This window comes from Ruegeria sp. HKCCD3925, from assembly GCF_057221175.1.
Genome location: NZ_JBWVBI010000005.1, coordinates 167,232 through 280,123, shown reverse-complemented (window position 1 = coordinate 280,123; position 112,892 = coordinate 167,232). Strand labels below are relative to the sequence as shown.

At 57.1% G+C, this 112,892-nt stretch carries 114 protein-coding genes, 2 tRNA genes and 1 pseudogene (2 of these 117 cut by a window edge); 44 read left to right on the top strand and 73 right to left on the bottom strand.

The genetic code is table 11. The annotated features are described in order from the left end of the window. Positions 1–580: the 3' portion of a polyprenyl synthetase family protein gene (locus AC2TEM_RS14130; protein WP_170395734.1), read on the top strand. It extends 419 nt beyond the left edge of the window; only the last 580 of its 999 coding nucleotides appear in the window; the start codon falls outside the window, past its left edge; the stop codon is at positions 578–580. Here the strand turns inward: AC2TEM_RS14130 and AC2TEM_RS14125 are convergent. The 4 genes from AC2TEM_RS14125 to soxR all read right to left on the bottom strand — a co-directional run bounded on the left by AC2TEM_RS14125 (position 573) and on the right by soxR (position 5,436). Next, positions 573–1,391 (bottom strand): 4-(cytidine 5'-diphospho)-2-C-methyl-D-erythritol kinase, encoded by an 819-nt coding sequence (locus tag AC2TEM_RS14125; protein ID WP_170423685.1) that lies wholly within the window; start codon positions 1,389–1,391, stop codon positions 573–575. The genes AC2TEM_RS14130 and AC2TEM_RS14125 overlap by 8 nt on opposite strands. Further along, positions 1,381–3,093, bottom strand: a complete 1,713-nt coding sequence (locus AC2TEM_RS14120) for a tetratricopeptide repeat protein (protein ID WP_170395730.1) — start codon at positions 3,091–3,093, stop codon at positions 1,381–1,383. Before AC2TEM_RS14120 ends, AC2TEM_RS14125 begins: the two co-directional genes overlap by 11 nt. 104 nt (positions 3,094–3,197) lie before the next feature. Further along, positions 3,198–4,844, bottom strand: coding sequence for an electron transfer flavoprotein-ubiquinone oxidoreductase (locus AC2TEM_RS14115; RefSeq protein WP_170423684.1), 1,647 nt, complete (start codon positions 4,842–4,844; stop codon positions 3,198–3,200). Between the two features lie 136 nt (positions 4,845–4,980). Next, positions 4,981–5,436, bottom strand: coding sequence for a redox-sensitive transcriptional activator SoxR (gene soxR, locus AC2TEM_RS14110; protein WP_170395726.1), 456 nt, complete (start codon positions 5,434–5,436; stop codon positions 4,981–4,983). An 89-nt stretch (positions 5,437–5,525) separates the two neighbouring features. Between soxR and AC2TEM_RS14105 the strand changes: the two genes are divergently transcribed. The 3 genes from AC2TEM_RS14105 to AC2TEM_RS14095 all read left to right on the top strand — a co-directional run bounded on the left by AC2TEM_RS14105 (position 5,526) and on the right by AC2TEM_RS14095 (position 7,618). Then, a complete protein-coding gene (locus AC2TEM_RS14105; RefSeq protein ID WP_170408363.1) occupies positions 5,526–5,906 on the top strand; it encodes a VOC family protein in 381 nt (126 codons plus the stop codon). A 234-nt stretch (positions 5,907–6,140) separates the two neighbouring features. Next, positions 6,141–6,611 (top strand): transcription elongation factor GreA, encoded by a 471-nt coding sequence (gene greA, locus AC2TEM_RS14100; RefSeq protein ID WP_170423682.1) that lies wholly within the window; start codon positions 6,141–6,143, stop codon positions 6,609–6,611. Between the two features lie 14 nt (positions 6,612–6,625). Continuing rightward, positions 6,626–7,618: a hypothetical protein gene (locus tag AC2TEM_RS14095; protein ID WP_170423680.1), complete on the top strand. Its 993-nt coding sequence runs from the start codon at positions 6,626–6,628 to the stop codon at positions 7,616–7,618. Here the strand turns inward: AC2TEM_RS14095 and AC2TEM_RS14090 are convergent. From AC2TEM_RS14090 to AC2TEM_RS14075, 4 genes are read right to left on the bottom strand one after another with little or no spacing between them, the layout of a single operon-like run. Next, positions 7,615–8,880 carry a molybdenum cofactor synthesis domain-containing protein gene (locus tag AC2TEM_RS14090; protein ID WP_170423678.1) on the bottom strand — a complete coding sequence of 422 codons (1,266 nt, stop codon included), beginning with the start codon at positions 8,878–8,880 and terminating at the stop codon, positions 7,615–7,617. The genes AC2TEM_RS14095 and AC2TEM_RS14090 overlap by 4 nt on opposite strands. Then, positions 8,877–9,368: a molybdopterin-guanine dinucleotide biosynthesis protein B gene (gene mobB, locus AC2TEM_RS14085; protein WP_170609145.1), complete on the bottom strand. Its 492-nt coding sequence runs from the start codon at positions 9,366–9,368 to the stop codon at positions 8,877–8,879. Before mobB ends, AC2TEM_RS14090 begins: the two co-directional genes overlap by 4 nt. After that, positions 9,365–10,021, bottom strand: a complete 657-nt coding sequence (gene mobA, locus AC2TEM_RS14080) for a molybdenum cofactor guanylyltransferase MobA (RefSeq protein WP_170423674.1) — start codon at positions 10,019–10,021, stop codon at positions 9,365–9,367. Before mobA ends, mobB begins: the two co-directional genes overlap by 4 nt. Continuing rightward, complete coding sequence (locus AC2TEM_RS14075) at positions 10,014–10,904, bottom strand: formate dehydrogenase accessory sulfurtransferase FdhD (protein ID WP_170423927.1); 891 nt, start codon at positions 10,902–10,904, stop codon at positions 10,014–10,016. The genes mobA and AC2TEM_RS14075 overlap by 8 nt, the downstream gene beginning before the upstream one ends. A 49-nt stretch (positions 10,905–10,953) precedes the next feature. Between AC2TEM_RS14075 and AC2TEM_RS14070 the strand changes: the two genes are divergently transcribed. Beyond that, positions 10,954–11,664 carry an AzlC family ABC transporter permease gene (locus AC2TEM_RS14070; RefSeq protein ID WP_170423672.1) on the top strand — a complete coding sequence of 237 codons (711 nt, stop codon included), beginning with the start codon at positions 10,954–10,956 and terminating at the stop codon, positions 11,662–11,664. Continuing rightward, a complete protein-coding gene (locus tag AC2TEM_RS14065) occupies positions 11,661–11,993 on the top strand; it encodes an AzlD domain-containing protein (protein ID WP_170395711.1) in 333 nt (110 codons plus the stop codon). The genes AC2TEM_RS14070 and AC2TEM_RS14065 overlap by 4 nt, the downstream gene beginning before the upstream one ends. Here the strand turns inward: AC2TEM_RS14065 and AC2TEM_RS14060 are convergent. The 7 genes from AC2TEM_RS14060 to AC2TEM_RS14030 all read right to left on the bottom strand — a co-directional run bounded on the left by AC2TEM_RS14060 (position 11,982) and on the right by AC2TEM_RS14030 (position 18,486). After that, the gene (locus tag AC2TEM_RS14060; RefSeq protein ID WP_170408372.1) at positions 11,982–12,614 is read right to left on the bottom strand and encodes a hypothetical protein; all 633 of its coding nucleotides are present in this window, start codon (positions 12,612–12,614) and stop codon (positions 11,982–11,984) included. The genes AC2TEM_RS14065 and AC2TEM_RS14060 overlap by 12 nt on opposite strands. Before the next feature lie 21 nt (positions 12,615–12,635). Further along, on the bottom strand, positions 12,636–12,770 hold the full coding sequence (locus tag AC2TEM_RS14055) for an aa3-type cytochrome c oxidase subunit IV (RefSeq protein WP_170395707.1): 135 nt from the start codon (positions 12,768–12,770) through the stop codon (positions 12,636–12,638). A 68-nt stretch (positions 12,771–12,838) separates the two neighbouring features. Then, entirely contained in the window at positions 12,839–13,393 is a 555-nt protein-coding gene (locus AC2TEM_RS14050; RefSeq protein ID WP_170423670.1) for a hypothetical protein, read from the bottom strand. Then, entirely contained in the window at positions 13,380–15,218 is a 1,839-nt protein-coding gene (locus tag AC2TEM_RS14045; protein ID WP_170423668.1) for a glycerophosphodiester phosphodiesterase, read from the bottom strand. Before AC2TEM_RS14045 ends, AC2TEM_RS14050 begins: the two co-directional genes overlap by 14 nt. Positions 15,219–15,282: 64 nt before the next feature. Then, positions 15,283–15,732, bottom strand: coding sequence for a DUF6173 family protein (locus AC2TEM_RS14040; RefSeq protein WP_170395701.1), 450 nt, complete (start codon positions 15,730–15,732; stop codon positions 15,283–15,285). Between the two features lie 4 nt (positions 15,733–15,736). Next, positions 15,737–16,783: an MBL fold metallo-hydrolase gene (locus AC2TEM_RS14035; protein WP_480856264.1), complete on the bottom strand. Its 1,047-nt coding sequence runs from the start codon at positions 16,781–16,783 to the stop codon at positions 15,737–15,739. Continuing rightward, on the bottom strand, positions 16,783–18,486 hold the full coding sequence (locus AC2TEM_RS14030) for an acyl-CoA dehydrogenase family protein (protein WP_170626192.1): 1,704 nt from the start codon (positions 18,484–18,486) through the stop codon (positions 16,783–16,785). Before AC2TEM_RS14030 ends, AC2TEM_RS14035 begins: the two co-directional genes overlap by 1 nt. Positions 18,487–18,618: 132 nt before the next feature. On the opposite strand from AC2TEM_RS14030, the gene AC2TEM_RS14025 reads away from it, so the two are divergent. Then, a complete protein-coding gene (locus tag AC2TEM_RS14025; protein WP_170423662.1) occupies positions 18,619–19,566 on the top strand; it encodes an L-threonylcarbamoyladenylate synthase in 948 nt (315 codons plus the stop codon). Here AC2TEM_RS14025 and AC2TEM_RS14020 read toward each other — a convergent pair. Next, positions 19,563–20,117: a YqgE/AlgH family protein gene (locus AC2TEM_RS14020; protein WP_170423660.1), complete on the bottom strand. Its 555-nt coding sequence runs from the start codon at positions 20,115–20,117 to the stop codon at positions 19,563–19,565. The two genes, AC2TEM_RS14025 and AC2TEM_RS14020, sit on opposite strands and share 4 nt — an antisense overlap. Before the next feature lie 148 nt (positions 20,118–20,265). On the opposite strand from AC2TEM_RS14020, the gene AC2TEM_RS14015 reads away from it, so the two are divergent. Next, positions 20,266–21,078, top strand: coding sequence for a protein-disulfide reductase DsbD domain-containing protein (locus AC2TEM_RS14015; RefSeq protein ID WP_170423658.1), 813 nt, complete (start codon positions 20,266–20,268; stop codon positions 21,076–21,078). A 4-nt stretch (positions 21,079–21,082) separates the two neighbouring features. Continuing rightward, positions 21,083–21,502: an NUDIX hydrolase gene (locus AC2TEM_RS14010; RefSeq protein ID WP_170423657.1), complete on the top strand. Its 420-nt coding sequence runs from the start codon at positions 21,083–21,085 to the stop codon at positions 21,500–21,502. Here the strand turns inward: AC2TEM_RS14010 and AC2TEM_RS14005 are convergent. The 6 genes from AC2TEM_RS14005 to AC2TEM_RS13980 form a co-directional block, all read right to left on the bottom strand. Beyond that, positions 21,499–24,900, bottom strand: coding sequence for an efflux RND transporter permease subunit (locus AC2TEM_RS14005; RefSeq protein WP_170423654.1), 3,402 nt, complete (start codon positions 24,898–24,900; stop codon positions 21,499–21,501). The two genes, AC2TEM_RS14010 and AC2TEM_RS14005, sit on opposite strands and share 4 nt — an antisense overlap. Positions 24,901–24,905: 5 nt before the next feature. Beyond that, a complete protein-coding gene (locus tag AC2TEM_RS14000; protein ID WP_170566222.1) occupies positions 24,906–26,363 on the bottom strand; it encodes an RND family efflux transporter in 1,458 nt (485 codons plus the stop codon). Between the two features lie 105 nt (positions 26,364–26,468). Next, positions 26,469–27,011: a molybdenum cofactor biosynthesis protein B gene (gene moaB / locus AC2TEM_RS13995; RefSeq protein WP_170408382.1), complete on the bottom strand. Its 543-nt coding sequence runs from the start codon at positions 27,009–27,011 to the stop codon at positions 26,469–26,471. A gap of 6 nt (positions 27,012–27,017) precedes the next feature. Beyond that, positions 27,018–27,638 carry a LysE family translocator gene (locus AC2TEM_RS13990; protein ID WP_170423650.1) on the bottom strand — a complete coding sequence of 207 codons (621 nt, stop codon included), beginning with the start codon at positions 27,636–27,638 and terminating at the stop codon, positions 27,018–27,020. After that, entirely contained in the window at positions 27,635–28,234 is a 600-nt protein-coding gene (locus AC2TEM_RS13985) for a metallophosphoesterase (protein WP_170423648.1), read from the bottom strand. The genes AC2TEM_RS13990 and AC2TEM_RS13985 overlap by 4 nt, the downstream gene beginning before the upstream one ends. Continuing rightward, on the bottom strand, positions 28,231–28,995 hold the full coding sequence (locus tag AC2TEM_RS13980) for a uracil-DNA glycosylase (RefSeq protein WP_170423646.1): 765 nt from the start codon (positions 28,993–28,995) through the stop codon (positions 28,231–28,233). Before AC2TEM_RS13980 ends, AC2TEM_RS13985 begins: the two co-directional genes overlap by 4 nt. A 758-nt stretch (positions 28,996–29,753) precedes the next feature. On the opposite strand from AC2TEM_RS13980, the gene AC2TEM_RS13975 reads away from it, so the two are divergent. The 8 genes from AC2TEM_RS13975 to AC2TEM_RS13940 all read left to right on the top strand — a co-directional run bounded on the left by AC2TEM_RS13975 (position 29,754) and on the right by AC2TEM_RS13940 (position 35,170). Continuing rightward, positions 29,754–30,689, top strand: a complete 936-nt coding sequence (locus AC2TEM_RS13975; protein ID WP_170423645.1) for an aspartate carbamoyltransferase catalytic subunit — start codon at positions 29,754–29,756, stop codon at positions 30,687–30,689. Beyond that, a complete protein-coding gene (locus AC2TEM_RS13970; protein ID WP_170423643.1) occupies positions 30,686–31,204 on the top strand; it encodes a hypothetical protein in 519 nt (172 codons plus the stop codon). The genes AC2TEM_RS13975 and AC2TEM_RS13970 overlap by 4 nt, the downstream gene beginning before the upstream one ends. Further along, entirely contained in the window at positions 31,189–31,575 is a 387-nt protein-coding gene (locus tag AC2TEM_RS13965; RefSeq protein ID WP_170395669.1) for a hypothetical protein, read from the top strand. The genes AC2TEM_RS13970 and AC2TEM_RS13965 overlap by 16 nt, the downstream gene beginning before the upstream one ends. Next, a complete protein-coding gene (gene pyrC / locus AC2TEM_RS13960; protein WP_480790313.1) occupies positions 31,572–32,852 on the top strand; it encodes a dihydroorotase in 1,281 nt (426 codons plus the stop codon). Before AC2TEM_RS13965 ends, pyrC begins: the two co-directional genes overlap by 4 nt. Beyond that, positions 32,852–33,457, top strand: coding sequence for a glycerol-3-phosphate 1-O-acyltransferase PlsY (gene plsY / locus AC2TEM_RS13955; protein WP_170395665.1), 606 nt, complete (start codon positions 32,852–32,854; stop codon positions 33,455–33,457). Before pyrC ends, plsY begins: the two co-directional genes overlap by 1 nt. Beyond that, positions 33,454–33,729, top strand: coding sequence for a hypothetical protein (locus AC2TEM_RS13950; RefSeq protein WP_170395663.1), 276 nt, complete (start codon positions 33,454–33,456; stop codon positions 33,727–33,729). The genes plsY and AC2TEM_RS13950 overlap by 4 nt, the downstream gene beginning before the upstream one ends. 172 nt (positions 33,730–33,901) lie before the next feature. Continuing rightward, the gene (locus AC2TEM_RS13945) at positions 33,902–34,375 is read left to right on the top strand and encodes a YHS domain-containing (seleno)protein (RefSeq protein WP_170395661.1); all 474 of its coding nucleotides are present in this window, start codon (positions 33,902–33,904) and stop codon (positions 34,373–34,375) included. Positions 34,376–34,636: 261 nt separating this feature from the next. Beyond that, positions 34,637–35,170, top strand: coding sequence for an outer membrane protein (locus AC2TEM_RS13940; protein WP_480856262.1), 534 nt, complete (start codon positions 34,637–34,639; stop codon positions 35,168–35,170). A gap of 41 nt (positions 35,171–35,211) precedes the next feature. Here AC2TEM_RS13940 and AC2TEM_RS13935 read toward each other — a convergent pair whose 3' ends face one another. Next, a complete protein-coding gene (locus tag AC2TEM_RS13935) occupies positions 35,212–36,195 on the bottom strand; it encodes a quinone oxidoreductase family protein (protein WP_170423639.1) in 984 nt (327 codons plus the stop codon). A gap of 214 nt (positions 36,196–36,409) precedes the next feature. Here AC2TEM_RS13935 and AC2TEM_RS13930 point away from each other — a divergent pair, with 214 nt between their 5' ends. Next, positions 36,410–37,267: a DUF2189 domain-containing protein gene (locus AC2TEM_RS13930; protein ID WP_170423637.1), complete on the top strand. Its 858-nt coding sequence runs from the start codon at positions 36,410–36,412 to the stop codon at positions 37,265–37,267. Between the two features lie 15 nt (positions 37,268–37,282). On the opposite strand, the gene AC2TEM_RS13925 is transcribed toward AC2TEM_RS13930, so the two are convergent. Beyond that, positions 37,283–38,269 (bottom strand): NAD(P)H-quinone oxidoreductase, encoded by a 987-nt coding sequence (locus AC2TEM_RS13925; RefSeq protein WP_170423635.1) that lies wholly within the window; start codon positions 38,267–38,269, stop codon positions 37,283–37,285. 72 nt (positions 38,270–38,341) lie between these two features. Next, positions 38,342–39,034 (bottom strand): COQ9 family protein, encoded by a 693-nt coding sequence (locus AC2TEM_RS13920; protein WP_170423633.1) that lies wholly within the window; start codon positions 39,032–39,034, stop codon positions 38,342–38,344. A 112-nt stretch (positions 39,035–39,146) separates the two neighbouring features. Between AC2TEM_RS13920 and rpsU the strand changes: the two genes are divergently transcribed. Beyond that, entirely contained in the window at positions 39,147–39,353 is a 207-nt protein-coding gene (rpsU, locus tag AC2TEM_RS13915; protein ID WP_005614280.1) for a 30S ribosomal protein S21, read from the top strand. A 296-nt stretch (positions 39,354–39,649) separates the two neighbouring features. Next, on the top strand, positions 39,650–40,885 hold the full coding sequence (locus AC2TEM_RS13910) for a CAP domain-containing protein (protein WP_170423631.1): 1,236 nt from the start codon (positions 39,650–39,652) through the stop codon (positions 40,883–40,885). Between the two features lie 51 nt (positions 40,886–40,936). Here AC2TEM_RS13910 and ppk2 read toward each other — a convergent pair whose 3' ends face one another. Both ppk2 and AC2TEM_RS13900 read right to left on the bottom strand, forming a co-directional pair. Next, positions 40,937–41,875, bottom strand: a complete 939-nt coding sequence (gene ppk2, locus AC2TEM_RS13905; protein ID WP_170395648.1) for a polyphosphate kinase 2 — start codon at positions 41,873–41,875, stop codon at positions 40,937–40,939. 150 nt (positions 41,876–42,025) lie between these two features. Next, a complete protein-coding gene (locus AC2TEM_RS13900; protein ID WP_170395646.1) occupies positions 42,026–42,484 on the bottom strand; it encodes an Lrp/AsnC family transcriptional regulator in 459 nt (152 codons plus the stop codon). A gap of 135 nt (positions 42,485–42,619) precedes the next feature. Between AC2TEM_RS13900 and ald the strand changes: the two genes are divergently transcribed. Continuing rightward, the gene (gene ald / locus AC2TEM_RS13895; protein WP_170395644.1) at positions 42,620–43,735 is read left to right on the top strand and encodes an alanine dehydrogenase; all 1,116 of its coding nucleotides are present in this window, start codon (positions 42,620–42,622) and stop codon (positions 43,733–43,735) included. A 188-nt stretch (positions 43,736–43,923) separates the two neighbouring features. On the opposite strand, the gene AC2TEM_RS13890 is transcribed toward ald, so the two are convergent. Beyond that, a complete protein-coding gene (locus tag AC2TEM_RS13890) occupies positions 43,924–44,730 on the bottom strand; it encodes a mechanosensitive ion channel family protein (protein WP_170423629.1) in 807 nt (268 codons plus the stop codon). Between the two features lie 223 nt (positions 44,731–44,953). Between AC2TEM_RS13890 and AC2TEM_RS13885 the strand changes: the two genes are divergently transcribed. Continuing rightward, positions 44,954–45,652, top strand: coding sequence for a glutathione S-transferase N-terminal domain-containing protein (locus AC2TEM_RS13885; RefSeq protein ID WP_170423627.1), 699 nt, complete (start codon positions 44,954–44,956; stop codon positions 45,650–45,652). Positions 45,653–45,703: 51 nt separating this feature from the next. Here AC2TEM_RS13885 and AC2TEM_RS13880 read toward each other — a convergent pair whose 3' ends face one another. The 9 genes from AC2TEM_RS13880 to AC2TEM_RS13840 all read right to left on the bottom strand — a co-directional run bounded on the left by AC2TEM_RS13880 (position 45,704) and on the right by AC2TEM_RS13840 (position 54,917). Next, entirely contained in the window at positions 45,704–46,150 is a 447-nt protein-coding gene (locus AC2TEM_RS13880) for a YtoQ family protein (protein WP_170423625.1), read from the bottom strand. 80 nt (positions 46,151–46,230) lie between these two features. Then, positions 46,231–48,627, bottom strand: coding sequence for a phenylalanine--tRNA ligase subunit beta (gene pheT / locus AC2TEM_RS13875; RefSeq protein WP_170423623.1), 2,397 nt, complete (start codon positions 48,625–48,627; stop codon positions 46,231–46,233). Positions 48,628–48,705: 78 nt separating this feature from the next. After that, positions 48,706–49,509 carry an alpha/beta hydrolase family protein gene (locus AC2TEM_RS13870; RefSeq protein ID WP_170423621.1) on the bottom strand — a complete coding sequence of 268 codons (804 nt, stop codon included), beginning with the start codon at positions 49,507–49,509 and terminating at the stop codon, positions 48,706–48,708. A gap of 261 nt (positions 49,510–49,770) precedes the next feature. Next, positions 49,771–50,220 (bottom strand): hypothetical protein, encoded by a 450-nt coding sequence (locus tag AC2TEM_RS13865; protein ID WP_170423619.1) that lies wholly within the window; start codon positions 50,218–50,220, stop codon positions 49,771–49,773. A gap of 20 nt (positions 50,221–50,240) precedes the next feature. Continuing rightward, the gene (pheS, locus tag AC2TEM_RS13860; protein ID WP_170423617.1) at positions 50,241–51,314 is read right to left on the bottom strand and encodes a phenylalanine--tRNA ligase subunit alpha; all 1,074 of its coding nucleotides are present in this window, start codon (positions 51,312–51,314) and stop codon (positions 50,241–50,243) included. 70 nt (positions 51,315–51,384) lie between these two features. Next, entirely contained in the window at positions 51,385–52,755 is a 1,371-nt protein-coding gene (locus AC2TEM_RS13855; protein WP_170408403.1) for a glutamate--cysteine ligase, read from the bottom strand. A 67-nt stretch (positions 52,756–52,822) separates the two neighbouring features. Next, positions 52,823–53,350 carry a hypothetical protein gene (locus tag AC2TEM_RS13850; protein ID WP_170408404.1) on the bottom strand — a complete coding sequence of 176 codons (528 nt, stop codon included), beginning with the start codon at positions 53,348–53,350 and terminating at the stop codon, positions 52,823–52,825. After that, positions 53,347–54,195 (bottom strand): GNAT family N-acetyltransferase, encoded by an 849-nt coding sequence (locus tag AC2TEM_RS13845; protein ID WP_170423615.1) that lies wholly within the window; start codon positions 54,193–54,195, stop codon positions 53,347–53,349. Before AC2TEM_RS13845 ends, AC2TEM_RS13850 begins: the two co-directional genes overlap by 4 nt. Further along, positions 54,192–54,917 (bottom strand): 16S rRNA (uracil(1498)-N(3))-methyltransferase, encoded by a 726-nt coding sequence (locus AC2TEM_RS13840; RefSeq protein ID WP_170423613.1) that lies wholly within the window; start codon positions 54,915–54,917, stop codon positions 54,192–54,194. The genes AC2TEM_RS13845 and AC2TEM_RS13840 overlap by 4 nt, the downstream gene beginning before the upstream one ends. 12 nt (positions 54,918–54,929) lie before the next feature. On the opposite strand from AC2TEM_RS13840, the gene ubiA reads away from it, so the two are divergent. The 3 genes from ubiA to AC2TEM_RS13825 all read left to right on the top strand — a co-directional run bounded on the left by ubiA (position 54,930) and on the right by AC2TEM_RS13825 (position 58,204). Beyond that, positions 54,930–55,892, top strand: coding sequence for a 4-hydroxybenzoate octaprenyltransferase (gene ubiA, locus AC2TEM_RS13835; protein ID WP_170423611.1), 963 nt, complete (start codon positions 54,930–54,932; stop codon positions 55,890–55,892). 67 nt (positions 55,893–55,959) lie between these two features. Next, positions 55,960–57,882, top strand: coding sequence for an OmpA family protein (locus AC2TEM_RS13830; protein WP_170423609.1), 1,923 nt, complete (start codon positions 55,960–55,962; stop codon positions 57,880–57,882). A gap of 1 nt (position 57,883) precedes the next feature. Then, positions 57,884–58,204, top strand: coding sequence for a hypothetical protein (locus tag AC2TEM_RS13825; protein WP_170395619.1), 321 nt, complete (start codon positions 57,884–57,886; stop codon positions 58,202–58,204). Positions 58,205–58,209: 5 nt separating this feature from the next. On the opposite strand, the gene AC2TEM_RS13820 is transcribed toward AC2TEM_RS13825, so the two are convergent. From AC2TEM_RS13820 to pgsA, 3 genes are read right to left on the bottom strand one after another with little or no spacing between them, the layout of a single operon-like run. Continuing rightward, positions 58,210–58,653 carry a molybdenum cofactor biosynthesis protein MoaE gene (locus tag AC2TEM_RS13820; RefSeq protein WP_170423607.1) on the bottom strand — a complete coding sequence of 148 codons (444 nt, stop codon included), beginning with the start codon at positions 58,651–58,653 and terminating at the stop codon, positions 58,210–58,212. A 1-nt stretch (position 58,654) separates the two neighbouring features. Beyond that, positions 58,655–58,900, bottom strand: a complete 246-nt coding sequence (gene moaD, locus AC2TEM_RS13815; RefSeq protein ID WP_170395615.1) for a molybdopterin converting factor subunit 1 — start codon at positions 58,898–58,900, stop codon at positions 58,655–58,657. A gap of 3 nt (positions 58,901–58,903) precedes the next feature. Continuing rightward, positions 58,904–59,572: a CDP-diacylglycerol--glycerol-3-phosphate 3-phosphatidyltransferase gene (gene pgsA, locus AC2TEM_RS13810; protein ID WP_170408410.1), complete on the bottom strand. Its 669-nt coding sequence runs from the start codon at positions 59,570–59,572 to the stop codon at positions 58,904–58,906. 190 nt (positions 59,573–59,762) lie between these two features. Here pgsA and AC2TEM_RS13805 point away from each other — a divergent pair, with 190 nt between their 5' ends. Then, positions 59,763–60,647 (top strand): DMT family transporter, encoded by an 885-nt coding sequence (locus AC2TEM_RS13805; RefSeq protein ID WP_170408411.1) that lies wholly within the window; start codon positions 59,763–59,765, stop codon positions 60,645–60,647. Here the strand turns inward: AC2TEM_RS13805 and uvrC are convergent. From uvrC to AC2TEM_RS13770, 7 genes are all read right to left on the bottom strand, one after another. After that, entirely contained in the window at positions 60,644–62,518 is a 1,875-nt protein-coding gene (uvrC, locus tag AC2TEM_RS13800) for an excinuclease ABC subunit UvrC (protein ID WP_170423605.1), read from the bottom strand. The genes AC2TEM_RS13805 and uvrC overlap by 4 nt on opposite strands. Before the next feature lie 290 nt (positions 62,519–62,808). Beyond that, complete coding sequence (locus tag AC2TEM_RS13795) at positions 62,809–63,588, bottom strand: SDR family oxidoreductase (protein ID WP_170423603.1); 780 nt, start codon at positions 63,586–63,588, stop codon at positions 62,809–62,811. A 21-nt stretch (positions 63,589–63,609) separates the two neighbouring features. Continuing rightward, positions 63,610–64,572 (bottom strand): calcium/sodium antiporter, encoded by a 963-nt coding sequence (locus AC2TEM_RS13790; protein ID WP_170423601.1) that lies wholly within the window; start codon positions 64,570–64,572, stop codon positions 63,610–63,612. A 168-nt stretch (positions 64,573–64,740) separates the two neighbouring features. After that, positions 64,741–65,538, bottom strand: coding sequence for a S49 family peptidase (locus tag AC2TEM_RS13785; protein ID WP_170423599.1), 798 nt, complete (start codon positions 65,536–65,538; stop codon positions 64,741–64,743). A gap of 104 nt (positions 65,539–65,642) precedes the next feature. Then, a complete protein-coding gene (locus AC2TEM_RS13780; protein WP_170395601.1) occupies positions 65,643–66,404 on the bottom strand; it encodes an ABC transporter permease in 762 nt (253 codons plus the stop codon). Next, entirely contained in the window at positions 66,401–67,330 is a 930-nt protein-coding gene (locus tag AC2TEM_RS13775) for an ABC transporter ATP-binding protein (protein ID WP_170395599.1), read from the bottom strand. Before AC2TEM_RS13775 ends, AC2TEM_RS13780 begins: the two co-directional genes overlap by 4 nt. Positions 67,331–67,421: 91 nt before the next feature. Beyond that, positions 67,422–67,937: an SRPBCC family protein gene (locus AC2TEM_RS13770; protein WP_170423597.1), complete on the bottom strand. Its 516-nt coding sequence runs from the start codon at positions 67,935–67,937 to the stop codon at positions 67,422–67,424. A gap of 154 nt (positions 67,938–68,091) precedes the next feature. Here AC2TEM_RS13770 and AC2TEM_RS13765 point away from each other — a divergent pair, with 154 nt between their 5' ends. Next, positions 68,092–69,186, top strand: coding sequence for a CaiB/BaiF CoA transferase family protein (locus tag AC2TEM_RS13765; protein ID WP_170423595.1), 1,095 nt, complete (start codon positions 68,092–68,094; stop codon positions 69,184–69,186). A 58-nt stretch (positions 69,187–69,244) separates the two neighbouring features. Here the strand turns inward: AC2TEM_RS13765 and hemE are convergent, their stop codons facing one another. Next, positions 69,245–70,279 (bottom strand): uroporphyrinogen decarboxylase, encoded by a 1,035-nt coding sequence (gene hemE, locus AC2TEM_RS13760; protein ID WP_170423593.1) that lies wholly within the window; start codon positions 70,277–70,279, stop codon positions 69,245–69,247. 107 nt (positions 70,280–70,386) lie between these two features. On the opposite strand from hemE, the gene hemC reads away from it, so the two are divergent. Continuing rightward, the gene (gene hemC / locus AC2TEM_RS13755; RefSeq protein WP_170423591.1) at positions 70,387–71,343 is read left to right on the top strand and encodes a hydroxymethylbilane synthase; all 957 of its coding nucleotides are present in this window, start codon (positions 70,387–70,389) and stop codon (positions 71,341–71,343) included. 220 nt (positions 71,344–71,563) lie between these two features. Here hemC and AC2TEM_RS13750 read toward each other — a convergent pair whose 3' ends face one another. Beyond that, positions 71,564–73,684 carry a CHASE2 domain-containing protein gene (locus AC2TEM_RS13750; RefSeq protein WP_480790318.1) on the bottom strand — a complete coding sequence of 707 codons (2,121 nt, stop codon included), beginning with the start codon at positions 73,682–73,684 and terminating at the stop codon, positions 71,564–71,566. A 162-nt stretch (positions 73,685–73,846) separates the two neighbouring features. Continuing rightward, complete coding sequence (locus tag AC2TEM_RS13745; RefSeq protein WP_480790319.1) at positions 73,847–74,803, bottom strand: FecR family protein; 957 nt, start codon at positions 74,801–74,803, stop codon at positions 73,847–73,849. A gap of 304 nt (positions 74,804–75,107) precedes the next feature. On the opposite strand from AC2TEM_RS13745, the gene AC2TEM_RS13740 reads away from it, so the two are divergent. Continuing rightward, positions 75,108–75,197, top strand: a tRNA-Ser gene (locus tag AC2TEM_RS13740). A 331-nt stretch (positions 75,198–75,528) separates the two neighbouring features. Here AC2TEM_RS13740 and rplT read toward each other — a convergent pair. The 5 genes from rplT to pyk form a co-directional block, all read right to left on the bottom strand. Next, the gene (gene rplT, locus AC2TEM_RS13735) at positions 75,529–75,894 is read right to left on the bottom strand and encodes a 50S ribosomal protein L20 (RefSeq protein ID WP_008756009.1); all 366 of its coding nucleotides are present in this window, start codon (positions 75,892–75,894) and stop codon (positions 75,529–75,531) included. A 14-nt stretch (positions 75,895–75,908) separates the two neighbouring features. Next, positions 75,909–76,109 carry a 50S ribosomal protein L35 gene (gene rpmI / locus AC2TEM_RS13730; protein WP_010443552.1) on the bottom strand — a complete coding sequence of 67 codons (201 nt, stop codon included), beginning with the start codon at positions 76,107–76,109 and terminating at the stop codon, positions 75,909–75,911. A 182-nt stretch (positions 76,110–76,291) separates the two neighbouring features. After that, a complete protein-coding gene (locus AC2TEM_RS13725) occupies positions 76,292–77,842 on the bottom strand; it encodes an alanine/glycine:cation symporter family protein (protein WP_170423587.1) in 1,551 nt (516 codons plus the stop codon). Between the two features lie 14 nt (positions 77,843–77,856). Then, the gene (locus AC2TEM_RS13720; protein WP_170395586.1) at positions 77,857–78,294 is read right to left on the bottom strand and encodes a universal stress protein; all 438 of its coding nucleotides are present in this window, start codon (positions 78,292–78,294) and stop codon (positions 77,857–77,859) included. 243 nt (positions 78,295–78,537) lie between these two features. Next, the gene (pyk, locus tag AC2TEM_RS13715) at positions 78,538–79,983 is read right to left on the bottom strand and encodes a pyruvate kinase (RefSeq protein WP_170395584.1); all 1,446 of its coding nucleotides are present in this window, start codon (positions 79,981–79,983) and stop codon (positions 78,538–78,540) included. Between the two features lie 118 nt (positions 79,984–80,101). Here pyk and AC2TEM_RS13710 point away from each other — a divergent pair, with 118 nt between their 5' ends. The 3 genes from AC2TEM_RS13710 to AC2TEM_RS13700 all read left to right on the top strand — a co-directional run bounded on the left by AC2TEM_RS13710 (position 80,102) and on the right by AC2TEM_RS13700 (position 81,595). After that, on the top strand, positions 80,102–80,839 hold the full coding sequence (locus tag AC2TEM_RS13710) for an N-formylglutamate amidohydrolase (protein WP_170423585.1): 738 nt from the start codon (positions 80,102–80,104) through the stop codon (positions 80,837–80,839). A gap of 87 nt (positions 80,840–80,926) precedes the next feature. Further along, positions 80,927–81,166, top strand: coding sequence for a DUF6868 family protein (locus AC2TEM_RS13705; protein WP_170423583.1), 240 nt, complete (start codon positions 80,927–80,929; stop codon positions 81,164–81,166). Between the two features lie 114 nt (positions 81,167–81,280). Further along, the gene (locus AC2TEM_RS13700; protein WP_170395578.1) at positions 81,281–81,595 is read left to right on the top strand and encodes a DUF1244 domain-containing protein; all 315 of its coding nucleotides are present in this window, start codon (positions 81,281–81,283) and stop codon (positions 81,593–81,595) included. A gap of 45 nt (positions 81,596–81,640) precedes the next feature. Here AC2TEM_RS13700 and AC2TEM_RS13695 read toward each other — a convergent pair whose 3' ends face one another. The 3 genes from AC2TEM_RS13695 to dgcN form a co-directional block, all read right to left on the bottom strand. Then, positions 81,641–82,501, bottom strand: coding sequence for a D-amino-acid transaminase (locus AC2TEM_RS13695; RefSeq protein ID WP_170423580.1), 861 nt, complete (start codon positions 82,499–82,501; stop codon positions 81,641–81,643). A 10-nt stretch (positions 82,502–82,511) separates the two neighbouring features. Then, positions 82,512–83,477, bottom strand: a complete 966-nt coding sequence (dgcA, locus tag AC2TEM_RS13690; RefSeq protein WP_170423578.1) for an N-acetyl-D-Glu racemase DgcA — start codon at positions 83,475–83,477, stop codon at positions 82,512–82,514. A 68-nt stretch (positions 83,478–83,545) separates the two neighbouring features. After that, positions 83,546–84,547, bottom strand: a complete 1,002-nt coding sequence (gene dgcN, locus AC2TEM_RS13685; protein WP_480856259.1) for an N-acetyltransferase DgcN — start codon at positions 84,545–84,547, stop codon at positions 83,546–83,548. A 295-nt stretch (positions 84,548–84,842) separates the two neighbouring features. Here dgcN and AC2TEM_RS13680 point away from each other — a divergent pair, with 295 nt between their 5' ends. Further along, complete coding sequence (locus AC2TEM_RS13680) at positions 84,843–85,805, top strand: L-malyl-CoA/beta-methylmalyl-CoA lyase (RefSeq protein WP_170395570.1); 963 nt, start codon at positions 84,843–84,845, stop codon at positions 85,803–85,805. A gap of 38 nt (positions 85,806–85,843) precedes the next feature. Here the strand turns inward: AC2TEM_RS13680 and AC2TEM_RS13675 are convergent, their stop codons facing one another. Together AC2TEM_RS13675 and AC2TEM_RS13670 are read right to left on the bottom strand one after the other, a co-directional pair. Then, complete coding sequence (locus AC2TEM_RS13675) at positions 85,844–86,422, bottom strand: PA14 domain-containing protein (protein ID WP_170395568.1); 579 nt, start codon at positions 86,420–86,422, stop codon at positions 85,844–85,846. A gap of 118 nt (positions 86,423–86,540) precedes the next feature. Next, positions 86,541–86,993 (bottom strand): Lrp/AsnC family transcriptional regulator, encoded by a 453-nt coding sequence (locus tag AC2TEM_RS13670; protein WP_170395566.1) that lies wholly within the window; start codon positions 86,991–86,993, stop codon positions 86,541–86,543. 72 nt (positions 86,994–87,065) lie between these two features. Here AC2TEM_RS13670 and AC2TEM_RS13665 point away from each other — a divergent pair, with 72 nt between their 5' ends. Then, positions 87,066–87,662: a LysE family translocator gene (locus tag AC2TEM_RS13665; protein WP_170423576.1), complete on the top strand. Its 597-nt coding sequence runs from the start codon at positions 87,066–87,068 to the stop codon at positions 87,660–87,662. A gap of 1 nt (position 87,663) precedes the next feature. On the opposite strand, the gene AC2TEM_RS13660 is transcribed toward AC2TEM_RS13665, so the two are convergent. Beyond that, the gene (locus tag AC2TEM_RS13660) at positions 87,664–88,497 is read right to left on the bottom strand and encodes an AraC family transcriptional regulator (protein WP_170423573.1); all 834 of its coding nucleotides are present in this window, start codon (positions 88,495–88,497) and stop codon (positions 87,664–87,666) included. 121 nt (positions 88,498–88,618) lie between these two features. Between AC2TEM_RS13660 and AC2TEM_RS13655 the strand changes: the two genes are divergently transcribed. Further along, on the top strand, positions 88,619–89,581 hold the full coding sequence (locus tag AC2TEM_RS13655; RefSeq protein WP_170395560.1) for an acetyl-CoA carboxylase carboxyltransferase subunit alpha: 963 nt from the start codon (positions 88,619–88,621) through the stop codon (positions 89,579–89,581). Positions 89,582–89,585: 4 nt separating this feature from the next. On the opposite strand, the gene AC2TEM_RS13650 is transcribed toward AC2TEM_RS13655, so the two are convergent. From AC2TEM_RS13650 to AC2TEM_RS13640, 3 genes are all read right to left on the bottom strand, one after another. Next, a complete protein-coding gene (locus AC2TEM_RS13650) occupies positions 89,586–90,716 on the bottom strand; it encodes a lytic murein transglycosylase (protein WP_170609137.1) in 1,131 nt (376 codons plus the stop codon). Positions 90,717–90,827: 111 nt separating this feature from the next. Then, positions 90,828–91,475, bottom strand: coding sequence for a GntR family transcriptional regulator (locus tag AC2TEM_RS13645; RefSeq protein ID WP_170609135.1), 648 nt, complete (start codon positions 91,473–91,475; stop codon positions 90,828–90,830). 30 nt (positions 91,476–91,505) lie between these two features. Beyond that, on the bottom strand, positions 91,506–92,198 hold the full coding sequence (locus AC2TEM_RS13640) for a M48 family metallopeptidase (protein WP_480790320.1): 693 nt from the start codon (positions 92,196–92,198) through the stop codon (positions 91,506–91,508). Between the two features lie 100 nt (positions 92,199–92,298). Here AC2TEM_RS13640 and AC2TEM_RS13635 point away from each other — a divergent pair, with 100 nt between their 5' ends. Both AC2TEM_RS13635 and AC2TEM_RS13630 read left to right on the top strand, forming a co-directional pair. Next, on the top strand, positions 92,299–92,622 hold the full coding sequence (locus tag AC2TEM_RS13635; protein WP_170402007.1) for a TIGR02300 family protein: 324 nt from the start codon (positions 92,299–92,301) through the stop codon (positions 92,620–92,622). Positions 92,623–92,759: 137 nt separating this feature from the next. Next, positions 92,760–92,835: transfer RNA gene (locus AC2TEM_RS13630), tRNA-Ala, on the top strand. 1,402 nt (positions 92,836–94,237) lie between these two features. Here the strand turns inward: AC2TEM_RS13630 and AC2TEM_RS13625 are convergent. Continuing rightward, the gene (locus tag AC2TEM_RS13625) at positions 94,238–95,248 is read right to left on the bottom strand and encodes a LacI family DNA-binding transcriptional regulator (RefSeq protein WP_170423506.1); all 1,011 of its coding nucleotides are present in this window, start codon (positions 95,246–95,248) and stop codon (positions 94,238–94,240) included. Between the two features lie 113 nt (positions 95,249–95,361). On the opposite strand from AC2TEM_RS13625, the gene AC2TEM_RS13620 reads away from it, so the two are divergent. The 5 genes from AC2TEM_RS13620 to AC2TEM_RS13600 all read left to right on the top strand — a co-directional run bounded on the left by AC2TEM_RS13620 (position 95,362) and on the right by AC2TEM_RS13600 (position 102,104). Then, a complete protein-coding gene (locus AC2TEM_RS13620) occupies positions 95,362–97,689 on the top strand; it encodes an aminomethyltransferase family protein (protein WP_170423504.1) in 2,328 nt (775 codons plus the stop codon). Between the two features lie 29 nt (positions 97,690–97,718). Then, positions 97,719–98,684, top strand: coding sequence for an ABC transporter substrate-binding protein (locus tag AC2TEM_RS13615; protein WP_170423491.1), 966 nt, complete (start codon positions 97,719–97,721; stop codon positions 98,682–98,684). Positions 98,685–98,773: 89 nt separating this feature from the next. After that, positions 98,774–99,829, top strand: a complete 1,056-nt coding sequence (locus AC2TEM_RS13610; protein ID WP_170423489.1) for a quaternary amine ABC transporter ATP-binding protein — start codon at positions 98,774–98,776, stop codon at positions 99,827–99,829. Beyond that, a complete protein-coding gene (locus AC2TEM_RS13605) occupies positions 99,826–101,382 on the top strand; it encodes an ABC transporter permease subunit (RefSeq protein WP_170423487.1) in 1,557 nt (518 codons plus the stop codon). Before AC2TEM_RS13610 ends, AC2TEM_RS13605 begins: the two co-directional genes overlap by 4 nt. After that, positions 101,379–102,104, top strand: coding sequence for an alpha/beta fold hydrolase (locus AC2TEM_RS13600; protein WP_170423485.1), 726 nt, complete (start codon positions 101,379–101,381; stop codon positions 102,102–102,104). The genes AC2TEM_RS13605 and AC2TEM_RS13600 overlap by 4 nt, the downstream gene beginning before the upstream one ends. 391 nt (positions 102,105–102,495) lie before the next feature. On the opposite strand, the gene AC2TEM_RS13595 is transcribed toward AC2TEM_RS13600, so the two are convergent. Both AC2TEM_RS13595 and AC2TEM_RS13590 read right to left on the bottom strand, forming a co-directional pair. Then, on the bottom strand, positions 102,496–103,179 hold the full coding sequence (locus AC2TEM_RS13595; protein ID WP_480790426.1) for a LysR substrate-binding domain-containing protein: 684 nt from the start codon (positions 103,177–103,179) through the stop codon (positions 102,496–102,498). Between the two features lie 42 nt (positions 103,180–103,221). Next, positions 103,222–103,428, bottom strand: a pseudogene (locus AC2TEM_RS13590) (helix-turn-helix domain-containing protein); the annotation flags it as partial. 94 nt (positions 103,429–103,522) lie between these two features. Between AC2TEM_RS13590 and AC2TEM_RS13585 the strand changes: the two are divergent. Next, complete coding sequence (locus tag AC2TEM_RS13585; RefSeq protein WP_170423481.1) at positions 103,523–105,175, top strand: ABC transporter substrate-binding protein; 1,653 nt, start codon at positions 103,523–103,525, stop codon at positions 105,173–105,175. A gap of 154 nt (positions 105,176–105,329) precedes the next feature. Further along, on the top strand, positions 105,330–107,009 hold the full coding sequence (locus tag AC2TEM_RS13580) for a BCCT family transporter (RefSeq protein WP_170423479.1): 1,680 nt from the start codon (positions 105,330–105,332) through the stop codon (positions 107,007–107,009). Between the two features lie 740 nt (positions 107,010–107,749). Here the strand turns inward: AC2TEM_RS13580 and otnC are convergent. The 6 genes in view from otnC to AC2TEM_RS13550 are tightly spaced (at most 4 nt apart) and all read right to left on the bottom strand, a layout consistent with a single transcriptional unit that may run on beyond the window. Next, positions 107,750–108,391, bottom strand: a complete 642-nt coding sequence (gene otnC, locus AC2TEM_RS13575; RefSeq protein ID WP_170423477.1) for a 3-oxo-tetronate 4-phosphate decarboxylase — start codon at positions 108,389–108,391, stop codon at positions 107,750–107,752. Further along, positions 108,388–109,665 (bottom strand): 3-oxo-tetronate kinase, encoded by a 1,278-nt coding sequence (gene otnK, locus AC2TEM_RS13570; protein ID WP_170423475.1) that lies wholly within the window; start codon positions 109,663–109,665, stop codon positions 108,388–108,390. Before otnK ends, otnC begins: the two co-directional genes overlap by 4 nt. After that, a complete protein-coding gene (locus AC2TEM_RS13565) occupies positions 109,659–110,459 on the bottom strand; it encodes an N-acyl homoserine lactonase family protein (protein WP_170423473.1) in 801 nt (266 codons plus the stop codon). Before AC2TEM_RS13565 ends, otnK begins: the two co-directional genes overlap by 7 nt. After that, positions 110,456–110,743, bottom strand: a complete 288-nt coding sequence (locus AC2TEM_RS13560; protein ID WP_170423472.1) for a putative quinol monooxygenase — start codon at positions 110,741–110,743, stop codon at positions 110,456–110,458. The genes AC2TEM_RS13565 and AC2TEM_RS13560 overlap by 4 nt, the downstream gene beginning before the upstream one ends. Beyond that, positions 110,743–112,254 (bottom strand): tripartite tricarboxylate transporter permease, encoded by a 1,512-nt coding sequence (locus AC2TEM_RS13555; RefSeq protein ID WP_170423470.1) that lies wholly within the window; start codon positions 112,252–112,254, stop codon positions 110,743–110,745. Before AC2TEM_RS13555 ends, AC2TEM_RS13560 begins: the two co-directional genes overlap by 1 nt. Positions 112,255–112,258: 4 nt before the next feature. Next, positions 112,259–112,892: the 3' portion of a hypothetical protein gene (locus AC2TEM_RS13550; protein WP_480790321.1), read on the bottom strand. It continues 116 nt past the right edge of the window; only the last 634 of its 750 coding nucleotides appear in the window; its start codon lies off the right edge, out of view — the gene reads right to left on this strand; its stop codon occupies positions 112,259–112,261.

Genomic DNA, 112,892 nt, shown 5'->3' with positions numbered 1-112,892 from the left:
GGATATCCTTGCAAATGCATCGGCCACAATTGCCGAAGGCGAGGTGCTGCAGATGACAGCAGCCACCGATCTGGGCACGGATGAAGGTGTCTACCTGCAGGTTGTGCGCGGCAAAACGGCGGCGCTGTTTTCTGCCGCAACCGAAGTGGGTGGTGTGATCGCAGGCGCGACCGAGGCGCAGGTCAAGGCGCTGTATGACTATGGCGACGCGCTTGGAATCGCGTTCCAGATCGCAGATGATCTTTTGGATTATCAGGGCGATAGTGCGGCCACAGGCAAAAACGTCGGCGACGACTTCCGTGAACGCAAATTGACCCTGCCAGTGATCAAAGCCGTGGCTCAGGCAACTGCCGAGGAACACGCGTTTTGGGAACGGACGATCGGTCGCGGGCGGCAGGAAGAGGGTGATCTGGATCACGCTTTGTCGCTGATGGCCAAATACAGCACGCTGGATGCAACCCGCGCGGATGCGTTTGGTTGGGCGGCCAAGGCCAAGGCTGCGCTGGCGCCTCTTCCGGATCACGAAATCCGCACCCTGTTAGGCGATCTGGCCGATTACGTCGTATCGCGCCTTAACTGAGCGTCGTTGCGCGGCACCACCAACCGGGTTGGGCCGCGCCGATCTCATAGGCGGCAAAATGGGCTGCTTTGAGCGTTGGAAAAAGTGCGAAACAGGTTGAGCCTGAACCCGACATACGAACCATCAACGCGTCTCGGGTGTCTTCCAACGCCGCTATGACCTCCGCAATGCCCGGCGCTACAGATATTGCAGGTGCCTCTAAATCATTCCGCTGAGCCCTCAACCACGTGGCGCAGTCTTCCGGTGTTTTGAATGCAGGGATCTCAGCAGGCATCGGTGCGTTGTCTCTGCTGTGCAAAGCGGAAAACACCGGGCCGGTGGAAACTTCAATACCCGGATTGACCAAGAGCGCCGGGAGGGGCGGCAACGCCATCGGCTCAATCTGTTCACCAATCCCGCGCATACGCGCTGCAGCAGCATGTATGCATACCGGGACATCCGCGCCAAGCGACAGCGGCACGCTATCGGGCCACTCTCCCCCCTTCGTCGCAGTGCGCAATACCGCCGCAGCATCCGAGGAGCCGCCCCCGACACCGCCACCGTGCGGCAGTTGTTTGTTCAGATGAATGCGACCGGTCCAGCCTGCGGCCTCGGCGGCCTGCCAGACCAGATTGCGATCATCGGTCGGTACGCCATCCGAAAACTCACCCGTGACCGACAGAGACAGCTCGGGGCCGGAACTGAGGCTCAACTGATCCCCAACATCGGCAAAGGCAACCAACGAATCAAGCAGATGATAGCCATCCGCGCGTTGGCCGGTCACATGCAGGGTCAGGTTGATCTTGGCGGGGGCAAATGCCTCAGCCTTCATTGGCGACCTTCAGGGGTTCTGCACCTTCCTCGGCCAGAACCGCATCCAATCCGACTTCAATCTTGCGGCGGATGCGTTCAGGATCGGCTTCGCCGTCGGTATCTTCAGGATCAATGAAAGACAGTGCTCGTTTCCACTGGAACTCGGCTTCACGCCCACGACCTACGGCCCAGTAAACATCGCCCAGATGGTCATTTACCACCGGATCGACCGGCATCAGCTCAACGGCGCGCTCCATGTGGTCAACTGCTTCGTCGTACCGGCCCAGGCGGAACAACACCCAGCCCAAGCTGTCAACGATATAGCCGCTGTCAGGGCGCGCTGCGACGGCGCGTTCGATCATATTCAACGCTTCGTCCAATTTCTCGCGCCGCTCGACCAGCGAATACCCGAGATAGTTCAGCACCTGTGGTTGGTCCGGGTTCAACTCAAGCGCGCGGCGGAAATCGGCCTCGGCCTCGTCCCAGTTCTTCAGCCGTTCATGCGATATCCCGCGGGCATAATGCAGGAACCAGTTTCCGCCTGCACCCTCTTCCGTCAGGCCAATCGCCTTGTCGTAAGAGGTGACCGCTGCCGCGTAATCCTCTTGCTGGCGCCGCAGGTCGGCCAAAGCTACATGCACACCGGGCAAATCGGGGCTTTGAGCGGCAAGGTTTTGCAGGACTTCGGCGGCAGCTTCTTTTCTGTCAGAGCGACTGAGGACCTCGGCGCGCCCCAGTTCGGCGGCATGATAATCGCTGCTGTCCGGAGGCACCTGCCGATAGACATCAACCGCCAGATCATATTGTTCCAGCCCATCCAACAACTCAGCGCTTAGCAAAAGCGCATCAATATGGTCAGGCCGCAGAAAGGCCGCGACCCGGGCATATAGCAGAACATAATCCTGCGCGGCCTCCGCACTCAGCGCAGCGCCAACGGTAAAGAAAACCTCGGCCATGCCATCCTGTGCAGAACGGACATGGGTAAAGGGCAGCGTTTCGCCATCGGACAGCCGAGTGACGTAACCTTCGATGGTCGGATCACTGCCGGCGGCAAAGACGTTATCCAGAAATTCCAGCGCATCGTCGTTGCGATCCAGCTGCGACAGCACTTCGGCACGCGCCAGCGCAGCCCGGCGTGAAAAACGGGCGACCAGGCCATCATCTGCGGCAAGGATCGCCTCGGCCCCCTCAAAGTCTCCGACTGACGCCAACGCCATGGCCTTGTGATAAAGTGCAAATTCTTTCAGACCTTCCTGCGTGGTAACAACGTCAAATTGTTCCATCGCTTTGGTCATGGCGCCTTGCCCCATATGAGCCCAAGCAATCATCAGGCCATCAACCAGCGGTCCAACCCCTTGCGTTTCAGGATCGCGGGCCAGAAATTCATCCAGCTTGCCATCTGCCACCAGATTGGCGGCGATCACCATCCGAGCGGCCTGGCTGGGCAGTTCATTTTCCTCGATAACTTCGGCGACGGTCAGGGCCCGCTCAATCTCACCCAAGGCGAGCCGGGCGACGACCACGTTTTCCAGCAGTTTCGGATTTTGGGGATCAGCGCGAAGCGCCTGCGCATAGTAACGCTCGGCAGCGGGATAGTCGCTCTCATAAATCGCCTGACGCCCGGCCAGATACGACCCCGATCCGGTATCCGATACCGCAGGAAACGCGATTGAAGAACTGAGGATCACGGCCAGAGCCGCGCGTCGAACCAGGGAAACCACTGATAATCTGCCTTGCTGTCGTTGACTGACCGACAAGCTAGGGCTTTGCTGGGCGAGAGGCAATGGCAGAGCCTTCACGACCCTGCCAACGCCCGTGTTCTTGCCTACATATTGGGGTAGTTCGGCCCGTCGCCGCCCTGCGGTGTAGTCCAGGTGATGTTCTGGCTGGGATCCTTGATGTCACAGGTTTTGCAGTGAACACAGTTCTGGAAGTTGATCACGAATCGCGGCCCGTCTTCATCCTCGACCATCTCATAGACGCCTGCGGGGCAGTAACGCTGTGCCGGCTCGTCGAATTTGGGCAGGTTGACCTTAACCGGGATGTCCGGGTCGGCCAGTTTCAGATGGCAAGGCTGGCTTTCCTCGTGGTTGGTGGCCGCAAACGATACGTTCGTCAGGCGGTCAAAGGACAGTGTGCCATCGGGTTTCGGATAGTCGATGGGTTGATGCTTGCTGGCATCTTCGGTCGATTCCGCGTCGTTCTTGCCGTGGCCCAGCGTGCCCAGCAGCGAGAAGCCCAGCGTGTTGGTCCACATGTCCATACCGCCCAGTACCAGGCTGGCGGTCAGGCCGTATTTCGACCACAGCGGTTTGACGTTGCGCACCTTCTTCAGATCCAAGCCGATTGCACCATCGCGAACGTTGGCCTCATAAGCGGTCAGCTCATCACCCGAACGCTCGGCCTTGATGGCGTCATAGGCGGCCTCGGCCGCGGCCTTGCCTGACAGCATCGCGTTGTGGTTGCCCTTGATGCGCGGCACGTTGACCATGCCGGCCGAGCAACCCAACAGCGCAACACCCGGTGCGACCAGTTTCGGCATCGACTGGTAGCCACCCTCGGTGATCGCGCGGGCGCCGTAAGCCACACGCTTGCCGCCTTTCAGCAGCTCGGCCACCATCGGGTGGTGCTTGAAACGCTGGAATTCCATGTAGGGGTACAGGTGCGGGTTCTTGTAGTTAAGGTGGACCACAAAACCGACATAGACCTGATTATTTTCAAGGTGATAGATGAACGACCCGCCACCCGCGTTGCTGCCCAGCGGCCAGCCCATGGTGTGCGTGACGCTGCCTTCTTTGTGCTTGGCCGGATCAATCTCCCAGATCTCTTTCATGCCAACGCCGTATTTCTGCGGCTCTTTACCGGCAGACAGGTCGTATTTGGCGATGACTTCCTTGGACAGTGAGCCGCGCACGCCTTCCGACAGGAAGACATATTTGCCATGCAGTTCCATGCCCGGCTCGGTGTTGGGGCCGTAGGATCCGTCTGGCTCCAGACCAAATACACCGGCTACAACGCCTTTGACTTCACCGTTCTCACCGTAGACCAGCTCGGAACAGGCCATGCCGGGGAAGATTTCGACGCCTAGTTCTTCGGCCTGCTCTGCCATCCAGCGGCAGACATTGCCCATCGAGACGATGTAGTTGCCGTGGTTGTTCATCAGCGGCGGCATCGGGAAATTGGGGATGCGAATCTTGCCAGCCTCGCCCAGCATGTAGAAATTGTCTTCATGCACCGGCACGTTCAGCGGGGCACCCTTTTCCTTCCAATCGGGGATCAGAGCATCCAGACCACAAGGGTCCAGCACCGCACCCGACAGGATATGCGCACCCACTTCCGAACCCTTCTCCAGAACCACGACGTTCAGGTCGGCATCCAGCTGTTTCAGACGGATGGCCGCAGACAGGCCCGCAGGGCCAGCACCCACGATCACCACGTCATATTCCATCGCTTCGCGTTCAATCTCGGCCATCGCGGGCTCCTTAGCTAACTTTCCGAATTGGCGCTTTCTTCATGCGGTCGGCGCAATATTGTTTCACGGCTGATTACATGGTCATAAAGACTTTGGTCAATCGAAACACGGCGTAACAACGCCGCTATTCGACACTTCAGGCTTCGGGTGCGTCCCCCATAAGGTATCTGGGACCGCTACCATGGGATTTGGCCCTGTCATCGGGGTTGTAAAGCTTGCATTTCGGCAGGCTGAGGCAGCCGCAACCAATACATCCATCCAGATTGTCGCGCAGTCGCATCAGCGTATCGATTCGCTGATCCAGATGCGTGCGCAGCCGTTCGCTGATACTCTTCCAGTCCTGAGGCGTCGGTGTGCGGTTTCCTGGCAAGCCCGACAATACCTCGCGGATCTCGGGCAAAGTCAGACCGAATTGCTGCGCGATCATCACAAAGCTTAGCCGTCGGATATCGGCGCGCTGATAACGCCGCTGCCCACCCGCGTTACGCCATGGAGATATCAAACCTTGCGCCTCGTAGTATCGGATCGCCGACACCGCCAACCCGGTGCGCCGGGCCAATGCTCCAATCGCCAGACCTTCCGAAACAACCATTACATCCTCCCAAAGAAATCTCTTGACCTAAAGTTAGGTTTAGAAATTACAGTGAGTCGGGACAAGCCTCAAATTGGAAGGAGAATCCCATGATGGCGACGCTGGAACATACTAATTTCACGGTCCGCGACCCAAAGGCATCTGCGGCGTGGATGCAGAAAGTCTTCGACTGGAAAACACGCTGGGAAGGCCCTGCCATTGCCGGTGGCTATACGGTGCATGTGGGCAGCCCACATACCTATCTGGCACTCTACGCCCCCGGCGATCCCAAGCCATCAGGCGAAAACAGCTATGATTTCGTGGGCGGCTTGAACCATGTAGGTGTGCTGGTCGAGGATATCGACGCCACCGAGGAAAAGGTCCGCAAAGCGGGATTTGAACCGCACAACCACGCAGACTATGAGCCAGGCAAGCGGTTCTATTTCGAAGATGACAATGGCATCGAATTCGAAGTGGTTCAGTATGATTGAGATGCTGTGGCTGGGGCACGAAGCCAGCCGTTGGCGAAGTGGAGAATTGTTGGGACAGCGCCACAGGCGCACCCGCCCCCCGGAACGGCGGCGCTAAGTTGCGAGTTTACTGACAACGCACACCTCCCCTCTTGCAATTCACGCCTCATTTGGGTCAGGTAAATGCCAACCCATCCTTCGCCCCGACGCTATTGTGCGGCGGGGCGTAACAATTTCTGCGTGGACGACAAGACAATGGAAAAGATCCCCATGACGCCTTCGGGCAATGCCGCGCTCGAGGCAGAGCTGAAGAATCTGAAATCCGTCGAGCGCCCGGCGATCATCGAGGCGATTGCCTCAGCCCGCGAACTGGGCGACCTGAAAGAAAACGCCGAATACCACTCGGCGCGCGAAAAGCAGGGCTTTATCGAAGGCCGCATCAAAGAGCTTGAAGGCATCCTGTCGCTGGCAGATGTCATTGATCCGGCCAAACTGTCAGGGGCTATCAAGTTCGGCGCGAAGGTCACGTTGGTGGATGAAGATACCGAAGAAGAAAAGACCTGGCAGATCGTGGGTGAGTATGAGGCCAATATCGAAGCGGGCCTTCTGAACATCAAATCCCCCATCGCCCGCGCCCTGATTGGCAAAGAAGAAGGCGACAGTGTTGAGGTCCGCACCCCCGGAGGCGTGCGCTCTTATGAAGTTCTGAATATCGAATACGCCTGACCGGAGCGTTTGTCATGTCAGGGTCTGAACCTGAGCAAGAACCCGAGAAACCAACCTCGCTGGGTATCTACGACCGTCCGGCGCACCGTTCGGTCACCGAGATCGAGATTGCAGCAGTTGTTCTCAGCCTGATCTGGCTGGTGGTGTCGGTCGTGTTTCTGGTACTGCCCGGCGGGCAACAAGGAGGGTTCATCGTCACCTTCCTGGCGGTGTTCATGCCGGTCGCAATGATCTGGGTCGCAGCCCTTGCGATGCGCGCCAGCCGAGTGATGCGCGAAGAAAGCGCCCGCCTGCAGACAGCCATCGATGCGATCCGCAACAGCTATGTCGTTCAGCAACAACGCGCGGCCAGCACGTATGAGCCGACGGTCGGCAAGAAACTGGATGAAATCGCCGAAAGCGCAAAAAAGACCGAGAGCGCGCTGGCGACATTCTCGACCAATCGCGGTGAACCCGGGCGCACCCAAAGGCCCGCGCCGGACATGGCCAATCAGACTTCGTTGGAACTTGGCACCTCAGCGGAAGAAATTACGCCCCCGTTGCCCACCGACATCTTTATCCGCGCCCTGAACTTCCCCGAGACGCAAAGCGATGCCGAGGGATTTAACGCGCTGCGGCTTGCATTGAAAGATCGCAAGATCTCGAAACTTGTGCAGGCCTCACAAGATGTTCTGACCCTTCTCAGCCAGGAAGGCATCTATATGGATGACCTGCGCCCCGATATGGCGCGACCCGAAGTCTGGCGGCAATTTGCCCAAGGCGCGCGCGGGCGGTCGGTGGCAGCCTTGGGTGGCATTCGGGACCGTTCGTCACTGGCGCTGACTGCGGCACGGATGAAACAGGATCCGATCTTTCGCGATGCAGCACACCATTTCCTGCGCCGCTTTGACCATATGATCGTCGAGTTCGAACCTAACGCCAGCGATGCCGAGCTTACAGCCCTGAGCGAAACCCGCACAGCGCGTGCCTTCATGCTGGTGGGGCGTGTCGCAGGGACGTTCGATTAAAGCCCAAAACTCCCGTAGGGTATGAACCTCACCAGATCGCCGGGCTTGATATCGCGGGCACCGTCCTCGATTTCGACCAGTCCTTCGGCCCAGCTCAGCCCACTGATCCGGCCTGATCCTTCCGAATGGAACACCTCGGCCCGTCCTTCACGGATTCGTGCCCGCAGATATTCGCGACGCCCCGGTTTCTTGCGCTTTTCGAAAGCGGCGGGCACGTCGAAGCCTTGCGGCTCTTGCCAGCCTGCACCGGCCAGCAGGTTCAGTGCCGGGCAGGCAAAGATCAACGTGCAAACCAGTGCTGCCACCGGATTGCCCGGCAAGCCAAACACCGGCGTCTGATCCCACATGCCCAGCGCCAATGGTCGCCCGGGTTTTAATGCGATGCGCCATTCCTGCATCGCCCCGGCCTCTCGCAATAATGCCGAGACGTGATCTTCATCGCCGGCGGAGGCCCCGCCACTGGTCAGGATTACATCCACTTGCTGAGCCGCGCGATCCAAATGCTGTTTCAGCGCCGCGCGATCATCCTCGGCGCGCCCAAGATCAACCGCTTTGAAGCCAATCCGTTCGACCAGTGACAGCAACATTGGACGGTTGGCATCATAAATCTGCCCCGGCCCTGCGCTGTCACCCGGCTCGATCAGTTCATCCCCGGTCGACAGTACCCCGACGCGCAGAACTTTGCGCACGGAAATCTCGGCCAGACCAACCGCCGACAAAAGCGCCAGATCTGCCGGCGTCAACCGCCGCCCGAGGGGCAAGGTCAGCGCGCCTTCGACAACGTCTTCGCCTGCTTTTCGCGTGTTCGCGCCTTGTTTCAAAGGCCCTCGGAACGCGATGTGCCCCTGATCAAAGGTCACATCCTCTTCCAATATGACCGTATTAACACCCTTTGGCAGTGCAGCTCCGGTAAGAATGCGTATCGCATGGCCCTCTGGGACCTCACCGTCAAAGGGTACACCCGCAGCCGCCCGGCCCTCAACCAATGGCATGACACAGGGTCCGTCCGGCACCGGACCGGCAAATCCGTACCCATCGACAGCGGTGTTGGGCTGAGGCGGGTTTGATCGTTTGGCCGACACGTCCACCGCCAGAACTCGGCCCGCCGCCCGCATCACGGGCACGTTTTCAACCCCAGCTACCACCGACAATCTGTCTCGCAATAGCGCCAGAGCCTCATCAACGGGTGTCCAGTTCACCCCTGCAGGCAAGGCGAAACAATCATTGCGCAAGGGCGGAGGTGAGATATCCGGCGTGCTCATAATCCGACCTCTTCCAGGATAAAATCTGCAATGACCGCCGTATCATCCAGATCAAACACCGGGCAATCCAATTCCAAAGGCGTATCACTTGCAACCGCGCGAACCGTGTCATCATCCGTGGCGATCAGCGGATTTTCGGGTTCTGCGCGAAACGCTTCGATCTTGGGGTGACGCTCGCGTTTGAAGCCTTCGATCAACACCAGATCGACCGGAGACAAACGCGACAGCAGGGTGTCCAGCTTCGGCTCGGGCGCACCGCGCAACTCCTGCATCAGTGCGATCCGCTGGCCGGATGCCAACAGCACTTCGGACGCACCCGCCGCGCGATGCCGCTGGCTGTCGGTACCCGGATGGTCTATGTCGACGGAATGATGCGCATGTTTAACGGTGGAAACGGTATACCCACGTCCGGTGATTTCAGCCACCAGCCGTTCCACTAGGCCGGTTTTGCCCGCGTTTTTCCAACCGGTGACGCCGTAGACCCTCATACCTGCTCCAACAAGGTTTCAGCGCGGGCCAGATCATCGGGAGTGTTGACGTTGAAGAACGGATCAAACGGCAGGGCCGAAAACAGCGCCTCTCGCCCATCATGCTGGTCAGTCCACAGGACAACCTTGCGCAATCCAGCGTTCAACGCCTCCCTCAGATCATCGCGCAATGCCACCGGCCAGAGCCCAAAGGTCGGGTGCCGATTGACCCGCTTGCCGCCGCCGGATTTCAAAGCCTCGTCACCCGTGCGCGGGGTGGTTGCCAGAACAAGGGGGTATTTCTGACCTTCGGATGCGTGCACCAGTTGCGCCACAAGATCATGCGGAAAGAACGGAGTATCCGCCGCAACCGTCACGATAGATTGAGCGCCCTGTTCAGCGGCCCAATCAAGCCCGGCCAAAACACCGGCCAGCGGCCCTGCAAAGCCCTCGATCGAGTCCGAAACAACCGGCAAGTTCAAGCGGGCAAACCGTTCGGCATCGCCGTTGGCGTTCAAAGCCAGCCCGCCGACCTGAGGGCGCAGCCTGTCTATCACCCGATCCAGCAGGCTCTGCCCGCCGATCTGCAACAGCCCTTTATCGCCGCCTCCCATCCGCGTTGCGAGGCCGCCTGCCAGAATAACCCCCAGCGGTTTTTGCGACTGTTCAGCCATCGGCACTTTTCCTGCGATGTTTTTTGTCCTCAATCGCCACGCTCGACGGATCAACATCGCGCACCAATCGGTCTTCGCCCGACAAACACACGAACCGCTGCCCGCGCATCCGGCCGATCAGAGTCAAACCGACCTCGCGCGCGATCTCGACACCCCAGGCGGTGAATCCCGATCGCGAAGCGAGAACAGGGATGCCCATCATTGCCGTTTTGATCACCATTTCCGAAGTCAAACGACCGGTCGTATAGAGGATCTTGTCAGACGCAGTCGCACCCTCGGAGAGCATCCAGCCTGCGATCTTGTCGACCGCATTATGGCGGCCCACGTCTTCCATATAGACCAACGGGTGGCTTTCATGACAAAGCACCGTGCCATGGATGGCACCCGCCTCAAGGTACAGAGACGGGGTGCGGTTGATCTTCGACGCCAACTCATACAGCCACGAGGTGCGCACCGAGACCTGTGGCAGGCGCACGTCCTCTAGCCCCTCCATCATGTCTCCGAACACAGTGCCTACTGCGCAACCGCTGGTACGGGTCTTCTTCTTCAGCTTGTCCTCGTATGAGGTCTCACGCGCGGTACGCACGACCACGGTTTCCAGATCGTCGTCATAGTCGACCCGAGTAATTTCATCATCTGCAAGCAGCATCCCCTGATTACGCAGAAACCCGAGCGCAAGGTATTCGGGATAGTCGCCGATGGTCATTGCCGTCACGATTTCCTGTGAGTTGAGGAAAATGGTCAGCGGGCGTTCCTCGACCACCGAGATCTGACTTATCTCACCATTCTGGTCCACACCCTCGACACCGCGCGTCAGGCGCGCAGCCCCCGGATCGGGCGCAATGAGGTAGTCTGACAGGTCGATCTCCGTGGCCAATTGCAACCCCTTCCCAAGACGGCTACTGCTGCTCGCGTCACCATAGGATTTAGCCATGGCCTCTGCCACATCCAAGTCATACTTCTGGAAAGGTTTTCGCGACGGGACGCCGTTTATCTTCGTCGCCATGCCCTTTGGCCTTCTGTTTGGTGTTTTTGCCACAGAAGCAGGGCTGGATATCATCCAGACGATGGCCTTTTCCGCCACCGTGTTTGCCGGCGCTGCTCAGTTCACCGCATTGCAATTGCTGCAGGACAATACACCAACGGTTATCGTTCTGATCTCGGCCCTGGCTGTGAACCTGCGGGTGGCCATGTATTCGGCTTCACTGACCCCTTATCTGGGGGCGGCTCCGCTGTGGCAACGGGCCCTTGGAGCCTATCTTATTGTTGATCAGTCTTACGCCTGTTCGATTGTCCGATTCGAGAAAGAACCGGATATGTCCGTGCCTCAGCGCATGGCGTACTTTGTCGGCTCGGTCACGCCGATCACGCCGCTTTGGATACTCGCCACTTATCTGGGTGCTGTTCTGGGGGCGCAGATTCCGGAAAGCTGGGCTCTGGATTTTGCGCTGCCGATCACGTTCTTGTCCATGATCGGACCGATGATGCGCACCATGGCGCATGTTGTAGCCGCGCTGGTGGCGATTGTTGTCGCCCTGCTCTGCGTGGCAGTGCCGTTCAATCTTGGACTGTTGATCGCAGGAATAGCCGGGATGATGGCAGGTGCGCAGGCTGAATTGATGTTAGAGCGAAAAAAGTCATGACGCAGATCGACCCGACAACCATGTGGATCATCATCGTAGGTCTGGCGATAGGCAGCTACCTTCTGCGCTTTACCTTTATCGGGCTGGTTGGCGACCGCCCGATGCCGCCCTGGCTTCTGCGGCACCTGAGATACACAGCAGTGGCGATTCTGCCTGCCCTGATCGCACCTTTGGTAGTCTGGCCGACAGCCACCGAAGGACAACCGGATATGCCGCGCATGGCGGCTGCGGCAGTTGCGTTGACGGTGGGAATTGTAACGAAAAACGTCATAGCGGCCATCTTTTCAGGGGCCGCCACGCTTTACGGTCTGCTTTACCTAGTTGGTTGAGACCGCTTCAAGCTGATTGAGTCGCGCATTGTTTTCCGCCAGCCCCTGCTGCAGATCAGCCGAGTCATTCTCACGATAGTCCGTGCTGACAACGCCTGGAATCTGACCAAACTGATCGGATAGCTTCACCGGGTAGAATGTTGTTTTGATTTGCTCGAACCCCGGGACCTGTTGCAGCAATTGCGAGGTCGAATTTGCACAAAAAGCCTGCGAAACCGGGCCCATTTGCTTGGCCAATTGCAGCGCGATCTCGGCCTGCTGTGGCGTCACTTCGATCGTCTGAATACGGGCATAATGCGTCTCGCGCGCATGACTGCTACGATAGGCGCGTTCGACATTTGGCGTGATGCCATAAAGGACATCATTCTTGATCGGCACCACATCCGCCCGGAACGATCCGGCAGGATCAAATATGACCCGCTCGCTGCCGCTGATCATCAGCGACGTGTGTGCCCCCGATCCGGTGCGCGTGCTGATCATCGTATAAAGCGTCAGTGTCGATGGCCCCGGATCACGATAGGACCGGGCCACGATTTCCGAGGGATCAGCCTGCGGGCGCTGCGATCCCGCGCAACCCGCAACTGTCACTGCCAGCAGGCAGGCAATCAGAATCCTGAACAAGAGATGCGCCTCGTGTACCGTTTAGGCCGCAAAGACCGCCAGGAACAGGCAAAGGAGTACAATTGCCACCACGCACCACGTGGTGAATTTGATGAAACCGTCAAAGGTTTTTGTTTGAACGGTGATGTCCATCTCGCCGTGCTTGTGATCAGCCATGTTTATTAGAATCCCAATTCGCGTATTTGAAATGTTGGATAATGCAAAACTCAGGGCCTGTCACGACGTCATTCGCGCGCAGTTGGTCCAAAAATCGTGCAGCCTGGATAACCAAACCCCCAGCGCCAGGGCAACCCGCTGCAGGGACCACCCCCAAAACGCACGGCCAGAAACATCGCCTCGGAGGTGATCGAATGAACCGAGCGGATCTGATCCGGCGTCATGTCATAACGTTCGGCGTATTCATCAGCGTGGCTTTCGCCGTGGGTTTTGACACAGGTGCGCAGCGCGTCATCGGCAGCGAGCCGGGCGTCAAAGCTGGCCTCGGCCTGCGATGCGCCGCCTGCGTTGTAATAGGCGCGATCGTGGGTAACGCAGCAGTACTCCCATGGCGGGTGTTCTTCATAAAGCAGACTGAACTTCGGAAAGGTCTCGGCAACCATACGCCAGCTGGAAGATAATCCGCCCGAACAGCCGTCCGTTTCGAAGGGGGTCAGTTCAGCGCCTTCTATCGTGTCGGCCAACGCCCGGTGAGCGGGCATTTCCACGCTACGCATCAGGTCCTGCGCGGCTGCAGGCAGCGCGCAACAGGCCAGAATGAGGGTGAGTTCACGGGTTCGCATCGCGCATCTCGGCAGTATCGATAGACAATCCGAACGTCGTCGCCAACCAAAGCATCAGGCGTTCGCCCGGTCCCATCTCGGCACGAACACGCAGCACTTCACGGGCCATGGCCGGGCGGTCAGTGATCAGCCCGTCGACCCCCATCGATGCCATCGCCGACATCTGCAACGGGTCATTCACCGTCCAGACATAGATGTCCTTGCCCGCCTCATGGACCGAGCGGATCAGACCCGGAGACACCGTCGCCGCATTTACGGCCACAAAATCGCCCTCAAGCCCCGACAGATTGCCGATGGCGGTCGCGGCCAGAACGCCTGCCCGCCAATCGGGGCGCAGCGCTTTCATCTTCTGCACGGCCGGATATTTCAATGACATGGTGGCGATGTCATCCTGCATATCCAGCTCCTCGACAATCGTGGCAACTTGGTTTTCCAGGTCGACGTCATGGCCATAGTATTTCAGCTCGATGATGACCTTGGATTTGCCCTTCGCAGCTTCCAGAACATCCCGCAGCGTGGGCGTCCGTTCCGAAGCATATTCGGGGCCGAACCAGCTGCCGATATCGATCTCGGCTATATCCTCCATGGTTGCGTCCCAGACCTTGAGCGGCACACCCGCCAATTTCATGAAATCGCTGTCATGCGCGATGATGACCACACCATCCGCGGTCTCCTGAACGTCGATCTCAACCCAATCGGCGCCATCTTCGATAGCCTTCAACACTGCCGCCATGGTATTTTCCGGCCTTATCGCCGCCGCGCCTCTATGACCAATGACATCCGCATGATCGGGGGCCTGAATGCGGACCAGCAACTCCTGCCCGGACCAGAGCCCGATCAGCAGGGCGATTGCCGCGCCACCGACCACAGCGTAAAGCGGCGCGCGCAGGTTGCCTGGTTCGGGATGAGGGACCTCTCGGCCTTGTGTGTCGAAGAACCCATCCAGCAGAACCGCCAATGCTCCCAGAGCGACGGCTGCAAGCACAAGCCCAGCCAGCGACCATAGGCCCGCGACGATCATACTTAGGATTAGCGCAAAGCGCAGATTAGTGCTTTCCTGCAGCGGCACCAAATCGAAAAACAGTCCGGCCACAAAGGCAATCAGTGCGGCGATCACGAGACGCATCGCAAGCCAAAGGCCAAGCTCGATCTTGAGGCGACCGCGTTTGCCTTCCATTCGATCCGTGCTGGCGGAGAAGGCCTCGGCGGGTTTGCAGCCCTCAAATAATACAAGATGCAGCGATAGCGCCCAGGCCGAGAGCCTGCGGATCAGAACCCAAGCCAGACACAGCACCACAAATCCGATCAGCACTACCGCCACCCAGAACGAAGGCGGGTGGAAGGTGAGGTAATAGTTGATGTCGTATTCAGTCAGCATCCACCAGGCGATCAGGCCAGCCACGGCGACAAAAGGCAGCGCAAGTACCAGCACACGCAAAATGAACCGTGCGGCAAAGCCGAAAAGCGCAGGTAAACGCGTCAGGATCAACCGGATGGAAGCACTGCCCGCGCGCCAAGGGTCACGCTCACCCATCCGCAATGATCCGGCCATGACCGAGAAGACAAAGACCTCGGCCAGTAAGAACAGGCTGAGAACTACAACCGCCGCGATGAAGCCTGCTGGTGACAGCAGGAACATCGCAATGTCCTGATCCGTCAGCGCCGATTGATCAGACAACGAAACAGCAAGATTGACGGCGATGGCAACGCCCGGAGCGATCAGTGCAACCAGCAGCAACCGGACGGCGACATAAACAGGCACAAACACGCGCCGCCGCGCCCATGCGCCCCGGTAGGCAGTTGTAACGGCTGAGAAATTGGTCACGCGGTTGCCTCCTGAATGGTCTATCCATTCAAGGCTGCGTAAGTGTGAATTGCAAGAGTGGGCGTCAGCTTTCTTCCAGATCAGCCGCCAGCCGGAAACCAATGCGGTTGGCTGGTTTATCCTCGATCGATTTAGGCAAGGCACGCAGCATCACATTCAACTGGCTGACATGCTGGACGAGCTGCGTTTTGGCGCCGCCTCCGTCCGAGCCATAGAAGGTAATCACATCCGGATCGAAATAGCCCATGCCCTCGATCCGCATTACACCGGCGTCACCACCGGTAAATCCCATGGCAACCTCGTGATCGCCATCCAGAGTCTTCTCGAAATTCTGAATATACATGATCAGCCGCTCATAGGCCCATTGAGCAGGGCTTTTGCTTTCGACCGGCTTTTGCAATGGCTTGGGCAAATCCTTGTTCCCCGATGCCGCTTCAGGGTTGGCGTGCACCTCATAGCACCGCGGCAACGCCGCAGATTCCGCTGCCTCGGCTGAGGTTTCGATCTTGTCCATTGCTCTACCCTTTGCGCTGATATTCCCAAGCTCCGTCCGCGCGCCGCGTCCGGGTGACCACTCCAATGTGGTAGAGATGGTTCATATGTGCAACCGCCTCGATCAGCGCGAGGCCGTATTCCCCGCCCCTGATCTGGCGCTTGAACAGCGGGGCAAAGCACTCGGCGGCGGTTTTGGGTTGATCGAGATCGTTCAGCAGACGCTCAAGCGCGCCGTGGTGGTTATCGATCAACTGCCGCATGCGGATCGGCAACCCGGTGAACGGCAGTTTGTGCCCGCCCAAAACCAAATGATCGGGCCGGGCCAGCGGTTGCAGGCGTTCGCACGCCTCCAACCAGTCGGCCACCGGATCGGCCATCGGCTCGGTGGCATAGACGCCCAAGTTGGAACTGATCGAACTGAGGATCTGATCACCGGTCAGCACCAGATTGTCCTCGCGGCTCCAGAAGGTGCAATGCTCGGGCGCATGGCCGTTGCCCATGTGAACATCCCAGTCGCGGCCACCCATGCGGATCACGTCGCCCTGTTTGACACGGGTAAATCCCAGCGGCATAGGGTACACGGCGTCGGCAAAGTTAAACGGACGCTCGGCCATCCGACCGGCCAGCACGTCCGGATCCATCCCCGCGCTGCGGTAGTAATCCAGCGTTTCCTTCGGCCAATTCTCTTGCACATCCAGCGTCAGCATACGCGCGAACAACCATGCGGTACGACTGGTGACCAGTTCTGCACCATGCTCGGACTGGAACCAGCCCGCATTGCCGACATGGTCAGGATGGTGATGAGTCACGACAACGCGACGGACGGGTTTGCCAGCCAATGGCCCTTCCATCAGGGCCTGCCAGATGCCGCGCGTTTTCTTCGACGACAGGCCTGTGTCAACCACCGTCCAGCCGTTGCCATCATCAAGTGCATAGACATTCACATGATCCAGCGCCATCGGCAAAGGCAGCCTGATCCACAGAACTCCTTCTGCAACTTCGACCCATTCGCCAGGAGCGGGTGGTTCCTCCCACGGATATCGCATCACTTGCGGAGCCTCGCCATCCATCAAACCGCCAGTTCCTCTGGGCTGAGGGCATAGAGGTCATCCGCCCCGTTCTGCGCCTGCGCAAGCAAGCCCGTATGTTCAGGCAGCAGCACATTAATATAATAACGTGCCAACTTGGCGCGCGGTCCATCGGAATCGGCTAGCGCCGCTGACAGATGGTAATGCCCGCCCAGAACCCGCGCGAACGCTTTTAGATACGAAGCCGCGCCAGCAAACCGGTTGTTCATATCCGATTGAGCAACGAGCCACTCCGTCGCTTCCCGCAGCGACTCGGAAGCTTCCCAAACAGGACCAGCAAGTTCAGGCATCGTGGCGCGCGCCTTCTCGGCTTGATCCTCGATCTCATCCAGAAGGTTCGAGGCCGCCTCACCCCCATCCATCATCTTGCGCGCTACGAGGTCCATGGCCTGAATACCATTGGTGCCCTCGTAGATCGCGGTCACACGGACATCGCGATAATATTGTGCAGCACCAGTTTCTTCGATGAAGCCCATGCCGCCATGCACTTGAACGCCGGTCTCGGAAACGCGCATGCCGGTCTCGGTGCCAAAAGCCTTGCAGATCGGCGTCAGCAGCGCCGCACGTGCCGCCCAATCGGCCTCACCCGTGGCCTGCGCCATGTCGATTGCAGCTGCATTGGCCAGCATGATCGCCCGCGCCGCAAACACATCCGCGCGCATCGACATCAGCATCCGCCGTACATCCGCGTGGTCGATGATGGTGCCCGAGGGCGTCTTGCCCTGTTTACGCTCCAACGCATAGGCCAGCGCATGCTGGTAGGCTCCTTCAGCGACACCCACACCTTCGCCACCAACGCCCAAACGCGCGTTGTTCATCATGGTGAACATCGCGGCCATCCCGCCATGTTCCTTGCCGACCAGCCAGCCTTTGGCCCCGTCATATTGCATCACGCAGGTTGGCGAGCCGTGCAGGCCCATTTTGTGCTCCAGCGAGACCACCTTGAGGTCATTGGCCACGCCGGGGTTGCCGTTCTCGTCGGGTATGTATTTCGGCACCAGAAACAGCGAAATCCCTTTGGTTCCCGGAACACCGTCTGGCAGGCGGGCCAGAACAAGATGGCAGACATTCTCGGCAAAGTCGTTGTCGCCCCAAGAGATATAGATCTTCTGCCCGGTCACCGAATAGGTGCCGTCGCCATTGTCTTCGGCCTTCGAGGTCAGCGCGCCCACATCCGATCCGGCCTGCGGTTCGGTCAGGTTCATGGTGCCCGACCACTCACCCGCCATCATCTTGGGCAGATAGATCGCTTTCAGCTCATCACTCGCGTGATGCTCCAACGCTTCGATCTGGCCTTGGGTCATCAAGGGGGCCAGTTGCAGCGACAGGCAAGCCGCGCTCATCATCTCATTCACGGCGGTGGTCATGGTCATGGGCAGACCCATACCGCCATATTCGGGATCGCCGCTCATCCCGATCCAGCCGCCTTCGGCAATCGCCCTCCAGCCCTCGGCATAGCCCGGAGAGGTCCGCAGCACGCCGTTCTCCAGCCGCGCGGGTTCCAGATCACCAGGGCGTTGAAGCGGGGCCATGATCTCTTCGCACATCTTCCCGGCTTCGGTCAGAATGGCGCTGACCACATCCTCGCTGGCTTCCGAGAACTTTTCGGTCGCGGCGATCTGGTCAAAGCCGATCACGTTGCGGAACAGGAATTCATAGTCTGAGATCGGGGCACGATAGGGCATGGTTTCCCTCTGGTTCTGGCAAGTTGTCAGCGTGGGGTTGGAATCCCGGCCCCACGCCGGTATTCATCTGGGCTGGCACGATTACCTACCGTTACCTGAACTGCAAGCAACCAAAACGCGGCGTCACGATCCATGACCCTTCTCGGTACTCAAGACTTACCAGCAAACGCCGACGGGCTCGCCAAGGCCGCTGACCTGTTGCGACAGGGGCTGCTGGTCGCTTTCCCGACCGAGACCGTCTATGGACTGGGTGGCGATGCACGAAACGGCGAGGCTGTGGCCGCGATCTATGAGGCCAAGGGGCGACCCAGTTTTAACCCACTGATCGCCCATGTCGCCTCAACCGAGACCGCGAAACGCTTCGTCGAATGGACCGATCAGGCTGATTTGTTGGCTGATGCCTTCTGGCCCGGACCGTTAACTCTGGTTCTTCCTCTGCGCCCCGATCACGGGATTTCGTCGCTGGTCACAGCTGGCTTGGATACTCTGGCCGTTCGCGTACCTGCGCATCCCACAGCGCACGCTTTACTGACCGCTTTTGACGGTCCTGTGGCGGCCCCATCGGCCAACCCCTCTGGTCAGATCAGCCCAACGACGGCGGCCCATGTCCGAGCGGGGCTGGAGGGACGCATAGCCGCAGTTCTGGACGATGGGCCGTGCGGTGTCGGGCTTGAGTCCACTATTGTGGGTCTGGCCGGCACCCCTGCCCTGTTGCGTCCAGGTGGTGTCGCATTGGAACAAATCGAAGAGGTTCTAAAGGCAGAACTGCATCACCACCAACCCGGCGATCTGCTTACTGCGCCGGGCCAGTTGCAATCCCATTACGCGCCGGACGCGCCGGTGCGGCTGAACGCCCGGTCACGGCAGGGGGACGAGGTGTTGCTGGGTTTTGGCTCCGTTGATTGTGATCTGAACCTCTCCAGCACCGGCAACCTGCCCGAGGCCGCCGCCAACCTGTTTGCCGCCCTTCACAAACTTAACGATACCGGTCGGCCAATCGCCGTATCACCAATTCCCCATCACGGATTAGGTGCGGCCATCAACGACCGTCTACGCCGCGCAGCAGCCCCTCGCGATTAGGCGCGTCCTGCACTGGCTGATAGGGTCAGCGGATCAACACCAAGCGTAGCCAAAGCCGCCTCCCATTTCTCGTCATCAGGGACATCAAAGACCAGTTTCGACGACGCATCAGTCGTTAACCAACCATTCATCGCGATCTCATCTTCCAACTGACCCGGCCCCCAGCCGGAATAACCTAAAGTCAGCATCGAATTCAGCGGCCCCTTGCCCGAGGCCAGATCCTCGAGCACATCCAGCGTTGCGGTCATGCTGAAATCTTCGGAAATCTGCATTGAATGCAGATTCGCCTCGTAATCTGCGCTATGCAGGACAAAGCCACGCGACATCTCGACCGGGCCGCCAAACTGCACCAGCCGTTCGCCAATTACGGGTATCCGACACGGAATGTTGAGCTGTTCCAGCAAGGTCTTGATCCGCAAGTCCGAAGGCTTATTCACGATCAATCCCATCGCGCCGTCATCACCATGGCTGCAGATATAGACGACCGAATGCTCGAATCGCGGGTCGCCCATTCCGGGCATCGCAATCAACAGTTTTCCCGTAAGCTCCATCAGCAGATATCTCTTGCGCCATAGGATATCCCTAGAATGACCCTGTGAACCGGGGAATGGCAAGGGATCAGCCGGGATTTCCGTGCATTTCACAGAAGTGACCGGAGCGTGACTTGGCAATCCCGACCGGAATGCGCATGTTCTGCATATGAAAGCGCTTTGCAAATCTGCTGCAGCCGTGTTGGCCGTCAGCCTTTGTTTTGGTGCCCCCGCCACTGCGCAGGGGGTTGATAATCTGGTTCAGCTTGAGGTGTTGGACGGCGGCAAAACCGCCGAAGGTACCTATCAGGGGGCCTTGCGTCTAAAGCTCAAGGACGGGTGGAAGACCTATTGGCGCGCACCCGGCGATGCGGGCATTCCGCCGCAGTTTGATTGGAAAGGCTCTCGCAATATTGCAGACATAGCCTTCACATGGCCCGCGCCGCATGTGTTTGATCAGAACGGGCTGCGCTCGGTCGGGTATGAGGATCAACTTGTACTGCCCGTCGAAATCACGCCTAAGAACCCTGCCAAACCCGTGCGTTTGCGCGGCGAGATGGACTTGGGCGTGTGCAAGGATGTCTGCGTGCCAGGTCGGTTGGAATTCGATCACACAATGGATGCCGACGCTGCACGCAATCCGGCCATCGCCGCAGCCCTCGCCCAGCGCCCGTTTTCCGAACGCGAAGCAGGCGTGGCGGATGCGACGTGCCAATTGACTCCCACTGCAGACGGAATGCGGATCGAGGCGCGTATCACCATGCCTTCAGCGGGCGGGTCCGAATTCGCCGTCATTGAACCAGGAAACCCGGCACTCTGGGCATCGCAGCCCGATACACGCCGTCAGGGCAACACCCTGATCGCAAGCTCGGAGATTATCGGCGCCTCCGGCCGGCCATTTGCGCTGGATCGGTCCGAAGTGCGCATCACGGTTCTGGGGGCAAACCACGCTGTCGATATCCAAGGATGCAGCGCAGGCTGACCGGATGAGCCAGACCCCAAAGATCGGTGCCTTGGCTGTCGTGCTGCACGATGGCCAGGTACTTTTGGTGCAACGCAGCAAGCAACCCGATCAGGGGCTGTGGGGTTTTCCAGGCGGCCATGTGGAATGGGGTGAAACGGTTCTGGACGCCGCCACCCGCGAGCTGCGGGAAGAGACTGGTGTGATTGCTGAGCCTTTGGTCTATCTCGACAATCTCGACCTTTTGCTGCGCGATGATAGCGGGCAGACCCGGGCGCACTACCTGCTGGTCGGAGTTGCGTGTCGCTATGTAACCGGCACGCCTGTCGCTGCAGACGACGCGCAGGACGCTCAGTGGTTTCCGGTGGACCAGATCACCAGCGGCGACCTGCCAATGAGCGACCGCGTTCCCGATCTTTTGCGGCGTGCTTTAGAGATGGACTAAGCCTCGACCCGATCCGACAAGCGTGCATAAAGCACGCTGGACAGCACGACACCTACCAGCAGGATCACGGTCGCACCCGCCAGGAATACACCAAAGCCCATTTGCAGCACACTTGGACCTTCGGCGGCTGGGTAGAGACCCGAGAGCAGCGCCAACGGCGCACCTGTCACTACGGGCCAGATCATCGAGGCCCCCAGCCAGATCGCCAACGCTGCGCCCGTTGCGCGCACGGCATTGCGCACCACCCTGTCCGGCGCTCGCAAGGCCCGTCTCATCGATGTCATCGGGCGTGAGATGTCGTTCAGGATGGCCAGCAACGCAGGCACTAGCAGCAGGATCAGGGCCATGCCAAAGCCCAGCCCATAGACCAGTGTGATCACGGTCGGTTTCAAAAACTGCGCCTGCTGCGAACTTTCGTACATCAAGGGCGTCAGCCCCAGTACCGTGGTCAGCGTGGTCAGCATCACAGGCCGCAAACGATCTGCCGTACCTTCTACGATTGACGGCACCAACCCGCGCTCTTTCCGGTATCCGTCGATTGTGGTCACCAGAACAATCGAGTCGTTGATGATGATCCCGGTCATGCCCAACAGGCCGACGACGGTGAACATGCTTAACGGCACGCCCCACAGGTAATGCCCCCAGATCGCGCCCACGAGGCCAAAGGGAATGATCGCCATGACCACCAAGGGCCTTGTCCAACTGGCAAAGACCCAAGCCAATACAAGATAAATTCCGGTCAGACACAGGATCAGGCCTGTGCGGGCCTCGGATAGGAATTCATCCTCCTGCTCACTCAGGCCAGCCATGCGCCATTCGACCTGCCGTTCGGCGGCTATGTTTGGCAATATCTCTTCGCGCATGGCGCGGGCGATTTCGGCAGCCTGCGCCGGGTCGTCCTCGGAAATATCACCATTCACCGAGATGACCCGAAGACCATTTTCGCGCCGGACGGTCGAGAAACCCGATTTACGCTCGACCGAGACGATATCGGCGAGCGGGACATAAACGCCATCCGGAGTCCGCATCAATGTGCGTTCGAGGAAATCAGCAGTCAGTTCGCCCTCGGGCAGTTCGATCCGAATCTCGGTGCTACGCGGACCATCCGGGAAGGTCGCGGCCTCAATCCCATTCAGCCGGTTTCGCAACACGCGGCCCAGTGTTTCGATGCGGAAACCCAGCGCCTGACCCTGCGCGGTGAGGTCCAGAATGAACTCTTCCTTGTCATAGGCGAGGTTATCCTCGAGCGCTGAAACTTCAGGGTATTTCGCGAGTTCCGCCTGGAGGTCCTCGGATGCAGATTTCAACGTGTTCACATCCGCACCGTAGAACTGCACGTCAATCGCATCGCCACCGGGCCCTGAACGCCAACCACGGAAGCTAAGCAGCTCAACCTTCGGGTGGCGCGGCACGAAATCCTGCAGCTCGCCCACAAATTCAAAGCTGGAATAGGGGCGCAAGTCGGCATCGATCAGCTCGATCGAGATGCCGCCCAGCAAATCGTCATCCTTGCCGTCCGCCGCGCGCAGCCCCCATCCGGCCGAACCGCCAACCTCGGCTAGAACGTATTCGATTGGATTGCGGCCATGGCGTTCTTCGTAAACCTGACCCAGTTCTTCCGTGGCTTTCTGGACCATGCGCATCATTTCCAGCGTCTCAGCACGCGTCGCGCCTTCGACCATGATGAAATTGCCCGTGACCGAGCCGCGTTCCGGTGCGTTGAAGAACCGCCAATTCACATCACCCCGAATGAACAGAGCGATCTGGCTGGCCAGTATCACCACCATCAGTGCAACAACCACATACCGTGCCCAGACCACCCAAGCGACCAACGGGCGGAACAGGTGGTCGCGCACCCATCGGAAGCCCTTGTTCACAACCCTGTTGGGCCAGTCATACCAATGCTCCTTAGCCGAATGCGCAATGGCATGGGCCATGTGGTTTGGCAGGATCAGGAAGCATTCGATCAGCGAGGCAATCAGGACAGCGATAACGGTGAACGGAATATCTCGGATCAGCTCTCCGAAGCGGCCACCGATGGCGGTGAGGCCAAAGAAAGCGATAACCGTGGTAACTGTTGCAGCAAACACCGGCATCGCCATACGGCGAGCGGCGCGTTCTGCAGCTACGATTGGCGCTTCGCCCAAACGGCGGGCGCGAAAATCAGCGTGCTCTCCCACGACGATGGCATCATCAACCACGATGCCCAAGGTAATGATCAGACCGAACAGAGACACCATGTTCAGCGACAACCCGCCCAGATACATCAGCGCAATCGCCGCAGACATTGCCACCGGAATACCGGCGGCCACCCAGAACGCAATGCGGGCATTGAGGAACAGGAACAGCAGGCAGACCACCAGCCCAAGACCCACAAGGCCATTGTCGACCAGAATATCCAGTCGGTCGGTGATCGCTTGTGCGCGGGTGCGGATCAGCTCAACAGTGATACCTTCGGGCAGGCTGGCCTGCATCTCGGCCACGACATCCTCGACATCGCGCTGGATACCTATGGCATCGCCAAGATTGGACCGGTCGACGCGGATCGACATCGCCGGATTGTCGCCGACGAAATAGCTGCGGTTGCGCGTGACTCCCTCGACCCGGATTTCCGCCACATCGCCCACAATCAGCTTTGAACCATCGGCAAAGTTGCGCAGGGCGATACCTTCGATCTCTTCCGGGGTGCGTTTCTCAACGCCTGTCCGAATACGCGCATTGGCACCTGTGACATCGCCCGCAGGGTTCGCGGTGACTTCTGCCGCGATGGCCTCGGCAATATCCGAAAGCGAGATATCATTGGCGATCAACTGTGCGGTGGGGACTTCGACCACCACACGCGGCGCGGCCAGTCCCCGGATCGTTGTCCGCGTGACACCAACCGCGAACAGGCGGCTGATCAATTCGTCGGTGAATTTGGCCAGTTGTTCAGCTTCGATGGGCCCCGTGATGACAACATCCGTGACACGATCCCGCCAAGCGCCACGTCGGATGGTTGGTTCCTCGGCGTCTTCGGGCAGGTTGGTGACGCTATCGACAGCCGTTCGAACCTCTTCAACCGCGCGGGACATCTCCCAGTTCGGCTCAAACTCCAGCCGGACCTGTGCCGTTCCCTCCCGAGAGGTTGATTCCGTGCTGGCAACGCCCTCAACCGCCAAAAGCGCAGGTTCGAGCAATTGGATGATGCCATTGTCGACATCCTCGGGGCCTGCGCCGTCCCATTGGACGTTCACATCCACCCGCTCAAGGATCACATCAGGAAAGAACTGTGCCCGCATGTTGGGGATCGCGGCGGCCCCCAGCACCAGCATGATCAGCAGCAACAGATTGGCCGCAGTCCGGTGCCGGGTGAAATAGCTGAGGATACCGCCCGCCGCGTTGGGAATGTCGCGGATCATCGCGCTTAGCCCCCGGCCCGATTGTCATCAAGACGGCGTATTAGGGTGGCGGGCACTTTGGCCTCGCTCAACTGGCCCAATACTTGGGCTTTGTCTTCCTGAGACATCGCATCACTGGCCTCGACCTGAGCCACAAGCTGAGCGCGCTTTTCGTCCGAAAGCTCGACCATGCCCGGATCAGTTTCAGCGTTCGCCTCAATCCGTAGGGGCCGCACACGTACACCCGAACCCAGCAGAGGCGTCCGGCCAATCACAACCTCGCGGCCTTCCAGGCCTTCACCACGCAAAAGCACCTCATCGCCCTGACGACGGATCAATTGCACAGCCAACGGTTCCAGCCGGTCATCGGGGCCGAGAACAAGCACGTTGCCCGTGGCGTCCAGAACCGAGGATGGCAGACGGACCACATTATCGAGCGGCTGTTCTTCAATCGAAACGGTGACAAAATCCCCCGGCTTGAATCCCGGCGCGTCGTCGAGACGCGCATAGATCAGACGCCCGGTTTGCCCTTCACCCGCCGCGCCGCTATCGCGACTGATCCGGCCGGTGGCAGTGAGATCGGTCCCCGTGACCTCAAGCGATACAGTCACCGGGGCTGAGATCAGATCACCTTGCGCGTCCAGCAACCGCACGAATTGCGCGGTGGAAACCCGAAACGCGACCTCAAGCGCATTGGGGTCGACGAGTTCGGCCAGCTTTTCGTTGGCCGCTACCAACCTGCCTTCAACCAAAGTAACCTCGGTCAGCGTACCATCAAACCCGGCATGGATCGTCATATCCTCCAGGTCACGCTCGGCCCCTTCCAACGCGATACGAGCCCGCGCAAACAGGGTTGTTGCTTGATCCACCCGGGATTCGGCCTGCGCCAGAGCGATCCTGCGTGCGAGAACTGCCTGATGAGCCGATGTTGCGGCCAGTTCCGCTTCTTCGACGCTTGCGGCAGCCCCGACACCACGTGTCTGCAGATCCTGCTGGCGCTGCAGCGCCCGGTCGCGAAGTTCGGCCTGTGCCTCGGCTGATTTCAACTCATCCTGCGCCAACAGCAGCGAGCGTTCGGCGTCCCGCTCTTCAAACTGGGCATCCAGAAGATCGGATTTGGCACGGTCCAGAGCAGATTGCATATCGGCTGGGTCCAGTTCGACCAGCAATTCTCCCGCCGTTACAGTACCGCCATCTTCAAAATCTTCGGCCAGTGATACAACGCGCCCGCCCAAGGCCGCGCGCAGCTCTAACCGGCGGCGGCTTTGAATCTGGCCAAACGCTTCCAGATAAGGAGTAATGGTTTCCGGCTCGGCGGTTCGTACGGTAACGGCGAATATGCGTTCCCGCGCCTCAGGTGCCTGATTGTCCCGCGTCAGCACATCCTGCACCGCGCCCGAGATCATCTGTGCGGCAACGATCAGCAGGCCCAGCGTCAGAAACGCCAGGAACACCCCAACAAGGCTTTGCCGCAGAAATCGCATCGGTCACTCACCTTTGGTCGCACATGCTGCCTTCCGCAAAGGTAGCCGGGTCGCAAAAAATGCCAAGCCACAAAGCGGTTATGATCCGTTAAACGCAGAACCAGTCTACTTCCGTCGCAGGTGTTCGTCCAATCTGGGCATTATTTCAACGAAATTACAGGGCCGGTGGCGATAATCGAACTGTTTCTCCAGAATCGCATCCCAAGCGTCTTTGCAGGCACCCGGGCTGCCCGGCAACGCAAACAGATAGGTTCCGCCTGCAACTCCGCCTGTAGCGCGGGACTGCACGGCAGAAGTACCTATCTTTTCCATAGACACGATGGTGAAAACGGTGCCAAACGCTTCGATCTCTTTTTCATAAACGTCCCGGTGCGCCTCGACTGTAACATCGCGACCCGTCAGACCTGTGCCGCCGGTCGAGATCACGACGTCGATTTCAGGATCCGCGATCCAACTGCGCAATTGCTCGGCAATCTGGGCGCGTTCGTCCTGAATGATCTTGCGGTCCGCCACTGAATGTCCAGCCGTTTCGATCCGGTCGACAAGCGTCTGGCCCGAGCGGTCGTCGTCCAGCGAGCGAGTATCCGACACAGTCAGAACCGCAATGCGGACGGGGATGAACTCAATGCTTTCATCAATGCGCGACATATGTCGTCAAGCCCTTTCCATAATGGCAAGCCGGATGGCAAGAGCCGCGAATATCCCGCCCGTGACCCATCCAATGATACGTGAAGCGCGTGGGTTTGAGATCAAAATGCGCCCTGCTCCGCCCGCAAAGATACCGACCACCCCGTTCACCAGAATGCTGCCCAAGGTGATAATTGCACCAAAGGTTAGGAATTGCAGCAGAACCGGGCCGTTTGCTGGGTCCACGAACTGAGGGATAAAGGCCAAAACAAACAGAATGACCTTGGGATTGGTCAGGTTCACCAGCAACCCCTCGCGAAACGCGAAATGAGCAGGCTTGATTGCTGCATCGTCCGACACTGCCCCTTTCCGGATTGCGCCCCATGCAAGAACCAATAGATAAGCAACGCCCATCCACCGGATAACGTCAAACAGCCAAGGCACGGCTGATACCAACGCCCCAAGTCCAAGCCCCGCCAGCAAAACTTGCACCATCAGACCCGTCGAAACACCGAGGCTGGCCATCATCGCTGGGCGTGACCCAGACCGTAACCCTTGCCCGAAACAGAACATCATGTCAGCGCCGGGTGTGAAATTCAGCACCAGTGCGGCTGGGATGAAGGCCATCAATGTCACTGTCTCGATCACGTTGTTACCTCGAACCAATGTGGTTTTGGGCCCAGATTGGCGATCTGAGACCGCCCGAGCATGCCGCGGTATCCCCAACTGTCGTGGATATGACCGCAAAAGACAAAATCGGGCTGGATGCGTTCAACCGCGTCCCGAACTGCGGTCGAGCCGACCGACACATCTTGTGATGTCACATCCCCATATCCTTTTGGCGGAGAGTGCGCGATCAGAACATCCGCAGCCTCGCACCGGTCCAGCAGTTCCGATGCTTCAGCTTCAGTAAGATCGCAGGACCAGTCTCCAAAAGGCGTCACCGGCACGCCGTAGCCCAGCCCGAACAGGCGCAGACCATCCAATGTCATGCCCGTCCCGTGCAGAACATGCGCGCCTTCGGGCGCAGCGGCTGTCAGTTCCTCGGCGCTCTCAGCGTTGCCCGGCACCAGGATCAGCGGCGCTGCAATGCCCGACAGCATCTGCATCGCTTCATTCAGGCCCCGCCGCGCATTGCAAAAGTCCCCCGCACCGATGACAAGATCAGCCTCGGCGCTAGCGACCACCAGATCAGCGGCCCGGTTGCGCGCCATATGAAGATCGGAAAACGCCAGAACTCTCATCCCGCGCCCCTCAGCCTTGCTTGCAAATCCAGCAAATCGGCCCAGGCCTGACGTTTCATCTGCGGTTGACGCAGCAGGTAGGCCGGGTGGAACATCGGGATGACCGGCAGGTTCAGCGCCTGATCCCATTTCCCGCGCAGCCGCGTGATACCGCGTTTGCCCAGCAAGGCCTGACAGCTAATATTGCCCATCACCACCAGCACCTCGGGCTTGGCCAACGCCACATGCCGCTCCAGAAACGGCTTCATCATGCCAATCTCTTCCGGCTTGGGATCGCGATTCTGCGGGGGCCGCCACGGCAACACGTTGGTAATGTAGACATTCTCGCGCCGATCCAGATCAATCGCGGCCAGCATCCGGTCCAGCAATTGCCCAGCGCGCCCGACAAAGGGCTTACCTTCGCGATCCTCATCACGGCCGGGCGCTTCGCCGATGATCATTACCCGTGCGCCGGGGGTGCCATCGGAAAACACCAACTGCCGCGCGCCGCGTTTGAGGTCGCAAAGATCAAACGCCTCCATCGCCGCACGCAACTCGACGAGCGATCCAGCGGTTTTCGCCGCCTGTTTTGCAACAGCTGCGGTATCGACCGGTTCTGGTTTTTTCGCAGGTTCAACCGCAGCTGGTTTCTTAGCCTTGGCCGCTTTGTCCGGCAACGCATAGCGATCCACCGGCGCGTCGCCGATCGCCTCGGTTGCGCCCAGCTCGATCTGCCATTCCAGCAGCGCCCGCGCGGTATGATGGTCCAAGCCCGATTCCATAACCCTCAATCTAACCAGCTTTTGACCGAGGGAAAGCGAATAGACCTTGCCATGGCACAGGGTCGCACCGACCATGGCAGGGTCATGCTGTCATTTCTGCGATTCCTTCTGATTGCTCTATTGCTGGCAACCTCTGGCGGTTCGGCGAGTGCGCAGCTGTTTGATCGGGATACACAATGCCGCACCGGACAGTTGCAATGCGGGCGCGGTTGTTGCCCCGCAGGCCAGCGCTGCAGCTTTGATGGCCGCTGTATCCCGCCGGGACACACCTATTGTGGAGGTGGGCGCACCTGCGGCCCGTTCGAGCGCTGCGTGGCAGGAGGAACCCGTTGCGCCCCTGCTGGGGCGAATAAGTGCACCTCGCGCTTGGATTGCCCCGGTGGTAGCTTCTGCAACGGACGCGGTGAATGCGAGCGCAGCAGACCGGATTTGGTCCCCGCTCCACCCACAACCTGCGCCGATGGCAGGAGTTGCGGAGCCGGTTCATCCTGCTTGCCGGGCGGCGGATGTTCGCGCCCCGGCTGGTTTCTGTGTGAAGAAACCGGTTCGCAATGCCGACCCGGCTTTAAATGCTCGGCTCATCAGGGCTGCGTTCCGATCAAGGCTATCGATTGCGGCTACGGCAAGTGGTGCAAACCCGGCGAACAATGCCTGCCCGAAGGTGGATGCGAGAAACTGCCCGAAGGGTCGGAACCTTAGGTTGCCTTGGCCTGCATGGCTTCCTATAAGCGGTCCGATTGTCAGACAGGAGCCCGCCCATGCGTTTCGCCCATCGTCACCTTCTTGGCATCGAGCATCTGTCGCAATCCGATATCACCGCTATCCTTGATCTGGCCGAAACCTATGTCGATCTGAACCGGCAATCGACTAAGCATTCCGATGTGCTGTCGGGCCTGACTCAAATCAACATGTTCTTTGAAAACTCGACCCGCACGCAGGCGAGTTTCGAAATTGCGGGCAAGCGATTGGGCGCGGATGTGATGAACATGGCGATGCAGGCCAGTTCGATCAAAAAGGGCGAGACGCTAATCGATACGGCGATGACGCTGAACGCAATGCATCCCGATCTGCTGGTGGTGCGGCATCCTCATTCCGGCGCGGTGGACCTGCTGGCGCAGAAGGTAAACTGCGCCGTGCTGAACGCAGGTGATGGGCGGCATGAGCACCCGACGCAAGCCCTGCTGGACGCGCTGACTATCCGCCGTGCCAAAGGCCGCCTACACCGGCTGAACATCGCGATTTGCGGAGACGTGGCGCATTCGCGCGTGGCGCGCTCGAACCTGATCCTGCTGGGCAAGATGGAAAACCGCATCCGCCTTATCGGTCCACCGACTTTGGTCCCGTCGCAATTCGCGGAATTCGGGGCCGAGATCTATGATGATATAAATGAGGGTCTCAAAGACGTCGACGTTGTGATGATGCTGCGTCTTCAGAAGGAACGGATGGACGGCGGCTTTATCCCCTCGGAACGCGAATACTATCACCGCTACGGTCTGAACGCTGAAAAGCTGGCGCTGGCCAAGCCAGACGCCATCGTGATGCACCCCGGTCCAATGAACCGCGGGGTCGAGATCGACGGCACTCTGGCCGATGACATCAACCGATCCGTCATTCAGGAACAGGTCGAGATGGGCGTTGCTGTCCGCATGGCCGCCATGGACCTGCTGGCGCGCAACGTGCGAGAAGCCGCATGAACGATCTGATCATCGCCCCCCATGAGCGCGGTGTGATCCGCCTGTTCTCGCTGGACATGCGCCCGGAAGAAGCAAAATTCCTGCGCGAACCGGGGGCTGTTGATCAGGTGTTGGGTGTCGAGGGGCTGGATCCAGAACAGATCGACATTTTTCCGGTATCCGACCTCGAAGATCTCGGGCTTTATGGCTATCTCAGCGAAGGCTGTGGTGTCTCGGAAGACCAGTTGGATCGCGCGAAGTTGGACGCCATTGAAGGCTGGGTGATGGTCCTGCGCAGTGCGGCGCTGGGTGGTCGATCTGCAACCCTTTCCCTCGATCTCCGCCTGCATCTGATTGGCCTGTTCACCGAAGAGGCTACCAACTGGTCCGGCGGCACGATTGAGACCGAAAGCGCAAAACCGTTCTCGGCCGCGCAAAGCCCGCCAGTGGATAATAAACCAAGCCGCATCGGTTCAGCCGTCATTGCCTTGCTGATTCTGATCGCCGTCGGAGGTGCCTTGTGGCTGATCCTGTGACCTTCTCCTCAGACAAGGGCGCTTATGTCCGCACCAACGCATGGCTCGCCGCCTTTGCAATGGCGGCCGCAATGGTCGTGCTATGGTTGATCGGCAATCCTTACGTCTGGACCGGCGCACCCGCAGGGTTGGCCGCCATCACCATCCGCGCTTGGTATTTGGCTTCGGAAGAACTGGTCGCCAAGTGGGAAATGATGGGCACCACTCTCACTGGTCCTGGTCCGCGTAAGGTGGCGCTGAACCAAATTCAGGCGGTCAATACCATTGGCAGCTTTGTCCAGATCGTCACAAAAGGCGGCGACAAGCACCTGATCAAATATCAGGCGGACCCCGCCGCCACCAAAGCTGCAATCGAAAGGGCCATGGCATGAGCAATCTGATTTTTACTAACGCTCGCCTGATCGACCCCGAAGCTGGCACAGATAGCATCGGCTGGCTGCAGATTGCCGATGGTCGGATCGCAGCGCTTGGTGAAGGCACGGCCCCAGACGCTGACACGCAGGTGGTCGATTGCGGTGGGCAGTGCCTTGCGCCCGGTATCGTCGACATTGGCGTTAAGGTTTGCGAGCCCGGTGAGCGACACAAGGAGAGTTATAAATCTGCGGGTTTGGCCGCTGCCGCCGGGGGAGTGACGACCATCGTCACCCGTCCAGACACGCTGCCTGCCGTCGATACACCCGAAACGCTGGAGTTTGCCACCCGCCGCGCGCAAGCGGACGCGCCGGTAAACGTCTTGCCGATGGCCGCCCTGACCAAAGGGCGCGAAGGGCGTGAGATGACCGAGATCGGGTTCCTGCAAGATGCGGGAGCTGTGGCCTTCACCGATTGCGATCATGTCATCACCAATACCAAGGTCTTCTCACGCGCGCTGACCTACGCCAAATCCTGTGGCGCGCTTGTGATTGCCCACCCGCAAGAGCCGGGTCTGAGCAGTGGTACCGCGGCCACCAGCGGCAAATTCGCCGCACTGCGAGGCTTGCCTGCCGTATCGCCTATGGCCGAGCGTATGGGGTTGGACCGCGACATCGCCCTGCTTGAAATGACCGGGGCCGCCTATCACGCCGATCAGATCACCACCGCCCGCGCCCTGCCTGCACTGGAGCGCGCCAAGCGCAACGGGCTGGACATCACAGCAGGCACGTCAATCCACCATCTGACGTTGAACGAATTGGACGTGTCCGATTATCGCACCTTCTTCAAGATCAAGCCCCCGTTGCGATCCGAAGATGACCGGCAAGCCGTGATCGAAGCAGTGCGAACCGGTCTGATAGACACGATCAGTTCCATGCACACGCCGCAGGATGAGGAAAGCAAGCGCCTGCCGTTTGAAGAGGCGGCCTCGGGCGCGGTGGCGCTGGAAACACTGCTGCCTGCTGCGCTTCGGCTATATCATTCCGAACAGCTGGACTTGCCGACCCTGTTCCGCGCCATGGCCCTCAATCCGGCCAAACGGCTGGGGTTGGAGAGCGGTCGCCTGGCCCTAGGCGCGCCTGCCGATCTGGTGCAGTTCGACCCGGATGTTCCCTTTGTTCTGGACCGATTTACGCTGAAATCGAAATCGCAGAACACACCGTTTGACGGTCAGCGGATGCAGGGTAAGGTCACCGCAACCTTTGTCGCTGGACAAGAAGTGTACCGGAGAGCCTGATGCCCCTGATCGACAGCACAATGACTCAGCTCATCCTGTGGGCCGCGTTGGGATACCTGCTAGGCTCCATACCCTTTGGCATGATCGTCGCGCGCGTGATGGGTCTGGGAAATCTGAGGCAAATCGGGTCGGGCAATATCGGCGCAACCAACGTCCTGCGAACCGGCAATAAGGCAGCGGCAGCGCTGACATTGCTGTTTGATGCAGCCAAGGGTGCCGTTGCTGTTCTGCTGGCACGCGCTTTGGCTGGTGAAGATGCCGCGCAGATCGCCGCGTTGGCCGCGTTCCTCGGGCATTGCTTTCCGGTCTGGCTGGGCTTCAAAGGCGGCAAAGGCGTTGCGACTTTTCTGGGCCTTTGGCTGGCACTTGACTGGCGCGTGGGTGTCGCCTGCTGCTTGACATGGCTGGTCGCGGCGCTGATCTGGCGTATTTCATCCGTTGGTGCGCTGGCCGCCGCCGCCCTATCCACCACCTGGATCATGGTGCTGACAGATGGCAGTACCTTCGTTCTTGGAATTGCTCTGACCTTGCTGCTCTACTGGCGGCACAGCGCCAACCTAGCGCGGATCAAGGCGGGGACAGAACCGAAAATCGGGAAATCGTGACAGCGCCCAGCGCGTTTCTGAAAGCGTTCCATGATCTGCCGGTCGGCACGTTCACCGGTTCCGTTGGGCCGCATCGATATTTGGTATCGCATCAGATCATGGCCTGCGGGAAATCTCACAAACTGGTGGCTCATCAATTGGGCGGGCCGGATTACATCAGCCTGAACCTTTATCTCACACAGAAAAGCGGCGCATTGCTTCGCCCCTGCGAAATGCCTGCGGAAAAGGTGGTCGATTTTGTCCTGGCGCTGGTGCCTGACGTGCAGGAATGAACAACCGGTCTTTGTGATTGCACAATCACAATTGATTGCTTTGAACGTGATCGGGCCATTCCCCAACTGGGATTTTGTGACGGCCAATTACAGGCGTCGCGACAATCAAATCCGGTTCGCCCGGGCAAAATTACAGTGCTCTTCAGCGAGCCTATTCACGAAAGGTGAAGTCATGAACACGTTCAAATCCATCATCAGCGGAGTCGCGCTGTCTGTTGCGATCGCAAGCTCAGCAATGGCGGCTGGCGTCGAAATCAACGCAAGCTCGACCGGATTGGCAATGCAGGGCTATGACCCGGTTGCCTATTTCACCGTTGGCGAAGCAACCAAGGGTGATTACAAAATCACCACGCTGCACAACGACGCCCTGTACCGTTTTGCATCGGAAGAGAACAAAGCCGCTTTTGAGGCGAACCCAGAGGCCTATCTGCCTGCTTACGGCGGCTATTGCGCATTTGGCACCGCAATGGGCTTCAAGTTCGATGGTGACCCGAACTACTGGAAAATCGTCGACAACAAGCTGTATCTGAACCTGTCACAAGACATTCAGGAGCGTTGGGAAGGCGACATTCCGGGCTTTGTTGAGAAAGCCAGCGCGAACTGGGAAGACATCGCCGACAAAGACCCGGCTGAACTACAGCAATAATTCGCTGACAAGACCTTTGTGCATCGGCGGCAGATCGTATCTGCCGCCGATCTTCGTTTGAAGGCATCATGTTTCACCCTATCTAGCATGTGAGAAAAGAGCCCAACCTGAGTGGGCCCACGCCGGGGCACCGGCCAGAATAAAGTTGTTCGGGACAGTCAAAACATCACTGATCCGGCCTAAGGGCCGGAACGTAGATTCAATCATAACGCTGCCATTAGATTTGATTGGCAGCAGGTTTCGAGCGAAAGGAATGAGACGATGACAGGAAGATTGGCACTGATCACCTCGGTCGCCGTATTGGCTGCGGGATCCGCCATGGCGCAATCCTCAGGCAACTGGACCGGATTCTACGGCGGTGCACAGTTTGGTTATGCGGACATCGACACAAACGTATCAGGCGTCGACGGCGATGGTGCGATCGGCGGTATCATCCTTGGATATGATTACGATCTGGGCGATTGGGTCGTCGGAGGTGGCTTCGACTATGACTGGAGCGACGTAGACCTTTCCGGCGCCGCCACGGTCGAGAATGTCTGGCGGCTCAAAGCGCGCGCGGGCTACAAGGTGAACCGGCAGGGCCTGCTTTATGGCACCGCCGGTTATGCCGATGCGGATACCGATAATCTGGGCAGTGACGATGGCTGGTTCATCGGCGCAGGCTATGAGCAGATCGTAGCCCCCAATATCAGCGTTGGAGGCGAGATTCTGTATCATGAGTTCGACGACTTCAACTCATCGGGCGTCGATGTTGACGCAACTACAGTTCAACTGCGCGTCGCATATCGGTTTTGATGAGAAGGTAGGGCCCGGCTATTTGCGCCGGGCCCGTGCCGCTAGGGCACCAAGACTGTGCTGCCGGTGGTTTGTCGTGCTTCCAAAGCACGATGCGCATCAGCAACTTGATCCAACGGAAACTCCTGATCGACATGGATCTTGACCTCGCGCCCGTCCACTTTGCCAAACAAGCGTCGCGCCATCGCCTGACAGGTGGCGTGATCCGAGATATGCGTGAACAAGGTTGGCCGCGTCACCTTCAGAGATCCCCGCTGCGCAAGCATTCCCAGATCGACAGGCGGCACTGGCCCCGAAGCGTTTCCGAATGAAATCATCATGCCCAAGGGTTTCAGGCAATCCAGCGATCCCTCAAACGTGTCCGCACCGATGGAGTCCATCACCACATCAACCCCTTTGCCTCCGGTGATCTCGGCCACACGTTCGACAAAATTCTCGGTCCGGTAGTTGATGCAATGTGACGCGCCATTGAATTGCGCCAGGCTGCATTTCTCATCCGTTCCCGCTGTCCCGATCAGTTTGATGCCTTCGGATTTCGCCCATTGGCAGGCGATCAGTCCCACACCTCCGGCAGCCGCGTGGAACAACACGGTATCTCCGCGCCGCAGCGGCGTTGTTCGGTGAAACAGGTATTCAACCGTCATGCCCTTTAGCATCATGGCCGCTGCGGTGCGGAACGAGATACTCTCGGGCAGCGGACAAACCTGCGCTGCAGGCATCACGCGCGCTTCGGAATATGCTCCTGATGGGCCTGCGGCATAGGCCGCGCGTTGGCCGGGGGCAAGATGCGTAACGCCTTCGCCTACCGCCTCAACGACTCCGGCCGCTTCCATTCCCAGCGCATGAGGCAACTCCAGCGGATAAAGGCCGGTACGCTGGTACACATCGATGAAATTCAATCCGCAGGCATGATGGCGAATGCGCACCTCACCCGGGCCGGGATCGCCAAGCGGGCGATCCTCAATCCGTAGAACCTCGGGGCCGCCGGATTCGTGTATGACGACTGTGCGTGCTGTCTGCTGCATGAATGCCTCCCTTGCCTGTGGAAACAAAGCTAACACGCCTGTGCGGCAGAGCAATCCTTCCGGCTCTGCAAGGGTGATCGGGCAAAATTTCGCAATATGTGCTATAATGCAACGAGACGTTGTAATTGGGCAGACGTTGCCGGCTGATCCGGTCACGCGAATTGCCACGCCGGATGCATCCCGCGGCGCACCCACGCCAGAAAAGGGGATGAACATGGACAAGACAATCGGTAACCCAATCACCTGGGTCGCCCGAAATCTGCGGGCAACCAGCGATCATGTCACTGAATCCGTGACCGAGATCGGCAGCGCGGATGTTCAGGCTCTGCCGACGGTGCATACGCTGACCCTGCAGGATCTGCGCGAATGCCTGAAAGCTGGATATAACGATTTTCTCGAAACCCGGGCCGATGCGATCTTTGTCGTTCTGATCTATCCAATCGCAGGTCTGCTGATGTTCGGTATTGGGCTCAACAAAGACATGGTGCCCCTGCTGGCCCCGCTTGTCATGGGCTTTGCCCTGATCGGGCCGGTCGCCGCCGTCGGGCTTTATGAGATCAGTCGCAAGAGGGAACAGGGCGGAGACGTTCATTGGCTGGACGCGTTCGGCGTATTCCGTTCGCCTTCCTTCGGAGCCATACTGGCACTGGGCTTCTATCTGGTCATGCTATTGATGATCTGGCTGATGGTCGCGCAAGGCATCTATGCGCAAACCCTAGGGCCAGAACCTCCGGCCTCGGCCATGGCATTCGTGACAGAAGTGTTCACCACCGGAGCAGGCTGGAGCATGATCATCATCGGCACAGCCACCGGTTTCCTGTTTGCACTGGTCGCATTGGCGCTAAGCGTGGTCAGCTTTCCGCTGTTGCTGGATCGCAAAGTGGGCGTTCCCGTGGCCGTCGTAACCTCGGTCTGGGTCTTGCGTCAGAACCCGGGTGTGATCTTGACCTGGGGGGCCATTGTGGCCGCGATGTTGGTACTGGGCGCGATCCCGATGTTGCTGGGGCTGATCGTCGTCATGCCCGTTCTAGGTCACGCCACATGGCACCTGTATCGCCGGGCGGTCGCCTGACTACATGGCAGCAGCTTAACCAGAGACCTTCAGAACGATCTTGCCAATGTGGCCCGATGCTTCCATCCGCGCATGTGCAACGGCGGCATCAGAAAGATCGAATTCTGAATCCATCACCGGTGCGACCTTCCCGGCCTCAAGCAATGGCCACACGGCTTCACGCAAGTCTTGCGCGATGCGCGCCTTGGCCAAATCGCTTTGTGGGCGCAAGGTGCTGCCAGTCAGGGTGAGGCGTTTCACCATCATCAGCGCAAAATTCAGTTCGACTACCGGACCTTGCAGGAAAGCGATCTGAACCAGCCGCCCGTCTTCCGCCAAAGCCTTGATGTTGCGCGGGATATAATCACCACCGACCATGTCCAGGATCAGGTTCGCCCCGCCCTCGGCGCGCATCGCAGCCACGAAATCTTCGTCGCGATAGTTGATCGCCTTTTCGGCACCTAGCTTGATACAAGCCTCACATTTCTCAGCCGACCCGGCGGTTGCAAAGACGCGGGCGCCAAACGCATTGGCCAGCTGAATGGCCGTCGTGCCGATCCCGCTGGAACCGCCATGGACCAGAAACCGCTCCCCCGGCTTCAAGCCGCCACGGGTGAAGACATTGGACCAAACAGTAAAGAAGGTTTCGGGCAGGCAGGCAGCTTCTTTCAAACCCATTCCCGCAGGCACAGGCAGACAATGGGCGGCGGGCGTTGCGACATATTCAGCATAACCGCCGCCGGGCAACAGGGCGCAAACCCGATCGCCAACGACCAGACCTTCGACACCCGAGCCGATGGCGATGACCTCGCCCGAGGCCTCTAGCCCCGGCAAATCGCTTGCACCGGGAGGCGGATCATACGCCCCTGCCCGCTGCAGCGCATCAGGACGGTTCACCCCAGCGTACGCGACTTTCAGAACCACTTGACCCTCTGCCGGTTCCGGCATCGGGCGTTCCGTCAGTTGCAGAACGTCCGGGCCACCAGCTTCGGTGATCTCGACAGCGCGCATTGTCTGGGTCATGGGCATATCTCCTTTGCCCAATGCCTAGCAGGCGAAAACGCAGAGGCCCAGCGGCAAGTGGAAACGCTGCGACTATTTTCCCGATGACAGCGAACCGGGCAGGTTGTTGGGCAACTTCGTCGGAGCCTTCACCTGACCCGCAAGCCAGTTGGGGACGGCCAGAAACGGTTTCAGCAGCGGGTTGCCATTCACCTGCGCCTTGAACTTCTCAAACTGCATTACGCCCTCGATCCGCCGATCCAGGAATTCCCATGTCGCCTGATAATCCGGGCTGTCATCACCCAGCCAATACAACAGTGTCGAAGAATAGACGCCCGACAGAGTGGCACGTTTGGTGTACCAGTTCACGTCGTCCGAAGTATCGCCAAGCGCTATCCAGATCTGGTCACAGGTGCCCCAGACCGCCTTGGCCCCATCCGCGGCATGGATCGGCAACGCGAACAAAGTCATACCTCGGCGCACTGCTTCTTTGTCTTCGACCGCCTGCAGGCGGAAACGGACGGCAGCGGCGATCTTTTCACGGAATTTCAGCCCGCTCAGGTCTTCGGATTTCAACCGCTCCAACATCGCGGCATCCCCGCGCGCATGAAAGGCCAGTGCCAGATCGACGGCACCACGCGGACAGATCGCTCGGGCCAGCGCGGGCTCCAGATCGCAATCGCTGATGGCCGCACGAAAGCTGGTTTCCGACCAGCCGTCGAACGGCACATGGTTCAGAATCGCATCAAGAAGCTGCTCTTTGGTGTCTTCATAGGTTGCTGTCATGTCGGGTCTCCGAGGCTGCGGGTCCAGTACTAGACAAGTTAGGCGTGCTTTGCTATACGGCCACTTCCTGCAATTTCCTTGCAACTCTATCTAGAAAGGTGGTGACAACCACATGCAGGTTAGTGTTCGCGACAATAACGTCGATCAGGCGCTTCGTGCCCTGAAGAAAAAGCTGCAGCGCGAAGGCGTGTTCCGTGAAATGAAGCTGAAGCAACATTTCGAGAAACCGTCCGAGAAAAAAGCGCGCGAGAAAGCTGAAGCGATCCGCCGTGCCCGTAAACTGGCACGCAAGAAAGCACAGCGCGAAGGTTTGCTCTAAGAGCTTCCTGCGACTCGTCCAGCTTTGGATGACACTATTTGACGACCCCCGAGGCCCTGCCCGGGGGTTTGTCGTTTTTAGGGCGGATGATCCCGCCAATTCCCGGCTTTACCCTCGCGGCAACCTGCCGATTTTGATGCAATCGCCGCAGTCGGCATTTTACAGCGCAGCGAATCGCCGTTCGGTTGCATTCTGCCGCCGAAAAACGCCCATCGCCGTACCCGCCCTATTCAGCGTTCTTTGATCGTCTGTAAGTGAGGCCGTCCACTCAGACATAACCAAAAACGGAGGCACTGATGTCGACAGCAAGTACGGTCGAGCGCGAAATGCTCGCGCTGATCAACCAAGAGCGCACATCCCGCGGTCTTGATCCCCTGGAACTTGAACGCAACCTGAACGAATCTTCCGAGGACCACAGCAGCTGGATGCTGGATACCGACCGGTTCAGCCACACCGGTCAGGGTGGTTCATCCGCGACCCAACGGATGCAAGCCGCAGGGTTCGACCTGTCCGGGAGCTGGCGCACCGGAGAAAACATCGCCTGGCAATCCGAGCGTGGCGCACCCGGTATCAGCGATGATGTCGCCCAGTTGCACCAGAACCTGATGAATAGCCCCGGTCACCGCGCCAACATTCTGAACCCCGATTTCAAATATATCGGCATCGGGATCGAAGAAGGCGACATGCAGGGGTACGACGCTGTCATGGTGACGCAGAACTTTGCGGCGACTCAGGGCGATGTCGATCTTGATAACGGCGGCACCACCCCGCCGGTGACGCCTCCGGTTGAAGAAGTTGTTGAGCCAGAGGAGGAAGAGGTTACCACCCCGACCGAACCAGAAGTGCCAGAAACCGATGTGACCGAGACTGAGGAACCAGTTGACGAAACACCGGTAGCGGAAGTTCCCGATGCCGAAGAACCGGCAGAGGAGACCCCGGAGGAAGACGTCACCGAAACCGAAGAACCATCGGACGAAACACCCGACACCGATGTGACGGAAACCGAGCAACCGGCAGACGAAACGCCAGAAACTGACGTTACCGAGACCGAGGACCCGGTTGAGGAGACTCCGGAAACAGACGTGACCGAAACTGAAGAGCCGGAAACGCCTGATACCGATGTGACTGAAGTTGAAGACCCGGAACCCGATGTGCCGGATACTGAAGTCGTCGAGGTCGAGGAACCCGAAACTCCGGAGACCGACGTCACCGAGGTCGAAGAACCCGAGCCAGAAACACCTGAAGTTGTCGTTGACAATGGTGCACCGGGCGCGGACTGCTTTGACGTTCAGGCCTTCCTTGCCGGGATAGAAGCGTTTGTTAATGCGCTGCAAGCCCAATTTGACCAGTTCGAATGGTCTCCGGTGCAGCAGGCTGACACGACCCCAGAGATGGATGATTTCGATCTGGTGTTCGACACCGACTTCGCTGACGACATGATCGAAACCGTTGAGGCCACAGTCGAAGACATGAACGACGACATGTGCGGCGTGTTTGTTTTCGAAACGAACTGCGGATTTGATTGGGGTTAATCAAACCGTTCAGGTGCGGGGATCCTTTTCCCGCACCACTTTCCTGCCAAATCAATATATCTTAGGCACGTGTAGCTCATCCGGCAAAATGCGCCGTTCGTATTCGGGGTTATAGCGCCGATCCGGCAGATTGACCTTTTCCTGCGGCACATCCTCATAGGGGATCTTGGTCAGCAGGTGCTCGATACAATTGAGCCGTTCGCGTTTCTTGTCGTTGCCTTCAACAATATACCAAGGCGCCTCGGATATGTTGGTGCGAAAGAACATATCCTCTTTGGCCTTGGTGTATGCCTCCCACCGGATGCGGGATTCCAGATCCATCGGTGACAGTTTCCACTGCTTCATCGGATCGTGAATACGCATCAGGAATCGCAATTGCTGTTCTTCGTCTGTAATCGAGAACCAGTATTTCAGCAGGATAATCCCCGACCGCACCAGCATCCGTTCGAATTCGGGAACGTCCTGAAAGAACTGTTCGACCTGATCCTCGTTGGCAAATCCCATCACGCGTTCAACACCAGCGCGGTTGTACCAGGACCGATCGAAGAACACGATCTCACCGGCCGCAGGCAAATGGGGCACGTAGCGCTGAAAATACCACTGGCTTTGTTCGCGTCGGCTGGGTGCAGGCAAGGCGACCACACGCGCTACACGAGGGTTCAAACGCTGCGTGATCCGCTTGATCACGCCCCCTTTCCCGGCGCTGTCGCGCCCTTCAAACAGAATACAGACCTTGGCCCCTGTATGGACCACCCAATCCTGAACTTTGATAAGTTCAGCCTGCAGCCGCAAAAGGTTGCGAAAATAGACCTTGCGATCCAGCATGTCAGGATGCTGGTCCTTGTAAATCTTGCGCACTTCCATCGAAAGCATGGGTTCGCTGAATTCGATCTCGAAATCTTCGTCCAGCGTGTCTTCCAGTTCAGCTTCCAGCCAATCTTTCGGCGTGCTGTTGTTTTCGTAAGCCAAGGTCTGCTCCTTATCGTTCATCGGGTTCGGACCGTACACGGCCAGTGTAACCACCGAGTGTCAGCGCAAAGTGCCGAGGTCGTACATAAGGTCGGAAACATGGATTTTGGCCCGACCGCACGACAGATACAAGCGGCAGAATTGACGCAAGGCTAACCCCAATAGTTGGTTTCAGACAGGCAAGGCCGTGGTTTTGAACACCGTGCGCAAAGCAAATGAGCTTTGCATCTGCGCCACCCCAGGCAAGCGAGACAGGTATTGCCGATGAATGCGAGCAAAATCCTCGGTATTTTCTGCGACGACCTTTAGAATGTAGTCCGCCGTGCCCGCCATCAAATGGCATTCAAGCACATCCGGAATCCGTGCTACGGCTTTTTCAAACGCCTCCAGCACTTCTTCCGCCTGACCCTGCAACGTGATCTCGACAAACACAGTGGTTGGAACGTTCAACTTCCGTGCATCCAACAGGGCGACGTAGTCCTTGATATAACCCTCAGCCTCAAGTCGCTGCACGCGTCGGTGGCAGGCCGAAGGGGATAGATTCGCCTGTTCGGACAATTCCGAATTTGACATCCGCCCTTTGCGCTGCAGGGCAGCCAGAATCTTCCTATCTGTTGCGTCAATCGTCATTTGCGCACATCCATTGCGTCAAGTTGTCTATATGCTGAATATTTTCCCGCAGATTGTGTGTTTAGCAAGTGGGGTTTCACAAAAATTGCACCAATTTATGCCCATAATTTAGGCAGTTTATGAATGGAGTCTCACATGAAAATCGGCTGCCCCAAGGAAATCAAACCTCAGGAATTCCGCGTCGGGATGACCCCGAACGCTGCTGGCGAAGCTGTGGCCCGCGGTCACGAAGTCATTATCGAAACCGGTGCCGGGATGGGCTCGGGCTTTGATAACGACGCTTATGTAGCGGCAGGTGCCCGCATCGTCGACACTGCAGAAGAAGTGTTCGCCACGGCTGATATGATCGTCAAGGTCAAGGAGCCTCAGGCGGTCGAGCGTAAAATGCTGCGCGAAGGTCAGTTGCTGTTCACCTATCTGCACCTGGCACCCGATCCAGACCAGACCCACGATCTGCTGGAATCCGGCTGCACCGCGATTGCCTATGAGACCGTGACTGACTCCAATGGCGGCCTGCCGCTGCTGGCGCCGATGTCTGAGGTTGCCGGTCGCTTGGCTCCGCAAGTCGGGTCCTGGACTCTGCAAAAGGCCAACGGTGGCCGCGGCGTTCTGATGGGTGGTGTACCGGGTGTAGGCCCTGCCAAAGTGATCGTCATCGGCGGAGGCGTCGTAGGCACCCACGCAGCGAAGATTGCCGCAGGCATGGGCGCGGATGTGACCGTACTGGACCGTTCGCTGCCGCGTCTCCGCTATCTGGACGATGTGTTCGGCGGAACCTTCAAGAACCAGTATTCAACCGCTGGTGCGACAGCCGAGCTGATCCAGGATGCCGACCTGGTCATCGGTGCGGTCCTGATCCCGGGCGCAGCTGCTCCCAAACTTATCTCGCGCGAACAGCTGTCGACCATGAAGCCCGGCGCGGCTCTGGTAGACGTTGCGATCGATCAGGGCGGCTGTTTTGAAACCTCGAAAGCCACCACCCACGCCGATCCGGTTTACGAAGTTGACGGCATCATGCACTACTGCGTCGCCAACATGCCCGGTGCGGTTGCCCGGACTTCGACCATCGCACTGGGCAACGCAACCATGCCGTTCATGCTTTCGCTGGCAAGCAAGGGCTGGAAGCAGGCCTGTAAGGACGACGCACACCTGCTGGCAGGTTTGAACGTCCACGCCGGCAAGCTGACTTACGAAGCGGTGGGCACCGCCCTTAACATCAACTCTGTCGATCCAACAACTCTGTTGAACTAAGAGCGCTCCCGCCTCTGAAAGCGTCCTTTTTCAAAGGACGCTTTACAGACTTGGGCCCAGCGCCGCGCCAATAGCGCGGCGCTGTTGTTTTCTGGACCAAGGGTCGCACAAAAAAGCACCGCGCCTTAGCGCGGTGCCCGGCCCAACCAGAGGAGGACATTTCAATGCCCGATCGACGGGCGGGAGGCTTACGCCTCTTTGTGAATCTCCACAGAATGCGGATACGGGATGGATACGCCTTTGGCGTCAAACGCTTCTTTGATCGCTTTGGTAAGTTCAAACTTCACATCCCAATAGTCAGCCGCTGCGCACCACAGGCGCGCGGTCAGATCAACCGAACTATCCCCAAGATTTGTCACGCGCACCCAGGGCTCAGGATCAGCCATGATACGATCGTCAGCTTTGGCCACATCCAGGATGATGTTCATAGCCTCATCCGCGCTATCGCCGTAGTCGATGCCAAACACCAGATCGACCCGGCGGGTGTCATGGGCGGAATAGTTGGTGATCACCGAACCCCAAGCCTGACCGTTTGGTACGATGATCTGCACGTTGTCCGGCGTCACCAGCTCGGTCGTGAACAGGTTCAGGTCTTTCACAGTACCCGCTGTGCCACCAATATCGACATATTGGCCCAGCTTATAGGGCCGGAACACCACCAGCATCACGCCCGCGGCCAGATCGCTGAGTGTTCCCTGCAGCGCCAAACCGATGGCCAGGGATGCGGCACCCAGAATGGCCACGATGCTGGTCGCCTCGATTCCGAAAATGCCCAGAACGGCGACAAAGACAATCGCCAGCAGCACCCATTTCACGAGGCTCGCAACGAAATTCCCCAAAGTCGGGTCGATATGTGGCGTGGCGTTGATCCGCCGCCGCACCAGACCGCTAATGGCTCCGGCAACGATCCAACCCAATACCAGAACGATCAACGCTTTGATCGCGCTCATGATCAGCGGGCCAAATGCGCCCACCTGTGTTACGACATCTTCCACACGCTTCTCCTTTGCGCCAACAGCAAACCCGCGCCTTTTGGCGCGGGATCGCTGAAAAGTCTGGGCTAATTTTGCGCGCAGGTCTAGGTGCGGGATTTCCGAGTTTTCCCCCCTGCTGTTCCCCAGCAAACATCGACTGACCGATCACGCACAGAATTGGACCTTACAAAAGCGCCACAAATTACCAGATTGACCGAGACAGGCGCGATAAAAGGAGCCCATCATGCTGGACACAATCCAATTCCCGATCATGAATAAATGGTCCCCACAGTTCCCCGAGCGGATTCAGCTTTATTCCTTCCCCACACCCAACGGGGTAAAGGCGTCGATCATGCTGGAAGAAACCGGCCTGCCTTATGAGGCACATCGTGTCACACTGGCCGATGCAGATGTCAAAAGCCCGGAATTTCTTTCGCTGAACCCGAACAACAAGATCCCGGCAATCATTGATCCCAACGGGCCCGACGATGCTCCGTTGGCTTTGTTCGAAAGCGGTGCAATCCTTCTGTACCTCGCTGAAAAGAGCGGTAAGCTGCTGGGTCAGAACAAAGGCGACAAGCACCGGGTCACCCAATGGGTTATGTTTCAGATGGGCGGTATCGGACCAATGTTTGGCCAGCTTGGGTATTTCCACAAATTCGCAGGGGCTGAAATCGAAGACCCCCGCCCGCGCGAACGCTACGTGTCCGAGGCCAAACGCCTGCTGAACGTTCTCGACCGGCAACTGGACGGCCAAGATTGGATCGCCGGAGAATTCTCGATCGCCGATATCGCAATCGCGCCCTGGCTGCGCGGTTTAGATTATTACGGCGTCAAGGATGTCATAGGCTGGGAAAGCTATGGCAACGTTACGCGCTATCTGGACAGGTTCCTGGATCGACCCGCAGTGCAAAGAGGACTGAACATCCCCTCACGGGATTGATACACAAGGCCTGTGCGGCGGGATCCAAATCCGCCGTCACGGGCCATCGGGTTACCCAGGCAGCGCGCCTGTTAGAACGTAGCGCAAGATCTCAACAACTTGCGCGGGTTCTTCAGCGACGGCGAGGGCTGCTGCATCTACTTCTTTCAGCGCGTGCTGATGATCAGCCCCGTGCAGAACAATGATCGACTTGCCCAGTGCTGCCGCATAGCCCGCGTCAAATGCCGCGTTCCACTGCTTGTATTTGTCCCCAAAGCGTACAACCACAACATCCGCGTCTGATATGCCCTTGCGGGTCCGGATCGCGTTGACCATGGCACCCTTGTGATCATGCCAGTACTTGTTCGGCTCGGCCCCCAAGATCGTGACACCGCAATCGTCCGAAGCACCGTGATCGGTGACCGGGCTACTGAACTCAACATCCAACCCATCGGCGCCCGCAATGATCTGCTCGCGCCAATCCGTGTGAATCTCACCGGACAAATAGACCTTAAGCATTTTTCTCTCCTCCCGTGAAAAAGGGGCGCAATGGCCCCTTTATCATTTCAAAAATACTCCCGCCGGAGGCGAAAACCAACTCATCCCCGCAAGACGCCGCCAGTGGCTTTCACCACTTTTTCGACAATCTTGGTGCTGACCGCCTCGATATCCTTTTCCTTCAGGGTCGCGTCCGACGGCTGAAGCCTTACGGTAATGGCCAGAGACTTCTTGCCCTCGCCGACGCTACCGCCAATGAATTCGTCAAAGACGCGCACGTCCTCGATCAGAGCCTTATCAGCACCCGCAGCCGCATTGACCAACGTCAGAGCTTCGATATCCGCATTTACAACAAAGGCGAAATCGCGCTCGACCGCCTGCAGGTCGCGCAATTCCAAGGCAGAACGGGTCGCACCGGATTTACGTGGCATCGGCACCTGATCCGGCCAAATGGTGAACGCCATCGCCGGGCCCTTGATGTCCATCGCCTGCAACACGCGCGGATGCAATTCGCCAAAGACGCCCAGTACCTTTTTCGGACCCAGACAGATTTTTCCATGTCGGCCCGGGTGCCACCAGGCATCGCTGTCGCGCAGAATCTGAACCTTCGCGGGCGCGCCAATTGCGGCAAGCACCGCCTCGGCGTCAGCTTTCGCGTCAAACAAGTCAACCGAACGAGACGCGCCGTGCACATCCTTGGGACCGCTACGCCCAACCATCAGGCCGGCAATCTGTGTCTGTTGATCCCCCGGCTCACCATCGTGGAACACCGGCCCGACCTCGAACAAGGCCAGATCGGCATAACCCCGTGCCTGATTGCGCGCCGCCGCTTGCAGCAAACCAGGCAGCAGATCAGGGCGCATATGGCTCATCTCGGACGAGATCGGGTTTTCCAACATGGTTGCTGCGTCACCGCCCCCGAACAAGGCTGCCGAGGCCTGATCGATGAAGGTATAAGACACACATTCATTGTACCCCAGCGCTGCACAGGTCCGGCGCGCCATCGACTGGCGACGCTGCGTGGCTGTCATGACCGGTTTGGGGATACCCGCCGTCGTACGCGGCAGCGGAATACCCTGCAACTTGGTCAGAGAAGCGATCCGCGCAACCTCTTCCACCAGATCGGCTTCCCCCATGATATCGGGTCGCCAGCTGGGCACATGCGCCATCTCGCCATCCAGACGAAAGCCCAAACGGGTCAATGTCTGCCGCTGCTCGCTTTCCGGAATCTCCATCCCGACTAGGGACTGCACGCGCGCCGCGTCCAGTTTGTAGGCCCGCGCGTGGTTCGGCGCTTTGCCCGCCTCGACCACATTCGAGGCTTCACCGCCGCAGATATCCAAGATCATCTGCGTCGCATGCTCCAACCCTTCGCGCGTGTATTCCGGGTCGACGCCGCGCTCGAATCGATACCGCGCGTCCGAGTTTATCTTCAGCGCCCGACCTGTGAGGGCAATCTGCACATGATCCCAGAACGCACTTTCAAGGAAAACGTTCACGGTCTCCTCGGTACAACCGGTTTCCTCGCCGCCCATGATACCCGCGATAGATTCCGGGCCTTTGTCGTCCGAAATCACCATCATGCCGGGCTGTAGTGTGTATTCTTTCTCATCCAGTGCAACCAGCTTCTCGCCACCTTTGGCACGGTGAACGCGTAGGTTACCCTGCACCTTGTCGGCATCGAATACGTGCAGCGGGCGGTTGTGATCGAAGGTCATATAGTTGGTGATATCCACCAAGGCCGAGATCGGACGCAGACCAATCGCCTTCAACTGGTCCTGCAGCCATTGCGGGCTGGGGCCGTTTTTGACGCCCCTGATAAGCCGACCGGTGAAATGCGGCGCGCCATCCAGCGTATCTTCATCAATCGACACTTTGATCGGGCTTTCAAAGTCCCCCGGCACGGGGACATAGTCACGCACCTTCAGCGTGCCCAATCCACGTGCAGCCAGATCTCGCGCAATACCCGCAACACCCAGCGCATCCGGGCGGTTCGGCGTGATCGCGATCTCGATCATCGGATCAACCTTTGACGGATCGTTCTCAGCCAACCAATCGACAAACTTGTCGCCGACCTCACCCGAGGGCAGCTCGATAATCCCGTCGTGTTCATCCGACAGCTCAAGCTCGCGCTCGGATGCCATCATGCCAAAGCTCTCGACGCCACGGATCTTGCCGACGCTGATGGTGATATCCAGGCCGGGAATATACATACCCGGTTTACAAACCACCACGGTGATGCCTTCGCGCGCATTGGGCGCGCCGCAAATGATCTGCAGATCGCCCTCGTCGGTTTCAACCGTGCAAACGCGCAGCTTATCGGCGTCCGGGTGCTTCTCGGCATGTTTCACATGGCCCAGCGTAAAGCCCGCCAGACGGTCCGCCGGGTTGACGATCTCTTCGACCTCAAGCCCGAGATCAGTCAGTGCTTCGGCGATCTCATCAACCGACGCATCCGTATCGAGGTGGTCTTTCAGCCAGGACAGAGTGAATTTCATTGCAGCGGGCCTTTTTCGGCAAACATTCAGTCGGCACAGGCAATGGCAAAGATTGCGCCGAGGTGCAAGCGCTGCGGCTCACGGATAGGTAGGGGTGCGACCCAAAAGCTCGTCCAGCTGCCAGCCGATCCAGCCGTGGGGAATAAAGTGCCCGCCGGGATGGGTGTCCAGTGTCACCTGCCCTTGCGCGCAATCGGTCCACTCCAATCGGCTGAGCGTCAGGAAGGGCTTCACGCTCCAATCCCCACGCGGAGTGGCACCGTTGCAGTTGAACTTGGCCTTCCACAGCGCCACCGGATAGGTCGTATCGCCGTCCGGCCCAAAGGGAAAATCCATCACCGTATCGTCCAGCCCATGCACATGGCGCACCTCGCGCGGGGCTTCCGGGCAATCCTCGGTCTGGCGGATCGAGCCCGCAACCGCCAGCAGAGCGGCGATGTCGTTTCCCGACTGGCAGACATAGCGCCATGCCATTGCGCCGCCATAAGAATAACCCGAGACATATATGCGTTCAAGATCAATGGGATAGCGTTTGGCGACGTCCTCAAGCACGCGATCTGCGAACGGCACGTCTGCGGTATCGGCAGTCCAGAAGTTCCAACTTTTGCCCAGCCCATTCGGAGCCACCAACAGCACATCACGCAGTTTCGTAGCCCCGGCGATGCGTTCATGGTTCACCACCACATCGCCTTGCCGCGCCCAGCCGTGGAAGTGCAACAGCACCGGCAGAGGCGTTTCGCCATCCCAGCCATCAGGTTCCAGCACATGGTACGAACGGTCGCCGACCTCACAAGCGGTATCGCCATGGCAGTCAGATTTCCAAGGCCCCATGGCGAGTGCCGGGGTGGCGGTTAGCAGCAGGAAAAGCAGTCGGTAGATCATAGGCCGGAGCCTAGCCAACTGACGCCTACTGTCACGTCACAACCCTGTGGGAACCTGTAACAAGCCGCGCTGTCGTCAGACCTCGGGGTGGCGATCCAAGGTTTGTGTTGGGCACTTTATGCCAACCAAATCCGCGTACTGTACGAGCGGTGCGCCGACGGAGACAAATCGCCAGCCCGTGCGGGCGGTCTGGCGATAGCGCGGCGGCCTATCGGCCATTGCCCCGCGCCTTTGTCGGTTCAAGTCACAATGCAACTATTCTCATTCAGGCTCAAAGTGACCTTCAAGCCTCGGATGCAGCGGTGTTGGCTTCCCAATCGGCGTTAGATAACTAAGTTTGTTCTCAGATATGCCCGTAATTTCGAAGCAATCTGCGCGCATTGCGGAGATTACAGGCAGAATACGTTCATGGACATCCCATTCTCCAAGGGCAACGTCGTCCATAACGCTGGCTTCTTGGAGCATCACCAGTTCCTCTAGTACCTCGTCCGAAGCTACCAGAATCAACTCTGTTTTCGACTTGTCGTACTCGTAGCGGCTTGCTTCAGATCGCTTTTCCGCGTGCTCAAAAACGGCATCAAGGAAGTGTTTGTAGACACGACGTCGCGCTTCGATAAGAGCCTCTTTTCGATCAATTCTCTTCTGTCTGCCATAAAGCAGCAAACCGAAGGCCGCCGCAACAAATGGAGCGGCTAGCTGTAACCAATCCATCGTCGTTGGAGCGGAGGATATCACCGAGACAAACCACCATGCAGGTTCGGCATATCCAGCGCCGCAAACCCGTAGTGACGCAGCCAGCGCAGGTCGGAATCAAAGAACGCCCGCAAATCAGGGATACCGTATTTCAGCATCGCCAGACGGTCGATGCCGATGCCGAAGGCAAAGCCCTGATAGACGTCAGGATCAATCCCACCGGCCGCGATCACCTTGGGGTGGACCATGCCGGAACCCAGAATCTCCATCCAGTCGTCGCCCTCGCCGATTTTCAACTGACCGTTGTCCCAGGAACAGCGGATATCGACCTCGGCCGAGGGCTCGGTAAAGGGGAAGTGCGATGCGCGGAAGCGCAGTTCGACATCGTCGACCTCAAAGAACGCTTTCACGAACTCTTCCAGAACCCATTTCAGGTTCGCCATCGAGATATCCTTGTCGATGGCCAGCCCCTCGACCTGATGGAACATCGGCGTGTGAGTCTGGTCATAGTCGGCGCGGTAGACACCGCCCGGGCAGATCACGCGGATCGGCGCGCCCTGCAGTTCCATCGAGCGGATCTGCACTGGCGAGGTATGGGTGCGCAGCACATGCGGCGGGCGATTGTCGCCCTCGGCGCGGTGCATGTAGAACGTGTCCATCTCGGCCCGCGCGGGGTGGTGGCCGGGGATGTTCAGGGCGTCGAAGTTGTGCCAGTCGGTTTCGATCCGCGGACCTTCGGCCACCGAGAAACCCAGTTCGGCAAAGATCGCGGTCAGTTCCTCGGTCGCCTGGCTGACCGGGTGGATCGAGCCCTGACGGCGCGCGCGAGTCGGCAGGGTGACATCCAGCCATTCGGTGCGCAGACGTTCATCCAGCGCGGCATCGGCAAGCGCTGCTTTCTTGGCCGACAGGGCCGAGTTGATCTCATCCTTCAGGGCGTTCAGCGCGGGGCCTGCGACCTGACGCTCTTCGGGGGTCATCTTGCCCAACTCGCGCATCTTCAGCGCGACCTCGCCTTTTTTGCCCACGGCAGCGACGCGGATCGCCTCAAGCGCGTTTTCATCGCCAGCTTCGGCGATTTGGCCCAGATATTTTGCCTTAAGATCGTCCATGACGCCCTCTGAATTTGGTCGCCAACCTGCTATCGGCCCCGCCCCGCGAATGCAAGCGGGACGGTGGGGATCAATAGCTGTATTCGGGATAAATCCGGGTCAGATCGCCATTCCAGTCGCCATTGTAGTGATCCAGCAACTCATCTGCGGGCACCTTGCCCGTATCGATGCTGTCCTTGAGCGCGTTCAAGAAATGCGTCTCGTCCTGCACCAGACCACCCGCACCGGGGCGCGCGCGGGATGCAAGTCCGGCCTCTGCGATCGAGACCACTTCGCGCGCCAGATCATGCATGTTGATGTTGCCAACCTGCGCTTGCAGGCCATCCTTGGCAGCCTCAACCCGCAGCGCTTCGCGCGTCTCGGCATCCCAGCCTTTGACCAGATCCCAAGCGGCATCCAGTGCGGTTTGATCATAGGTCAGACCAACCCAGAAGGCAGGCAGCGCACAGAGCCTGCGCCATGGGCCACCATCGGCGCCGCGCATCTCCATGAATTTCTTGATCCGCGCTTCGGGAAATGCCGTGGTCAGGTGATCGGCCCAATCGGACAGAGTCGGCGTCTCACCGGGCAGTGCAGGCAGTTTGCCCTGCAGGAAGTCGCGGAACGACATGCCCAGCGCGTTGATATACTGGCCGTCGCGATAGACGAAATACATCGGTACATCGAGCGCATATTGTACATAGCGTTCGAACCCGAAGCCTTCTTCGAACACAAAGGGCAGCATGCCCGTCCGTGCATCGTCCAGATGCCGCCAGATATAACTGCGCCAGCTTTTCTGGCCGTTCACCTTGCCCTCGAAAAACGGAGAGTTCGCAAACAGCGCCGTCGCGACCGGCTGAAGAGCCAGCGCCACGCGCAGTTTCTGCACCATGTCGGCTTCGGACCCGAAGTCGATATTGACCTGAACCGTGCAGGTGCGCCGCATCATGGCGCGGCCCATAGTGCCGACTTTCTCCATGTAGTCGTTCATCAGCCGGTAACGGCCTTTCGGCATCAACGGCATCTCTTCATGGGTCCAGATCGGAGCCGCGCCAAGTCCGATGAAGCCCACACCGATCTCATCGGCGATATCCTTCACTTCACGCAGGTGAGTGTTCACCTCATCACACGTTTCATGAATTGTCTCGAGCGGAGCGCCGGACAGTTCCAACGCACCGCCTGGTTCCAGGCTGACGTTCGCGCCGTCCTTCTCAAGCCCGATTAAATGTCCAGCTTCACGCACTTCGGCCCAGCCATGGCGGTCTCGCAGACCTTCCAGCACGGCCACAATCGACCGTTTGCCTTCAAACGGCAGAGGTTTCAGAGTGTCTTTGCAATAGCCGAACTTCTCATGCTCGGTTCCGATGCGCCAATCTTCCTTGGGCTTGCAGCCCGATTCCAGATATTCGGCCAGTTGCTCATGGCGTTCGATCGGTCCGCCGCCGGACTGGGGGATGGACATGTGACCCGTGCTCCGATCCTGATGTGTCTGTCTTGGCGGTCAGTCCTGAGCGCAAACCGCGCCAGTGTCAATGCAGCCTAAGGTGCGCAGGCCGTGACGGCGTACGCTCCCAGATCACCACCGGATGTGCCGCACGACCGTTGAGTTCCGACAGCATTTGCTCGGTTTTCAGCCCCGGAAGTGCTGAAAACACATCAAACAGTGCCTCGGCCCCTTCGGCGTTCACCGGAATGTGAAGGGTCGGTTGCCCTGGCTGATCCAAAACCCAATGCGCAGGTTGCGAGGTCGGATCCAACGCCAACCGCTCGATTTCGCGGGCTGCAACGATGCCGCCGTCGAGCGGGCCCAGATAGGTGATCTGGCCTTCATCAATAGTCACCACGCCCGGCCCGCCCGCACCATTGCGAAAGCGCGCGCGTTGCACTCCGATCACCGCCAGGGCCATCGAGACGACGATCAGCAGCCACCCCAACCACGCCAGCAATCCACCAGGGCCGCTGATCCAGCTGAGGCCGAGGATCAGAACAAACCCTGCAACCAGCACTTCGCGCCAGCGCCACAGTGCCAGTTTGGCTTCGGGTCGAAAGAAACTCATGCCACGTCCTCCGGGTTTTTGAACAGGATCAGCGAGTATTGACCTGCAGGCTGGAACCCAATGGATATATAGGCACGCGCTGCCGCATCGGAAGCCGCAAAGAGGACAGCTCTGGAAACTCCCGCGTCGCGCGCCTCAACCAGATGCAGGGCAACAGCCAAACGCGCATAGCCTCGCCCTCGTAAATCGGGTGGTGTGTAGACACCGCCGATCTGCACCACTTCAGGCAAGCGAGCGTTGAAGCCGGTCATGCTGACCGGTAGGCCATTCTGCAGCAAAACTCGATGAGATTCTCGCTCGATATAGGTCTTGATGTCCTTCCCAGCCTGCGTCTGTGCGCGCACAGGATCAAAATCCATGGCTTCGATGAGGTAGCATTCTCGCCAGTCTTCAAGGACCGAACGGTCTACATCAGTAAGCGGCATGAGATCTGCCCCACTGAAATCCGGTATTTGAAGTCGATCCAGCGCCAGGGAAAACCCCGGCTCATCGCTGTTCAGGGTCGCGGGTCGCCCTTCCCAACCTGCCAACCGCATTATCCGACGGGCCTGCGTTGCCTCAGCCGCGATGCCGAACAGGGCCCGGCCTCGAATAAGGTCAATCGCCGCGGCAAGTTCGGTATCCGAACAGTCGGGACATTGCAGCAGGATCATGCCTTCATTTGTTATGGCAAAGACCGCACGCAACGGGCTGCCAAGCGTCCATGCATTCAACGACCGGGGATGCGTACCGCACAGGCCAAAATCCCGTAGATTGGCCAAAGGGAACATCGATGTTTGGATATGTTGGGACAAAAACGAGTCGATCCTGGACAGGTCCGTTTCCTGCGCCAATTGCCACGTCACGTCCAATCTCCCAACGCTTGCTGCCACATTGTCATCGCCGCAACGGCTGCTGTATCGGCGCGCAGGATGCGTGGGCCGAGGCTGACCACATGGGTAAATGGCAGCTCTGCCAACCGTTTGCGTTCGGGCCCGGAAAACCCGCCCTCGGGGCCGATCAGGATCGCCCACGGCTTGCCTTTCTCATTCTCTGCCAAGCGCAGGGCCGAGCCGGCTTCTGCCTCGTCACAGAACATCAATTGGCGATCATCGGGCCACGCGCCCAGGATACGATCCAATCGCTGGAGGTCAGCGACCTCAGGCACAAAAGTGCCGCCACATTGTTCGGCCGCCTCAATTGCGTGGGCCTGCAAGCGATCCTGTCGAATGCGCTCGGAGTTGGTGAATTCGGTCTGCACCGGTATGATCCGTGCGGCCCCCATTTCAGCTGCTTTTTCAACGATGAAATCGGTCCGCGCCTTCTTGATCGGTGCAAAGAGAAGCCACAGATCGGGCGGTAATTGCAGAGGTTTCGATTGCTCCACGCACGACAGAATACCGCCTCGTTTGCCCGCTTCTGCAACCTCTGCCTGCCACTCGCCATCGCTGCCATTGAACAGGGCGACCCGGCCCCCAACCGACAGGCGCATGACACCGAACAGATAATGCGCCTGTTCACGCGTCAAAGGAACCGATTGCCCCGGACCCAAAGGGTGCTCTACATACAGTCTGATCTTCGCATTCATGAGAACCTACATATGCAAGGCAATGCCCCAACACCAGACGGTCAAGTCGCCGATGCCGTAACCGGCAATTGGGTCGACACCCACGCCCCCGCCTTTGCCCGCCCTTACCTGCGGCTCAGCCGCGCAGACCGACCCATCGGCACATGGCTTCTGCTGATTCCCTGCTGGTGGGGTCTGGCCTTGGCCATCCTGAGCGACGGCGCACCACGATGGGAGGATCTTTGGATCGCAGTTGGTTGTGCCATTGGTGCGTTTTTGATGCGCGGCGCGGGCTGTACGTGGAATGACATTACTGATCGTGAGTTTGACGGGAAGGTCGAGCGTACAAGGTCGCGCCCGATTCCCTCAGGCCAAGTGAGTGTCCGTCAGGCTGCATTCTGGATGGTGCTGCAATGTCTGTTGGCCCTGGCCATCCTTCTGACCTTCAACCGGGCCGCGATTGCGATGGGGGTTCTGTCTTTGCTGCCTGTTACCATCTATCCCTATGCAAAACGTTTTACGTGGTGGCCGCAGATTTTTCTGGGGCTGGCCTTCAACTGGGGCGCATTGCTGGCCTGGGCTGCACATACCGGCACCGTGGGCTGGCCTGCAATCATGCTTTATCTGTCAGGAATCGCCTGGACTTTGTTCTACGACACGATCTACGCCCATCAGGATGCCGAAGATGACGAGCTGATCGGCATCAAGTCAACCGCACGGCTGTTTGGCACCGATACCGCCCGTTGGCTCAAGTATTTTCTGATTGGAACCGTCAGTCTAATGGCCTTTGCAATTATCGACGCGGCTTTGCCCGGGACATCGGTTCTTGCTTTGGCGGTCGCCCTTGGCGGGCCCTGGGCGATGGGGTGGCATCTGGCCTGGCAATTGCGGGGGCTGGACACGGAGGACAACGCCAAATTGCTGCAGCTTTTCCGGGCCAATCGTGACACCGGCTTGATTCCGCTGATCTTCCTCTGCGTCGCCCTTTTCCTCTGATTGCACCTCTGTGCTGCGCTCTGTATGAGTCCCGGAACCAACCGCCCGAGGAGTCTCGATTTCGCCCATGCGTCTGCCTTACGCCCTAGCTGTTGCGTTGATTTTCGCGGTGTCCGCCGTTCTATCGCTGGTGGTCGCTGGATTTGCGGTCAGCAAGATCGAAGACGCCTCGGAACTGGCCGTGCGAAAGGCCTTGAACTTGCAGGGGCATGATTGGGCCGAAGTCGAATCCGACGGCCTGCGTGTCGTTCTGACCGGCACGGCCCCGACTGAGGCGACCCGATTCAACGCCCTGATCGCTGCGGGCACCGAGGTCGACACCTCGCGCGTCATTGACGAGATGGAGGTTGCTCCCACCGCCGATCTGACACCGCCCCGCTTTTCTACCGAGATCTTGCGCAATGACAGCGGAATTTCGATTATCGGGCTAGTACCTGCGGCTCTGGATCGCGACGATCTGGTAGACAGGCTGCAACGCCTTGATCGGGACGCGTCAGTCTCGGACCTGATGGAAAGTGCCGACTATCCCAAGCCAGACGGATGGGATCAGGCAATCGACTATGCGATCGAAGCGCTCTCGGATTTGCCACGGGCCAAGATATCTGCCAGCCCAGGGTTGGTGCGTATCACGGCGATTGCCGATAGCCAGCAAGAGAAAGACCAGCTGGAACAAGACCTGAGCCGCGCCGCGCCACCAGGTCTGCGAATTGGCCTTTCGATTTCGGCACCTCGCCCGGTAATCACACCATTCACGCTGCGCTATTTGATTGATGAAGATGGCGGGCAGTTTGATGCGTGCTCGGCCCAGGATGAAGTTGCGCGCGACATCATCGTCGCTGCAGCACAAGAGGCCGGACTGACCGGCCCCTATTCCTGCACCATTGGGCTAGGCGTACCGTCTCCGCGTTGGGCGAATGCAGCGCAGCTCAGCATTCGTGCGCTATCCGAACTTGGTCAGGGTTCAGTTACTCTGTCGGATGCAGATATCACTCTAGTTGCCACACAAGGGACTAACCCTTTGGAGTTCGACCGCATCGTGGGAGAGCTCGAAAATACGCTGCCCGAGGTTTTCGCCTTGCATGCAGTTCTTCCCGAACCCGAACCGGATGACCCGACTGGGCCTATTGAATTCGTCGCAACACGTAGCCCTGAGGGTTTGGTTCAACTGCGTGGCCGTCTGAGTGACGAAACGCTGCGTGAAATGACCGACAGCTTTGCACGTGCCGCCTTTGGATCATTGCAGGTGCACACAGCCACCCGGATTGCACCGGACCTGCCCGCGGATTGGCCCATACGCGTCTTGGCCGGGCTGGAGGCACTGTCGCAACTGCACAATGGCGCCCTGACCGTTACGCCGGACAATGTAGCGCTGTCGGGCATCAGCCATGATCCCGACGCCAAGGCCCGGATCGCCGGCATGCTGTCGGACAAGCTGGGCGAGGCGCAGGATTACACCCTGTCAATCACCTATCAGGAGCCGCCCGCACCCGCCGACGCGCCGCCCGACCCTGAGGTCTGCGAAGAGCAGCTGGCCGAGGTTCAGGCCGCCAGCAAAATTGCGTTCGAACCGGGATCAGCCACCGTCGCAGCAGACTCGCGCGATGCCCTGAACCAGATCGCGGACATCCTGCGTGAATGTGGCCCCATCCGGTTGGAGATTCAGGGCCATACCGACAGTCAGGGCCGTGAAGAGATGAACCAGCAGCTCAGCCAGTCGCGCGCACAGTCGATCCTGAACGAATTGCGCGGACGGCGCGTGCCAACCTCAAGCTTTTCTGCGGTCGGGTATGGCGAGACGCAGCCCATCGCCGATAACGAAACCGAAGAAGGCCGCGAAGAGAACCGCCGCATAGAGTTTCGCCTGATCCGTCCTGAACCCGTGGCCAACACCCTGACCGGGCTTGAGGCGATGGAAGCCGAGGCCGAATCTGAGGCCGAAATCGAGACACCTGAAACCGACGCACCGGATGCAGGCTCAGAGGACCAGTAAGTTGAACAGAACAGAATTCATCATCGCCACAGCCATCATCCTGTTCGCAGCTTTCTGCATGGGTTGGTTCGCCAACTGGCTGGCCCATCGGCTGTCCCGTGTTCGCCAAAGCGACGTGGCCGATCTTGACCGCATGAGTCAGGAACTGCACGAGGCCGAAGAAACACGCGATCAGGCAATCACATATCTTCAGCAGCGCGAGGCAGAGCTGACCAACCAGCTGACTCAAACCGAAGCCGAGTTGAATGCCGCAATGGAAGGGCTGCGCGCGGCGCGGCAGGAAGCCGAAGAGATGCGCGGGCGGATCAACAACGCAGACTAGGCACCCTACCAGCGGGTCAGCGCGTCTTCATCCTCGTCCTTGGCAGCCACCCATTCTGCTCCGGACGTGGTGATTTCCTTCTTCCAGAATGGCGCGCGAGACTTAAGGTAATCCATCAGATATTCCGCCGCCTCAAACGCATCGTTGCGGTGCGGTGCGGCGGTGGCGACCATCATGATACGGTCACCAGGCGCAAGCCTTCCGTGGCGGTGGATCACCAGAACGTTGCCCAGTGACCAACGGGCTTGCGCCTCTTCCGCTATCTTGGTTAGGGCGCGTTCGGTCATGCCGGGATAGTGCTCGATCTCCATCACATCCAGATCGCCCGAAGCCAGATCGCGCACAACGCCCGTGAAGGTCACGATGGCACCGTTGGCATCGTCCCCGGCGGCAAAAGCGTTGGCTTCGGCCCCCAGATCGAACGGGGCCTCCTGCACGACGATCCGCATTCTAGCCACCCGTCATGGGCGGAAAGAATGCAACCTCGCGCACACCGGTCAGTGGGGCGTCAAAATCCGAAAGCTCTTGGTCCAGCGCCACGCGCAAGGCCGACAGATCGGCAAAGGCAGCAGCATAGCGATCCTCACGCGCGCTCAGTTCCGCGACCAAATCGCTGACTGTTGCGGCCTCAGTTTCTATCTTCTCTTTCGGCAGGCCGATGCGTTCGCGCACCCAGGCGAAATACAGCACGTTCATCGGTTAGCTCTCCTTCAGGTGGGGCATGGCTTTACGTAGGTAGTCATAGCCTGTGATCAATGTCAGCGTCGCGGCAATCCAGAGCAGCCATAGCCCGATACGACCTGACCAGAACATGGCCTCAAGATGCCAGCGGATGTTGTTCAGGTCCTCGACCTGCCCTGCTAGAACCTGATCAATGATTGTCGCATCCATGCCAAACGTGGCCATCACAAAATGGTGCTCGAATATCCCCTGCGAGAACAGGATCGCGATCGCTACCATCTGTGCCGTCGTTTTCCACTTGGCCAGCTTGGTGACCTTCAGGGTTCCGGCCACATCGCCCAGATACTCTCGCAAGCCTGAGACAAAGACTTCGCGAAACAGGATCACTGTCGCGGGCAGGACCAGCCATGGTGTCCAGTGTTCAGTCGAATAGCCCACCAATATCATCAGCGCGATTACCACCATTGCCTTGTCGGCAATGGGATCCAGCATGGCGCCAATCTTCGTTTCCTGTTTCCAGGCGCGCGCCAGATACCCGTCGAACCAATCGGTGATCGCCGCTGACAGGAACAGGATCAAAGCAAACCAATCCGCATAGGGACGGGTGAAATACAGAAACATCACGGCGAGACCGGGGGCCGCCACAAGGCGCAGTACAGTCAGAATATTCGGCAGGTTCCATTTCATGGCTTGGACCCTACATCGCCGGTTCAAGACAGAAAAGACAGGGGCTTAAAAAACTGACCCAACACAAGCGTTTGCTGTCTTAAAAGTCAAAGCGTCGCAGCGGTGGTCACATTACAGGTTTCATCTTGGCACTTGATTGCTTTGGCGTCAGATTGTCGGCTGGCCAACCAGACAACACCCCAGAGCTGACATGACACCGCATATTCAAACCGATCCCCGGTCAAATCTGATCGGCAGCGCCTGGATGGTCGCCGCAATGGCACTGTTCGCGCTGGAGGATGCGCTGCTTAAGGCGGCTTCGGCGTCGATCCCGATCTGGCAAGTGCTTGTTCTTTTCGGTGCTGGTGGTGCAGTGATCTATGCCGCGGTTGCCACAGTACGTAGCACGCGTCTGTTCCAACCCGACGTGCTGTCGCGCCCGATGAAGGTACGTGTGGTCTTCGAGATCCTTGGACGGCTTTTCTATGTATTGGCGATCGCTTTGACGCCACTGTCCTCGGCTACGGTGATCCTTCAGGCCACACCACTGGTTGTCGTCGCAGGGGCCGCGTTGTTCTTTGGAGAATCCGTCGGCTGGCGGCGATGGAGCGCCATTTTGATCGGTCTTGTTGGCGTTGTGATCATCATCCAACCGACCGGAGACAGCTTCTCGGCCCTGTCAATCCTTGCCGTGCTGGGGATGCTCGGCTTTGCGGGGCGCGATCTGGCCAGCCGCGCCGCACCCGCAACACTGGGCACTGAGGTTCTGGGGTTCTATGGCTTCCTCTGCATCATTGTCGCGGGTTTGGCTTATCGATTCTGGGAAGGAACACCGCTGCAAACTCTGACGCCTAATGTCAGTCTGCACATGGGCGGGGCGATTGTGATGGGGGTCATGGCCTATGCCGCGCTGATGAAGGCGATGCGCACCGGCGAGGTCTCATCTGTGACGCCGTTTCGCTATTCGCGGCTGTTATTCGGTATCGGCTTGGGCGTGTTGATGTTTGGCGAGCGATTGGATCAGACCATGTGGATTGGCTGCGGCCTCATCGTGGCGTCGGGCCTCTATATCCTTTGGCGGGGGCGAAAAGCCTAGCCCTTGTCATGGAAGAAGTCATAGACCTTCTGCGCCAGCCCGGCTGAAATCCCCTCGACGGCTTTAAGATCCGCCAAATTGGCTCGGCTCACCGCTTTGGCGCTGCCGAAATGAGTCAGCAGGGCGCGTTTGCGCGCGGCCCCGACGCCGGGGATTTCGTCCAGTGGCGTTGCACCAACCGCCTTAGCGCGTTTCGCGCGATGGGTGCCGATGGCAAAGCGATGCGCCTCATCCCGCAAGCGCTGGATAAAGTACAATACGGGATCGTTGCGTTTCAGCGCAAAAGGGCGCTGCCCGATTCGATGGAATTCTTCCTTGCCGTGATCGCGATCGACACCCTTGGCGACACCGACCATCGGGATATCCTCGACCCCGTGCTGGGCCATGATCTCATTCACGGCGCTCACCTGCCCTGCACCACCGTCGATCAGCAGCAGATCGGGCCAATGCCCTTTGTCCCGATCCGGATCTTCCTTTTGCAGGCGCGTAAAACGGCGGGTCAGGACCTCTTTCATCATGCCGAAGTCATCGCCGGGGGTTAGATCATCGCCGCGGATGTTGAACTTGCGATAGGCGTTTTTCATGAACCCCTCTGGGCCCGCGACGATCATGCCACCCACAGCATTGGTGCCCTGAATGTGAGAGTTGTCGTATACTTCGATCCGGTTTGGCGGCGCGTCCAGATCAAAGGCCTCGGCCACACCGCGTAGCAATTTGGCCTGCGTGGCACTTTCCGACATCCGCCGGGCCAACGATTCACGTGCGTTGCGCAAGGCACCGGCGATCAGTTCCTGCTTTTCACCGCGCTGGGGCACCAGGATTTCCACCTTGCGTCCAGCTTTTTCCGACAATGCCTCCTGCATCAGATCGGCATTCTCGATTGCATCAGACAGGATCAACTGCCGGGGTGGTTCCTTGTTGTCGTAGAATTGGCCCAGAAACGCTTCCATCGCCTCAGCCTGTGACACATCCGGGCCGACGCGCGGATAGAAATCGCGGTTACCCCAGTTCTGGTTGGCGCGGATGAAGAACACCTGAACGCAGGCTTGCCCGCTGTCCATGTAGAGACCAATGACGTCAGCCTCGGCCACGCCGCGCGGGTTGATGCCCTGAGACGTCTGCACCTGCGTCAGCGCCCGGATACGGTCGCGCAGACCGGCGGCCCGTTCGAACTCCATCGCCTCGGAGGCAGCCATCATCTGCGCGGCGAGATCTTCCTGCACTTTGGTAGATCGGCCTGACAGGAACCTTTCGGCATCCTTAACGCTTTCACGATAGTCGGCTTCCGAGATCAGTTCGACGCACGGTCCAGAACATCGCTTGATCTGATAGAGCAAACACGGCCGGGTCCGGCTATCGAACATGGAATCCGAACAGTTCCGCAGCAGGAACGCCTTTTGCAGCTGGTTCAGCGTCCTGTTCACCGCGCCTGCACTGGCGAAGGGGCCGAAATAAGCCCCCTTTTCTTTCTTCGCCCCTCGGTGCTTTTTGATCTGCGGAAAGGCATGATCCTTGGCGACCAGAATATTCGGGAAGCTTTTGTCATCCCGCAACAATACGTTGTATTTGGGCTTGAGCTGCTTGATCAGGTTCTGTTCCAGCAGCAGCGCCTCGGTCTCGGTCCGAGTGGTCAGAAACATCATCGAGGCAGTTGCGGCGATCATTTTCTCGATCCGACCCGAATGTCCCGGGCGGGTGTAGTTCGATACCCTCGCCTTCAGGTTTCGCGCTTTACCTACGTAAAGAACTCGGCTGTCCCCATCCAACATCCGATACACACCCGGCGAGCTGTCCAGCGTTTTCGCATAACGCTGAATGCAGGCATAGCCGGTGGCTTGGGTCGACGATTCGGGATCGGTGCTGGCGGTCATGAGTCTGAGATATGATTCTCTGACCATGGCTGCAATCTTGTGCGCTTCAGATCAAGAGAAAACAAATCCACGACTTCTGTGGATAACTGTGCAGATAACTTTAGGGGCATCGTGATTTTCCCTTGAATCCTTGCCTATTCGTTGATCTGCACAAAAAATAGGCAGGAAATTATGGTGTTGTTTTTAAACGATAAATTTGTTGATCTGAGACAAGTGTATGAAAATTAAGACATTTTTGTAACGTTCAGATAACAGGAACGAGAGCAGTGCAAAACTTGCAGCAGATTTACTTATTCTACACCAAGAACATCGGGTGTTTGCCAACCCAAATGTTGCCCTCCATCGACGCAAAGAAGCTGCCCCGTAACAGCATGCGCATCCAGAAAGTATCCCAGCGCAGCAGTGATATCCGACGGGTTCGCGCCGCGCTCCAGAATCGTGTTCTGCCGCTGAGCGCTAAAATGAGCATCACTTTGGCGATGACCCTGCAGCGTTGGACCGGGGCCGATCGCGTTCACACGGATTGCGGGTGTCAGAGCCTGCGCTGCAGTCCGGGTCAAGGCCCACAACCCCATCTTGGCAATCGTGTATGACATGAACTCAGGCGTCAGTTTACGCACCCGCATATCCACCATGTTCACGATCAGCCCAATCGCCAGAGGCTCTCCCTGATCATCAAGCTCCGGCTGTAACCCCTGCTCGGCCATGGCTTGGGTCAGAACGAATGGTGCGCGCAGATTGCTGTCGAGATGCCGATCCCAGCTTTGGCGGGTAGCTGTGTGGATATTGTCATACTCAAATATCGATGCATTGTTGACCAGACAGGTGATCGGACCACCCAGCGCCTCAGCTGCACGCGGCAGCAATGAGCTGACTTGCCCCTCATCAAGCAGATCGGCCTGCAGCGCAACTGACTTTCGGCCTAGCGCCTGAACCTCATCAACCGTTTCACGCGCAGCCTGATCCGAACTGGAATAGTGCACAGCGACATCCATGCCGCGCTGCGCCAAATACAGCGCCATGGCACGACCAAGGCGTTTACCGGCACCGGTCACCAATGCTCGGGTCATGGGCTCATTCTCCTCGTCAGGTCAGGCTAACAGGCTTGCAACATAGATCACATAGAGCGCTGTCAAGATCAGGCCCCAGACGCGTGTGATATCTTTCTTGAAGAACACAAAAGGAACCAACAAGAGCGACGCGCCGAGCATCACCCACAGATCGAAACGCAGGAATTCAGGATCGACGGGAATACGCCCAAACAAGGTCGTAATGCCGACAATGGCCAGCAGATTGAACATGTTCGATCCGATGACGTTACCCAGTGCCACATCCGCTTGTCGCCTCAGGGCAGCCATGACGGTTGTCGACAGTTCCGGCAGGGACGTACCCACCGCGATCAGCGTAAGGCCGATCACTGTTTCGCTCACACCATAGTTCCGGGCAATGACGGTCGCATTTTCGACCAGCAGATGCGCACCCATTGGCAGGCCGACCAAGCCGAGGATCAGGTAGATCGCCACCTTCCAATAGGGCATGTCAGGATCTGCTTCCTCAAGACCCTCAAGCTCGTCCTCATCGGCACAAGCTTCACCACAGGCTTTACGGTGCGCATGTGCTTCGCGAAACGCGTTGCCGAGGATCAGAGCCAACGCAGCCAGCAAAATTGCCCCGCTGAGCAGATTAAAGACCCCGCAAAAAGCCAACCCGATAAATAACACCGACGCCAGAAGCATGAAGATGTAGTTCTTGCGGCTGTCGCACTCACTTGTGTGCAAGGTCGCCAGAAGCGCGGGCAATCCCAGAACCAGCAAGATATTCGCTGTATTCGAGCCCACCACGTTACCCAACGCAATGCCCGGCGCGTTTTCCTTGATGGCGCTGATTGCAATCAGCAGCTCAGGGGCCGAAGTTCCAAAGGCAACTATTGTCAGGCTGACGATCAGGGCGGGAACCCCCAACCGCAGGCTGAGGTTCACGGCCCCTCGCACCAGCGCGTCGCCTGCCAACAACAGGATCAGCAGCCCGAGGCCGGAGAACAGCCATGCCGTCATCCACGGCCTCCTTCTTCGCAAGGACACGGGCCTTTGCCGATCCTAAACCGCCCACAACGCGGACATTTCGCAGAACTCAATCGTTTCTGTCCAGGAAAGCGTAGCTTGCCGAACATCGCCAGAACGCCCATGGCGATCAGGAACAAGGTGACTGCTTTGATGATCACTCTACAACCCGAAACGCGCGTAGGCAGCGCGCTCCTCAATACCGGCTATGGCATCCTGCGCCAGCGTCGCGCCGAAGCGCGACCAGATCGGTTTGCGCAGGCCATAGCGGCGGAACCTGACTTTGTCGCCAAACTTCTCCTGCATCTTGGGCTTCAGATGGGCAATACCATCGATCAGGCCCAGCTGTTGCGCGCGACGGGCCAGCCAGACCTCGCCATTGAACAGATCAGCGCTGCTGTCCAGCTTGCCGTCCCGGCGAGATTTCACATGGGTTATGAAATTCTCGTGGATATCGCCCAGCAGCACTTTGAGCCGTGCAATGTCTTCTTTCTTTTCCGGAGCAAACGGGTCGAGCATTGATTTCGACTGACCCGCAGTATGTACGCGTCGTTCAAAGCCCTGACGTGCCAGAAAAACATGCGCGCCAAATCCCGACGATATCACGCCGATCGACCCCAGAACCGAACTGTCATCGGCCCAAATCTCATCCGCTGAAACCGCCAACCAATATCCACCCGAAGCCGCCACGTCTTCGACGAAAGCGTAAACAGGGATCTTAAGCTCTTCCGCCAGTCGCTGGATACGCGCACCGATCAATGAGCTTTGAACGGGGGAGCCGCCCGGCGAATTGATCTCCAGCGCAACCGCAGCGGGCTTGCCCTTGCGAAAGGCTTTCTCCAACACCGGTGCCAGAGCGGTCGCGTTCATCGACCCTCGCCCGGCCATTCCAATGGCACCGGACAGGCGAACAACGGCCACAAGTGGCGGCTTTTTCATGAAGGGCAGGCTGAGTTTCATGGAAGCCGATGTAGAGCGCGCCGGAGCCGTAAACAAGAGACCCGAAGCGCCATAAACGCGACGTGAACCAATTTCACACACCTGATGGGCAAAAATGCAACGCACTAGCTGCGGATGCGCCAACCGGTTTTGAAGATCCAGCCAATGATCGCGAGGCATATTCCGGTGAAGGCCAGTATGGCCAGAAGGCTCCAAAATATCGGGACATCTGCGATACCGTAGAATGACCAGCGGAACCCGGAAATCAGATAAACCACGGGGTTGAAAAGAGTGATCGTCTGCCAAAGCGGAGGTAGCATCGAGATCGAGTAAAACGTCCCACCCAGAAAAATCAGGGGCGTCACAACAAGCTGGGGGACAAGCGACATCTGTTCAAAATTACCCGCCCAGATACCCACGATGAAACCCAGCAAGGAAAAGCTGAGGCAGGACAGGATCAGGAAAGCCGCCATGGCAAACGGGTGTTCAATGCGAATGTCCACAAAGAACGTCGCAGTGGCGAGAATGACAAGACCTACAAACAGTGCCTTAGTTGCGGCCGCGCCCACATAGCCAATCACAATCTCGATGAAATTTATGGGGGCTGAAAGTAACTCATAAATCGTACCCAAGAATTTGGGGAAGTAGATGCCAAAGGACGCGTTCGAGATTGACAGCATCACTACGGACAACATGATCAGACCCGGCACAATGAAGGCCCCATAGGACACGCCTTCGATCTCTTGAATGCGACTGCCGATGGCAGTGCCAAACACCACGAAATAAAGCGAGGTCGACAGGACCGGAGACAAAAAACTCTGCGCCAGTGTGCGAAAGAACCGGGCCATTTCAAACCGGTAGATGGCAGTAATAGCGGACCAGTTCATGCGGGTTCTCCGGACACGAGGTTGACGAAAATCTCTTCAAGGCTCGATTGCCGCGTCTGCACATCACGCAGCACTAAACCGGCCTGTGCAACATCATTGAGAAGAGTGGTGATGCCCGTGCGCTCGGCATTGGTGTCGTAAGTATAGATCAGCGCATCGCCTGCACCGTTGAGCGTCAGTTGATGATCGGACAGAACGTCGGGAACGGATAAAATGGGCTCGGTCAACATGACCTCAATCTGCTTTTTGCCCATCTGCGCCATTAATGTGTCTTTGTCCTGCACGAGCAAAAGCTCACCCTTGTCGATGACACCCACACGGTCGGCGATTGCCTCGGCTTCCTCGATGTAGTGAGTGGTCAGGATGATGGTGACACCAGCCTGCTTCAATTCGGCCACGATCTCCCACATGTCCTTACGTAGCTCGACATCTACGCCGGCGGTGGGTTCATCCAGAAACAGCACCCTTGGCTCATGCGCCAAGGCTTTCGCGATCAGCACACGTCGCTTCATGCCTCCGGATAGTTCCTTGATTGCGTTTCGGCGTTTGTCCCATAGGGACAGCTTGCGCAGGATTTCCTCGATCCTAGCGTTGTCTCCGCTATGACCGAACAGCCCGCGCGAAAAGCGGACAGTGTTCCAGACCTTCTCGAACGGTTCCAGCGCGATTTCCTGCGGCACCAGCCCAATCATCTTGCGGGCTGCGCGATACTCGGTCTGGATGTCATGGCCACCTACGGTGACCGAGCCCGAAGTCGGCGTGGTAATACCGCACACAGTCGAGATCAGCGTTGTTTTACCCGCCCCATTGGGGCCCAACAGCGCTAGAATCTCACCTTCTTCAATGTCCAGAGACACACCTTTCAGCGCCTCAAACCCATCGGCATAAGACTTCCGCAAATCCCGGATCGACAATATGGTCGTCATGCGTACCCTCGTTCTGACCCCGCAACCTATCGTGACGGACCATCGTCGAACAGTCCAATTCCGCACAGTGCCATGCGCGTGTGCGCAGGGTTCAGTCTCGTCCCGTCAGGCGACCTAGCCAGCCTGACTTGGTCTCTTCTTCGGCAGCGTCTTCTTGCGGTGGCGGACCTTCGAAATATTCTTGAAGATTGGCGAAGAACTGATCGGCCATCTTCTTGGCAAACCCATCAATCAGGCGGCTGCCCAGCTGAGCCAGTTTGCCACCCACCTTAGCCTCGACCTCGTAGGTCAGAAGGGTGCCACCAGCCTCGCTGGGCGCGAAGGTTACATCTGCGCTTCCCTTGGCAAAGCCTGCGGCGCCCCCCTTGCCCTCACCAGCGATGGTCAGGCGTTCAGGCTCAACCATGTCGGACATGGTCACAGTGCCTTTGAAAGTCGCCTTCACAGGGCCAACCTTTTGCACCACGGTCGCATTATACCCCTCGGTTGGATCGCCGGTAATCTCCTGCGCGCCGCTGATGCAAGCTTTCAATACTTCAGGGTCCAGCAACGCAGCGTAAACGGCGGCAGGCGGCGCCTGAATTTCACGGGTATCGCTTAACTGCATCTCTCAACCTCTTTTTATCCTACGGCAGACCACAAAGACCTAGCCCTGAAACATCGATGCAGGCAACCAGTTTGCACAAACTAAGGCACTGGATCGGGATTCTTCGCTTGCATTCGTTCCGCCCAACAGAAACCTTGCGCCGCAGGAGGAAGACATGCTGCACGGCATACGCATCATCGAAATCGAAGGGCTGGGCCCAGCCCCCTTCGCGGCCATGCTGCTGGCGGATATGGGCGCCGATATCATTACCATCCATCGCAAAGGGTCCGCCGTCACTCCGGGTATGCCTGAACGTTCGCTGCTGGATCGCGGCAAACGATCAATTGCGCTGGACCTCAAAGACCCGCAGGACCTTAGCGTTGCAAAACGGCTGATCGCAACGGCTGATGCGCTGATCGAGGGTTTTCGTCCCGGCGTGATGGAAAAGCTGGGGCTGGGGCCGGAAGACTGTCATCACCTGAACCCAAAGCTGGTCTATGGCCGAATGACAGGCTGGGGGCAGCATAGCCCACTTTCTGAGACAGCGGGCCATGATCTCAACTATATCGCCCTTTCAGGGGCTTTATCCTACGCGTCGCCGCCCGGCCAACCGCCTTTGACGCCCGCAACACTAGTCGGGGATATCGGCGGTGGTGCGATGTATCTGGTTGCAGGTCTGCTCGCCGGGCTTTTGAATGCCCGAAGCACAGGCAAAGGCTCGGTGGTGGACGCCGCCATCTACGATGGCTCGGCACACATGATGAATTTGCTGATGAGCCTGCGCCAAACCGGCAACCTGTCCGACACCCGAGGTCAAAGCCTGCTTGACGGACCGCATTGGAGCCGAACCTACGCCTGCGCAGATGGCGGCTTCATCTCAGTTCAGTGTCTAGAGCCAAAATTCTATGCTCACTTCCTGGACATCCTCGGGCTCAGCGATGATGCGGAGTTCGCTCAGCAATACGACCAGACCGCTTGGCCCAACCTGACGGAACGGTTGAGCGAAATCTTTGCCAGAAAACCGCGCGACGAATGGGCGGCGCTATTCCAGGGGACAGACGCCTGCGTTGCGCCGGTCCTAAGTCCACAAGAAGCACGAGATCACCCCATGAATTCGGCTCGCCAAACATGGGTCGACCACGACGAAACACGTCAAGCCGCAGCCGCTCCTAGATTCTCAACCTACAACTGGCAACCGCGGCCCAGCCCCAAACGCGGAGAGCATACAAATGAGATTTTGAACGAACTTCCTCCCGCTTCATCTGGCTAAAAATACCTCGGGGGTGAATTGGCCGCAGGCCAAGAGGGGGCTGGCCCCCTCGCCAGGCTTACCGCCCGCGCACCGTATCGATCATCAATTGAACGTTCTCAGGGTCCGCATCTGGCGTAATACCATGACCCAAATTGAAGATATGCGGTCCTTTTGAGAAGGCTTCGACAATCCGCCGCGTCTCATCGACAAGCGCTTGCCCGCCTGTCACCATATTCGATGAAGCCAGATTGCCCTGCACACACCCATCGACTTGCACATTCGCAGCAGCCCATTCGGGCGACACAGAATTGTCCAGCGCGACACAATCCACACCGGTGGCCTTGGCGAAACCGATGTAACCCTGATCCGCTTCGCGTGGGAAACCTATCACGGGAATGCCCGGATGGCGGGCCTTTATGGCGGCAGTAATCTCGCGACAGGGTTCTACGGCGTATTTCTGAAACGCTTCGCCCTTCAATGATCCTGCCCAACTATCAAATATTTTGACAACCTCGGCCCCAGCTTCGATCTGAGCTGACAAGTATTCAATTGTCGCGGCCGTGATCCGATCCAACAGCGCCTCGAACAGCGCAGTGTTTTCTTCGCGCAGTGCATGGGCTGGCCCCTGATCCGGGGTGCCCCGTCCGGCGATCATGTAGGTCGCCACTGTCCAGGGCGCGCCAGCAAAGCCAATCAAAGTAGTCTCAGAAGGAAGCTCGCGAGAAAGGATGCGCACGGTTTCATACACCGGAGAAAGCGTCTCATGAATTGCATCAACCGGCTTCAGCGCATCAAACTCCGACTGCCGTGTAATTGTCGAAAGGCGAGGACCTTCGCCGGTGACAAACCACAAATCCGCACCCAGCGCCTGCGGCACAAGCAGGATATCAGCAAACAGGATCGCGGCATCAAAGCCGTAGCGGCGAATGGGCTGAAGGGTGACTTCGGCGGCAAGCTCGGGGTTATAGCAAAGAGACAGGAAATCTCCGGCCTGTGCGCGCGTTGCACGATATTCAGGCAAATACCTCCCGGCCTGTCGCATCATCCAGATCGGCGGCACATCCTGCACTTCCCCCGCCAGCGCCCGTAGCAATTTCTTTGTCTCGGCCATTCGTGCCCCCAGTGTTCCGGTTTGGTGCAACGCGTCGGCCCTCAGTGGCAATTTGTCAAGCTCTGCCCCCATTGTCAGGGCAATGTGACGCGACTAAAGCTGTGCACATGAGTCTGATATTGCCTACCCCCGCATCGCCTCTGAAAATCGGCACCCGTGGATCTCCGCTGGCGCTGGCGCAGGCCTATGAAACCCGTCAAAGACTTGGCGCCGCTTTCGACCTGCCTGAGGACGCGTTTGAGATCGTGGTAATCAAGACCACCGGTGACAACCGCGCCATGATCGACGCGGACCGGCCGTTGAAAGAGATTGGCAACAAGGGTCTGTTCACCAAGGAAATCGAAGAGGCGATGCTGAAAGGTGAGATCGACATCGCCGTACATTCGACCAAGGACATGCCCGTCGAACAGCCTGACGGGCTGGTGCTGGATACATTCCTGCCGCGCGAAGATGTGCGCGACGCGTTTATCTCGCCGACTCTGAGTTCGATTCACGATCTGCCAGAGGGCGCAGTTGTCGGGACTTCATCGTTGCGACGCCGGGCGCAGTTGCTGAATCGGCGGCCCGATCTGAAAGTGGTCGAGTTTCGCGGCAATGTTCAGACTCGCCTGAAGAAGCTGGCCGATGGCGTGGCCGATTGTACCTTTTTGGCCATGGCCGGATTGCGCCGCTTGGATATGAAAGACGTCCCCGCGACTGCCATATCACCTGATGACATGCTACCTGCCATTGCGCAGGGCACCATCGGCATTGAACGGCGCAGCGACGATAACCGCACCGCCGAGATGCTGGCGGCGATTCATCATGTCGAAACAAGCCAACGCCTTGCGGCTGAACGCAGCCTGCTGGCCGGGCTGGATGGCTCATGCGAAACACCGATCGCCGGTTTGGCGCAAGTTCAGGATGGCCAACTTGCTTTGCGAGGAGAAGTTCTGCGCCCGGACGGTTCCGAGGCGATCAGCGAAGAAGCCACCGGGGCGCTCGAAGATGGAGCAAAACTGGGTCAGACAATGGCCGCCTCTCTGCTGAAACAGGCCGGACCAGGGTTTTTCGACTGGCGCTAAGAAAAAATTTAAACAATTTCAGGGTAATGTGAACTTCTTCACTGTCTACCCCGCCGAATTCGTTAAATATAGGGATAGAAGGTCGATCTCGAATATATCGAAAGTTTTAGCCCGTGTTGTTTTAGATGGTATTCGAGGGGGCGAGATTGATACTTCCGGCGGGGCGCAGTTGATTTTCAACAGCGCCCCGTTCTCTTTTCCAAAGCATATGGCGAAGTACTTACTCTGCACCTTCGCGCAGACCATGATGATGACTAAACACCGGTCGCGCATGAAGCACCTCTGATCGGAAATCCGCCATGCGCCCCGGTAGCGCGCGATAGAATGATGCCAAACCTGGCTCAACCGCCATCGCATGCTTGGCACATTCCTTGCACAATCCAGCGACTACGGTCTGTGACTCCCGTGCGCGTATCGCCTCTAGTAGACCTATGTGTGCGGTCTGCAGCTTTTGAAACGATGCACTGCCTGCAACTTCCCGATCTCCGACCAGTACATAAACAGGCTCTGGCTCGCTTTTACCTTTCAAATCCACGAAGCCCGCCTCTAGCAGCGCAAGATCAGAATTGGTGACACGGCGAATAGAGTCTGAGACTAGAATATCATAATCCACATGTCGGCAGTTTTGTTCGATCCGCGCTGCCACATTCACCACATCTCCGATTACTGTGTAATTGAACCGGCGCCGCGAGCCGATATTGCCGACGCAGGCGGCTCCGGTTGCGCAGCCTGTCGCCAGTGCGATGGGAGGACGCCCGCGCATGATGGGCAAAGTGTTGAACTTATCTAGCGCGCCGCGCATCTTCAGCGCGGCCAAGGCAGCGCGGCACGGGTGGTCATCCACGGGCAGCGGTGCATTCCAAAAAGCCATAACCGCATCGCCGATGAACTTGTCGATCGTTCCACGCTCGACCAGAATCTGATCCCCGATCTCTGAGAACAGCGCATTCAGCAGGGCCACCAGATCGGTGGCTGATACAGACTCGGACAATGGCGTGAAGCCCCGAATGTCCGAAAACATCACCGTGATCTCCTGAGATTCACCTCCCAATTGCAGTTGATGCCCATTGGCCTCCATCTCATCGAGGATTTCCGGTGCGACATAATGCGAGAAAGTCTGGCGGATCACCCGCTTCTCCCGCTCGGTCGAAACAAAGAGGTACCCGGCCAGAAGCCCGAAATTGGCCATACCTCCGGCCAAAGGGAAGGTCGCATCAAACAGAACCGACTGGTTCTGGAACGCCAACCAACTGATGGCAATTACGGCCGATGCGGCAACACCGCCTGCAGCAAAAGAAGCGACCGCCCCATAGTTGGACATGACCACTGTGACAACGACACCCAGGATCACGAACGCCAGCAGCTCAAGTGCAGAGGTAACATCCGATCTGCTCAGCACATCGCCAAGGATGATCTGTTCGATAATCTGGGCGTGAATCGAAACACCGGGAACAGATTCACCCAGTGCCGTTTCGCGCATATCGAACAGGCCCGCCGCAGAGGTGCCGACCAGAATGATCCGTCCTTCTATCTCTGACTGAAGCGTTGGATCACTACCGCTACGCATGACATCATCGGCCGACAGATAGAGGCCAGGATTGTCCCGCCTGTAACGCACCCAAATCTCGCCATTCTCGGTGGTCGGCAGCACAAAATCACCCAGACCAACCTCAAGCATGATGCCGATCTCGTCCTGCGATCCTTCGGCAAAATAAACGGATTCGCCCATGGCCACCCGCAGGGCTTCAACCCCAAGCGCAGGTAATACACCGTTAGGCCCGGACCAAAGCACAGGGACCCGTCGCACCACACCCAAACTTCCTTGGGGCGAAACATTAACACCCCCGATCCCGCCCGCTTCTTCCCCCAATGGCGGCGCCAGAGAGGTCCAGTGGGCAACGCTGACAAGGCCAGCTGCGGGGTTCTCTCCGATTTCGACTAACCCCGCCTTCGGTACAATGGCCGAACCGCTATCGGTTTGCCGGGCTGCCACACCCAGAACCACTGGCCATTTCGCAACTTCGTCCCCAAATCTGACGTCATTGTCCAGATCGATCGCGGCCTGATCCACCTGCAATAGTCCGGACAAGGTCGGGTCTTGCAACAGTCGCATCGGAGAGTATCGGTCGGGCTCGGCAAACAGCATATCAAAGGCAATCGCAGCGGCACCGTATTCGCCCAATCGTTCGACCATCTGACCCAACAGGGTACGAGGCCATGGCCATTGGCCCCATTCTGCCAGAGACCTTTCATCAATATCTACTACGCGGACCGGCAGATCCGGGTTGTAGGCCCGTGGTGAAATCCGCTGCAGGATATCGAAGTAAATCAATCTGGACATTTGAACGGGATACGGATCCGCGACCCTAATGAAGCAGCCCATCAAGATCAGCCCCAAGCCTACAAGCCTGAATACTAATCGATGCCCAATTTTGTCTCTTATCTTACCCACCACGTTCACCTTCCAGGCGCAGGGGAACATGAAAATATATGTAACCTGATGCTACCAACCAGCTATCGCTGAAGCGTTACCTGCCGTCGCCGTTGCCCTGACACCCGATCCACCGCTATCTCCACTGGATGCGTTTACGGATGTTCTCGTTTCACCCGAGGCGCTTACACCTGCGCGCGCTGATGTCCCGGAACGCCCTTCGGCGCTGGCTGAGGCCCGGTCTGGCGCTTCGGATCGCCCGCTTTCGCGGGCCGCCGACACCTCAGAACGACCTTGTTCCGTTTGCCGCCGCGCTTCACGCCGCTCTGGCCTTTCAGATTCAATCTTTAGGGCCTGAGCCTGTCTGCCCGAGCACCCTTCGGCACTCACCCGAAACGGTGGCAGCAGTTGCGTTTGCGAGCGTATGAAGGGGAAACCACCTTTTAGCGCTTTGTCATACTGCTCCTGATCTACCGGGCGCCCCACCTGACCGCCCGAACCGGTCGCAAAGAGACTGCACTGTCGGCTTGCCGACCGGCACGACCCGCGTCGGCCGCACATCTGAACGGTGCCCTCGATAACCAGCATCGCGCTTTGGCTGCCGGATGTAATCCACATATCAAATGTCGTTCCCCGCACGGCCATGGTGGCATCGGGCGTTTTGATCGAATAAGCGCGCTTTCTGCTTTTGCCCGAAATGAAACGGAAACTGCCGCCCAGCGCCTGCACGGTGAAGTTTTTTGCCTTCCTATTGCCTCGCAGCATCGAGACATCCAGGATCATTCGAGCGTTCGGACCAACCGCGATCTTGGTTTCATCTACGAACACCAATTGAACCACGCCTGATCTGTCGGTCGAAATAGTATCGCCTGAAACAACATCCATCCCTTCACGCAAGCGTATCTTTTTACCGGCCCGGATAATATCCGCGCCCGGTTTAGCACTGAGCACTTTTCCGATTGATGCGATGGCCGACGCAGGCAGCGTCGCTAGAACCAAGAAAACACAAAACAATTTCAACCAGGCCAAACCCAAGTCCCCTTCCCCCAAAAGGTACCTACCAGGGTGCCAAACACCCCACGCCCGATATCTGTCGCCTCAGAAAGCTAAATCTGAATAGTTATTAGAGCCTTAAAACTAGACAAATATGCGCCAGAACAGGTGGAGTTGGCAAGGTTTTGCATGTTTTTCAGCATTTCGGGGGTTTCGCACCCCTGCTTTCGGTAGCCCCAGCGCTCCTTCTTGTGGGTTTGATCATCGGTATTCAGAAAAATTTTCCAGACATAGAAAATCGCCTTGTATCTGGATGACAGGCAAGGATATACCGGCCAGCGGAGACGTGGCCGAGTGGTCGAAGGCGCTCCCCTGCTAAGGGAGTAGGCGGGAAACCGTCTCGAGGGTTCGAATCCCTTCGTCTCCGCCACCCATACCGGGCATCACCTGCGATGCCTGCCATGGTCTGAACGATCTCATAAAATCATCCCACTGAATTCACGGCATTTCACGGGCGTTGCACACTACCATTTCTCAAGGCGGATTGGATCGCTCGCATCAACCATTGCACCCTGATGCCGGAGCTTGGTGCGTTGTCTGCAGTACAATTCAGCCCAGGATGTTGGAGGCGGTGAGATATCTATCTTCGTCGCCCTAGAAAGCTCAATTTGGCAAACTGGCGCAATCGACACCCGTTACGGATTCAAAAAAAGGCCGTCCCAACTGGGACGGCCTTTCATTCACTGTCTCTCGAAAGAGGTTCAGGCAGCCAGCGCGGCCTGTGCTTTGGCGACGATCGCGCCGAACGCTTCCGGTTCGTGCACAGCCAGGTCGGCCAGAACTTTGCGGTCCACTTCGATACCGGCCAGGTTCAGGCCGTTAATGAAGCGGGAATATGTCAGTGCCTCGTCATGCGAACGGACAGCGGCGTTGATACGCTGGATCCACAGCGCGCGGAAGTTGCGCTTGCGGTTCTTGCGGTCGCGGGTTGCGTACTGGTTGGCCTTGTCTACGGCCTGACGGGCAACCTTGAAGGTGCTCTTGCGGCGGCCATAGTAACCTTTGGCAGCCTTGATGACCTTCTTGTGACGGGCGTGAGTTACGGTTCCACCTTTAACGCGGGACATCTCTTAATCTCCTCTTAGCGGTCGTAGGGCATGTAGCCCTTGACGATCTTGGCGTCGGGGGCGGACAGGGTGGTGTTGCCACGGGCGTCGCGGATGAATTTCTTGGTCCGCTTGATCATGCCGTGCCGTTTGCCGGCCTGGCCAGCAAGGACCTTACCGGTCGCAGTCACCTTAAAGCGCTTTTTGGCGCTCGACTTTGTCTTCATCTTAGGCATTTCCGTCTCCTTTCGGGGTTCGGTTTCAAACGCGACTCGGCATGCCATCTCGGCCGGTCACGCGATCAGAAGCGCCGTTTACGCAAGTTCGGTCATACTGGCAAGGGGGTTTGGGCCAGAATCTGCGCTTTTTGCAGGCTGGCTAGGCACCGGGGCGACGCGCGCCGCCCCGGTGGTTTGGATTAATGTTCGAATTTGCGGATTTCACCGCTCTTCAAACGCTCTGCATAAGACGCCAGTTCCTGACGTACCACTTTCATCAAGAAGTAGAGCGCGAAGACGTTCACAACCGCCATGGCAAAGATCGCCGCATCCGAGAAGTCGATAACGGGGCCAAGGTTGGCCGCTGCACCGATGACTACGAAGATGCAGAAGATGACCTTGAACACCAGTTCCTTGGTGTGACCCTCACCGAACAGGTAGGTCCAGGCCTTGAGGCCGTAGTAGGACCAGCTGATCATGGTCGAGAAGGCGAACAGAACTACTGCGATTGCCAAAACGTAAGGGAACCAACTGAACGCGCTGCCAAAGGCGGCTGAAGTCAGGCTGACACCCGAGTTTCCGTCAACCGTTGCGATGGCATTACCGGCTTCGTTCAGCATATAGTTTCCGGTCTCCGGATCGACGATCAGCTGCTGCGTGATGATGATCACCAACGCGGTCATGGTACAGATCACAACCGTATCAATGAACGGCTCCAGCAGCGACACGAACCCTTCGGTGATCGGTTCTTTGGTGCGAACCGCCGAGTGGGCAATCGCCGCTGAACCAACGCCCGCTTCGTTCGAGAACGCCGCACGCCGGAAGCCCTGGATCAATGCGCCGACCATACCGCCAGCAACACCAAGACCGGTGAAGGCTCCCGCGAAGATTTGGCCAAAGGCCCAACCGATCTGATCCGCGTTCATCAGAATGATCACCAGAGCCGCGGCCACATACATCACGCCCATGAAAGGAACGACTTTCTCAGTCACGCGCGCGATGGATTTCAGGCCGCCCACGATCACTGCAAAGACGATGCCTGCAAAGACCAGGCCAGTGATCCAGCCCGGGTAATCTCCGACGATGCCTGCGATCTGCTGATGCGCCTGATTGGCCTGGAACATATTGCCCCCACCAAGCGCGCCAAGGATGCAGAAGATCGAGAACAGAACGGCCAGAATTTTACCGCCCGGCAGGCCCAGTTCGTTGAACCCTTTCGACATATAATACATTGGACCACCAGAAACGGTGCCGTCATCATATTCGTTGCGGTACTTCACACCCAGCGTACATTCGGTGAATTTCGACGCCATGCCCAACAGGCCCGCGACAATCATCCAGAAAGTTGCACCTGGCCCGCCGATACCGACGGCGACCGCAACACCGGCAATATTACCGAGGCCAACTGTACCGGACAGCGCCGTTGCCAGCGCCTGAAAGTGGCTAACTTCACCCGCATCATTGGGGTCAGAATAGTCACCTTTCACAAGGCTGATCGCGTGGCTGAAGAAACGCAGTTGCACGAAGGCAAAGTAAAGCGTGAAGACGGTCGCCGCGACCACCAACCAACCCACGATCCATGGGAAGCCGGTGCCTGGAAACGGAGCAAAGATAAAGCTGACGAAAGGACCTGTGAAATCAGCGAAGGCCTGGTTAATTTTATCGTCCAACCCGACCGCCTCCTGTGCGGCAGCGGGGCTCGCAACCAGAGCGGCAAGTGCTGCCAGACTCAGTTTGTTCTGAATATTCATCATAGTCTCTCCCCTCAGTTCACGACCGTAACCGGAACATCGGCGTGCATGACAAGGTTCTGGGTCGAACTGCCAAACAGGCGTTTTTTGAACCCATCTGCCGAGGCCCGTCCCACAACGATCTGGGAGCCACCGTTTTCAACCGTGATTGCATTCAGCGTTTCCGCCACATCTCCGTGACGGACGATGCCGCGCGCCTCGAATCCTGCAGCCTTCAACGCTTCGACCGCTGGCTCGATGATCCGTGACGTAGCTAACGCAACCTCTTCTTCGCGCCGTTTGTGGCGCAGGGCGTTCTCTTCTGGTGTCTGGAATGTGAAAGGAGACCATTCGATGACGTAAACCGCCAGAAGCTCGCATGAACCAATACGCCCGGCCAAGTCTTTGGCAAAGGCGATCGCGCGTTCTCCGGTTTCTGTCCCGTCCAGTCCTATGACAATTTTCGTTGTCATGCCGTTCCTCCGTTATTGTTGCTTTGGCCGGGGCCCTCGCCCCCGGCAGGGCAGCCGGAACCTGGAACTTGCTTGAGTAGACCGCCCTAAGGGCAAGTATCCCGAAAAAACACGCAAAAACAGAGAGATTATTGCTGGATACAACCCTCAAACTTCTAAGGTACTGTAAATAAATATTATTATATGCCCAAATATTAGGCATACGCTTGGTATCAAACTGAAATTAGTTGTGGTGATCCGGGCTTAGCCCGGATCAGTGTTGTAGATCAGCCGTTCATCACAAGGGGCGATACGTAAGATGTTGGTAGTGCCAGGAACATTGAAAGGGACGCCGGCGGTGACCACGATCTGATCAGTCTCAGCGGCGAAACCACCCGATCGGGCGGCGCGAGCGGCGCTGACGACCGCACCTTTGAACCGCTCTTGTTCAGGGGTTAAGACGCAATGGCAGCCCCAGCTCAGGCAAAGCCTGCGGGCGGTGCCGGTGGCGGGGGTCATCGCGATGATAGGCACACCGGGACGCTCACGGGCGGTGAGCAAGGCGGTGGTCCCGCTTTGAGTGAAGCAGCAGATGGCTTTGATGTCAGTCTTTTCGGCAATCTCGCGTGCCGCAGCCACGATACCATCAGCGATGGTCGTACCCTTGGCGGTACGCGACGCGGCAATAATTTGAGTGTAGGTTGGGTCAGCTTCAACTTCGATGGCAACCTTGTTCATCGTCTGAACCGCCTCGATGGGATAAGAACCAGCAGCCGATTCAGCACTCAGCATGATTGCATCAGTACCCTCGTAGATCGCGGTGGCCACGTCCGAAACCTCTGCTCTGGTGGGCATTGGGCTTTCGATCATGCTTTCCAGCATCTGGGTTGCGACAATCACAGGCTTCGCGGCTGTACGGCATTTACGCACCAGACGTTTTTGGATCGGGGGGACTGCCGAAACAGGCAGTTCGACGCCCAGATCACCCCGCGCAACCATGATCCCGTCTGAGGCGTCAAGGATATCGTCAAAAGCTTCGACCGCAGCAGGTTTTTCGATCTTCGACAAGATCGATGCTCGGCCATCCGCCAGCGCGCGCGCCTCGAACACATCCTTGGCACGCTGAACGAAGCTCAGCGCCAACCAGTCCACACCCAGTTGGCAAACAAATTCCAGATCGTCGCGATCCTTGGCCGACAGCGCTGCCAATGGCAGCACCACGTCAGGCACGTTCACACCCTTGCGGTTCGAAATCGTGCCACCGACTTCGACCGTGCAATGTGCAAAATCCTGACCGCAATCCTGCACGATCAGACGAATCTTTCCGTCATTGACCAGCAGGCGCGCACCTGGCTCCAATGCGGCAAAAATTTCGGGATGTGGCAGGCAGACCCGGGTGATATCCCCGGCTGCCGGATCAAGATCCAGACGGAATGCGGCGCCCTCCTCCAGTTCTTCCGCATCATTTGCAAACACGCCAACGCGCAGCTTTGGCCCCTGCAGATCGGCCAGAATCGCGATCGGGCTTTCCAGATCCTTTTCGATCTGCCGGATTATACGGTGCCTCTCGCGAATCTCATCGTGGCTGCCATGGCTCATGTTCAGCCGGAATACATCGGCCCCGGCCTCATGCAGCGCACGGATGGTATCATAGTCATTGGACGCCGGTCCCAGCGTCGCCACGATTTTCACATTTCTCAGGCGTCGCATTGATCAGGCTCTCCTCAAACGCGTAAATGTTACCGCAAACATTGCTCAGGCTGCTTATTGCGCAATTCCCTTTCCAACGCAACTGTCCTACACCTGCGACAAACAAGATGACAGGCTCATGACATACTCTCCGTTTTTTGTTCACGGCGCGGATCGCCCGTCGCGTTGGCTGATTACCTGTGACCACGCCACCAACATGGTGCCGCCCGATATCAACGGCGGAGACCTGGGCCTGCCGCGCGAAGATATGGAACGCCATATCGCTTATGACGTGGGCGCCTACGAGGTCTCAAAGCATCTGGGTGAGGTCCTGAACGCCCCCGTAATCGCAGCCAACTTCTCGCGCCTCGTAATTGACCCCAACCGGGGCGAGGACGATCCGACGCTGCTGATGAAGCTCTATGACGGTTCGATCATCCCCGGTAACCGACACGCAGATGCGACCGAGCGTGAGCGTCGTCTAAATATGTGTTACCGGCCCTATCACGATGCGCTGGCACAGCTTGCGGCCCTGCCGCATGCGGTCATCATCTCGATGCATTCCTTTACGCGCCAGCTCCGTGGCCGCGATCCTCGGCCGTGGCACATCGGCGTCTTGCACACACCGGATGAGCGGTTCTCGCGCCCGCTGATCAACCGGTTGAACGCCGAGGATGATCTGTGCGTTGGGGTAAATGAACCCTATACAGGTGTGCTACCCGGCGATGCGATCGACAAGCATTGCAGCAGTTTCGGCCGTCCTAATGCACTGATCGAACTGCGTAATGATCTGATTGCGGATCATGACGGGCAACGCAGCTGGGCCGAACGATTGGCCGTTATTCTGCAGGATGCACTGAACGATAGCGGACTATGACGTAAGGTCACTTCATGCCGCTTCCGATCCTCGAAATATTGTGAGCCAATATACTGACACCCATATATTAAGGGAAAGGAGACGACCATGACTCAGGAATTCCTGACTACTGTCTTCGGCTGGATGACCGCCCTTAACATCGCTGTTTTGTTGTTCAGCACACTTATGATCCTCATCATGCAGGACTGGATTGCAGGCGTGCATGGCAGAATGTTCCAAATGGAGCGGGCCGACGTAAAGAGGGTCTATTTCAGATATCTTGCGAACTACAAAATCCTGACAATCATTTTTTGCCTTGTGCCGTGGCTGGCCCTCAAACTGACATAAAGCATCCAAACCTGACGTTCCAAGGGGCCTTAGGGCCTCTACTGTTCGTTGTAACATGGCCCACGGATTGCTAGGTCAGGTCCAGAACGCAAGACAATCATTCGGAGCCCGACAATGGACAAGCAAACCGAAATCGAACTTCAGGCCGCAGCGTTTCGCCGTTTGCAGCAGCATCTGATGCAGGATCGCACCGACGTACAGAACATCGATATGATGAATCTGACCGGGTTCTGCCGCAATTGCCTGTCGCGCTGGTATCAGGAAGCCGCCAATGCCAAGGGCATCGACATGGACAAAAACGAAGCGCGCGAGATTTTCTATGGTATGACCATGGATGAGTGGAAGGCCAACTACCAGACCGAAGCGAACGCCGAGAAACAAGCCGCCTTCAAGGTCGCGTTTGAAGAGAACGTCACGAAAAAAGGCTGACGCCCCGAAAACGAAAAATGCCCGCCGTTTTGGCGGGCCTTTGCTTTAGATTGCGGCCTTTCGGCTTTCGTCCAGATAGATCTCGCGAAGGCGTTTGGCAATCGGGCCCGGCATGCCATCACCCAGTGCCACGCCGTCAATCTCAACCACTGGCATGACAAAAGCGCTGGCCGAAGTGGTGAAGGCCTCATCCGCCTCTTTCGCCTCATCGATGGTGAACAGGCGCTCCTCAATCTCCATCTGCGCCTCGGCGGCCATGCGCAGAACCGCCTTGCGGGTGATGCCGTGCAGAATGTCGTTGGACAGCGGGCGGGTGACGATCTTGCCGTTCTTGACGAAATAGGCGTTATTGCTGGTGCCTTCGGTGACATAGCCATCTTCAACCAGCCAGGCATCGTCACAGCCAGCCGCTTTCGCCATCATCTTGCCCATGGACGGATACAGCAGTTGCACGGTTTTGATATCGCGGCGGCCCCAACGGATGTCATCGATCGAAATGACCTTGGCCCCTTTCTTCGACGCGGGGCTGTCGGCCAGACCTGGCTTATTCTGCGTGAACAGAACCAGCGTAGGCTTGGTATCCGCTGACGGAAACACAAAATCCCGGTCGCCGTCACTGCCGCGCGAAACCTGTAGATAGATCAGACCTTCTTCGATGTCGTTCAGCTCGACCAGTTTGCGATGGATTTCCAGAAGTTCTTCTTTGCTGCAGGGTTCAGCTATCTGTAACTCGTCCAGCGAGCGTTTCAGCCGCACCGCGTGGCCTTCGAAATCGACCAGCTTACCATCCAGCACACTGGTTACTTCATAGACGGCGTCTGCAAACAAGAAACCCCGATCAAAGATCGAGACGCTTGCCTCGGTTTCAGGCAGGTATTCGCCATTCACATAAACGGTGCGGGTCATGTTCTTCTCCTCAGCCCCAAAGTGCCGCTTTGGGCGGATGCACTCCGGCGTCATCAAAAATCAGGGGTGTGTCGCGGTCATCTGCCAACAAAAGCGGTCCGTCAAGGTCCGTCACCATCGCGCCCTGCGCCACCAGCGTTGCAGGTGCCATGGCCAGCGAACTTCCAACCATGCATCCGACCATGATGCCATAGCCCTCGGCCAGCGCGGCCTTGCGCAGCTCCAGCGCCTCGGTCAGACCGCCGGTCTTGTCGAGTTTGATGTTCACCACATCATATTTGCCTTTTAGCGCAGGCAAGCTGGCCCGATCGTGACAGGATTCGTCGGCACATACCGGCACCGGACGATCCATGCCGATCAGTGCATCATCCTCACCGGCCGGCAGAGGTTGTTCAACCAGAGCAACGCCCAGTCGCACAAGATGCGGCGCAAGATCGGCGTACACTTCAGCAGACCAACCTTCATTGGCGTCGATAATGATTTTGGAGTCCGGCGCACCAGCCCGCACAGCCTCAAGCCGGGGCATGTCGTCCGGTGTACCAAGTTTGATCTTCAACAAGGGTCGGAACGCATTTTCTGCCGCCTGTGCCTGCATTGCCTCGGGAGTGTCCAGGGAAAGAGTATAGGCCGTAACTTCAGGCCCCGGTGCGGCAAGTTCCGCCAGCTCCCACGCCCGTTTGCCGGAGCGTTTCGCCTCAAGGTCCCAAAGCGCACAATCCAATGCATTCCGAGCCGCGCCGGCAGGCAGCAGATCCATCAGGGAATAGCGAGAGAATACGTCGGGCAGGCCGGCAATCTCGGCCTCGACTGAATCCAGCGTTTCGTCATAGCGCGCATAGGGCACGCACTCGCCCCAACCATGATGCACACCATCCGAGATCCGAACCGTCAGGACCTTTGCCTCGGTCCGTGAGCCGCGCGAGATAGTGAATACCTGCGCCAGCCGAAATACATCGCGGGAAACGTCAATCTGCACGCGTTCAACCTTTCATCGAAAGTGATGTCTGTTGCCGACAGCAAGGGGCGATCGGCAACCTGCTTAGATCACAGTGCGGCCAGCGCATCCACCAGTTTACCGGCACCAAACCGGTAAGGATCGGTTGCTGGGATACCCATCTCGGTCTCAACCTTGGCGATGTATGCGTGTGCGTCGTCTTCGCTCAGATGCTGGGTGTTGATCGACACGCCCGCAACCTGGCATTCCGGGTTAGCAACACGCGCCAGCGGCAGTGCTGTGTCGCGCAACTGCTCCAGCGTCGGCAGCGAATACTCAGGCAATCCTCGCATATGGGTCCGGGTCGGCTCGTGGCACAGGATCAGCGCGTCGGGCTGACCGCCATGGATCAGCGCCATGGTCACGCCAGAATAGGACACATGGAACAACGAGCCCTGCCCTTCGATGTGATCCCAGTGATCCGGATCATTGTCCGGTGTCAAATACTCAACGGATCCCGCCATGAAATCGGCGATAACCGCATCCAGCGGGACGCCCTGACCCGTGACCAGAATTCCGGTCTGACCGGTGGCCCGGAAGGTGGATTTCATGCCGCGTTTGCGCATTTCAGCGTCCATGGACATCGCAGTGTACATCTTGCCGGCAGAGCAGTCGGTTCCAACGGCCAGGCACCGCTTACCGGTACGCTTGCGGCCGTTTGCGATGGGATATCCTACGGTCGGTACGCGGACGTCGTGCAATGTGCAGCCGTGAGACTGCGCCGCAGCAACCAGATCGCCTTCGTCGCGCAGCAGGTTGTGCAGGCCCGACGCCAGATCATAACCCATTTCCAACGCTGCGATCAGGACCTCTTTCCAGGCCTCACTGATGACCCCACCCCGGTTGGCAACACCAATGACAAGAGTCTTGGCACCAGCAGCTTTACCTTCGGCAAGTGTCATTTCGGTAAGACCCAAATCAGTCTTGCAACCATCCAGCCTTATTTGACCCACTGCATTCTCAGGACGCCAGTCCCGGATACCAATGGCCACTTTGGCCGCCAACAAGTCGGGCGCATCGCCCAAAAACAACAGGTACGGTGTCTCGATCATTGCGGTGCACTCCTTTGATTCTGGCTTAAGCTAGAGAACCGTTTTGACGAGGGTTTCTCAAATTCTTCTTGCCTGCCAGCCCACAGCGGGAAGTTTTTGCGCATTTGGGCATTCTTACACAAGATTGTTCGAAGTTTTTAAACTGATCAAACTTTAAGCACCCCATTTTGCCAGTATCTTCAATCTTGCTGCATACGCATTGCCGCATATGCACAATCAAGCTTGCGCAGCATTGCGCAATTTAATATCCCATGACCAACCCTGAACGCAATTTCCTTACTCGCATGAGGTCCAAATGAGCTTCCGCATCCAACCTGCCGCTCCGGCCCGGCCCAATCGCTGCCAACTGTTTGGCCCGGGCTCGAACACCAAGCTATTTCCCAAGATGGCTGCATCAGCTGCAGACGTCATTAATCTGGATCTAGAAGATTCGGTGGCTCCTTCCGACAAGGATACCGCTCGCGCTAACGTAATCGAGGCGCTGAACACAGTCGATTGGGGCAATAAATACATGTCGGTTCGGATCAATGGGCTGGATACACCCTATTGGTACCGTGACGTGGTTGATGTGCTGGAACAGGCAGGCGACCGTCTGGATCAGATCATGATCCCCAAGGTAGGCTGCGCGGCCGATGTCTACGCCGTGGACGCTCTGGTTACCGCAATCGAGCGTGCCAAGGGCCGAACCAAGCCAATTTCATTCGAAGTGATCATCGAATCCGCCGCCGGACTGGCGCATGTCGAAGAAATCGCAGCCTCATCCCCGCGCCTGCAGGCCATGAGCCTTGGCGCCGCAGATTTTGCAGCCTCAATGGGCATGCAGACAACCGGCATCGGGGGTACGCAGGAAAACTACTATATGCTGCGCGAGGGTGAGAAGCACTGGTCCGATCCGTGGCACTGGGCGCAGGCCGCAATTGTCGCCGCCTGCCGCACCCATGGCGTGCTGCCGGTGGATGGTCCGTTTGGCGATTTCTCAGACGATGAGGGCTATATCGCGCAGGCCAAACGGTCTGCCACGCTGGGGATGGTCGGCAAATGGGCCATCCACCCCAAGCAAATCGCATTGGCCAATCAGGTCTTCACACCGTCGGATGAAGCAGTGTCCGAAGCGCGCGAGATTCTGGCCGCCATGGAACAGGCAAAAGCCAACGGTGAAGGCGCGACGGTCTACAAAGGGCGTTTGGTCGATATCGCTTCGATTAAGCAAGCCGAGGTTATTGTGGCGCAGGCAGAATTAATCGCGGCGGGTAGCTAAGAAAAAAGGCGCTCAGCTGAGCGCCCCAATCGATCTGATCAGCGTCCAAATACATTGTTTGGTGTCCATGTGAAACGCTCACCCTTCTTTCCTGATTTCATCATCAGGCACGAGGTACCGTATTTCTGAAAATACTTGATTTTGATTGGATACCAACCCGCCTGCGGCACCTCGACCTCGGTGCGTTGGTTGGCTTCGCAGCCCTGACGGCCATTGACATAGCCGATCTGCTGACCGCCGACCCAGGCGTCAATCCCATCGTTCGACCAGGTTTCAAGCTCGTAAACACCGGGTGAATCAAAGCGGATATACCCACTGATTTCCGCGGCAACATTGAACGCCTGATTGTAGGTCAGGACAGGATCACCTTCGTTCGTGTCTCTGTAGTCCAAACCTCGGAGGGGCTGACCCGGCTTTGCCTTCTTCAATAGATGATTGACCTTCGAGAGGTTCTGGATTTTGCGAGGCGGATTACCTTCCCAACTGTATTTTACATTCAAGCCGGCTTTTGGGCTGGGCTGAGGGCTAGCTGGCTGTAACTTCAAAGGTGCTGCTGTCGCAGCGCCGGCAAACATTGCCAAGGCAGCCACCAGCGCTCCGGTGCGGAAAAATGTCATGGTCTACTCCCTGAATTTGCGCCTGCTTCGGGGTTAATCCCTGCCGACGATCCTGTTGAGATGACACTAGGCGCTGAACTTTGACCTCGCAAGATGGTTAAAAATCACTTTTTAATGGTCACGCACGCATATCCTTGGGCGATCCCATCACAACATATGAGGTGATCGAGGTCACATGCGGCAGTGTACCCAGCACCTCAGTGTGGAAGGTTTTGTAGGAGGGCAAATCGGCACATTCGACCCGTAGGAGGTATTCGATCGTGCCGGTGATATTGTGACATTCCACCACTTCGGGTGCTTGTTGCAGGGCTTTTTCAAACCCTTCCTGCGCCACCTTGGTGTGCTCGCCCAAACCAACGCCGATATAGGCAACGAAACCCACCCCCAGCGCCGCCGGGTTCAGCACTGCTCGGTAGCCGGAAATGACCCCTGCCCGCTCAAGCTCCTGCACACGGCGCAGGCAGGCGGAGGGCGACAGGCCCACCCGCTCGGCAAGATCGAGGTTGCTGATGCGACCGTCCCGCGAAAGCTCTTGCAATATATGTTGGTTGATCTGATCAATCTTCGCCATTTATTGCAACATTAACCTTTGAGCGCACGAATACGCAATTTCATTTGCCTAACTCAGCGAGAAAATGCAGCCATGACCTACGATATCCTGATGGCCCTGATCGCGTTTGCTTTTGTCTCGTCAATCACTCCAGGCCCCAACAACCTTATGCTGATGGCATCAGGTGCGAATTTCGGCTTTCGCCGCACGATCCCGCATATGCTGGGTATCGGTTTGGGCTTCACCTTTATGGTGCTTCTGGTGGGGGCGGGGCTGGTTCAGGTCTTTGACCGGTATCCGATTAGTCATACCGTGTTGAAAGTTCTTTCGGTTCTGTATCTGCTGTATCTGGCATGGAAAATCGCCCATGCAGCGCCCGCTAAAGGTGCCGATGCTGCGGGCACACCGATGACGTTTCTGCAAGCTGCAGCCTTCCAATGGGTCAACCCAAAAGCCTGGGCGATGGCGCTGACCGCGACAGCCGCCTATGCGCCTGACCAAACGATCAATGCGATTCTGCTAGTCGCGCTGGTGTTCGGAGCCATTAACCTGCCCTCGGTCAGCACCTGGACGGTTCTAGGACAGCAAATGGCGCGAATCCTGACGAACCCGCACCGATTGCTGGTTTTCAACTGGACGATGGCGGCCCTGCTTGTGGCCTCGCTCTATCCGGTGCTGTGGCCGAATTAGGTTACCTGAGCGGCAGGCAAATTTCGGTCAACAGATCCTCGGGGGCCGTTTCTCGTGGATCGTTGAGATAGATCTCATAACACGGATGGTCCGCAGGTTCTTCGCCAGACTCGGGCAACCAATTGCCAAATAATGCCTGATACGCGCCGTGAAGGCCGGAATAAGGGCCCTTGAAGGTCAGCACCGCTGTTTTGCCACCCGGAATTTCAAGGTCTTCCATCCCCTCGGGCGTATCATCACCGCAGAATTCAGCACCTGCAAAACTGCACAATTCATCCTCGGGCACATCGTCCGGACTGTCGAGATACAGCCCGATCATCGGGCCGACTTGCGGCCACAGTTTGCGGGATTCGCACAGGGCACCAATGGCCTCAAAGCTGCGGCCAATCTCGGCATACGCCCCTTTATGTGGCAGCGCTATGACTCGGCGAGACGGTTCGGTTCGGGTTGTTACGGGATGCATCGGATATCCTCCGGTTTTGAACATTGGATGGGCCGGCAGTATTTGCCCCGCACGTCGAAACGCGGTGGGGCTGCTGCCGTAGGCCTCGGAAAAGGCCCGCGCAAAGGATTTTTGGTTCGGATAGCCAATGTCGGTCGCGATCCGCGTAACCGGTCTGTCTGTTTGCACCAGCCAGCAGGCGGCACGGTGCAGGCGTATCCGACGGGTGGCCTGCGCGCAGGTCTCGCCAGTAATGGCGCGAAACACGCGATGCCAGTGATACCGCGACATGGCTGCGACCTCGGCCAAAGCATCCAGCGACAGATCCCCGGCGGGGTGATCATGGATGTAGGCCAACACGCGCAACACGCGATCTTCGTAGCTGGCGGCCATCGGTATCCTTCCTTCTCTTTGCCCGTCCGTGGTCGCATATTCCGCGACCACAAATCTTGCTGAGTTGCATCCCGGACCACCTTTGGTCATATAGCAGGGAACTTCCGCGTTGAGAGGCGTCATGACCCAGTATCTGGATTTCGAAAAACCGCTGGCCGAGATCGAAGGCAAAGCTGAAGAGCTGCGCGCGCTGGCCCGTGCCAATGAAGAAATGGATGTGACCGAAGAGGCCGCCGCGCTGGATGCCAAGGCCGCCAAGCTTCTGGATGAGCTGTATGCCGATCTGACACCATGGCGGAAATGTCAGGTTGCACGGCATCCTGAACGTCCACACTGCAACGACTACGTAGACGCACTGTTCACCGAATTCACTCCTCTGGCTGGTGACCGGAACTTTGCCGACGATCTGGCGGTAATAGGCGGTCTGGCGCGGTTCAACGATCAACCCGTCATGGTGATTGGCCACGAAAAAGGCAGCGATACCAAATCGCGGATTGAACGCAATTTCGGCATGGCCCGGCCCGAAGGGTATCGTAAAGCTGTGCGCCTGATGGAGATGGCGGGCCGCTTTGGCTTGCCGGTGATCACTCTGATCGACACTGCGGGTGCCTATCCCGGCAAGGGGGCGGAAGAACGTGGCCAATCCGAGGCGATCGCGCGCTCAACCGAGATGTGCCTAAAGATTGGCGTTCCTTTGGTGTCCGTAATCATCGGCGAAGGTGGTTCTGGTGGCGCGGTCGCCTTTGCGACTGCGAACCGCGTAGCGATGTTGGAGCATTCGGTCTACTCGGTGATTTCGCCCGAAGGCTGCGCGTCGATTCTTTGGAAAGATGCCGAAAAAATGCGCGAGGCCGCCGAAGCGTTGCGCCTTACCGCTCAGGATCTGCACAAGCTGGGCGTTTGTGACCACATCATCACCGAGCCCAAGGGCGGTGCACATCGCAACCGCCCGGCGGCGGTCGAAGCCGTGCGGTCTGCAATTGCCTCGATGCTGGAAGAGCTTGATGGGAAAGACGCGGCAGCCCTGATCAAGGACCGCCGTCAGAAGTTCCTGGATATCGGTTCGAAAGGGCTGGCGGCTTAACCCGTCAGCCACCCAACCGCTGCAACAGAGCCACCGAAGGCTGGCCAGTCACGGACAACCCGTTGGCGCGCTGGTAGGCGCTAATTGCCGCCTCAGTATTCTTGCCGATAACACCATCTGCGCCTTGTGTGTCATAGCCCGCGGATGTCAGGCGGCGCTGCAGTTCTTTACGATCCTCCAGCGTCAAACCGGTCGCATCCGGCCCGAATGACGCTTGGAACGGCGCGCCGCCAGCAATGCGATCAGAAAGATGACCTACGCCGATCGCGTAGCTGTCCGAATTGTTGTAGCGCTTGATCACCTGAAAATTGCGGAACACAGCAATACGTGGGCCAGGCGTCTGCGGTTGCAGCACTGCCGCCGGCGTGCCCGAAACCGTGCCGACCTCACCGCCCCAAGGCTGCCCTCGCACCCAACCGGCACGTGCCAGATAAGCAGCCGTTGACGCAAGTGAATCTGCTGGGTCATCGGACCAGATATCGCGCCGCCCGTCGCCGGTGAAATCGACTGCATAAGCAAGGTAGGACGTCGGAATGAACTGTGTGTGGCCCATCGCTCCGGCCCAGCTGCCGGTCATGTTAGCCGGGGTCGTATCGCCCTCTTGAATGATCTTCAGCGCTGCCACCAGTTGCTTCTCAAAAAACGCTCCGCGCCGCCCGTCATAGGCCAGAGTCGACGTTGCCGAGATCACCGGTACATCGCCCCGCCGTGCGCCATAGCGGCTTTCCAGGCCCCAAACAGCCACGACGACCTCTTTGTCGACACCGTATTGGGCTTCGATCTGCGACAGGGTTCCTGCATGCCGCACAAGCATTTGCTTGCCAGTGTTGATCCGTTCATCCGAGGCAGCAATCGCCAGATAATCCTCAAGCGAGCGTTTGAATTCCACCTGATTGCGATCGCGTTCGATCACGTCGGGTAGATATCCTGCGCCTTGAAACGCTCGGTTAAGGGTCGTCTGTGAAATGCCCTGCGACGCTGCCCGATTTTTGAAACTGGCCACCCAGGCATCCCATCCTGCGTTCGGAACCGCACGCATCCGCGAAGCCGGGGCACTGTTGGGTGCCGTGCCTGTGGAGCAGGCCGCCAACAAGGTTGACCCAAGCCCTAAGGAAAACACTCTTCGATTAATCATGGTTAAATCTGCTCTTGTTGTGATTTGCGTTCAGGATAGCGCAGCCCGGTCGCTCAAGCCAGCAAAGCGACATCCGAAATCAACTGAATTGGAAGATGGGCAACAAGCCGCTCAGGTCACAAGCAGCCGCAAGCCCTGGGTCACATCCGAACGCACTGCTAGTCGCAATCCAGGCTCATCCCCGGCCTTGAGCGCTGCGATGATCAGACGATGGTAGTGCGGTGGCTCGGTCCTCCGCAACCGACCGTATAGGGCACGCATCGTGGGACCCAGCTGCAGCCAGACAGTTTCGGCCATGGCAAGCATCGCAGGGGCCTGTGCGCGTAGATACAGCGTGCGGTGAAATTCCAGATTTGCACGGATATATCCCACCGCATCGCGTTTCGTGACCATCTCGGCCACTGCCATGTTGATGCTTTGCAACCGGTCAATCAGCGCCATATGCGCGCGCGGCAGGGCCCGGCTGGCCAGTTCAACCTCAAGCAGCGCGCGCAGCGCCGCCAGCTCTTCGATCCGATCGCGCGTGAGTTCCGGCGTTGATACCCGACCGGAGGTGGACAGGAACAAAGCGCCTTCTGCCGCCAGACGCCGCACCGCCTCGCGCGCCGGAGTCATCGACACACCGAATTCCTTGCCAATCCCGCGCAGTGTCAACGCCTTCCCCGGGGCAATCTCTCCATGCATGATGCGGGATCTGAGGGCGCGATAAACGCGATCATGGGTTGCCGTATGAGACTCGGCGGGGCGTGAGGTTAACATGAGTTTATGTGATCACAAATCGCGCCGAGGTCAAGCGACGGAGTCGAAGCGATATCTGTGCAGTTCTGCCCCGTTGTCTCGCAGCCAGCGGCGTGGTTCTTTGTAAGGGCCAAAAATACGCTCGACCTGCGCCCAGAACGCAGGTGAGTGGTTCATTTCGGCAAGATGCGCCACTTCATGCGCGGCCACATAATGGAGAACCTCTGGTGGGGCGAGGATCAACCGCCACGAGAACATCAACCCGCCCGCAGAACTGCACGACCCCCAGCGCGAACGCGTATCGCGCAAAGTGAGGCTACTGTACGACCGCCCCAGCACCGCCGCGTAATTATCGCACGCACCGGTCAGACGATCACGGGCAAGCTCTTTTAGAAACCGCGCTAGTCGCCGTGCTTCGGCACCGGGCGGAACCCCGATCGCATCGCCACTCAGCATGACCCTCCGCCCCGATGCAGGAACGATTCGCCGCGCCGTACCCTCGATCGGAATGAACTGCCCTACGCCAACTGCTTCAAGGCTAGGTCGATCCTGCAGGTGCCCGCGGATCCAGCCCTCTTTCTGCTGTGCGAAATCCAGCGCTTCGGCTTCAGCCACCCCTGTCGGGTAGGTCAGCGTAACCCGTCCATCCAATTGGGAAATTCGCAAACTGATCCGCCGTGCGCGCGCCGATCTGCGCAGTGTCAGCGGCACCGGAGGTGTTCCGGGCAATGCGTGTCGCCCCATGGGTGGGCCTCCTTTGCGCAAAGGCTTTGACAGTGCCTGCCGCATGTGGCAGGTGACCTGAATCATTGATGAGATTCACCTGATATCAAGGGGATTTGATATGCCCAAGGAAGAATGGGGCGTAAAGCGTGTCTGCCCGACAACCGGCAAACGTTTTTACGACCTGAACAAGGACCCGATCGTCAGCCCCTATACGGGCGAGGTCGTGGAGCTGGACACCGGAAAAAGCCGGATGATCGCCGCGGATGCTGAAGATGCCGCTTCGGTCAAGGCGCGCGAAGCGTCGTCGGACGAAGACATCGTTCTGGATGATGACGACAACGTCGATGTCGAACTGGACGATGATCTGCTGGACGACGATGACGATGGCGATAACGTTTCACTCGACGATATCAAGGACATGTCGTCAGAAGACGAAAACTGATGGATCCCGAGGCGGCCCCGCCGCCTCGACCCGGTCCGCGAAGTCGGTCTGAATTTTTTGCCGATTCCGATTTTAGGACTTGCACTCATCGACGGCGTCTCATAAACGTCCGTCCACCGTTACGACGGTACCTTTATGGGGCCTTAGCTCAGTTGGGAGAGCGCTTGCATGGCATGCAAGAGGTCAGGGGTTCGACTCCCCTAGGCTCCACCAAATCCCTATGTTGATCCGCCACGCATAGTTCTTCCTTTTTTTGTAGATTTTTCTGAGTCCTAAGCGGAACTCTGAGACCAGAGCAGATCTTAACTGGTGTTTTGAGCTTGGCTCATGCGGTTGTCGCAACCAACACAAACCGGTCGCCGGATATATTGCATACTAAAGGCGAGTTTGCGGACCTTCCTGCCGTTCGCTGTAACTGCGCGAATGACGGCTATTGTGTCACAGCGTTTCCAGGTATTTTGGAGGCGATAGTTTGAAGATTTTGATGGCATGCAATTTCTAGATGGGACCAAGTCACTAAATTTCCGGACCAGTTCCCCAGCCAAAGGTAACCCTAGGTCATGGGAGCCAGGGTACTCTAACCGACGTAGAAAAAAAGAACCTTAAGCGAATCGACTGGATGAGCTGGCGACAACTGCAATTCGCAGGGTGATAGGCGGGATCGAACCTCAAAAGGATAACAGAGCTGCAAGCTGGTGGTGTAGAAATTCTCTAGGCGCGCAGGATGAGGATTTCCCAGTGTGCAACCAGTCGGTACAAGCTATGCATCCTGCATCGCAATTTCATATTGAAAAAACACCAGAAATTCCGCCCGCCCTAGAAGGTCTTTCGCTCATAAATTTCTGGATAGATTTGCAGCCCTCCGCCTTCTGGAGCGCAGAAAATCGCGCTGGATATCTTGCTCGAACGTACACCGACATCAAAACCTTGTCCTTCTTGGAATCGGCTATAGGGAAGCTCTGATCTAACAACTTTTCCTACTTTCTCGGGTGGAGCCATACTGGAATAACCAGTCTGGAAGACATAACCAACGAAGTGCCGACAAATATTGCGCAAGCTTCCGCAGATTATTGGTTCTTTAGAAGCAAATTTTCATTTGTTCGATATCACGAACTGCATAGCAAATACTCGGTAGGAGATGGCGGGTAGCACACGTAGATTCGTAGTGTACATCGGCCAATAGATGCGCAGTTCTTCATTCAAGCCGACCCGACGAACGAAGGCAAAATGCCTCCCAGCGATGCAGGTTCATTCATTGTATTTAAGAATCTTAGTTCGTGGGAGATCAGTGCGGCCTGTTACTGTAGCAAACCTTCGTTCATTGCGCAGCATCCGTTAAAGTGGGCCCGCAATGGACTTGCTCCACGGCGCGTCCGAACGAGTCTTCTTTACCCAAAGCAACTGTCGATTTGGCGTCCATTCTTTGCATATTCGGCCCGTCGCGAACCCAATAATCCAGGCGCCCAATACCAGGTAACGAATGGCGGTTGATCGAACAAAGCATCCTTTAGCTGGAAGTGGCCCAATTTCAGTCATATGTTCATTGCGTCAGCTTTTAGATGCAAAACACACTTTTTAACTCCGCTTCAGTCTATTGCCAGTACAAGAAACCAATCTACGCCAATTTTCGCGTGGAGTTCCTCACAATCAGTTCAGCCTGAAGGAGTTTCGATTCAGGAACGGCTTGGTTTTCCAACCACTCAACTATCGCTGCGGCAGTGGCTTCACCCATCCGTGTGACGGGCAAATGCACGGTCGTGATTTCAGGAAAGGTGCAGGATGAGGAGGGCAGATCGTCAATGCCAACAATTGACATTTCATGAGGCACTTTTACCCGCTTTCTTTGCAATTCAAAAAGAGAGCCCATCGCCAAGACATCGGAAAAACAGAGAATTGCAGAAAAGGCCGTGTCCCCTGCAAGAAGATTCTGAGTTGCGACGCAGCCACCTTTTATTGAAATTTCCGTTTCGTACATTTGCAGGGTGTGGTTCACATCCGGATTCTTCAAACCATCAAGCCGTGCCAGCGTCCTATCGTTGTTTTTTGTTGGCCCGTGAATCACGGCAATATTTCTATGCCCAGCAGACAGAAGAAAATTGAGAGCGGTGCAAGAAGCGCCGGCGTTATCATAACCGATGGTCGGAAAATGGTGGTCCCTTTCATAGTAGGAGGTGGCGATCACGGGGAGGCGTGTCCGTTCGATGATCTTTTCGAAGTCTTGACTGTGTGTGATGCCGGAAACAATCAGTGCTTCTGCACCAATATCAACCAGACCTTGCGCTTTATTCGTTTCTATGTCCGGGTCGCCATTGGTAGTTGCGACTACGAGTGACAAACCATTTAGTGCCAAACCTTTTTCAAGCGCCGCTAGAAATTTTGAGAATATTGCGTTGTCCAAAGTTGGAACCATGGCCCCAACGACTCGGGTTCTCCCGGAATTGATCGCACGGGCTGCAGCACTTGGTACAAAATGCAGCTTCGAAATAACATCAAGCACACGGCGGCGTGTGACTTCAGACACGGTTTTCGGAGAATTCAGTACGCGCGACACCGTCGCAACAGAAACATCTGCTGCCTTGGCAACATCCCGAAGGTTCGCGCGCTTCTTATTTTTCTGCTCGGTCAATTCCTTTGAATTCCTTGGATATCCTCGATCTTGCGACAGTTAACTTGACACATGTAACTAGTTTCATCAAGATTATGTAACTAGTTACAATAAGCGACTCACTTTGGAATACGATGCGCGATTATTCGATACTACATGAGTTCAGCAATAGCGGTTACATGACGCCTGGACGCTTTTACCCAGGGTTTCAGAAGCCGTCGCACGGAAAAACATATACGCTAGGTCCGCGCGAAATACTGAATGTTATCATGCGACCAGGTGATCTTCTGTCGGTGACAGGCAATTGGCCTAAAAACCAACTGCAAGTCATTGCTTTTGACGAAGTGGGCGGAGATGCGCTTGTGTCGCTAGCGCTTATTAAGGCAGGAGTTTTGGATTTCTCCAAAGTAGATGGCGAAAAACTGATCAATTGGATTGCAGCTCAGGGAGGTAAACCAGAATCCGAGATTGGTATCGCTTACCTTCCTGAAAACGATGATCTGATCGTTCTAAAAGCCAGTGCTACAATTTCAGCTTGGATCATGCGGGCTATGGATCGTGATCAACTGGCAACCGGGTCCAGAGGTGGATCAGTCAGTATCTCTCATCAAATGGCAAATGCCAGTAGTTCGATATTGCCCGAACCCCTGGGTGATGTGCGAAAGGAATTCACCGTAAAGCGCGGCACTGGATTGTCATATGAAGTTAAGCAAGGCGAAATAGTCCAAATCATTGATGTCGAGGGCCAACAATGCTCGGACTTTATCGCAATGCGAGCAGATAAACTCGAAAAAGGTGAAGAATGGCTGATCGACAGTACTGCAACTCGGTCATTGGTCCGGCGCGCTTATCCTGGCCCTGGTATGCTCGACAAGTTTTTCGATAGTGACATGAACCCGCTTCTAAATGTCGTTCATGACACTTGCGGACGACACGATACTTACGGGTTGGCTTGCACCGCACGGGGATACGCTGAGCGAGGTTTTCCAAGCCATGTCAACTGTTCTGACAACATTTCTGAAACACTGGCGCAATATGGAGTTAGACGCCGCGCGGCCTGGCCTGCAGTTAATTTCTTCTGGAATACTTGGATTGATCAAAATTCCCACGAACTGCTGGTAGATGAAAGCTATTCGCGCCCAGGCGATTACGTCGCAATGCGGGCAATGGAAGACTTGGTATGCGCTTCCACGGCGTGCCCTGACGACATTGACCCGATAAATGGCTGGAATCCCACAGATGTGCACGTGCGGATCTACCATCCAGACACACCTATCCGCCGTGCGGTCGCCTACCGGGAAAAGGAAGATGCCCCCATGTCCATTAGTCAGGAATCGGCTTTTCACGAACGTCTGGAGCCACTGACCCAACATTTTGCGCCTGCACGGGACTTGTGGGCACCTGTTAGTTTTCCGTCATATGGAACGTTGGGCGAGTACTGGGCCTGCAGAGAAGCGGTAACTTTGCAGGACATGAGCGGGTTGCGCAAATTCGACATCATTGGGCCAGACGCTGAGAAATTGTTGCAGCTTGCAACGACTCGCAATGTTGCCAAGCTACCGGTGTGGCGCGGGGCTTATACGCTGATGTGTGATGATACCGGCGCGGTAATAGATGACGGCACTTTGTTCCGGCTCGCAAATGACCTGTTCCGCTGGTGTTGTGGCACCGAAGAGAGCGGACGAGCATTGCAGTCCTTGGCGGAGGAACGCGGGTTTCAGGTGCGAATCCATGATCTGCGGAATTCGCTGCCAAACCTGGCGTTGCAAGGGCCTAATTCCCGAAATGTACTGCGTAAAATCGTTTTCACGCAACCACATGTGCCCTCCCTTGAGCAGCTCAAATGGTTTGGCTGTACTGTTGCCCGACTAAATGGTCGCGAAGGGGCGCCTTTTATGCTGTCCCGCTCTGGCTACACTGGGGAGCTTGGATACGAGATTTTCTGCTCAAAGGCCGATGCTGTCGCCCTTTGGGACGCAATCATGGAGGCGGGTGAAGATTTCGGGATTACCCCGATGGGGTCAGCCGCCCTGGAGATCATCAGGATCGAAGCGGGCTTGGCGGCTGCAAATGCCGAATTTGCGCCAGGCATCGACGCATTCGAGGCCGGTCTGGGCTTTGCTGTTGATCTGACCAAAGCTGAGTTCATCGGCAAGGCAGCACTGGAGCGTAACAGGCAGAGCCCACGACAAGTCCTCAAGGGTTTAGTTTTAGAATCCGACGACATTCCCATGCATGGAGCTGCTGTATTTGCAAAGGAAAGACAGGTCGGGGTGATTACCTCGGCGACTAAATCTCCTTCGCTTGAACACGGTATCGCGATCGCGCGTCTTTCGGTAGAATACTCAAAAACCGAAACTAGGCTCGAAATTGGGCAGCTTGACGGGCGCATGAAACGCCTTGGCGCGAAGGTCACAGAAATTCCATTCATAGACCCGCAACGAAAGCGGGCGCGCGCATAAGAATTCAACTTACCAGCAGGAGAGTTAATATGAATCTAAGCATGAAATCCCTGACAGTGTCAGTCTCACTGGGTCTCTTGGCCCTCCCCGCCTCTGCGGCTGAAGAGGTAAAAATCGGAGTCCCATCCTGGACTGGTGCTCAGGCGATCGCGCATCTTCTAGGCGCGGTCGTCGAGATGAGGATCGGCGGTACTGTCGAATATGTACCTGGCAACAACGCTACGATTTTCCAGGCGATGGACCAAGGTAAAGGGGATATTGATGTTCATCCTGATGTCTGGCTGCCCAATCAACAGAGTTTTACTCAAAAATACGTAGATGACGCGGGTACGGTCACCTTGTCGTCTAACCCTTACGAAGGTAATCAAGGTTTCTGTGTATCCAAGGACTTTGGTGAAGCGAACAACATCACCGATATTGCCGATCTGGGTCGTCCTGATGTTGCCGCACTGATGGATAGCGACGGCAATGGCCGTGGTGAAATGTGGATCGGTGCTCCAGGCTGGGCTTCAGCAAATGTAAACGAAGTCAAGGTGCGCGACTACGGCTTGTTGGACTTTATCGAACCGGTCCGTGCCGAAGAAAGCGTTAAAACAGCGCGTATCAAGGATAGCATCGCCAAGGGCGAGGGCTATGCATTCTATTGCTATAAACCTCATGCAGTTTGGTACATGTTTGACGTGGAAATGCTGTCGGAGCCCACATTTGACCCCGAAAAATATGTGATGGTGCAGCCGTCGGATGATCCCGATTGGTATGAAAAGTCGACAGTTGCCACCAAGGACGCGCTTAAGAACGTGCAGATCGCATGGTCCAACTCGCTGGTTGACCGTTCGCCGGCTATTGCTGAGTTTTTTGCCAACTTTCAGTTAACAGCTGATGATGTTTCAGCCTTTGCCTTCGAAATCAGCGCCAATGGCCGCGACCCGGCGGACGTAGCAAGAGAATGGGTCGAAGCGAACCCCGAGCGTGTGGATGGTTGGCTGGGTCTTTGAACCCAACCTGAAGAAATGACCATGGTGGCAGTTCCATTTCGCTGCCACCTTGAGCCAACTAGGCCCATTCCGAGGCCGCTGGGGGACGCATGGGTGACGATACAGTTATTAAAATATCGAATGTCTGGAAGATTTTTGGAGCGAAACCCGAAGTCGCATTGCAGGCAATCCGTGAGCGTGGGCTGAGCAAAGCTGAGGTACTAGCTGAATTCAACTGTGTTGTCGGCGTGGCTGATGTCAGCCTTTCTGTGAACCGCGGTGAGATATTCTGTATCATGGGCCTGTCTGGCAGCGGCAAGTCCACGTTGGTGCGCCACTTCAATCGGCTTCTGGAACCTACCGGTGGCAAGATTGAGATCGAAGGAACCGACGTTATGGCACTGGGGCCGCAAGAGCTTCAGCAGTTCCGTAACAACAAAATCGGTATGGTGTTTCAGAACTTCGCTCTAATGCCGCACCGTTCGGTTTTGGACAACGTCGCCTTACCGCTGGAAATCAGACAAGTTAGCAAAAATGAACGTATGCGGCAGGCCGCCGCGATTCTGGACATTGTCGAGTTGGGGGCCTGGGGGTCAAAATTCGCGCACGAGTTGTCCGGTGGAATGCAGCAGCGCGTGGGCTTGGCGCGCGCATTGGCTGCGAACCCGGATGTGCTGTTGATGGATGAGCCGTTCTCAGCGCTCGATCCGCTCATTCGACGACAATTGCAGGATGAATTTATTCGGCTCAGTAAGATTTTGAAGAAGACTACCATCTTCATTACGCACGATCTGGACGAAGCGGTGCGCATCGGTAATCGAATTGCAATCATGCGCGACGGCAAAGTGGTTCAGATCGGCACTGCCGAAGACATCGTTATGAACCCTGCCGACGATTACGTGGCAGACTTCGTAGCGGGTATCTCGCGCCTCAAAGTGGTGCGCGCGCACGCAGTGATGCAACCGATTTCAGACTATGTAGCCACCCATGGCCCGTTGGACGCAGATGCACCGCGCGTCAATGAGGCTGAAAATCTTAGCACTCTGATCAATTTGGCGATTGACCACAGCAGCGCCATCCTGGTGGAGGACGGCGGCAAGGATGTGGGCTTGATTACCCGCGCCGATTTGCTGCGCACAGTAATCGAGGGGACGGAAGTATCATGAGCACATCCGACGCGAACCCTCATGGCGTAAACCCGCTGGAAGATACCGAAAGCGAAGCTGCTCTGGCCTATGCTGAAGAGCGGCGCGAGAACATTCGCACATTTGTACGTACTAACCCCGATTATTACATCAAAAACTTTGACAAGATCGGCGCGTCCGCTCGCTTTACGGCGACCTTCAATCCGATGGCCGGGATTTTCGGTCCAATCTGGTTCGGAGCGCGTGGCTTGTGGTCATGGGCGCTCCCATTCCTAATCATTGAAACACTTGCCTATGTGCAGATTGCCCGCGGTCTTTTTGGAGATCTCGCAGCCGACGCGATGGCTCGTATCGCTTCAATTGAAGGAACATTGGAGTTGCGCCGTCAGCAATTGGCTGCTGCGATCGAAGCAAATTCCGACAAGATTGATGTCTACCAGCGTACTGTCGAATCTCTTGAGGCCAATATCGGCGGTATACGAGCCGAAGCCGAAGCATTGGCCGCCCAAGGCCCCGCGATCATATTGTCGGGCCTTATTATTCTGTTGGTCATAAAAGCGGTGCAATCGGTTGTGGCAAACTGGGCGCTTGAGGCACGGTTTTCAGAATGGATTTCGGATCGTTCGATCCGTTCAGCTATGCCTGTTTCAGAGATCGTGTTCAGCACAATTTTTATGGCGCTGATCGTGACGGCGGCAATGATGCACTACAGCTTCCCCGGGCGTTTTTCATTGCTCAGTCACTTTCCAACAGATCCCGATATCCGTTTGACCGGCATAACTTGGGTGGAAGATTTCATCGCATTTTGTGTCCGCAACAGTGAAGCTTTTTTTGATGGGCTGACGATTGGCATCCGCGCGTTGCTCGATGCCTTGGAGGTCATACTTGTCCAGACTCCTTGGATTGTAATTGCATGCCTGATCATTCTGCTAACATGGCTAACGGCAGGTATCAGCACGGCCATCTATTCAGGAGCCTTCCTTGCCTATATGGGCCTTTTGGGCTTCTGGGAGGCGGCAATGACGACACTTGCTTTGCTAGGCACTGCTGCTTGTCTCTCAATCGTGATAGGCATTCCACTTGGAATGTTCGCCGCACGGCGCCCGCGTTTTTATGCTTTCATCCAACCAATTATGGATTTCATGCAAACCATGCCGGCGTTTGTCTTCATGGTGCCTGTGATCGCGTTTTTTGGCGTTGGCAAGCCCGCAGCCGTTATTGTCACGATGATTTTCGGCGGTACTCCTGTGGTGCGCCTGACCGTACTGGGCCTGCGCGGCGTGCCTGAAAGCGTGCGCGAAGCGGCAATCAGTTTTGGCGCAAACAAATGGTACTTGCTCACAAAGGTCGATCTGCCCCTGGCTAGCCCCTCGATCCGGGCAGGAATCAACCAGACCATCATGCTGTCGCTCGCCATGGTCGTGGTAGCTTCGTTGATTGGCGCCAAGGGTCTGGGCGAAGACGTGCTTGAGGCGCTGCAATACGCCAATGTCGGGCAGGGAATCCTTGCAGGTTTTGCCATCCTATTTTGCGCCATGATACTTGACCGAATTGTGCAGGGACAGCGAAAGTGAGGCCGCTTGTCCTAGTCCATGGTTTCATGGGTGGAGGCGCGCAATGGGCACCGCAACAGCACCAACTTTCAGAAACCCAAAAGCTGATCACGATCGACTTGCCTGGGTTCGGACAGAATGCAGGCTTACCTAGCATCGACACGATCGGCGGATTTGCTGATTGGGTCCTGGAACATCTATTCCACCTTGGCGTCGAACAATTCAATCTCTTGGGACATTCGATGGGCGGAATGATCGCGCAGGAAATGATACATCGTGCCCCGCAACGGATAGGTGGGTTGATCCTTTACTCCACTGGCGCGGTTGGCATCCTGCCCGACCGTTTCGAGACAATCGAGGAAAGCAAACGGCGTGCCCAAACCGAGGGCTTCCAGGAAACAGCTCGCCGCATCGCTGCGACATGGTTCTTGGATGGCCGGTCTGCTGAAGCTTACTCAGACTGCGCTGAGATTGCAGCGCAATGTACACCGGATGCCATGCTCAAGGGGTTGGACGCAATGCGCGCTTGGCGCGCCGATGATTATCTCTCTGCCATCAAAGCTAACTCTCTGGTGATCTGGGGTGACATGGACCGCACGTATTCGTGGACACAGACCAAACAACTTTGGACGTCGATCAATCAGGCTGAGCTTTCCGTCGTTCCCGGCTGCGCCCACGCGGTACATCTGGAAAAACCCGATATCTTCAATGTTGTGCTGTCGGATTTCTTACGCCGGACTTAAGAAGAGTGAGCCCCCGCAACTGAAATGGCCCACTGTTATGTTTAGTAAATGAAGGACCAAGAATGGCGAACCAACGATCAAAAGAGACGGCTCTGGCTGAATGGTGAATCATGTGTCCGGCTTTGACCAGAGCATCGCAACCACGTATGGAACTATGATGGCGCAGCCAGTTGCCAAACTACCGAACATCATCCAGTTTTTTTCCGAGACGGTGGCTCAGGCCTGACCACCGAAAGTACAGCCGGTCCAGATTTCGAACTTGGGCCTTAAAATTCCAAAAGGCGCGAAAATAGCAAGCCTTCAAAGGCGCTTTATGGCGTTGCTAGATTGCGGCCGTTCTTCGAATTCATTTGGCTTCGCGCAATCGTCGATCGAACAACCCGAAGACCTGTTACCCCGAAGATGTTGTAAGAACTTGATCCGCTATCCAGTCGAAAACGAGTTTGGGACCTCGGCCCGAGTTGGCATGAGTTAGCGACATCACGTATCCAGCGTCGCTGGAGACCAAATCGTCCGTAACGGTCACCAAAGAACCTTTGTCGAGCAGATCATCGATTAATCCAATCCAGCCCAACGCCACGCCATCGCCAGACAATGCGGCCTGGGTGACCATGTCATAGTTATTAAAACTGATGTAATTTTTTTTTCTCTCGCCCGCTATACCCAAACTATCAAACCACCCTTGCCAGGTTTGCCAAGCAGCGGTTGCGGGTTTTGATAGACTCAATAGTTGAGTTTCCAGTAAATCCGAGGATGATTGGATTGGCCTAATTTTTTCTAATAGCTGTGGGCTGCAAACGGCTGCTACGACCTCTTCTAGAAGTAGTATTTCATCGGGTTTTATTTGGTCCTTTGGTGCTACATGGATTTGTATATCGCAATCGGTATCATCTAGACCGGGTGGAACAGTCGAGGCCAAAATCTGAATTTCGATTTCTTCCCCGATTTCCTCTCGAAGGTATCCCAGACGCGGTAACAACCAGAACGTTGAGAACGCAAAATCGGCAGAAATTCGAACCCTGGGTTTAGTTTTGCGTTCAAGCAAAGAGCTTACTGCATAGTTCATCTGCTCCATCGCAGGTCTTACCACATTCAAAAGCCTCAGACCCTCGTATGTGAGTGAAACACCACGGTGTTCTCTTTTGAAGAGGACGACTCCTAGATCAACCTCGAGACCTTTTATTCGCTGCGAGATCGATGACTGGGTTAGCCCGAGTGCTTCTCCCGCACTCGTAAAATTCCCATGTCTCGCGACCATTTCGAATGCATATAGCGCGACTAGGTTGCGACTTAAATTGGTATTAATTCTGTTAATGCCATCCATAATTACTCAGCTACTGCAAAACAGAGAAAATATATACCAAAAACTGTATCAATGGGCGTGTAAGGCGCCCCAAGAGTGTACACGGGAGCCAATGATGACCAAGCAATGTCGTAACCAGACAGTCCATCCAGCGATCGCCATGCATATCGGTGAAGTAGCCGACGGAACGCTAAGCCGCCGTGAGTTCCTGACGCGTGCGACGGCACTTGGGCTGTCTGCATCGGCTGCTTATTCGATGATTGGTCTAACTCAGCCAGCACAGGCGTCGTCGAATATCCAGCCCGGCGGTACAATTCGTATTCAGCAGGTGGTGCGTGCGCAGCTTGATCCACCGCTTTACAACTGGCCTCAGCTTGGAAATGTGGTCCGAGGATTCTTAGAATATCTTGTTCAGTACAACGCGGACGGTACGTTCGAACCTCGCTTGCTTGAAGGCTGGGAAGTGAACGACGACGCCACGGAGTATGTTCTGCGTGTGCGGCCCGGAGTGAACTGGAATGACGGGCGTGGAACGCTGACGGCCAAGGATGTTGCTTACAACTTTGGTCGATGGTGTGACGGCAGTTGGGAAGGTAACTCTATGGCCGCGCGCATGGGATCCTTACAGAACGAAGCTGGAGATGGCCCGGCCGCAGGCGCATTGGAAGTAGTCGACGATCTGACACTGAAGCTGAAGCTGACGCGACCTGACATCACTATTGTCCCCGCAGTCACAGAATACCCGGCAGCAATCGTGCCCGATGGTTGGTCCGGCGATCCAGCGAATGACCCGGTCGGTACAGGACCATACAAACTGGTCGAGTATCTGGTTGGTGAAAAGGTCGTACTAGAGAAGAACACAGATCACGATTGGTGGGGCGAAGGCGCCTATTTGGATCGGATCGAGTTTATCGACTACGGCACGGATGGCGCAGCACATTTGGCAGCCGCAGAAGCAGAAGAAATCGATATGACCTATGAAACGGTCGGTGAATTTGTCGACATTTACGAAGGCATCGGTTGGAATCAGAGCGAGTCCGTTTCAGCCAATACCATGGTATTGCGAACAAACCGCGATGCCGAAGTGGATGGCATAAAGCCTTATGCGGACGCGCGTGTTCGCCGCGCTCTTGCGATGGCTTGCGACAATGCCATTTTGCTGGAATTGGGATACGCCAATCGTGGGACGCTGGGCGAAAACCATCACGTTTGCCCTATTCATCCGGAATACGCGGACATTGGAGCGCCGGAAAAGGATGTCGAAGGCGCACGCGCATTGTTGGAAGAAGCTGGAATGCTCGACTACGAGCACGAAATCTTCTCGATTGACGATGACTGGCGCCGAAACACAACCGACGCATTAGCGGCACAACTGCGCGATGCTGGGCTCAAGGTAACGCGCACAGTATTGCCGGGTAACACATTTTGGAACGATTGGAATAAATACCCATTCAGCTCAACAGATTGGGGACATCGACCGTTAGGTGTTCAGGTGCTGACCTTGGCATACAAGTCGGGTGTGGCTTGGAATGAAACCGGTCTGGCTAGCGCCGAGTTTGACACGATGCTGGAAGAGGCCTCAGCAATCGCCGATGCAGATACGCGCCGGGTCCGCATGGAAAAGATCGAACAGTTTATGCGGGATGACGGCACGATAATCCAACCTTATTGGCGATCTCTGTACCGCCACTCTCGTCCCGGCGTGGTAGGCGCGGAAAGCCACCCGATTAATGAAATTCACGTGCATAAGCTGGCTCTGGAAAGCTGAGAACTCCAGCAAATTTTAACTCCCCGGACCCGATGAGATTGGCGACGCAGATTATCTGCATCGTTGTCTCATTGGTTTCTTGGGGGAATGGGTAATCGAGTCAGAACAAGCAAATCTATCCACTCTAAAATTAAAAAATAGGGAGAATTTGACTATGGCGATAAAGCCACCTCTTTCGGAACTTCCGATTAAGACCGCTGACAACGGTTTTTATCGGGGGTTCAGCGTAAACGTAACGGTTATCAGTAAAATCATCATCAGTCTGTTGGTTGTCTGGTGCATCGTGTGGCCAACCCAGGCCGGTAGAATCCTCGGCGACTGGAATGCAGCCATCCTAGCTCAGTTTGCCGCGTGGTATATCTGGGTTGTCACCGGATTTGTTATTGTCTGCATCGGTTTGGCCATCTGGCCAGCAGCCGGACGCCTGAACCTGGGTGTTGAAGGCGAAAAGCCTGAATTCTCAAACTTCTCCTGGTTCTCGATGATGTTCGGTGCTGGTATCGGTGTCGGGATGTTGACATGGGCTGTTGCGGAACCCGTCGCGCACTTCAAGAACAACCCATCGGTTATTCAGGGCGTGACAACGGCCCTTGACGCGGACAATGTGCGTACGGCTTATGTCTGGTCCTATCTGCATTGGGGTCTGGGCGCTTGGGCGTGCTATGCGATTGCCGGCCTTGCGCTGGCGTTTTTTAGCTATCGCCGCGGGCTTCCCCTAACGATCCGCTCATCTCTGACGCCACTATTCGGCAAGGCTCTGTCAGGTAACCTTGGCCACCTTATCGATATCGTCGCCGTCGTTGCAACCATCCTCGGTGTGGCGCAGACGCTTGGCTTTGGTGTTGAACAATTCGTGGCAGGCCTGACGCGTATCGGTATTGGCGGCCTGGCACATGCGGATGGCTCGGCCACGACCTTAGGCATCATCGTAGCTTTGCTGGTCATCATGGGGGCGTCGACGCTGTCCGCGCTGTCCGGTGTTGGCAAGGGCATCAAATGGCTGTCGAACATCAACATGGCGCTGTCGATCTTCTTGCTGGGATTCTTCATCCTGTTTGGGGCTACGTTCTTTGGTGCTAAGGCCTTCTTTGTTGGCATTTGGGACTATCTGATCGCTTTACCGTGGCTTAGTTTCAACGTTTATGCGTCCGATGGTGTCGAGGGGTCCGAATCCTTCCTGTTGGCGCAATGGCAAGGCTGGTGGCCAGTTTTCTACTGGGCCTGGTGGATCGCGTTTGCGCCCTTCGTCGGATTGTTTCTGGCGCGCATCTCGCGAGGTCGTTCGATCCGTGAGTTCGTGCTGGGTGCGATGATCGTGCCATCGCTGATGTGCTTTGTCTGGTTTGCCTGGGCTGGTGGTACCGCGATTGATTTGGAGCTAAACGGCGGCGCAAATGGTGTGATCCTTGATGCGGCCAATGGAGACAAGATCTTTGCCATGACCACCTACATGCTCGCACCTATCGCAGAGCTCCTTGCCTGGGCCATGGCGGTCGTCATTGTGATCTTGCTAATGACGTTCCTAGTGACCTCTGCTGACTCGGCTGTGCTGATCGTGAACACGATCAACGCTGCGGGTGACGAGGGACCCAAGGCACGCCCACACATCATGTTCTGGGGCGCAGCGTTGGCGTTGGTGGTCGGAGGCCTTCTGATCTCGGGCGGAACCGGAGCCATTCAGACCGCGATGGTGATCGGAGCATTGCCATTCTCTATCGTCATGGCTTTGATGTGCATCGCGTTAGTCAAAGCAATTTGGAATGACGGGCGTCGAGAAGCCGCCGGTGTCGCATCAACTATTGATCCAGAAACAGCAACGATACTCGCCGAATAGATTTCGCGTATCCAACTGTGACCCCAGGACAGAACTGGGGTCACAAATAGGACAAAGGCTTACACAAAGACCAGCCAAAAATGCAGACTAAGGTGGTACATAGAGACTGCTTGTAATAATCGCAGACTCGCCGTAGGCTGACCGCCACACAGGGATTTGATCAACAAGCCATTGGTAGAATTCGCAAATATTGCGATCTGTACGAGTGCAATTCCAGCTTTCGGGTTTTGTTGTTTTTGTTCTGTTGTCTCGGAATGATCTTTCATTGGGCCACTACCACGGATCTAAGGCATGATCGCTTCGCATTACAACACCGCAACTCGATCATAGAAATCCGAAGCGCATCTGTGACAGGTCCATCCCAAATTAGGCCTTCGAGAGCGAGTTGGGCAACTCCACCTGAGCGCAATCATGGCACCAAACTTCTGCGTTTGCACCAATGTCTTCTTTTGAAAGATGGCTTGATCAAAAAACAGCGGCATTCGTAAGTGTACAAAAACTGAGAGTTTCGCCACCTCCTGCCGTGCGATTAAGACCGGAGCGCGGCCTGAGCATTCACATTCCGTTTCACAAGCTATCTACCAAGACTGGATATACATCATAAACTTCGCATGTGAATCAAATAGCAAAACGCGGGGCTGTAGATGCGCTTACGATGATAGATTTCATACATCGAGATTATAAAGAAAACTTTGGATGTTTGCACAATATTTTGCTCACTCAACACTTTTTGATCCGGCTTAAGTCCTTCCGAAAGTCTCTTTGAGTTCTGCGACTTGAGCTACATCCAGCAACCGGGTTGGCAGACCGCGCAAAGCCACGAGCAGCTTGGCCGTTTCTTCCAGCTCTTCTGCCGCGCAGACTGCTGAGAAGAGGTCCTTTCCCGACACGACCGGGCCATGATTAGCCAAAAGAACCGCACTATACTTGCCGCCCAGTTCGCGGATCAAATCACCTGACTTTGGGTCACCCGGCTTGACGTATGGAACCAGTTTGGCCGTGCCGACGCGCATGACCACGTATGGTGTCAGCGGTGGAATACAGTCATTGGGATTGGTGTCTTCCAGACACGACATTGCGGTGGCCCAGGTCGAATGCAGATGCACCACTGCACCAGCTTCTGGCCGCGTCTCGTAGAAGGCTTGGTGCAGAAAGACCTCCTTGGTCGGCTTGTCACCGGAGACGTGGTTGCCATCCAAATCAATCTTAGCGATGCGCTCGGGGTCGATATCGCCCAAGGTGGAATTGGTTGGTGTCATGAGGATGCCGTCGTGCAGACGTGCAGAGACGTTGCCAGCAGTGCCGACGGAGAATCCACGCGCAAACAGCGAGGCGCACAGCTCGGACATCTGTTGTCGCAGTACCTGTTCTTCAGAACTCATTTGCCTGCCTCCATCATTCTCAGTGCCTTCGCGAAAAAGTCCGGAGCGCCAAAGTTCCCAGACTTTAGAGCCAGCGCAATGGGTTTAGTTTTTCCAACGCTCAGGACTGGTACACCCGGGTCTATCTCTGGTCCAATTGACATGGCCGGAGACCCCAGTGCCTCAGAGACAGCCTTGGCAACGGCTCCCGACGTCTCTCCCCCTGCCACCACCAATCGCTTGTAGCCCTTTTGGACAAGTTCTCGGGCGGTATCTTCAAAGAGACTATCCAGTTTTTCTGCAGCCGCTTCCTGACCGAATTGACCTTGTACCGCGCGCACATCATCCGGGCTTCCCGATGAATAGGCGAGCGGTGCCTGACCCGGATGCGTTTCAAAGAAATCCAGAAGCGTTTGCATAGTCACATCCCCGGACATAACACCCGGAACGTCAATGGCGAAGGTCGGATGGGATTTCGCATGAACATCGATCTGACCACGGGTCGCACCTGAGCAAGACCCTGCAAGGATAGCGGCGGGCCCAGCGATACCTGTGAATACACTGCCACCTCTTTTGGACGAAGCTTTTCTGACGAAGTTCTTGGGTAGCCCCAGCGCTATCCCAGATCCCCCAGTAATGAGCTGGGCATCCTTCAGAGCCTCGCCCCAGGCCAGCAAATCTTCGTCCGAAATCGCATCACCGATCGCAAAGCGCTCGTCTGCGTTCTGCAAAGCATCAGCAATCGCCTCTGGTCCCTGCTTCACGGTGTCAATTGACACCAGCCCAACCGCTTCTTTGGTCTGATGCCGCAACCAACGCCTGATGTTCGCATCCGTCATCGGAGTAAGAGGGTGATTTTCCATCCCAGACTCGTGCAAGAGCTTACCGAGCACAAATAGATGACCGTGATAAACAGTGCGTCCCGTTGTCGGAAAGGCCGGGCAGAAAACCACCTTTTGTGCATCCAGTTCGTTGGCCAGCGCTTCCGCGACAGGGCCGATGTTGCCCTCAATTCTGGAATCGAAGGTCGAGCAATATTTGAAGATGAACTGCTGGCATCCTTGATCTTTAAACCATCGCAGCGCCTGCAAGCTGTCTGCAATGGCTTCCTCGACCGGTGCTGTGCGGCTCTTGAGTGAGATCACACCCGCTTCGATCTCCTTATCCGCCGGGGCAGTCGGAATACCCGGAAACTGAGCCGTTCGTAACCCACCTTCCGGCTCAGCGCCCTTCGCCAACGTGTTCGCAATATCACTCGCACCAGTAAAATCGTCCGCTATGACGCCGATTAGCATATATCAATGTCCTTCGTCGGCCCAGGATCCAGCCGATGGATGTGCGGTGCCGCACCGACGGGAAAAATCTCACGCACAATTGGATCATGGCCGGGCACGATAAGTCGAGGATGCGAGGCCAACTTCTCCAGAGTTTTGAAACCATCCATCATGTCCTGCAAATCGACGACGATTGGAAAAGCTTTTCGCGCCATGAAATTCTCGTAGTAATGCGAGGCATCCGAGGCCAGAACCATCCACCCGGCTGCTGTTCTTACACGAACACATTGCAACCCCCGCGAATGCCCGCCGATACAGTGTACGGTCACCCCATCTGCTATCTCGGCCTCTCCGTCGTAGAACACGACCTTGCCTGAATAGAGGCGCTTTACGACCTCGCAGATATGGCCCGCCGAGAAAGGCGCGCGTAAGTGGTCGTGGCACATGCAGGGACCTGTGGCGAAGGCCATTTCCGCCGATTGCATGTGCAACTTCGCATTTGGGAACATATGCAGCCCCCCAGCGTGGTCATAATGAAGATGGGTCACGATAACCTCGGTCACCGCTTCAGGCATGATGTCCAATGGGCGCAAAGCCTCGCGTGGGTCCATCACAATAGGACGTCCACGGGCGGCTGCCTCGTCGCCGTCGTATCCGGTATCGACCAGTATAACTTTGTTGCCACGCTTGAGCACCCAAACGAAATAGTCCATCGCGTGAGGTGCATCGTGATTGTCATCCAATATGAAGCTGTCGCGTCGAGTGCGGGCATTTCGATCCGCGTATTTCACGGCGTGAATTTCCCAATCGTTCATCGGATGACCTCGGAATACTGGTGAACAGTCTTGGTGGCGATCATATCAGCCACAGCCGTATCGAAGGACTGGAAATGCGCGCTTTCCAGGTGGGCGGAGAACGCCACGCTGTCATCATAAACCTCATAGAGAAAAACTGTCTCGGGATCGTCGCCTAGGCAAACGTCAAACTGCTGGCATCCGGGTTCTTCACGCAAAGAGGTTGAAGCGTTTTCGACCATTAGCGGCAAAAAGGTTTCTCTCGTACCGGGCTTGAGAGTGAAGGTGACGGTAACCACAAACATCAGACGGAAAGTCCTTTCAGACGTGAGAAAGCGCGCTTTGCCACGGGCAGTTGGCTGAGGATCAGACCAACGTTGAGCACAAGTAGAATGGCCGCACCGGGTCGTGAAAAGAAGACCGAAAGATCCCCGTCCGACAAGAACAGCGATCGGCGGAAAGTTTCGTCAAACAGGCTTCCCAGTATAACCCCAATAACCAGCGGGGCGATTGGGTACTTCATCAGGTTCATAAAATAGGCGACGGCGCCGACACCAAGCATCAGGTAGAGATCATTGATGCCACCACCGACGCTGAAGGACCCGATTGTTGTCAGAACCATCACAACCGGCAAGAAGATGGTCTGCGGTATGGCGAGTATTTTGATAAAGACCCGAGCAGTGAACAGGCCCATCAAGAACATAGTCAGGGATGCCAACACCAGGATTGCGACTACGCGCAGAATGATCTCGGGGTCTATCGTGGGGCCCGGGATCACGTTGTTGATCTTGAAAGCCCCCATTAAAGCCGCGGCGGGTGGTGAACCGGGAATGCCCAAAACCAAAAGCGGGATTAGCGCGCCCCCAATGCAGGCGTTGTTTGCTGTTTCAGAGCATAGCAGACCTTCCAATGACCCTTTTCCGAACTTGTCGCCCTCGGCAGATACGGTCTTGCCGACACCGTAGCTGACCCAACCGGCGACATCTTCGCCGACGCCAGGAAGCGCTCCCACCCCGGTCCCAATCACTCCTGACCGGCCAATGGTGGGCAGGTAGCGTCGGATGGAGCGTAGGTTCGGAAGGATGCGACCTTTCAGGGCCAGAACTTTCCCGGCCTCAACATGCCTCAAGCCGTCGATGATTTGGGGGATGGCGAAGGCCCCCATCAAAACTGGCACGACCTGAAACCCGCTCAACAAGTAAGACCAGCCGAAAGTATAGCGCGGCTCAGACAGAAGCGGATCGAGCCCCACCATAGACATTGCAAGCCCGATCAGACCGGCGATCCATCCCTTGATCACCAGATCCTCGCTCATAAGTGTGCCAGATAGAAGGATGCCAAACAAAGCCAAGAGTGCTTTTTCCGGACTCGCGATGTTCTTCGAAACCAAAAGCAGTGCCCAGACAAAAATCAAAAGCGTGATCGTCCCGATAACCGTACCGATAAAGCTGGCCGTTGTGGTCAGACCAAGTGCTTCGCCCCCTCGACCTGCTTTGGCCAGAGGGTAGCCATCCATGGCCGTCGCCGCGCTGGCTGCTGTGCCAGGTATGTTCAGCAGAATAGACGGGTAAGAGCCGCCGTAAATCGCGCCGACATAGGCCCCGAGCAAAGCGATAAGCGAATAGTCCAATGGGATCTTGTTGCCGAAAAATCCCGTCAGGATCGTCACTGCCAGCGTTGCGGTCAGGCCGGGCAATGCGCCGAACGTGATGCCTAGGAACACGGAAGCAATCAAATACAGATAGGTCAGCGGGTCCTCTGCCAGACCAACGAATGCGGTCCCAAACCCAGCCAGTTGCGAAAGGATAAAGTCCATCCGGTCAGTCTTTCCATAACGGACGAAGCGTCACGTAGTAGTGGTATTCGATTTGCTTGAAGATCGGCCCCCCGCGCGCGGGCACGTTCTGTCGGAAAATAAAGGCCATCGCGCAGACGAGGATCAGCGGGGCCAGTATTGCGACGACTGGCACAAACCGCAAAACGCGTTCGGAAGCCGATTTGATCAACACCACAAATGATAGCGAGACCCATAGGGCCAGTGTAAACCAATCATCACCGTGTGCATTCCATTCCGCCTGCGCGGGAAACACGGCGAACGCAAAAACCCCGGCAGAAACAACTGCGATACAGGCTACCAAAGCACGCCGCGCGTGACCGCCGTAGTAGCCGTAAGTCAAAGCTGTAATCAGTAACCCCGAGCACAATATGAAGTCCACTCTGGGAACCAGCCCGACGACGTATGCAAGAAGGATCAGGCCTATTGTTGTTGCTCGATAGGCTTCCGACTTATCCCATCCAATCCCCAAAGCCGTGAGTGCGTTCTGGGCTCCACCTGAGCGGATCGAATTAGCCAGCAAGACGAAGGACAACACAAGCAATCCACAGAAGATGAACAACGGTACAATTGCAGCCGAGTTGTACCAGTCCGACCCACTTACACCTGCGCGGTTTTCA

Coding starts and splice junctions, on each gene's coding strand:
- hemE (WP_170423593.1), bottom strand. CDS start 70,279: ATGGCCGAGACAAAGAAATTGCTACGGGCGCTGGCGGGGGAAGTGCAG.
- AC2TEM_RS14015 (WP_170423658.1), top strand. CDS start 20,266: ATGAAAGCGCTTTGCAAATCTGCTGCAGCCGTGTTGGCCGTCAGCCTT.
- AC2TEM_RS13720 (WP_170395586.1), bottom strand. CDS start 78,294: ATGACAACGAAAATTGTCATAGGACTGGACGGGACAGAAACCGGAGAA.
- AC2TEM_RS13555 (WP_170423470.1), bottom strand. CDS start 112,254: ATGGACTTTATCCTTTCGCAACTGGCTGGGTTTGGGACCGCATTCGTT.
- AC2TEM_RS13775 (WP_170395599.1), bottom strand. CDS start 67,330: ATGACGACCATATTGTCGATCCGGGATTTGCGGAAGTCTTATGCCGAT.
- AC2TEM_RS13705 (WP_170423583.1), top strand. CDS start 80,927: ATGACTCAGGAATTCCTGACTACTGTCTTCGGCTGGATGACCGCCCTT.
- AC2TEM_RS13940 (WP_480856262.1), top strand. CDS start 34,637: ATGACAGGAAGATTGGCACTGATCACCTCGGTCGCCGTATTGGCTGCG.
- pyrC (WP_480790313.1), top strand. CDS start 31,572: ATGAGCAATCTGATTTTTACTAACGCTCGCCTGATCGACCCCGAAGCT.
- AC2TEM_RS13785 (WP_170423599.1), bottom strand. CDS start 65,538: ATGAAACTCAGCCTGCCCTTCATGAAAAAGCCGCCACTTGTGGCCGTT.
- AC2TEM_RS13585 (WP_170423481.1), top strand. CDS start 103,523: ATGACCAAGCAATGTCGTAACCAGACAGTCCATCCAGCGATCGCCATG.
- pheS (WP_170423617.1), bottom strand. CDS start 51,314: ATGGACGATCTTAAGGCAAAATATCTGGGCCAAATCGCCGAAGCTGGC.
- AC2TEM_RS13900 (WP_170395646.1), bottom strand. CDS start 42,484: ATGACGATTGACGCAACAGATAGGAAGATTCTGGCTGCCCTGCAGCGC.
- rpsU (WP_005614280.1), top strand. CDS start 39,147: ATGCAGGTTAGTGTTCGCGACAATAACGTCGATCAGGCGCTTCGTGCC.
- AC2TEM_RS13620 (WP_170423504.1), top strand. CDS start 95,362: ATGCGCGATTATTCGATACTACATGAGTTCAGCAATAGCGGTTACATG.
- AC2TEM_RS13650 (WP_170609137.1), bottom strand. CDS start 90,716: ATGATTAATCGAAGAGTGTTTTCCTTAGGGCTTGGGTCAACCTTGTTG.
- AC2TEM_RS14095 (WP_170423680.1), top strand. CDS start 6,626: ATGTCAGGGTCTGAACCTGAGCAAGAACCCGAGAAACCAACCTCGCTG.
- AC2TEM_RS13615 (WP_170423491.1), top strand. CDS start 97,719: ATGAATCTAAGCATGAAATCCCTGACAGTGTCAGTCTCACTGGGTCTC.
- AC2TEM_RS13790 (WP_170423601.1), bottom strand. CDS start 64,572: ATGACGGCATGGCTGTTCTCCGGCCTCGGGCTGCTGATCCTGTTGTTG.
- AC2TEM_RS13880 (WP_170423625.1), bottom strand. CDS start 46,150: ATGCTTAAGGTCTATTTGTCCGGTGAGATTCACACGGATTGGCGCGAG.
- ubiA (WP_170423611.1), top strand. CDS start 54,930: ATGCAAGGCAATGCCCCAACACCAGACGGTCAAGTCGCCGATGCCGTA.
- AC2TEM_RS14065 (WP_170395711.1), top strand. CDS start 11,661: ATGACGCAGATCGACCCGACAACCATGTGGATCATCATCGTAGGTCTG.
- otnC (WP_170423477.1), bottom strand. CDS start 108,391: ATGAGTTCTGAAGAACAGGTACTGCGACAACAGATGTCCGAGCTGTGC.
- plsY (WP_170395665.1), top strand. CDS start 32,852: ATGCCCCTGATCGACAGCACAATGACTCAGCTCATCCTGTGGGCCGCG.
- AC2TEM_RS14000 (WP_170566222.1), bottom strand. CDS start 26,363: ATGCGATTTCTGCGGCAAAGCCTTGTTGGGGTGTTCCTGGCGTTTCTG.
- AC2TEM_RS14025 (WP_170423662.1), top strand. CDS start 18,619: ATGACCCTTCTCGGTACTCAAGACTTACCAGCAAACGCCGACGGGCTC.
- AC2TEM_RS14115 (WP_170423684.1), bottom strand. CDS start 4,844: ATGGCCGAGATTGAACGCGAAGCGATGGAATATGACGTGGTGATCGTG.
- pheT (WP_170423623.1), bottom strand. CDS start 48,627: ATGAAATTCACTCTGTCCTGGCTGAAAGACCACCTCGATACGGATGCG.
- AC2TEM_RS13610 (WP_170423489.1), top strand. CDS start 98,774: ATGGGTGACGATACAGTTATTAAAATATCGAATGTCTGGAAGATTTTT.
- AC2TEM_RS13970 (WP_170423643.1), top strand. CDS start 30,686: ATGAACGATCTGATCATCGCCCCCCATGAGCGCGGTGTGATCCGCCTG.
- ald (WP_170395644.1), top strand. CDS start 42,620: ATGAAAATCGGCTGCCCCAAGGAAATCAAACCTCAGGAATTCCGCGTC.
- AC2TEM_RS13945 (WP_170395661.1), top strand. CDS start 33,902: ATGAACACGTTCAAATCCATCATCAGCGGAGTCGCGCTGTCTGTTGCG.
- AC2TEM_RS13925 (WP_170423635.1), bottom strand. CDS start 38,269: ATGACCCAGACAATGCGCGCTGTCGAGATCACCGAAGCTGGTGGCCCG.
- AC2TEM_RS13605 (WP_170423487.1), top strand. CDS start 99,826: ATGAGCACATCCGACGCGAACCCTCATGGCGTAAACCCGCTGGAAGAT.
- AC2TEM_RS14010 (WP_170423657.1), top strand. CDS start 21,083: ATGAGCCAGACCCCAAAGATCGGTGCCTTGGCTGTCGTGCTGCACGAT.
- AC2TEM_RS13920 (WP_170423633.1), bottom strand. CDS start 39,034: ATGACAGCAACCTATGAAGACACCAAAGAGCAGCTTCTTGATGCGATT.
- AC2TEM_RS13865 (WP_170423619.1), bottom strand. CDS start 50,220: ATGGATTGGTTACAGCTAGCCGCTCCATTTGTTGCGGCGGCCTTCGGT.
- otnK (WP_170423475.1), bottom strand. CDS start 109,665: ATGCTAATCGGCGTCATAGCGGACGATTTTACTGGTGCGAGTGATATT.
- AC2TEM_RS14125 (WP_170423685.1), bottom strand. CDS start 1,391: ATGAAGGCTGAGGCATTTGCCCCCGCCAAGATCAACCTGACCCTGCAT.
- AC2TEM_RS13695 (WP_170423580.1), bottom strand. CDS start 82,501: ATGACCCGCACCGTTTATGTGAATGGCGAATACCTGCCTGAAACCGAG.
- pyk (WP_170395584.1), bottom strand. CDS start 79,983: ATGCGACGCCTGAGAAATGTGAAAATCGTGGCGACGCTGGGACCGGCG.
- AC2TEM_RS13595 (WP_480790426.1), bottom strand. CDS start 103,179: ATGGAGCAGATGAACTATGCAGTAAGCTCTTTGCTTGAACGCAAAACT.
- AC2TEM_RS13840 (WP_170423613.1), bottom strand. CDS start 54,917: ATGAATGCGAAGATCAGACTGTATGTAGAGCACCCTTTGGGTCCGGGG.
- AC2TEM_RS13680 (WP_170395570.1), top strand. CDS start 84,843: ATGAGCTTCCGCATCCAACCTGCCGCTCCGGCCCGGCCCAATCGCTGC.
- AC2TEM_RS13780 (WP_170395601.1), bottom strand. CDS start 66,404: ATGAACTGGTCCGCTATTACTGCCATCTACCGGTTTGAAATGGCCCGG.
- AC2TEM_RS13675 (WP_170395568.1), bottom strand. CDS start 86,422: ATGACATTTTTCCGCACCGGAGCGCTGGTGGCTGCCTTGGCAATGTTT.
- AC2TEM_RS13750 (WP_480790318.1), bottom strand. CDS start 73,684: ATGTCCAGATTGATTTACTTCGATATCCTGCAGCGGATTTCACCACGG.
- AC2TEM_RS13565 (WP_170423473.1), bottom strand. CDS start 110,459: ATGAACGATTGGGAAATTCACGCCGTGAAATACGCGGATCGAAATGCC.
- AC2TEM_RS14005 (WP_170423654.1), bottom strand. CDS start 24,900: ATGATCCGCGACATTCCCAACGCGGCGGGCGGTATCCTCAGCTATTTC.
- AC2TEM_RS14020 (WP_170423660.1), bottom strand. CDS start 20,117: ATGGAGCTTACGGGAAAACTGTTGATTGCGATGCCCGGAATGGGCGAC.
- AC2TEM_RS13560 (WP_170423472.1), bottom strand. CDS start 110,743: ATGTTTGTGGTTACCGTCACCTTCACTCTCAAGCCCGGTACGAGAGAA.
- AC2TEM_RS13830 (WP_170423609.1), top strand. CDS start 55,960: ATGCGTCTGCCTTACGCCCTAGCTGTTGCGTTGATTTTCGCGGTGTCC.
- AC2TEM_RS13850 (WP_170408404.1), bottom strand. CDS start 53,350: ATGAGTTTCTTTCGACCCGAAGCCAAACTGGCACTGTGGCGCTGGCGC.
- AC2TEM_RS14090 (WP_170423678.1), bottom strand. CDS start 8,880: ATGAGCACGCCGGATATCTCACCTCCGCCCTTGCGCAATGATTGTTTC.
- soxR (WP_170395726.1), bottom strand. CDS start 5,436: ATGGTTGTTTCGGAAGGTCTGGCGATTGGAGCATTGGCCCGGCGCACC.
- AC2TEM_RS13665 (WP_170423576.1), top strand. CDS start 87,066: ATGACCTACGATATCCTGATGGCCCTGATCGCGTTTGCTTTTGTCTCG.
- moaD (WP_170395615.1), bottom strand. CDS start 58,900: ATGAACGTGCTGTATTTCGCCTGGGTGCGCGAACGCATCGGCCTGCCG.
- rpmI (WP_010443552.1), bottom strand. CDS start 76,109: ATGCCTAAGATGAAGACAAAGTCGAGCGCCAAAAAGCGCTTTAAGGTG.
- AC2TEM_RS14055 (WP_170395707.1), bottom strand. CDS start 12,770: ATGGCTGATCACAAGCACGGCGAGATGGACATCACCGTTCAAACAAAA.
- AC2TEM_RS13580 (WP_170423479.1), top strand. CDS start 105,330: ATGGCGATAAAGCCACCTCTTTCGGAACTTCCGATTAAGACCGCTGAC.
- AC2TEM_RS14030 (WP_170626192.1), bottom strand. CDS start 18,486: ATGCCCTATCGTGCCCCGATCTCAGACTATGAATTCCTGTTCCGCAAC.
- AC2TEM_RS14050 (WP_170423670.1), bottom strand. CDS start 13,393: ATGCGAACCCGTGAACTCACCCTCATTCTGGCCTGTTGCGCGCTGCCT.
- AC2TEM_RS13980 (WP_170423646.1), bottom strand. CDS start 28,995: ATGGAATCGGGCTTGGACCATCATACCGCGCGGGCGCTGCTGGAATGG.
- AC2TEM_RS13930 (WP_170423637.1), top strand. CDS start 36,410: ATGGACAAGACAATCGGTAACCCAATCACCTGGGTCGCCCGAAATCTG.
- hemC (WP_170423591.1), top strand. CDS start 70,387: ATGAGTCTGATATTGCCTACCCCCGCATCGCCTCTGAAAATCGGCACC.
- AC2TEM_RS13660 (WP_170423573.1), bottom strand. CDS start 88,497: ATGGCCGCCAGCTACGAAGATCGCGTGTTGCGCGTGTTGGCCTACATC.
- AC2TEM_RS13935 (WP_170423639.1), bottom strand. CDS start 36,195: ATGCAGCAGACAGCACGCACAGTCGTCATACACGAATCCGGCGGCCCC.
- AC2TEM_RS13645 (WP_170609135.1), bottom strand. CDS start 91,475: ATGTTAACCTCACGCCCCGCCGAGTCTCATACGGCAACCCATGATCGC.
- AC2TEM_RS14105 (WP_170408363.1), top strand. CDS start 5,526: ATGATGGCGACGCTGGAACATACTAATTTCACGGTCCGCGACCCAAAG.
- rplT (WP_008756009.1), bottom strand. CDS start 75,894: ATGTCCCGCGTTAAAGGTGGAACCGTAACTCACGCCCGTCACAAGAAG.
- AC2TEM_RS13985 (WP_170423648.1), bottom strand. CDS start 28,234: ATGAGAGTTCTGGCGTTTTCCGATCTTCATATGGCGCGCAACCGGGCC.
- AC2TEM_RS13855 (WP_170408403.1), bottom strand. CDS start 52,755: ATGTCCATCCCCCAGTCCGGCGGCGGACCGATCGAACGCCATGAGCAA.
- moaB (WP_170408382.1), bottom strand. CDS start 27,011: ATGTCGCGCATTGATGAAAGCATTGAGTTCATCCCCGTCCGCATTGCG.
- AC2TEM_RS13910 (WP_170423631.1), top strand. CDS start 39,650: ATGTCGACAGCAAGTACGGTCGAGCGCGAAATGCTCGCGCTGATCAAC.
- AC2TEM_RS13725 (WP_170423587.1), bottom strand. CDS start 77,842: ATGAATATTCAGAACAAACTGAGTCTGGCAGCACTTGCCGCTCTGGTT.
- AC2TEM_RS13820 (WP_170423607.1), bottom strand. CDS start 58,653: ATGCGGATCGTCGTGCAGGAGGCCCCGTTCGATCTGGGGGCCGAAGCC.
- AC2TEM_RS13765 (WP_170423595.1), top strand. CDS start 68,092: ATGCTGCACGGCATACGCATCATCGAAATCGAAGGGCTGGGCCCAGCC.
- uvrC (WP_170423605.1), bottom strand. CDS start 62,518: ATGACCGCCAGCACCGATCCCGAATCGTCGACCCAAGCCACCGGCTAT.
- AC2TEM_RS14070 (WP_170423672.1), top strand. CDS start 10,954: ATGGCCTCTGCCACATCCAAGTCATACTTCTGGAAAGGTTTTCGCGAC.
- AC2TEM_RS13870 (WP_170423621.1), bottom strand. CDS start 49,509: ATGATCTACCGACTGCTTTTCCTGCTGCTAACCGCCACCCCGGCACTC.
- dgcN (WP_480856259.1), bottom strand. CDS start 84,547: ATGATCGAGACACCGTACCTGTTGTTTTTGGGCGATGCGCCCGACTTG.
- greA (WP_170423682.1), top strand. CDS start 6,141: ATGGAAAAGATCCCCATGACGCCTTCGGGCAATGCCGCGCTCGAGGCA.
- mobA (WP_170423674.1), bottom strand. CDS start 10,021: ATGGCTGAACAGTCGCAAAAACCGCTGGGGGTTATTCTGGCAGGCGGC.
- AC2TEM_RS13710 (WP_170423585.1), top strand. CDS start 80,102: ATGACATACTCTCCGTTTTTTGTTCACGGCGCGGATCGCCCGTCGCGT.
- AC2TEM_RS13795 (WP_170423603.1), bottom strand. CDS start 63,588: ATGACCCGAGCATTGGTGACCGGTGCCGGTAAACGCCTTGGTCGTGCC.
- ppk2 (WP_170395648.1), bottom strand. CDS start 41,875: ATGAACGATAAGGAGCAGACCTTGGCTTACGAAAACAACAGCACGCCG.
- AC2TEM_RS14035 (WP_480856264.1), bottom strand. CDS start 16,783: ATGGATGGCGAGGCTCCGCAAGTGATGCGATATCCGTGGGAGGAACCA.
- AC2TEM_RS13770 (WP_170423597.1), bottom strand. CDS start 67,937: ATGCAGTTAAGCGATACCCGTGAAATTCAGGCGCCGCCTGCCGCCGTT.
- AC2TEM_RS13700 (WP_170395578.1), top strand. CDS start 81,281: ATGGACAAGCAAACCGAAATCGAACTTCAGGCCGCAGCGTTTCGCCGT.
- AC2TEM_RS13670 (WP_170395566.1), bottom strand. CDS start 86,993: ATGGCGAAGATTGATCAGATCAACCAACATATATTGCAAGAGCTTTCG.
- mobB (WP_170609145.1), bottom strand. CDS start 9,368: ATGAGGGTCTACGGCGTCACCGGTTGGAAAAACGCGGGCAAAACCGGC.
- AC2TEM_RS14040 (WP_170395701.1), bottom strand. CDS start 15,732: ATGGACAAGATCGAAACCTCAGCCGAGGCAGCGGAATCTGCGGCGTTG.
- pgsA (WP_170408410.1), bottom strand. CDS start 59,572: ATGAAATGGAACCTGCCGAATATTCTGACTGTACTGCGCCTTGTGGCG.
- AC2TEM_RS13635 (WP_170402007.1), top strand. CDS start 92,299: ATGCCCAAGGAAGAATGGGGCGTAAAGCGTGTCTGCCCGACAACCGGC.
- AC2TEM_RS13655 (WP_170395560.1), top strand. CDS start 88,619: ATGACCCAGTATCTGGATTTCGAAAAACCGCTGGCCGAGATCGAAGGC.
- AC2TEM_RS13805 (WP_170408411.1), top strand. CDS start 59,763: ATGACACCGCATATTCAAACCGATCCCCGGTCAAATCTGATCGGCAGC.
- AC2TEM_RS13975 (WP_170423645.1), top strand. CDS start 29,754: ATGCGTTTCGCCCATCGTCACCTTCTTGGCATCGAGCATCTGTCGCAA.
- AC2TEM_RS13640 (WP_480790320.1), bottom strand. CDS start 92,198: ATGGGGCGACACGCATTGCCCGGAACACCTCCGGTGCCGCTGACACTG.
- AC2TEM_RS13885 (WP_170423627.1), top strand. CDS start 44,954: ATGCTGGACACAATCCAATTCCCGATCATGAATAAATGGTCCCCACAG.